Below are 115,343 nucleotides of genomic sequence, written 5' to 3'. Positions count from 1 at the left end.
CGTCACCGAGCCCGCCGCCGAGCTCGCCAGGGTGCTGGACCGGGTGGGCCTGAGCGCCGAGCCCGCCATGCTCGACGCGCCCCGCATCAGCTCCTCCAACGCCGGCGACCGCGGCGGCACGGGGGTCGACCCGACGGTCGTGGGCCGCTGGCGGGACGGGCTCGACCGCGCCGAGGTGTGGATCAACCAGCGCGTGACCGCGGCCGAGGCACGCGAGCTCGGCTACGCGCCGGTCGACGTCGGCCTGCCCCTGCCGGGTCTGCTGTGGTACGCCCTCACGTGGGCGCCCCGGACGCTGCTGGCGGTGGCCCTCAACCGGTCCCGGACCAGGAGCCTCGTCTCCTCCGTACGACGGAGGCTCGTGCCGTGACCGCAGCCGGCCAGGTCCGCCCACGCGCCGGGGCCGACGACGACGTCGTCGGCGCCGCCGTCCCCGCCGCCGCCGTCCTCGCGCCGTCGACCGAGCCCGCGCCCCTGCGGGCGCTGCACCACCCCGCCGGCGCCGCCGTCGCCGCCCTCGTCGCGGCGGCCGCGACGGGGGTGCTCGTCGGGGTCGGGGGGACCGCGGTGCTCGCCGCCGTCGTGCTCGCCCTCGGTCTGGTGGCCGCGGCGCTCGCCCCGCGTTTCCCCAGCGCCCTCCCGCTGCTCGCGCTCGCCTCCGCGGTCACGCCGCCGCTCGTCAGCCTCCCGTTCCTCGTCGTCGTGGGCGGCAAGTCCCTGTTCCTCAGCGACGTGCTCCTGCCCCTGGCCGTGCTCGTCGCGCTGCGTCGACGGGCCCGCGTGCCCCGCCTGGAGCTGCTCGCGTGGTTCTACGCCGCCGTCATGCTCGCCCAGGCGGCGGTCGGGGTCGTGCAGCGCCAGCCGTTCGAGGCCTTCACCCAGGACCTGCGCGGGCCGCTCTACGTCGTCATGGGCTTCCTGGTCGTGAGCCGCCTGGCGACCACGCGCGGGGCGCGGGCGGCCGTGCGGGTCGCGCTGCTCGTGCTCTGGTACACCGCGAGCCTCATGCTCGTCACGATCGCGACGGGCACCGAGCTGCTCGCCGGGCGCACCGAGAACGTGCGCGCCTTCGACACCGTGCAGACGCTCGAGATCGACGCGACGCGCTTCATCGTCAACAGCAAGGGCCTCGCCTTCCTCGCGGTGGTCGTGGGCGTCGCCGTCCTGGCGTCCCGCGTGTCCACGCGGCACCAGCGGCTGCTCGCCGCGGCCTGCCTCGTCCCCGGCGCGGTCGTCACCTTCCTCGGCTACGCGCGCGCGACCATGCTGGCCCTCGCCCTGTGCCTGCTCCTGCTCGGCCTCCTCGCCCGTCGCCTCGGGCTCGACTGGACCCGGCTCGGCGCCGCGCTGCTCGCCCTGGCCGCCCCGGCCGCGCTCCTCGTCCTGTCGGGCAACGGGTCGCTCGTCAACGACCCCGACGGCAACGCGCTGGCCCGCCAGGTGGCCGGCTTCGAGGCCCGGGTGCTCGACGGGCTCGACGAGGAGGGCGCCAACAGCCCCGGCAACCAGTACCGGCTGCTCGAGAACCGCTACGCCCTGCAGGCCGCGGCGGACAACGCGCTCTTCGGCCTCGGGATCGGGGCGGACTACCACCCCCGCTTCGTGCAGGACCCGACGCTGCAGGCCTTCAAGGCGAACCCGGACTTCGGCTCGCGCTTCATCCACAACGGCTGGCTGTGGTACCTCGTCAAGACCGGCGCCGTCGGCCTCGTCGCCGCCCTGCTGCTGTTCTTCGTCCCCGTGCTGCGGGCGGTCGGCGGCCGCGTGCCTCCCGCGGGCACCGGCGTGGTGGCGATCGCGCTCGCGGTGGGACTGGTCGGCCTCATGGTCATCCACCTCTTCGAGCCCGACATCCACCGGGTCGGGACCGCACCGCTGTTCGGCGCCGCCCTCGGCTACCTGTCCCTCGTCACGACCGCCTCACGACGACCGTCCGCGAACGCTGGAGCCACGACATGAAGATCGCCCTCATCGGAACCCGCGGCGTGCCGGCGCGGTACGGCGGCTTCGAGACCGCGGTGGAGGAGGTGGGACGCCGCCTCGTCGACCGCGGGCACCAGGTGACGGTGTACTGCCGGGGCGGCGGCGCCGACGCCCCCGCCCGCCACCTCGGGATGGACCTCGTGCACCTGCCGGCCGTCCGCCACCGGACGGCCGAGACCCTGAGCCACACGACGCTGTCCGTGCTGCACCAGGCGCTCCGCCCGGCCGACGTCGCCATCGTGTTCAACGCTGCCAACGCGCCGCTGCTGCCGGTGCTCCGCGCCCGGCGCATCCCGACCGCCGTGCACGTCGACGGCCTGGAGTGGCAGCGCGGCAAGTGGGGCCGCGCGGGCCGGGCCTGGTACCGGCGTTCCGAGCGCCTCGCCGTCCGGTTGGCGGACGCCCTCATCGCCGACGCCCGCGGCATCCAGGACTACTACCGGCAGCACCACGGCGCGCCGAGCTGGTTCATCCCCTACGGCGCCCCGGACACCGCGGCGGTCGGCAGCGACAAGCTGGCCGGCTACGACCTGCGACCGGACGGCTACCACCTCGTGGTGGCCCGCATGGAGCCGGAGAACCACGTGCACCTGAGCGTCCAGGGCTACGTGCGCAGCCGCGCGGAGCTCCCGCTGGTCGTGGTCGGCGGCGCGCCGTACGACAACGGCTACGGGGCGGACGTCCGTGCCGCGGCGGGCGGGGACCCCCGCGTCCGCTTCCTCGGTCCGGTCTGGGACCAGGACGCGCTCGACCAGCTGTACGCGCACTCCCGCACCTACCTGCACGGGCACTCCGTGGGTGGGACGAACCCCTCGCTGCTGCGGGCCGCCGGCGCGGCGGCCCCCGTGACGGCCTTCGACGTCGCCTTCAACCGCGAGGTCGTGGCGGAGGAGGGCCGCTACTTCTCCACCGCCGACCACGTGGCCGAGGCGCTCCACGAGGCCGAGGACGACCCGTCCGCGACGGCCGGGCGCGGTCGGCGCGCGCGCGAGCTCGTGCTGCGGCGCTACTGCTGGGACGCCGTCACCGAGGACTACGAGCAGCTCCTCGAGGCGACCCGGGCCGGTACGGGCCACCGGCCGACGGGCTCGTGCGCGGCACCCGCCGCGCCGCTGAGCTACGCGTCGGCGCACGACGATGGCTGAGCGCCTGCCGACGTTCCTCCTCGTGGGCGCGATGAAGGCGGGCACCACGAGCCTGCACGGCTACCTGTCCTCGCACCCGGACGTCTTCATGTCGCCCAACAAGGAGCCGGACTACTTCGTCCTGGAGAAGACCTGGTCGCGGGGGGAGCAGTGGTACCGGGAGCAGTTCCGCGACGCGCGCGACGAGCACGCCGTCGGCGAGGCGTCGACGAGCTACACGAAGTGCACGGAGTTCGCGGGCGTGCCGGAGCGCGCCGTCTCGCTGCTGCCGGACGTCCGGGTCGTCTACCTGCTGCGCGACCCGGTGGAGCGCATCCGCTCCATGTACCTGCACAACGTCATCGTCGGCCGGGAGCACCGGCCGCTGCCGCAGGCGGTCCTGTCGGACCCGATGTACCTCGACGCGAGCCGCTACGCCATGCAGCTGTCCCGGTGGGACGCGGTCCTGCCGCCGGAGCGGGTCCTCACGGTCCTGTCGGAGCACCTGCGGGCCGACGCCGCGGGCGTGCTCGCGCGCACCGGTCGCTTCCTCGGTGTCGACCCCTCGGGCTTCGACCTGTCGCCGCAGCGCCACAACGACACGGCCACGCGGCGCAAGGACACCCCGGCCACCCGCCTCGTGCGCTCGCTGCCCGGCTACCGGCACGCGCTGCGCCTGGCGCCGCAGCCACTGGTCCGCGCCCTGCGCACCGCCACCACCCGCACGCTGCCCGAGGCCGACGGCGTGCTCGACGACACGACGCGCGCGCGCCTGCTCGACGCGCTCGCGCCTGACCTCGAGCGGCTGCGCGACCGGATCGGCGACGACATCGACCGCTGGCGGCTCGCCCCCCGACCGTCCGCGCGGGCGGACGGCGAGCGCCTGTGAGGGTCACGGTCGTCGCGATCTCCGACCCCTGGGAGAGCGCGCACGGCGGGACGCTGCGCACCCGCGCCCTGGCCCGCGGGCTCCTCGAGGCCGGCGACGACGTCGTGTGCCTGTTCCCCGCGGGCGAGGCGTCCTCGCGGACGGAGGCGGGCGTCCGGCTCGTGGGTGTCGCGACCGCGACCACGGGCGGGCGGCGCTGGCCCGGGCCCGTGCGCGCGCTCAAGCGCGCGCTGCTCCCCATGCCCACGGAGGCGGGTGCCCGCTCGCGCACGCTCCTGGACGCGGTCACGGCGGAGCGCCCCGACGTCGTGGTCGTCTCCCAGCTGCCGTACGCCTGGTACGCCGAGCAGGCGGGGGTCCCGCTGTGGCTGGACCACTCCGACCTGTGGAGCGACTTCATCGGCCGCGAGGTGGCGGCCCGCCGCGGGGTGGCCCGGCTCACCGCGCGCCGCCAGCAGCGCGGGCTCGAGGTCACCGAGACCCGACGCAGCCGGGACGCGGTCGTGACGACCGCCGCCGGCTGGGTGGACGCGACGACGCTCGGCGCCCGCACGGGCCGGGACGTCGGCTGGCTGCCCACCCCCGTGGGCGAGGGGGTCACCGCCGCGCGACCTGTCGCCGGTGACCGGCCGACCGCCGGGTTCCTCGCCAACTTCGGCTTCTGGCCCAACGTCGACGCCCTGCGGCTCCTCGACGACGTCTGGGCGCCGCGGCTGCTCGCCGACGGCTGGCGCGTGGTCGTCGCCGGGCTGGAGAGCGACCGCATGCAGGTCCGCCCGGGGGTCGAGGTCCTCGGCCCGCTGGCCGACGTCGCGGACTTCTACGACCGGGTCGACGTCACCCTCGCCCCGATCCGGCTGGGCGGCGGGATGAAGGTGAAGGTCGTGGAGTCGATGCTGCGGGGCCGTCCGGTGGTGTCCACCGCGCTCGGCGTGGAGGGCTTCCCCCCGAAGGTCCGCCGGCTCGCGCACGTCGTCGACGCGCAGGCGCCGGCCTTCCCGGCCCCGGCCGGGCTGGCGGCGCCGCTCGCCGACGCGGCGCCGGAGACGCTCGCACCCTTCACCACGACCGGCTTCACCGCCACGGTGGCGGACCTGCGCGAAAGGATCCTGCGATGAGCACCGCGAGGCGCGCGGCGAACTGGCTGGTGCGCCGGGTCCGCCAGGACCCCGGCTACACCATCCACCCCGACCTCGACGGGCGCGACGTCGCCGCGGAGGTGACGCGGCGCGGCGTCAGCGCCGTCCGCGCGGTCTGGTCGCTGCGCGGCGTGCGCGGCGGCCGCCTCCGCTTCTGCGAGAACGGCGTGCAGGTCCGGCACCGTCGGCACCTCAGCATCGGGTCCGGCTCCGTGGTGGAGGCCTACACGCGGCTGCACTGCCTGAGCGAGCGCGGCTTCCGCATCGGCCGCCGGGTGACGATCGGCAAGTTCGCGATCCTCGAGGCCGGCGGCGTCCTGTGGAACCGGGGCGTCGGCCTCCGGATCGGTGACGGCTCCTCCGTGGGCGACTACTGCTTCGTCGGGGCGAGCGGCGGCGTGTGGATCGGGGACCGCGTGCTCATGGGCCAGCGCGTCTCGATCCACAGCCAGAACCACGCCTTCGACGACCTCGACCGGCCGATCCAGGCCCAGGGCGTGACCCAGGCGGGGGTGCGGATCGAGGACGACTGCTGGCTGGGGTCGGGCTCGGTGATCCTCGACGGCGTCACCCTCGGGCGCGGCTGCGTCGTGTCGGCCGGGTCGGTCGTCACGCGCTCGTTCCCCCCGGGCTCGGTCGTCGCGGGCGTCCCCGCGCGGCTGCTGCGCACCCGGGGCGGCGGGGCCGCGGATGCGTGAGCGAGCCACCTCGGGCGCGCTGCAGGCGCTCGGCCCCGGGCGGTCGTGGGACGGCCTCGTCGTCGTCGTCGCCGGGGTCACCTGGGAGGGCAACCGGCTGGGCGCCCAGCACATCGCCGAGCGGCTCACCCGCTGGGCCCCCGTGCTCTACGTGGACCCCCCGCGCACGCCCATGTCGGTGCGCCGCAAGCCGTGGATCGCGGAGTCCGGCCGCGAGCCCCGGCTGCGCCTGGTCGCGGACCGGCTCGCCCGGCTCACGGTCATGGTGCCGCCCCTGAAGTCACGGCCGGGCGGGCGCGAGGTCGCCGAGCGCGTGCTGCGGCACCGGGTCAGGGGTGCGGTGCGGGCCCTCGGGGGCTCGGTGCGGGCGACGGTCGTCATCCCGCCGCACTACCCGGCCTTCCACGTGGGCGAGGCCCTGCGCGTCCACCTCGCCTCCGACGACTTCGCCGCCGGGGCGGGCATCCAGGGCGTCTCCGAGGCGTGGGTGCGCCGGCAGGAGCGGAGGGTGGCACGGGACGCCGACCTCGTCGTGGCCGTCTCGCCGGTCCTGCAGGACAAGTGGCGCCGCCTCGGCACCGACCCCGTGCTGTGGACCAACGGCTGCGACGTCGACCTCATGGCGCGCGCGAGGACCGTCCGGCCCGCCGCGGACGTCGCCCTCCCCCAGCCCGTCGCGGGGTTCATGGGCACCCTCTCGGAGCGCACGGACGTCGCGTGGCTCGAGGCCGTCGCACGCACCGGACGGTCGCTGCTGCTCGTGGGGCCGCGCTCGCACACCGCGCCCCAGCAGGCGCTCGACCGCGTGCTCGCGATGCCGAACGTGCAGTGGGTGGGCCGGCGGCCCCACACGGAGGTCCCGTCGTACCTCGCGCACATGGACGTGGGCCTCGTGCCCTACGCCGACGACGCCTTCAACCGGGCGAGCTTCCCCCTCAAGGTGCTCGACTACCTCGCGGCCGGCCTGCCCGTCGTCGCGCGGGACCTGCCGTCGGTGCGCTGGCTCGGCACCGACCACACCGTGCTCGCCTCCGACGCCGGCTCGTTCGTGGCCGAGGCCGTCCGCGCGATGGACGCCCCGGTCGACCACGACGCCGTGGCCGGCAGGCGGGCGGTCGCCGCCCGGCACGGCTGGGACGCGAGGGTCGCGGAGCTCGCCGCGCTGCTGGGGCTCCCCGGTGCCTGAGCGGCGACCCCGGGTGCTCGTGTGCCACCCGTCGCCCGACGTGTACGGCGCCGACCTCATGCTCGTGCGCACGGTGGCCGCCCTGCGCCGACGGGGCTGGGACACGCTCGTGACCGTCCCGGAGGACGGCCCGCTGCTGCCGCGGCTGCGGCGGACCGGCAGCCCGGTCCGGCTCCTGCCGGCACCCGTGCTCCGCAAGTCGCTGCTGTCCCCGCTCGGGCTCGCGCGCACCGTGCTGACGGCGCCGGTCGACCTCGTCCGCCTCGTCAGGGCGGTGCGCGCGCTGCGCCCGGACGTCGTCTACGTCAACACCCTGACCCTGCCCCACTGGCTCGCGGCGGGCCGCCTGGCCGGCGTGCCCGTCGTCTGCCACGTGCGCGAGCTCGAGTCCGAGGTCGCGCCGCTGGTGGCCTGGTGCCTCGTGGCGCCCCTGCGGCTCGCGAGCAGGGTGGTGGCGAACTCACGGGCGACCGCGGCCTTCCTGCGTCGCCACCACCCGCGGCTCGCGCCGCGCACGGACGTGGTGCACAACGGCTTCGACTTCCCGCCCGGCCCCGGACCGGGCCCGAACGGTCCCCGCCCCCGCGTCGCGCTGGTCGGACGGCTGAGCCCGCGCAAGGGCCAGGACGTCGCCGTCCGCGCCGTCGCCGCCCTGGCCCGTCGTGGCCGTACTGCCGAGCTCGACCTCGCGGGCTCGGTGTTCCCGGGCTACGAGTGGTACGAGCAGGAGCTGAGGGACCTGGCCGCGGAGCTCGGCGTCGCCGAGCACGTGCGGTTCCTGGGCTACGTCGACGACGTCTGGCCGGTGCTGGCCGAGGCCGACGTGGTGGTCGTCCCGTCCCGCCTCGAGCCCTTCGGCAGCGTCGCGGTCGAGGCCCTCGCGGCGGCGCGGCCGGTCGTCGTCAGCGACGTGGGCGGCCTGCCGGAGATCGCCGCCGGGGAGGCCGCGGCCTCGGTCGTGCCGCCGGAGGACCCCGAGGCGCTCGCCGACGCCGTCGCGGCCGCGGCGGACCTCGCCCGGACCCGACCGGACGTGACCGCCGCCTCGGGCGCGAGCGTCCGCCGCCGCTTCGGCCGCGACCGCTACGACGACGAGGTCGTGGCGAGCCTGCGGCGCAGCATGCGCCGCGGCTGACCCTCAGCCCGCAGAGGACCCGCTGGGCACCGACGAGCTGTCGGAGGCCGCCCGGCGACGGCCCGGCACGGCCCCGTGCCCCGTGCCGCGGAGGTCGGGGTCGACCACGAGCACGCCGAGGGCGGGCGCGCCGGCGCGCTGGACGTGCGCGACCGCGAGGTCGAGGTCGTCGCGGACGGTGGCCCCGAGCGTCACGAGCAGGAGCGAGGCGTCGACGCCCACGGGGGCGATGTCGAGCTCGCGGCCCACGCGGCAGGGAGCACCCGACACGACGACCACGTCGGCGTCGCGACCGAGGACCTCCAGCAGGCGGCCCATCTCCGAGCTGCCGAGGGCGGCGAGGTCCGCCTCCTCCCGGCCGGCGGAGACGATGCGCAGCGAGCCCGAGCCCGGCACCTCGACGTCGACGAGGACGTCGACGAGCAGGACCTCGCCGAGGAGCACGTCGGACAGGCCGCGACGACGGGTGGGGTCGAGCACGGCCGGGCCGTGGTTGCGGAGGTCGGCGTCCACGAGCACGACCGAGCGGCCGCAGCGCGCCAGGGCCACCGCGAGCGCGGGCGCCGCGCTCTGCGGCTCCCGCGGCGAGGTGACGAGGACCCGGTTGCGCCCGGAGCCCTCGACGGCCTGCGCGAGCCACAGCGCCGGGGCGAGGAACGAGTCGACCGTCCGGCCGGTGAGCGGGGGCAGCGACATCCCGTCGACGGTGAGGGCCGCGGGGTCGGGACGGCCGACCGCGGGGCCGACGGTGTCGAGCGGGCCGGCGACGGCCGCGACGTCCCGGGCGCTGCGCAGCCGGCGGTCGAGCGCGGTGAGGAGCAGCGCGAGGCCGACCCCGAGCGCGAGGCCGAGGATGCCGGCGAGCGCGACGACCTGCGCCGCGCCGGGCGAGGAGGGAGCCGCCGGCGGCTCGGCGGCGGACACGATGGCGACCCCGCCGTTGGCGGCCTGCGCGACCTGGCGGTACTCCTCCAGGCGGGTGGTGGCCAGGCCGAGCTGCGAGGCGGTGTCCGAGTACTGCCCCTGCAGGGCGTTGAGGAACGACGTGTTCGGCTGGATGACGTCCGAGGGCTCCAGCACCGTGCCGACGCGAGCGGCGGCGTCGCGGGCGATCGTGATGCGGGCGATCTCCCCGTTGACCCGCTCCGTCTCCTCGTCGATCTGCGCCTGCAGCTCCTCCAGCCGGGCCTGCAGCCGCTCGACCTGTCCCTCGGTCTGCTGGGCGCGGGCCGTCGCCTCCTCCACGACGGCGGCGTCCCTGCGCTCGTCGTAGGCGACGGCGTAGGTGTTGGCCGCCCGTGCGGCGCCCTCGGCGCTGCTCGACACCACGGTGATGGTGGCCACCTGGCTCTCCGGCACCCCCTCGACGAGCACCTGGATGACGTCGAACTCCCCGGCCAGGCGCTGCGCGACGTCGTTGGCGAGCTGCGAGGACTGCAGGTACTGCACCTGCGTGGCGAGGAGCGTGTTGGCCTCGGCCGAGCTCATGCCGTCGGCGGAGGGCAGGTTGCCGGACGACACCCGCACCTCGGCGCTGGCCTCGTAGGTCCGGCTGGACTGCGCGGTGACGACGAGGGCGACGGCGACGGTCACGACGACCACGCCGAGCACCACGACGGCCCGGTGCCAGACCCCGCGGGCGAGGTGCCCGAGCGAGGGCTCGACGGCGCGAGGGTCGTCGTCCAGTCGAGGGTGCGCGACGGCCATGTACTGGTCCCCATCCGAGAGCGGTGCCGACCGCCGACGCGGTCCGTGAGACGGGCTCGAGCGGACTCGGCGTCGACGCCCGGCGGTCGATCCAAGTACAGCACAGGCTCCGGCGCCCGGTCCCCGCATTCCGGCGAAGTCGGTCCCGGCGCGACCGTAACCTTGTGCGGGGCGGGACGATCGTCGCGCGTGCAGGAGGACAGCCATGACCACCGCCGGCCGCGCGCGCCGTGACGACCGGGACGGGGACACCCCGTGACGCCCGGTGGGGAGGACCGCCTCCGGCTCCCCGACGTCGAGCCGACGGAGGAGCCCGAGGAGGGTGGTCGGCACCTCGACCGCCGGCACGTGCTCGCCGCCGGCGCAGCGGCCCTCGTCGTCGGTGGCGGTGCCGTCGCGCTCCTCGCGCGTCCCGGCGCCGAGGGCCCGGCCGCCGCGCCGACGCCCTCCGGGCCCGCGCAGGCGCTGCCGAGCAACGTCTCCGACCCGTCCGGGCCCGACGCGACCGCCGAGCTGCAGGCCCTCCTGGACTCCGGCGACGCCGAGGTCGTCGTCCCGGCCGGCACCCACGTCATCTCCGGCACGCTCGTGGTGCCGTGGACGGTGTCCCGGCTGACCCTGCCGGCCGGCGCGGTGCTGCACATGGTCGGCGACGAGATCGCGCTGCGTCGCTCCGGCGAGGTCGAGGAGCGCGTGCGGGCCGTCGGGCGCGCCGACCGCGGGGACGACACCGTCGAGCTCGACACCGAGGGTCTCGCGGTCGGCGACTGGGTCTACCTGTGCTCGGACGACTGGGTGAAGGTCGGCAAGAGCAAGATGGGCATGCTCCGCCGGGTCGAGGAGGTCGGCGACGGCACCGTCGTCGTCGACAAGCCGCTCGTGCGGACCCTCGTCGACGCGCCGCGGGCGCACCGCGTGGGCCTCGCGCCCGCGCTCACCCTCGACGGCGCCGGCGCGGTGGAGAACGCCGACCCCGTGGCGACCTACTCCAACCTCGTCCGGCTCGACTTCGTCCTCGACCCCGTCGTGCGGGGGATCGAGCTGCGGGACTGCGGCGCCGCCGCGCTGCGGACCTTCGGCACGGTCGGCGGCGAGGTCGACTGCTACATCCACGACTGCGTCGACGACCAGGAGAACGACCACTACGGCTACGGCGTGAGCTGCACGTCGGCCAGCCGGGACCTGCGGGTCACGGGCACCATCGAGCGCGTCCGCCACGCCTTCACCACCGACCACGGCTACGGCGCCCCCCTTCCCACCATGCAGCAGACGGGAGAGCCCGAGGACATCTACGTGGCACCGGTCGTGCGCGACACCACCTCCACGGGCATCGACACCCACGAGCCGGGGCACGGCATCACGATCGTCCCGGACGTGACGGGCTGCGGGACGATGAAGTGGGGCGGGGTCAACATCCGCGCCAACGACGTGGTCGTGCGCGGCGGGGCGGTGCTGGACTCCAACGAGTGGGGGATCCTCGTGCAGGAGAGCGCCAGCGGGACCGTCCTGGAGGACGTCGAGATCCGGGGCGTCGGGGGCCGCGGGATCCACTGCAAGTCCGACACGACGATCCGGGGCGTGCGCCTCACCGACTTCGGCGAGTCCTACGGCATCGAGATCATCGAGGGCGTGGCGGTCGACATGGCCGACACGACGGTCGACGGCGGCGGCGAGCTGGGCGCCCGGGCGATCGTGCTGGCCGGGACCGGGTCGACCCTGCGGGGCACGGTCGTCGGCTGCGGCATCGGCGTCCTGCGCCTCCCCACGGAGAGCGGGAACGACGTCGACCTGGAGTTCCAGGACGTCGCCCGCGAGGACGTCACGCCCACCTGAGCGGCGGCGGGCCGGCCGCCTCCGGCCGGCTACACCACCATCCCGGCGGCCACCGTCCGGTTCGTCGCCTCGTCGATGAGCACGAAGCCGCCGGTGCTCCGGTTGCGCCGGTACTCGTCGGCGAGCAGCGGCAGCGTGGTCCGCAGCCGCACGCGGCCGATCTCATTGAGCCCCAGCTGCGTGGCGCCCTCGTTGCGGTGCAGCGTGTTGACGTCGAGCTGGTACTGCAGCTCCTTGACCAGCGCACGGACCGTCCGCGTCGTGTGCTTGAGGGCGTACTTGCGGCCCGGCTGCAGGGTGGCCTGCTCGTCCATCCAGCAGACCATCGCCTCGACGTCCTGCCGCGGCGTCGGGGCGTTCCTCGGCCGGCACAGCATGTCGCCGCGCGACACGTCGAGCTCGTCGGACAGGCGGATCGTCACCGACATCGGGGGGAAGGCCTCCTCGACCGGCCCGTCCGCGGTGTCGATGGCCGCGATCGTCGTCGTGAACCCCGACGGCAGGACCATCACCTCGTCACCCGGCTTGAAGACGCCGCCGCTCACCTGCCCCGCGTACCCGCGGTAGTCCAGGTGCGTCCCGGACTGCGGGCGGATGACCGTCTGCACGGCGAAGCGCGCGTCGATGAGGTTGCGGTCGCTGGCCACGTGGACGTTCTCCAGGTGGTGCAGCAGCGACGAGCCCTGGTACCACGGCATGTTGTCCGAGCGGTGCACGACGTTGTCGCCCTGCAGCGCCGACATGGGGATGACCGCGAGGTCCGGCACCTGCAGCTTCGCCGCGAAGTCGGTGAACTCCTGCTGGATGGCGTCGAAGACCCCCTGGTCGTACCCGACGAGGTCCATCTTGTTGACGCACAGCACGAGGTGCGGCACCTGCAGCAGCGTGGCGAGGAAGGCGTGCCGGCGGCTCTGCTCGACGAGGCCCTTGCGGGCGTCGACGAGGATGAGCGCGAGGTCGGCCGTCGAGGCGCCCGTCACCATGTTGCGGGTGTACTGGATGTGGCCGGGCGTGTCGGCGATGATGAACTTGCGCCTGGGCGAGGCGAAGTAGCGGTAGGCCACGTCGATGGTGATGCCCTGCTCGCGCTCGGCGCGCAGGCCGTCGGTCAGCAGCGCGAGGTTGACGTACTCGTCGCCCCGGTCGCGGCTGGCGCGCTCCACCGACTCGATCTGGTCCTCGAAGACCGTCTTGGTGTCGTAGAGCAGGCGCCCGATGAGCGTGCTCTTGCCGTCGTCGACGGAGCCCGCGGTGGCGAAGCGCAGCAGGTCCATGTCCATGCCGGCGACGTGCGCCGCCGCAGCCGTCGTGCTCGTCGTGCTCGTCGTGCTCGTCGTGCTCATGTCAGAAGTACCCCTCGCGCTTGCGGTCCTCCATGGCGGCCTCGCTGAACTTGTCGTCGCCCCGGGTGGCGCCGCGCTCCGTGATCCGCGTGACCGCCACCTCCTCGACGACCTTCTCGACCGTGTCCGCGTCGCTGCGGACGGCGGCGGTGAGGCTGGCGTCGCCGACGGTGCGGTAGCGGACGCGCTCGGTCCGCACCTCCTCCCCCGGTCGGGGCCGGCACACCTCGTGGACGCCGAACAGCATCCCGTTGCGCTCGAACACCTCGCGCTCGTGCGCGTAGTAGATGGACGGCAGCTCGATGCCCTCGCGGGCGATGAACTGCCAGATGTCCAGCTCGGTCCAGTTGGACAGCGGGAACACGCGGATGCTCTCGCCGGTGTGGATCCGCCCGTTGTAGAGGTTCCACAGCTCGGGCCGCTGGTTCTTGGGGTCCCACTGCCCGAACTCGTCGCGGAAGGAGAAGATCCGCTCCTTGGCCCGCGCCTTGTCCTCGTCGCGCCGGGCGCCGCCGAAGATCGCGGTGAAGCGGTACTTCTCCAGGGCGTCGAGCAGGACCGGCGTCTGGATGCGGTTGCGGGTGCCGTCCGGCGGCTCGGTGACCGTGCCGTTGTCGATGGCCTCCTGCACGCTCGCGACGAGCAGGTTGACCCCGAGCTCCGCGGCGCGGCGGTCCCGGAAGTCGAGCACCTCGGCGAAGTTGTGGCCCGTGTCGACGTGCATGACCGGGAAGGGGATCCTGCCCGGGTGGAACGCCTTCTCGGCGAGCCTCAGCATGACGATGGAGTCCTTGCCGCCGGAGAAGAGCAGGACGGGCCGCTCCAGCTCCGCGCAGACCTCGCGCATGATGAAGATCGCCTCGGCCTCGAGGGCCTGCAGCTGGGACAGCCGGTACTGGCGCGGGGCGGTCATGGCGCGGTGCTCACCTCGTCGAGCTGGAGTCGGATGGCGTCGAGGACCCGGTCGGCGACCTGCGGGTGGCAGACGACGAGGTCCGGCAGGTACGGGTCGGGCTGGTTGTAGCGCAGCGGGGAGCCGTCGACCCGGCTCGTGTGCAGGCCGGCCGCCCGGGCGACCGCCACGGGCGCCGCCGAGTCCCACTCGTACTGCCCGCCGGCGTGCACGTAGGCGTCGGTCTCCCCGCGCAGCACGGACATCGCCTTGACCCCGGCGGAGCCCATGGCCACGAGCTCCGCGTCGAGGGCGTCGGCGAGCCGCTGGACGAAGGCGGGCGGGCGGGACCGGCTCACGGCCAGCCGCAGCCGGTCCCCCGGCGGCACCAGGTCCGTCTCGTCCCGCGTGCTGTGGACGACGTCGGCCGCGGGCTGCGTGACGGCGCCGGCGACGAGCTCGCCGTCGGCCCACAGCGCGACGTGCACCGCCCAGTCCTCGCGCGGGCGCTCGGAGAACTCCCTCGTGCCGTCGAGCGGGTCGATGATCCACACCCGGTCGGCGCCGAGCCGGGAGGGGTCGTCGGCGGCCTCCTCGCTCAGGACGGCGTCGCCCGGCCGGTGCTCGGCGAGCAGCCGGGCGAGCACCTCCTGGGCCGCCCGGTCGCCCTCCGCCTTGAGCGCCGTCCCCTCGAGGTCGCTGGAGCGCACCTCGAGCAGGCGTCCGCCCGCCGCGGCGGCGAGGGACACCGCCAGCTCGTCGTCTCGCACCGTTCGATCTCCTCCGTCGCACCCGACGGGCGCAGGCAGGTCCGGCGCCGTCACGTGCAGTCCGTCCTGCAAGAGCACGCCGGGTGGGCCGCACCCACCCGGACCCCGTGAGGCTAGCGGCTGGGCGCCGCTCGGGACGCCCTTCTGCGACACCTCGTCACACGCGTGGCCCCGCGCGGGACGGGTCGCCCCAGGGGGCGAGGAACAGCCAGCGGACGGCCGGCCGGCCGCGCTGCGCGGCGAGGACGGTGCCGACGCCGAAGGCGACGACCGCGCACGCGAGCGCCACCGCGGTCCCGTCGTCCAGGCCGGTCCGGGTGACGACCGCCGAGGCGACGAGCATCACCGGGAAGTGCGACACGTAGTACACGAGGGAGCTCTCCCCCACGTAGCGCAGCGGCGCCGCCGGCCGCGACCCGGCCGTCAGCTGCGCGAGGCGCGACAGCAGGAGGAAGCCCCCGAGGGTGGCGGGCAGCGTCCCCGGCCCGTACCCGGCGAGCGGCGCGGGCAGCACGACCTGCAGCCCGAGGAGGGCGACGCCGGCCACGAGGGTCCACGGCGAGGTCCGGAACCGCCCGCCCGCGCGCAGGACACCGGCGACGACGTGCCCCAGAAGGAAGAGGGCGAAGAGGTAGAGCAGGCGCTCGAGGTACTTCGTGTCCTCGGGAGCCAGCACCGCGCCGGTGTACGCCGCCGCCGCCACGAGCCAGGCGGGCACCGGACGCAGCGCCCAGGCGGCCACGTAGTAGGCGAGGAGGAAGAGCAGGTACCACAGGTACGTCGACCCGGCGAGGAAGGCCGCGGTGTCCTCGACGCGCGTCGTCACCACGACGAACACCCCGGTCCACACGAGGTACGGCCAGCCGATCGCCCGCAGCTTCCCGACGAGGAAGCGCCGCGAGCCCTTCGCCAGCGACGGCCCCAGGAGCATCCCCGACAGCATGACGAGGAGGGGGATGCGGAACGGGGCGACGACGTCGTTCGCGGTGTCGACCCACGCCGGCACGGGGAGCTCGCCGCGGCCCTCGACGATGACCGCGGCGTGCAGGAGGACGACGAGCGAGACCGCCACCCCGCGGACCACGTCCATCCAGTGCTCGCGCGGCGCGGGGGCCGGGGCGACGGCGGCGCCGTGGGCACCGCCTGTCCCGGACCGCTCGCGCGCTCCCGAGGAGGACCTGCCGGTGCCCACCCGGTGAACCTACCCTCACCCGAGAGTAGGTTCAGCCGCTCGCAGGAGCCCGCGCGTGGTCCTCGAGCAGGGACACGAACTCGTCCGCCATCTCCAGCGTCCGGGCCAGCCGCGCCCGCCGCTCCCGGGCGCCCGCGAGCACGTCGTCCAGCTCGCCGCGCAGCGCCGCCGCGTCCGGGCCGCTGCTGGCGGCCAGGCGGTCCACGACCTCGAGCAGGGCGCGCATCTCCTCCAGGCCGTACCCGAGCGGCTTCATGCGGCGGATGAGGAGCAGCCGCGTCAGGTCCTCCTCGGAGTACAGCCGGAACCCGCCCGGGCTGCGACGCGACGGGCTGACGAGGCCCACCTCGTCGTAGTGCCGCAGCGTGTTGAGCGACATGCCGGACCGGGCGGCGAGCTCGCCGATCTGCATCTCGCCCACGAGCCGGACCCTACCGGGACGACCGCAGGCCGATGCCCGTGTAGCGCGCGACCGAGTCCTTGGGCAGGAGCCGGCGACCGTCGACGACGACCGGCTGCTGCCCCAGGTCGCGCAGCACCGCGGGCACGCGCTCGAACTCCGCCCACCGGGTCATGAGGAGCACCGCGTCCGCCCCGTCGAGGGCCTCGGCGAGCGTCGTCGCGAACACGACGTCGTCACCGACGACCCGGGCCGCCGTGTCCTGCGCCACCGGGTCGTAGGCCGTCACGACGGCGCCGGCCCGCAGCAGCGCCGCCGTCACCGGCAGCGACGGCGACTCCCGCACGTCGTCGGTCCCGGGCTTGAAGGCCATCCCGAGCACGGTCACCCGGGTCCCGGCCAGGCTCGGCACGTGCTCGCGCAGCAGGTCGAGCACCCGCCCGGGCTGGGCGGCGTTCGTCGTGATGACGGCGTCCAGCAGCGGCATCGGGTGGCCGTGGTCCTGCCCGTAGGCGACCAGCGCCTTGACGTCCTTGGGGAAGCAGCTGCCGCCGAAGCCGCAGCCGGCGGCCAGGAAGGACAGGAACCCGGGTCGGACCCGGCTGCCGTCCGGCTGCACCGGGGAGAGCCGCTTGTCCAGGTGGACGCCCGCCATGGCGTCCACGACGTCGACCCCGACCTCGGCGCAGAGGTTCCCGATCTCGTTGGAGAACGAGATCATCGTGGCGAGCAGCGAGTTGGCCGTGTACTTGATCATCTCGGCCGTGGTCGGGTCCGTCCGCACGGTGGTGGCGTCCGCGAACGGCGCGAACAGCTCGGCCAGCGCGTCCTGGGACCGCTCGTCGATCCCGCCGAGCACGATCCGGTCCGGGCGGGTGAAGTCGACGACCGCGGCCCCCTCGGCGAGGAACTCCGGGTTCATGCCGACCCCGAAGTCCTCCCCCGCGCGCTTGCCCGACGCCTCCTCCAGCACCGGCAGGACCACGTCGACGGTGGTGCCGGGCACGACGGTGCTCTTGACGACGACCACGTGGTAGCCGTCCTTGTCGCGCAGCGCCTCGCCGATCTGCCGCGACGCCTCGCGGACGTAGCCGAGGTCGATGTGCTGGCCGTCGAACGGGGTGCCGACCGCGATCAGCGTGAGGTCGCTGCCGAGCACGGCCGCCCGCAGGTCGGTCGTGGCGCTGAGGCGGTCCCCCACGACCCGCTGGAGCTGGTCCTCGAGGCCGTCCTCGAAGATGGGCGGCACGCCGGAGTTGATCAGCTCCACCTTCTCGGCGTCCACGTCGACGCAGACCACGTGGTGGCCGGCGTCGGCGAGGCCGGCCCCGGAGACGAGGCCGACGTAACCGGTGCCGACGACGGAGACGCGCACGTCAGGACTCCTCTGCGGTCCGGTTGTCCCGGTACCAGACGAGGGCCCGTCGCAGGCCCTCGTCGATCGTCACGGTGGGCTCGTACCCGAGCTCCTCGCGGGCCTTGGCGATGACGGGGCAGCGACGGTTGGGGTTGTCGACGAGGTAGTCGGCGTCCGCGCTGGTGCGCCGGACCACCGAGCCGGTGTAGCCGATCTCGTCCCGGGCCACGGCGACCACCCGCTCGGCCAGCTCGGCCATGCTGATCTCCGGGGTCTCGGTGCCGATGTTGTACGCCTCGCCGGGGCGACCCCTCACGAGGATCTTGTAGTACCCGATCACGGCGTCGGCGACGTAGCAGAACGTCCGTGTGGGGCTGCCGTCGCTCAGCATGACGATGTCCCGGCCGGCGAGGACGTCGCCGCAGAAGTCGCTGAGGACCCGGCCGTCGGTGATCTTGAGACCGGGGCCGTAGTTGTTGAACGGGCGGGCAACGGTGACCGGGACCCCGTGCTGCTGGGCGAAGTTCACGCACAGCGTCTCGCCGTAGCGCTTGGACTCGTCGTAGCAGGCGCGCGGTCCGGTGCAGCTGACGTTGCCCCGGTAGGTCTCCGGCGTCGGGATCATGTCGGGCGTCGGGTCGCCGTAGATCTCGCTCGTGGAGTAGAAGAGGAACCCCTTCAGCGGCGACCCGGCCCGCTCCTGCGCCACGGCGTAGTCGAGCAGGCTGCGCAGCCCGTTGACGTTGGCGTCCATCGTCTCGATGGGGTGCAGCCGGTAGTACGTCGGCGACGCGATCGACGCCGCGTGGACCACGTAGTCGTAGTGGCCCAGGTCGTCCGGCAGCGGTGCCGTGATGTCGAACCTGCTGAGCGTCAGGTTCGGCCGGCCCTCCAGCGCCCGCAGCCAGTCCGGCACGCCGCGGGAGTAGTTGTCGAGGACCGTGACGTCGATCGGCGCGGTCGTGCCGCGCGCGTTGTGGTGCACGGCCGCCTGCACGAGGTAGTGCCCGAGGAAGCCCGCGCCGCCGACGATGAGCAGGCGGTGCCCGGCCAGCTCGGCGAGCTCCTCCGCCAGGCCGTCGCAGATGTGGTCGAGGTCGGCCGCGACGACCTCCGCAGCCGTCGTGCCGGTCGTGGTGGGGCTCATCGGTCGGTGCCTCCGGGGGCGAAGCGGGCGTCCTGCTCGGCGCGCAGGCGGTGGACGAGGGTGTCGGTCGGCAGGACGACGTCGTCGTAGGTGAGGACCTGGTCCTTGACCACGTCGCGGCGCAGGGTGCAGCCCTCGGCCAGCCCCATCGGGAGCAGGTTGTCGCGGCGGACGACGTCGTAGGTCTCGCACAGCCCGTACGTCATGTACCAGCCGAGGCCGTCGAGCACCTGCCCGGCCCGGCTGTCGACCTTGGCCGCGGCGACGACGTCGACGACGGGACCGGCGGCGGGGGCGATGACGGTGTCGCCGAACAGCGCCACCCGGGCCACCGACAGCGGGACCTCGAACACCGTGAGGTGGTAGGGGACGTAGAAGCTGTACAGCGGGCCCTTGCCGAGCTTGCCGTAGTCGAGGTAGTGCGCCTGGGTGCGGTCCGTCGCCTCCGCGAAGACGTACACGCCCGGGCTGGGCAGGCCGCCGACGACGTACTCGACGACGCCACCGAGCTCGCGCAGCCGGTCGAGGTCGTACATCCCCACCATGTCGTCGACCGGCCCCCGGTGCTCGAGCCCGATCATGCCGCGCTGCGCGACGGTCATCCCCGTGGCGTTGGCGACGATGGCCTGCTCGAAGGAGATCTTCGTGCCGTCGGCGAAGGACGTCACCATGTGCGGGGTCTGGCCCCACTGCTTGGCGAAGCCGGCCTGCGTCGTGGGGTTGCGGTAGCGGTCCTGCAGGCCCTTGATGTTGCCCGCGACCCGCGGGGTCAGGCCGAGCTGCTCGACGAAGCGGAGGAGGTTGAGCTGCACGCCGGGCTGGTCGCCGTCGCAGCCGGTCACCACGACGCCCGCCACGTCGGCGCGCTCCTTGAGCAGGGGACCGACGGTGGCGTCGAGCTCGGCGTTCATGAGCACGACGTGCTTGCCGGCCTCGATCGCCGCGGTCGTCACGCGCGCCCCGTACTCCACGTGTCCCGTCGCCTCGACGACGACCTCGACCGACTCGCTGCCGCACACCACGGCCGGGTCGTCGGTCACGGCGTGGCCGCCACGGCGCACGACGTCCTCCAGCTCGGCGGCCGTCGTGACGAGCGTGACGTCGTCGACGCCCGCGAGCGAGAAGGCCTGCACGGCCGCGTCCACGGTCCGGTTGCAGATGACGACGAGCTCCATGCCGGGGGTGTACCGGCACACCTGGTTGGCGATCCCCCGGCCCATGAAGCCGGCGCCGAACAGCGCGAACCGGACGGGGCGCCCCTCGGCGGCCCGCTGGCGCAGGGCGGTGTCGACGAGGATCACCGGCTCACCAGACCTTCCACGGCGCGGTGCCGCTGCTCCACAGGTCCTCCAGGACCGTGCGGTCCCGCAGGGTGTCCATCGGCTGCCAGAAGCCGTCGTGACGGTACGCGGACAGCTGACCGGCGTGCGCCAGCTCCCGCAGCGGCTCCTGCTCCCAGACCGTGTCGTCGCCGTGCACGCGGTCGATCGCCTCGGGCTCCAGCACGAAGTAGCCGCCGTTGATCCACGCGCCGACGCCGTCCGTCTTCTCGCTGAACGCGTTGACGGACGTCTCCTCCTCCGCGAGCTGCACGGCGCCGAAGCGGCCGGGCGGCTGCACGACCGTCATGGTCGCGGTGCGCCCCTGCTCGCGGTGGAAGGCGACGAGCGCGCTCACGTCGACGTCGGCGACGCCGTCGCCGTAGGTGAAGCAGAAGGTCTCGTCGCCCAGGTGGTGGCGCACGCGGGCGAGACGGCCGCCCGTCATGGTCGAGTCGCCCGTGTCGACCAGCGTCACCCGCCAGTCCTCGGCGTTGGCCTGGTGGACCTCGACCGCACCCGTCCGGAGGTCGAAGGTGACGTCGGACATGCGCAGGGAGTAGCTCGCGAACCACTCCTTGACCACGGCGCCCTTGTACCCGAGGCAGACGACGAAGTCGCTGATGCCGTGGTGGGCGTAGGTCTTGAGGATGTGCCACAGGACGGGGTACCCGCCCACCTCCACCATCGGCTTCGGCCGGACGGTGGTCTCCTCGCTCAGCCGGGTGCCGAGGCCCCCGGCGAGGATGACGGCCTTCAACGGACCTCCCAGGACTCGGCCGACGACGCGCGGGAGGACCCGGTCGCCACGACCGCCCCACCGCCGCAGGGGACACTACCGACGGCACGCCCACCGCGGCGCCACAACGACAGGAGACGCATGCAGATCACGCCCCTGGCCCTCGACGGCGCGGCACTGGTCGCCCTGGAGCCGCGGCACGACGACCGGGGCTTCTTCGCCCGGTCGTTCTGCCGCGCGGAGTTCACCGCCGCCGGGCTCGAGCCCGCGGTCGAGCAGGTGAACGTGTCCTGCAACACCGCGGCGGGCACGCTGCGCGGGCTGCACTGGCAGACCGAGCCGGCCCCGGAGGCCAAGCTCGTCCGGTGCACGCGCGGCGCGGTCGCCGACGTCGTCGTCGACGTGCGCCCGGGCTCGCCGACGTACCTGCAGCACGTGGTCGTGGAGCTGACGGCCGCCAACCGGCTCGCCGTCTACGTCCCGCCGCTGTGCGCGCACGGCTACCTCACCCTTGAGCCGGACACCGAGGTGACGTACCAGGTCAGCGCGCCCTACACCCCCGGCGCGGAGCGGGGGCTGCGCTACGACGACCCCGCGCTGGGCATCGTGTGGCCCGGACCCGTCCGGCACGTGTCGGACAAGGACCTGTCGTGGGAGGCGCTGGACGCGCCCGGGGCCGCCACGACGTGACCGGCCCGCGGTGGTGCTCCCCGCCCCGGGAGCACCACCGCGCCGGCGCGTGCGGTGTCAGTCCGCCGGGTCGGCGTCGGGACGCGAGGTGGCGGCGTACAGGGCCGCGCCGCCCACGACGAGACCGGCGCCCGCGACCGCCCACGGGGCGACCTCGGAGCCGGTGCGGGCGAGCTCCGGCGCCGCGACCGCGCTCGGGGCGGTCGTGGCCGGGGCCGACGTGGGGGTCGTGCCGCCGGGGGCCACGGACCCGCCGCTCGTGGGCGTCTCCGACGGCGCCACGGGCGGCGTCGTCCCGCTGTCGGTCGGCGTCGTCCCGCTGTCGGTCGGCGGCGTGGTCGGCGTCGTCCCCGGCGGCGGGGTCTCGACCACGCCCCCACCGGGTCCGCTCGCGGTGTCCGCGTGGGCGGCGCTCGCGCCGAGGACCGTCATGACGGGGACGGTCCAGGCGACGGCGGCGCCCGCGCGCAGCGCCGAGCGCCGGGTGTGCTCGCCGAGGGGCCGGGCGGCGTCGTCGGACATGGAGCCTCCTGCTGTCGGGTCCCCGATCATGGGGACGGCACCGAGAGTATCCACGCCAGGGGCCCCGCGGTCACGTCCACGCGGACGGTCCTCCGAACGGGTGACGTCCGGGCCGCGCACCGACGGCCGGTGACGCGCCGTGAGCGTGCGGCCGGGGCGCTCCCCTAGCCTCCTGGGGTGAGCGAGCCGTCCCCGACCGCACCGAAGCGGGTGGCCGTCGAGGTCGAGCTCGACGGTGTCGTGGCCGTGTACGCCTCCCGCACCGAGGAGGTGCTCGTGCTGAGCGAGACGGCCAGCGCGGTCTGGCGGCTGCTCGACGGTCGGCGGGACGAGCCCGCGGTGGTCGCCCGGCTCGCCGAGGACTACGGCGTCGCGGCCGAGGTCGTGGCGCCCGACGTGGCCGCCGTGCTCGCCGCGTGGCGCGACAAGGGCGTCGTGAGGTGACGTCGCCCGTCCCCGGACCGACGGGGCCGGACGGCGGGACGGGTGGGACCGACGGCGGGCTCACGGTCGTCGGTCTCGACGTGGCCACCCGGCTCCGGGTGCACGACCCGTCGGTCGGCCGCGACCTGCGGGGCCTGCTCGCGGGCCTGCTCGTGCCGGACGGCTCCCGCCCGGTCGACGACGACGTCGAGGTCGTCGGGCGGGGGCCCTACGAGGTGCGCGGGGACGGGGTCGCCACGGCGGCGGCCGCCGACGCGCCCGCGGCCGTCGGGCACTGCCTCGCCGCGCTCAACCTGCGGGCGACGTCCCTGACCCCGCACCTCGCCTGCCACAGCGCCCTGCTCGCCCGCGACGGCGCCGGGCTCGTCGTGCCCGCGGCCTCCGGCAGCGGCAAGTCGACCCTGACCGCCGCGCTCGTCGCGCGGGGCTGGCGGTACGGCAGCGACGAGGCCGTCGGGCTCACGTGGGACGACGGTGCGGTCGTCGCCTACCCGCGCCCCTTCGCCCTGTCGGCGTGGTCGGCCGCCGCGACGGGCACGACGGGCGGGGTGCCGGGCGACGGCGAGACCTACCACCTGCCGCGGGCCGGGCTGAGCACCGACGTGACCGTCCGGGACGTCGTGCTGCTGCGTCGCCGCGCGGGGGCGCCCGACCTACGCCCGCTGCACCGCGCGGTCGCCCTGCAGGAGCTCCTCCGCCGCGCCTTCACCCACCACCGGGACCCCGCGCGCGCTCTCGTGCTCTACGCCGACCTGTTGCGCGCCGCGTCGTGCTGGGAGCTGTCGCTCGGCGACCCGCTGGCCGCCGCGGACCTCCTGACCGACCGGCTGCCCTCCGGCTGAGCCGGGGCCGCGCCGGCGGGTCCGCGCTAGGGTTCGGCGACCGGGACGTCGGGCAGGCGCGTGAGGAGCAGGTCATCCACCCACGACGCAGCCGCCGCGCCGGCGCCGGCCTCGCCCTCGCCGCCGTGCAGCCCGACCCACCGGCAGACGAGCTCCGGCGTCTGCTCGCCGAGGTCGACGTCCCGGCCGAGGCGGCGGAGCGGCTCACCTTCCACGGCGTGTGGGGGCACGTGCACCGCCGTACGACGGCGGCCGGGCTCGAGCCGCCCGCCTGGCTGGAGGCCGAGGGTCGGGGCCGGCGGGCCTGGGCCCTCGAGCAGCACCTGCGCACCCTGCACGACCTGCAGGGCCTGGGCGCGCTGCTCGACGGCGCGGGGGTGTCGTGGCTGGTGCTCAAGGGGCCGGTGCTGTCCGCCCTCTACCCGCAGCCGGACCTGCGCGGCTACACCGACCTCGACCTGCTCGTCGCCCCGCACGCGCTGGGCGCCGCCGTCGCCGCGCTGCTGGAGGCGGGGTGGCGGGTCGTGGAGTCCCCCGCGGACCTCGCCCGCCGCCCGCCGGTCGGCGAGCTGCACGTGCAGGGCCCGACGGGCACGTCGGTGGACCTGCACTGGCACCCCTTCTACCGCCCCGACCACGTGAGCCGCGGCCGGGTGGACGTCGCCGACCTCCTCGCCCGCCGCCGCGACGTGACCGTCGGGGCCCGACCCGTCCCGGCGCTGCCGGCCGACGCGCAGCTGGTCCACGTGGCCGCCCACGCCGCGGCGGGCGGCGGCAACCGGCTGCGGTGGCTGTGCGACGTCGGCCACGTCGTCGCCGCCACCGCAGCGGAGGACTGGCCGGCCGTCGTGGCGACCGCGAGGCGCTGGCACCTCGCTCCGACGGTCGGGCTCATGCTCGCCCGGACCGCTGCGCACCTGCCGGTCGCGGTGCCCGCACCCGTCGTGGCCGAGCTGGCGAGCGACCGGCTGCGCACCCTCGACGCGCTCGCCGGCAGGGTCGACCCCGTCCCGGGCTCACGGGCGCACGGCTCGCCCACGGCGGCCGTCGCCCGCGCGTCGGAGCGGCGCTGGACCGGTCCCGTGACGGCGGCGGCGGCCCGCGCCGGTCGCGCCGGGCGCCGGCGCAGGCGCGCGTCGGCGGAGGCCCGTCGGGCCGACGTGACGCTCCTGCCGGACGGACCGGCCGCGCTGCGACGCTTCGTCGACGCCGTGGCGGCGTCGACGGACCTCAGTACGCGCCGGAGCCGTGCACCACGGCGTTGAACGTCTTCCAGAGGATCTGGGCGTCCATGGCCGGCGACCAGTTGTCGACGTAGCGCAGGTCGAGGCGGACCGACTCCTCCCACGGCAGGTCGGCCCGGCCGCTCACCTGCCACAGCCCGGTGAGGCCGGGCTTGACACGCAGCCGCCGGTGCACGGCGTCGTGGTACTCCGCGTACTCCCTGGGCAGCGGCGGGCGCGGGCCGACGAGCGACATGTCGCCGCGCACGACGTTCCACAGCTGCGGCAGCTCGTCGATGGAGAACCGCCGGATGAAGCGGCCGACCGTCGTGATCCGCGGGTCCTCGCGCATCTTGAACATGAGGCCGTCGCGGTCGCTCTGCGCGGTGATGGCCGCGAGCCGCGCCTCCGCGTCGACGACCATCGAGCGCAGCTTCCACATCGTGAACGGCTCGCCGTCCTTGCCGACGCGGGGCTGGCCGAAGAACGCGGGGCCGCGGCTGTCGAGCACGACGGCGAGCGCCGCGATGCCGATGACGGGAGCGGCGACCGCGAGCATGAGCGCGCCGAGGATCCGGTCCTGGACGCTCTTGGCCAGCAGCCGCCCGGTCCGCTGCGCGGGACGCTCCACGCGCAGCAGCGACAGCCCGGCGACCGGGTGCAGCGAGACGTAGGCGCCGGTCACCTCGACGAGCCCGGGCGCGACCATGAGGTCCGCGCCCGTGTGCTCCAGCGCCCACGACAGGCGGCGCAGCGGCTCACCGCTCACCTCGCGGCCGACGACGACCACGTCGTCCACCTCGTTGTCGGCGACGACCTGCGGCACCTCCGACAGCACCCCGAGGACGGGGACGCCCGCGACGTCGGGCGGGCCGAACCCGGTCGGGGTGCAGATGCCGACGACGTCGAAGCCGTGGTGCGCGTGGCGTCGCAGCTGGGCGACGACGTCGACGACGGCACCGGGCTCGCCGACGATGAGCGTGCGGGCCGTCGCCGTGCCCGTCGCCCGGCTGCGGTGCAGCGTGCGCCGCCACGCGTAGCGGCCGAGCAGGGTGGCCAGCGCGATGAGCGGGACGGCCACGAGGACGTCGCGGCGCGGCAGCATGAGCTGCCACGTGTAGCTGACGACGCCCAGCAGGGCGACGACGACCACGGCGGCCTTGCCCACCTGGCCGAACTCCTCCGGGCCGTCCCCGAGACGGCGCCGGTCGTAGGCGCCCATGAAGGCGAGCAGGACCGTCCAGCCGAGCCCGGCGAGCAGGGCGACGAGGAGCGTGTACGGACGCGTGTTGGGCAGCGTCCACATGCAGACGGCCATGACCAGCACCGCCGACAGCGCGTCGGTCGAGACGATGCGGCGGATGTAGGGCAGGTACCAGGCGGCCCGGCGCGCCTGGCGACCTCGTCGGCCGTGACGCCGTCCCGCAGCTCGAAGGGCACCCCCGGGTGCGCCCACGACAGCCTGGTCCTCGGGGCGGAGCGCCGCCGCTCCTGCCTCGGCGCCGTGACGTCCCGCAGCGTGGCCGAGCCGGAACCGCCGCTCCCGCTATCGGACGTCTTCATGCGCATCCTCCTACCGCCGTGCACGGGCGGTTCCCCTGCCGCCGGCGTGCAGCCCCACACGCTAGCGAGCCTGAAGACGCGCTGAAGGTGAATAGGCAGATCTGCCCCACGTACCGTTCCCGTCTGTCCCGATCCGCCCCGAGTGTCGTCTGTCTTCCTAGTGGCTCCGGTCACCGCGTGCGACCTCTCGCAGCGCTCGGTGGCCCACCGGCGGCGCGCGGACGGCGCGCGGGCGTCGACGTGGCCGGCGTCGTCAGCCGCGGGGGTGGAAGCGGGCCTGCGCCGCCTCCAGCCCCTCGGTGACGACGAGCCCGACGGCGTCCTCCGCGTCGCCGACGAGCAGCTCGACCTCGGTGCGCTCGCGCTTCGCGAACGGCTCGAGGACGTAGTCCGCGGGGTCCTGCCGGCCCGGTGGGCGCCCGATGCCGCACCGCACCCGCACGTAGTCCTTGGTGCCGAGGGATGCGCTGATCGAGCGCAGCCCGTTGTGGCCGCCCTCTCCCCCGCCGAGCTTGAGCTTGAGCCGCCCGAGGTCGAGGTCGAGGTCGTCGTGCACGACGACGACGTGGTCCGGCTCGACCGAGAAGTACCTCGCGAGCCCGGCGACGGGGCCGCCCGAGGTGTTCATGTACGTGAGCGGCACCGCGAGCACGGCCCGCGGGCCGGGTGCTCCCCCGGGCAGCGTGCCGAGGCGGGTCTCGACGACGCGGGCCTGCGCGCGCCCGTGCGCCTTGAGCTTCTCGCCGCGGGCGAGCGCCTCGACGACGACCTCGCCGATGTTGTGCCGCGTGCCGGCGTAGCGGGGCCCGGGGTTGCCCAGGCCGACCACGAGCCACGTGCCGTCGCTCATGGCGGCCTGGACCTCCCCGGGCTGCTGGTGGTGCTGGTGGTGCTGGGTCGGACGGGCAGGTCAGGCCTGCTCGGCCTCCTGGCCGTCGGCGTCGGCCGCGTCGGCCGCCTCGCCACCGGCGGGCGTCTCGGCCTCGGCGGCCTCGTCCTCGGTGCCGGCCGCACCGGCGCCCACCTCGGCCTCGGCCTCGGCGAGCTCCTCCTCGAGGTGGGTCTCGTTCACGCTGACGACGTTCTCCTCGCCGTCGGTGACGAGCTCGACGCCCGCGGGGAGGTCGAGGTCCTTGGCGAGGACGTGGTAGCCGGCCGCCTTGCCCTCGACGTCGACATGGACGTTCTCCGGCAGGTTGAGCGCGTCGGCCAGCACGGTGATGGTCTGGTGGTCGACCACGACGACGGTCCCGCCGAGCGGGTCGCCGGTCGTCACGACGGAGATGTCGACCTGCACCTTCTCGCCGCGGCGGACCGTGACGAAGTCGACGTGCTCGATGAAGCCCTTGATGGGGTCGCGCTGCACGAACTTCGCGAGCGCGAGGTGCGCGTCGCCGGACACGTCGAGCGTGACGACGGCGTTGCGGTGCTTGAGCGCGAGCATGGTCTGGTGCCCCGGCAGCGACAGGTGCAGCGGCGCCTCGCCGTGGCCGTAGACGACGGCGGGGACCTTGTCGGCCCGGCGGAGACGGCGTGCCGCGCCCTTGCCGAACTCGGTGCGGGTCTCGGCGGGGAGGTGGATCTCGGACGACACGGCGGAACTCCTCGGCTGGTCGCGGGTGGCGGTCTGTTCACGGTCCAGGCGGGGCGACGCAGCCGTGCCGCGCCTCGTCGATGACGGGCCGGGCGTCAGCCTGCGGTCCCTCGCCGTGACAACCGCGTCAGCCTACCCGCAGCGGTCCACGCGACCCAACTCGCGGCCGGCGCGACGGACTGCGGGAGACTGCGCGGGTGCGGATCTCGGCGAAGGCGGACTACGCCGTGCGCGCGGTCGTGGAGGTCGCGGCGGCCGGCGAGGGCGCCGTCGTCCCCGCGGAGGCGCTCGCGCGGCGCCAGGCCGTGCCCGGCAAGTTCCTCGAGGCGATCCTCGCGGACCTGCGGCGCGCCGGCGTGCTGACCGGGGTCCGCGGCGCGGCCGGCGGCTACCGGCTGACCCGTCCGGCGGGCGAGGTGTCGGTCGCCGACATCGTCCGGGCCGTCGACGGGCCGCTGGTCTCGGTGCGCGGCGAGCGCCCGCCCGACCTGGAGTACGCGGGCCCCACGACGTCCCTGCTGCCGCTGTGGGTCGCCCTGCGGGCGTGCGTGCGCCGCGTGCTCGAGACCGTCACGGTCGCTCACCTGCTCGACGGCGAGCTGCCGGACGACGTCACGGCCCTCACGCACGACCCGCAGGCGTGGGAGAACCCGTAGCGCGGTCGCGACGGGCGCACACGGATGCACACGGAGCGTGAGACGACGGGTCGATCGCGTGAAAGCCTTGTATCCCTACCTGTTTAGGGTCCTATGGTGTCGCCACCTGTTGCCGCACACACCTGGGGACACTCGTGAAGGCACTCCTCCTGCTCGCCCTGGTCGGCTTCGCCGCCCAGCTCGTCGACGGCAGCCTCGGCATGGCGTACGGCGTCACGTCGACGACGCTGCTCCTCGCCATCGGCACCAACCCGGCCATGGCCTCCGCGACGGTGCACCTCGCCGAGATCGGGACCAGCCTCGCCTCCGGGGTCTCGCACTGGCGCTTCGGCAACGTCGACTGGCGCGTCGTCCGCCGGGTCGCGCTCCCGGGCGCCGTCGGCGCGTTCCTCGGCGCCACGGTGCTGTCCGCGGTGTCCACCGAGGTGGCCGCACCGCTCATGGCGCTCCTCCTGCTCGCCCTCGGCGGCTACGTGCTCGTCCGCTTCACGCTCGTCGACCTGCCGCGCACGCGCGACCCCCGCCCGCTGCGGCGGCGCTTCCTCGGCCCGCTCGGCCTCGTCGCCGGCTTCGTCGACGCGACGGGCGGCGGCGGCTGGGGTCCGGTCGGCACCCCGGCGCTGCTCGCGACCGGGCGCATGGAGCCGCGGAAGGTCGTCGGCTCGATCGACACGAGCGAGTTCCTCGTGGCCCTCGGCGCCTCGGCCGGCTTCCTCGTCGGGCTCGGGACGGCCGGGATCGACCTCGGCATGGCGCTGGCCCTGCTCGCCGGCGGCCTCGTCGCCGCCCCGATCGCGGCGTGGGTCGTGCGTGTCCTGCCGCCCCGCATCCTGGGCTCGACCGTGGGCGGTCTCATCGTGCTGACCAACGTCCGCACCCTGCTGCGCTCGGACCTCGTCGAGGTCGGCCCGGCGGCGACCTGGGTCGTCTACGCCGTCGTCGTCGCCGTGTGGGTGCTCGCGGTCGCGCACTCCACGCGCCGGCACCTCGCGCTGTCGCGCGAGGCCCTCGCCGGCACGGGCGGCACCGGCGGCACCGACGGCACCGGCGCCGCGCCCGACGTCAGTGCGGCTCGAACAGGCTCGTGACCGACCCGTCGTCGAAGATCTCGCGGATCGCGCGGGCGAGCAGCGGCGCGATCGACAGCACCGTGAGCCCCGGGAAGCGCTTGTCCGGGGTGATCGGCAGGGTGTCGGTGACGACGACCTCGTCGATGGGCGAGTTCGACAGCCGCTGGATGGCAGGACCGGACAGGATCGCGTGGGTCGCGGCGACGATGATCGACGCCGCGCCCTGCGCGTGCAGCGCCTCGGCGGCCTGCACGATGGTCCCCGCGGTGTCGATCATGTCGTCGATGAGCAGGCAGTGCCGGCCCTCCACGTGCTCCGAGCCGACGATCTCGTGCACCTGCACCTTGTTCGGCACGGTGGGGTCGCGCCGCTTGTGGATGATCGCCAGCGGCGCGCCCAGCCGGTCCGACCAGACGTCGGCGGTCCGCACCCGCCCCATGTCGGGGCTCACGATGGTGAGCGAGGACCGGTCGACCCGGGTCGTCACGTAGTCGGCGAGCACCGGCAGGGCCCACAGGTGGTCGACCGGGCCGTTGAAGAAGCCCTGGATCTGCGCGGCGTGCAGGTCGACGCTGATGAGCCGGTCCGCCCCCGCGGTGGAGAACATGTCCGCGACCAGGCGCGCGCTGATCGGCTCGCGGCCGCGGTGCTTCTTGTCCTGCCGGGAGTAGCCGTAGAACGGCGCGACGACCGTCACGCGCTTGGCCGAGGCCCGCTTGAGCGCGTCGACCATGAGCAGGTGCTCCATGAGCCACTGGTTGATCGGCGCGGTGTGGCTCTGCAGCACGAAGACGTCGCAGCCGCGGACGCTCTCGGCGAAGCGCACGTAGATCTCGCCGTTGGCGAAGTCGTACGCCGTCGTCTGCACGACGTCGACGCCGAGGTGCTCGGCGACCTCCCGCGTGAGCGAGGGGTGCGCCCGCCCGCTCACGAGGACCAGGCGCTTCTCCGGCGTGCTGATGATGGGCTTCAACGCGGGTCTCCCTGCTCGCCGGTCTCGCCGGGCTCGGTGGTGCTCTGCTCCCGGGCCGCTGCGGCCCGGGCCCGCGCCGACGCCTCGGCGGCCGCGCTGCCGGGCCGGCGCTCCTCGACCCAGCCGTCGACGTTGCGCTGCGGCGCGACCGTCATCGCGAGCGCCCCGGGGGGCACGTCCTTCCGCACGACCGTGCTCGCGGCGGTGTAGGCGCCGTCGCCGACCGTCACGGGCGCGACGAGCATGGTGTCGGAGCCGATGCGCACGTGGTCGCCGACCGTCGTGCGGTGCTTGTGCACGCCGTCGTAGTTGACGAAGACGGTCGCGCAGCCGATGTTCGAGCCCGTCCCGATGGTCGCGTCGCCGACGTAGGACAGGTGCGGCACCTTCGAGCCCGCGCCGATGCGCGCGTTCTTCGTCTCGACGAAGGCGCCGAGCTTGCCGCCCTCGCCGAGGTCGGTGCCGGGGCGGAGGTAGGCGAACGGCCCGACGGTCGCCCCGGCCGCGAGCACGGCGCCGCTGCCGTGGCTGCGGACGACGCTCGCGCCCTCGCCCACCTCGCACGCGCTCAGGGTGGTGTCGGGGCCGACGCTCGCGCCCGCGCGGACGACCGTCCCGTCGTGCAGCTGGGTGCCGGGCAGCAGGGTGACGTCGGGCTCGAGGACGACGTCGACGTCGACCCACGTCGTGACCGGGTCGACGACGGTGACCCCCGCGCGCATGTGCGCGTGCAGGGTGCGCCGGTTGAGCAGCGCCCCGACCTCCGCGAGCTGCACCCGGTCGTTGACGCCGTCGACCTCGTGCGCGTCGGCGACGGGCACCCCCGCCACCTGCAGCCCGCGGGCGCGTGCCTCGGCGACGACGTCGGTGAGGTACTGCTCGCCCTGCGCGTTGGCCGCGCCGAGCCCCGGGAGCACGTCCCGGCACAGGTCGAGGTCGAGCGCCCACAGGCCGCCGTTGACCTCGCGCACCGCGCGCACGGCCTCGTCGGCGTCCTTGTGCTCCACGACCGCCCGCACCTGCCCGGCCTCGTCGCGGACGACCCGGCCGTAGCCGGTGGCGTCGTCGAGCACGGCCGTCATGAGGGCGACGGGGGCGTCGGCGGCGGCGCCCAGCAGCGCCTGCAGCGAGTCCGTGGTCACCAGCGGCACGTCGCCGGAGGTGACGAGCACGGGACCCGTCAGCCGCGGCAGCCCGTCGGCCTCGCGCGCCGCGTCGAGCGCCTGCAGCCCGCACCACAGCGCCCGGCCCGTCCCGGGCACCTCGTCCTGGTCGGCGACGACGACCCGCCGCCCGAGGCGCTCCCCCACCTCCGCCGCGTGCGCCGCGACGGCCTCGCGCTCGTGCCGCACGACCACGACGACCTCGTCGGCCAGCGGCGCGGCGGCGGCGACGGCGTGCCCGAGCAGGCTCCGGCCGCCGACGCGGTGCATGACCTTGGGGGTCCGCGAGCGCATGCGGGTCCCCTGGCCCGCCGCGAGCACGACGACCGCTGCGGCCCTCGTCCTCCTGGTGGCGTCGGTGCCGTCGGCGGACGGGGTGGCGGTCTGGTCGGGCACGGCGTGGGCCTCCCGGGTGGGGTGCGGGCGGACTGTCCGGACTCTACCCACCCGCGGCACGGCGCCCGTGCGCCCGACCGGCCCGCTCCGCCCCCCGGATTCGAACCGGGACCGCGAGGCTCCAAAGGCCTGCGTGCTGCCGTTACACCAGGGCGGACCGGACCCGCGGTGTCGTCGCGGGACCGGGAGGCGCCAGTCTGCCGTGCCCGGCGGCGCGCGCCCGCCGGACCCCGCCCGTCCCGCCGCCCGTCCGAGCCCGTCCATCCCACCCGTCACACTGGACGCGTGAGCGACGCCCGCGAGGAACCGGAGCGCCCGGACGACACCGTCGACCCGGCCCGCCTCGTGCTGTCCGGGGAGACCGGTCGTGCCCGCGTCTCGCGACGCTCGCGCATGACGGGCTCCCAGCGCCGCGAGCAGCTCGTCGACATCGGGCGCCGCCTGTTCGCCGAGCGCGGCGTCGAGGGCACGACGGTCGAGGAGATCGCCGCCGCGGCCAAGGTGTCCAAGCCGGTCGTGTACGAGCACTTCGGCGGCAAGGAGGGCCTGTACGCGGTGGTCGTGGACCGCGAGGTCCAGCACCTGCTCGGCCTCATCTCCAGCGAGCTCGTGGCCGAGACGCACCCCCGCGCCATGCTCGAAGGGGCCGCGCTCGCGCTGCTCACGTACATCGAGGACCACCCCGACGGCTTCCGCATCCTCGTGCGCGACTCCCCCGTCGCCCAGTCCACCGGGACGTTCTCCTCCCTGCTCGGGGACACCGCGACGCAGGTGGAGCACGTGCTCGTCGACGCCTTCGCGGCCCGCGGCCTCGACCGGAGGACCGCCCCGATGTACGCGCAGATGCTCGTCGGCATGGTCGCGATGACCGGGCAGTGGTGGCTGGACTCGCGGCGCCCGAAGAAGGCGGAGGTCGCCGCGCACCTCGTCAACCTCGCGTGGAACGGGCTCGCCGGACTCGAGCGCAAGCCGCGCCTCACCCGCCGACGCTGAGCGCGTCGCCTAGGGTCGCGCCATGACGGGGGACCGGCCGGGACCGGGCGCGGCCCGCGACCGCGGCGGGCCGGGTGAGGTGGACGCGCCCGACGAGGTCGACCGGGTCGTCGCGGCCTGGGCGCGCGTGCGGCCCGACCTCGACGTCGCCCCGCTGGAGGTGCTCTCCCGCGTGTCCCGGCTCGCGCACCACCTCGACCGGGCCCGGGCCTCGACCTTCGACGCGCACGGCCTGGAGCGCTGGGAGTTCGACGTGCTCGCCGCCCTGCGCCGCAGCGGGCCGCCGCACCGGCTCACGCCGTCGCAGCTGCTGCCGCAGACCCTCGTCACGAGCGGCACCATGACGACGCGCATCGACCGGCTCGCCGCGCGCGGCCTGGTGTCGCGCGGGTCGTCCCCGCGCGACCGCCGCCTCGTGGTCGTCGAGCTCACCGAGGACGGCCGCGAGCTCGTCGACGCCGCGATGGCGTCGCTGCTGGAGCGCGAGGCGTCGTTCCTCGCGGGCATGCCGCGGCGCGACCGCGAGCGCCTCGCCGACCTCCTGCGCGTGCTCGTGCGGCCGTTCGAGCGCTGAGCGCCCGCCCGGTCGGACCTCCTCCGCTCGGACGAGGTTCGCCGTAAAGCGTTCACCTGGCGTTCACCGTGCGTTTGACTCGGGCGGTGAGCTCCGTGAGGTCCGGACCCGACGACACCGCCCACCGCCCCGGCGCGCGGTCGCCCCTGCTGTCGGAGCCGCGCACGAGCGGCGCCCTGCTCCTCGTGGTCGCCGCGCTGCTCGTCGCCCACAGCGTGCTCGTCGTCGTGCGCTTCGGCCTCGGTGTGGACTTCCCGGGCCGCGACTCGCTGTTCCGCCTCGTCCGGCTCAGCGGCGAGTACGGGCTCGCGGGCTGGTTCAGCGGCGTGCTGCTCCTCGTCGTCGCGCAGCGGCTGTGGCGGCTCAGCCGACGCCCGGACGGGCGCCGGGACCGCCGGGAGGCGGTGCTGGCGGGGGTGTTCCTCTACCTCAGCTTCGACGAGTCGATGGGTGTCCACGAGCAGCTCGTCGACCCGGTGGCGGCCCTGGTGCCCGTCGGCGGGCTGCTCACCTTCGCGTGGGTGCTCGTCGCGCTGCCGCTGCTCGTCGTCCTCGCGGCCGTCTACCTGCCGTGGCTGCGGTCCCTGCCGAGCCCGGCCGGCGCGTGCGTCCTGCTCGCCGCGGTCGCCTACGTCGGCGGGGCCGTGGGGATGGAGATGGTGGGCGGGGCCGTGTTCGACGCGGGCGGCGCGCAGAGCCTCACGTACTTCGCCGCCTCGACGCTGGAGGAGGTCCTCGAGCTGCTCGCGGTCGTCGCCTTCCTCGCGACCCTCCACTGGCTCGAGGAGGTCCGCGCCGCCGGACCTCAGGCGCGGGCGACGGACCGCCCGGCCGCGCCACCCACGTCCGCGGCGCCGGTGACGTCGGCGAGGTCGAGCACGACCGGGAGCCCGTCGCCGGCGTGGCGGGAGGAGAACACCTCGCTGCCGTGGCCCGGCTCCTCGAAGAGGTGGACCACGTCGAGGGCACCGAGGTCGGTCCCGCCCACCTCACCGGCGTAGCGGACGGCCTCGCGCTCCCCCATCCGGAGTGCCTCGTCGCGGTCGACCGCGGCCCACAGCGTGACGCGCTCCTCGACGACGCCGTCGTGCAGTCGGCACACCGTGCGCACGGCGTACCAGGCGGTGTCCCCCATGCGACCACCTCCTCGTGTGGGGTCGACGGTACGCCTCCGGCCCGGCCGCGGACCAGGGGCGCGGCCCGGTCACGCGCGGCGGCGCGCGCGGGAGCGGGCGCGCGGGTGTGGACGCGGACGCCCGACGGGAGCACGATGACGACGTGCGTGCGGGGGGCGCGCCGCTCGTGGCGGCGCTGACGGTGGCGGCGTCGCTGGCCGTCGGCGTCCTGGGCGCGGGCGCGGTCGACGACTTCCTCGCGGTGTCCTTCGGGGACAAGGAGCCGCTCGTCGCCGCCCCCCGCGAGCCGCAGCCGCCCGTGGCCGCCGCGCCGCTCGGGACCGTCGCGGTGACGGACCTGCCGGCGGGCCACGAGGCCGACCCGCTGCTCCGCCTCGCGCGCGCCGAGCTCGTCGCGGCGGTCGGGCGCCGCGGCGGGACGGTCGTCGACGCCGCGGACGGCACCGGGCCGGACGGCGTGGACCGCGTGGTGCTCGGGCTCGCCGGCACCGTGCCGGCCGGGGCGGACCCGGCCCGCCACACCGTCGAGGTGAGCGCGGGCCCCGGCGGGACGGTCGTCTCGCTCGCGGCGCCGGACCGCCGCGGCCTCGCCCAGGCGGCCTTCCGCCTCGGGCACGCCCTGGACGCCGGGACCGACCTCGCCGAGGTGCCGGCCGGCCCCGTGGAGCCGGAGCTCGACCGTCGCTGGGTCGACACGGGGGCCGTCGGCGTCGTGCCGGACCCCGCCGCCTACGCGGCGCAGGACGACTACGGCCACGCCTCCGGCGCGCTGTCGTCGGTCGTGCTCGACGAGGCGCCGTGGCTGGACCCCGTCGCCCTGCGCGACGTCGAGCGGGACTGGGAGGCCTACGTCGACCGGATGGTGTCGTACGGCTACGACGGGGTCGTCGTGCCGGGCTTCCTCGAGTACGTCACCTTCGCCGGCGTCGGCACGGGCGAGGACGTGTACCCGGCGGGCAGCCCGTACGCCGAGCGCGCCGTCGCCATGCGCGAGCAGGTCGGCGCGATGTGGGCGTACGCGGACCGGATGGGCATGGACGTCGTCCTGGTCACCGACATGCTCGCGCTCACCGGGCCGCTCGAGGCCTACCTGGAGGCGCAGCCGGGCGGGCTCGACGCGGACTCCGCCGCGCTGTGGGACGTGTACGCCGCCGGCGTCGACGAGCTGCTCACCGAGCTGCCGTTCGTCGACGGGCTCATGGTCCGCGTCGGGGAGGCGGGCGCCGTCTACAACCTCGACGGCTGGGACTACTACTCCGCGCTCGAGGTGACGACCGACACCCAGGTCCGCACCATGCTCCGCACCCTGACCGGCGCGGCCGCCCCGCACGGCGCCGAGGTCGTGCTGCGCACGTGGACGGTCGGGGTCGGCGAGGTCGGTGACCTCCACACCTCGCCGCGGACCTACGAGCGGGTGCTCGGGACGGGCGCCGGCGCCGTCGAGGGCCTCGACGACCTCGTCGTGTCGACGAAGTTCGTCGCGGGCGACTTCGACAGCTGGCTGCCGCTCAACCCCACCCTGCTCGTCGGGGACCAGCCCCGGGTGGTGGAGGTGCAGGCGCGCCGCGAGTTCGAGGCCTTCTCGGCCTTCCCCAACGACGTCACCGGCGACCACGCCGCGGCGCTGCAGCAGGTCGCGGCGGCCAACCCCGCCCTCGACGGGGTGTGGGTGTGGACGCAGGGCGGGGGCCCGCCACGCGCGGGGCCGATGTCGCTGTACCTCACCACGGGCTTCTGGCAGACCTACGACCTGCACGTGTGGACCGCCGCGCAGCTCGCCTGGGACACCGGCACCGACGTGGCGGCCGCCGAGCGGGCGTGGCTGCGGCGCACGTGGAGCACCGAGCCCGGGACCGTCGCCGCCCTGTCGCGCGTGCTGCGGCTGTCGCGCGCCGCCGTGCTCGACGGGCTCTACGTGCGCCCGTACGCCGAGCAGGAGGTGCGCGCCTTCGGCCTCGAGCCGCCGCCCATGCTGTGGGTGTTCAAGTGGGACCTCGTCTCCGGCGACACCGCGACGTGGTCGGCGATCTACGAGGCCTCGCGCGGCCGTGTCGACGGGGCCGTCGCCGGCTCCGACCGCGCCGTCGCGACGGTCGACGCCATGCGCGCCGAGCTCGCGGCCACCGACCCGGCGACGTTCCGCGACCCGGCCCAGCACGCCCTGCTCACGCGGTCCCTGGACTACGAGCGGGACCTGTTCACCACCCTGGGCGCGTACCGGGAGGCGATGCTGCGGCACCAGGAGTGGCTCGCGACCGGCTCCGGGCAGGCGCGGCGGCAGGCGGCGGACGCCTCGGCGCGCTACCGCGACCTCGCCGCCGAGCACGAGGCCCGCTGGCGCGGCGACCTCGACCTCCCCCCCTACGAGCTGGCCGCGGCCGACCGCGGCCTGCAGCGGCAGCAGGCGCACGTCGCGACGGTGTGGTCCGCCCGGGTCCTCCTGCTGCTCGCCGCCGCTGGCCTCGCCCTGGTCCGGCCGCTGCGCCGGGCGGCGCTGGCGCCGTGGCGCCTCGACGCCGCGACGTGGCAGGCGGCCGGCCCGCGCGGGCGGCTGCCGGCCGTGGTGGTCCCCGGGGTCGTCGTCGTGGGCGCGCACGCGGCCTTCGGCTCGTGGGTGTCCCCGGTGTGGACCGCTCTCGCCGTCGGCACCGCGGCCGCCGGCACCCTCGCGGCGGCCGGTGTGGCGGCGTCGCTGCGGCGGCGGCGCTGCCCGTACGGGCCCGGCGGCGGGCCCGTCGTCGTGTCGGTGCTCGGGCCCCAGCTCCTCGCGGTCGTGCCGCTGCTCGTCGCGCTCGCGTGGCGCGGCCCGGTCGGCGCGTGGAGCGGGTTCTGGCTCGACCCGACGGCGCGCGCGGCCTACGTGACGGCGGCGGTCGTCGCCGTCGTGTGGCTGCTCGTGGCCCCCGCGCTCGCGGCGACGGCGTGCCGCGCCGGGGCGGGCGCGGTGGCCGCGGCGACCGGCGGGGCGCTGCTGGTGTGGCCCGGCCTCGTCGGCGCGGTCGTCGGGACGGAGCGGCTGCTGACGGTACTCAACGACGAGCTGCAGGTGGTGCCGGCGGGCCTGTCGCGCATCCTCGGCCTGACGGTGCACCTCGGCGTGCCCACCGACCTGCCCGTGCTCGCGCTCGTCGCCGGGTCGACGCTGTGGCTGCTCGCGCTCGTCCTGCTCCGCGCGGTGGGTGCCCGGCCCCGGCCCCGACCGCAGCGGCCCCGCGGCGCCGGACCGCGCCCGCCGTCGCGCCCTCAGGAGCCCTCGACGACCTCCGCGAGCGCGAGCCACTCCGCCTCGACCTGATCGCGCTCGGCCGTCACGTCCCGCAGTCGCGCGTCGAGCTCCAGGACCGCCGCCGCGTCGGTCGCGCGGGCCGCGAGGTCCTCGTGCAGCCGGGTCTCCTCCGCGCCGAGCCGCTCGAGGCGCCGCTCGAGGCGGGCGAGGTCCTTGCGGGCCGCCCGCAGGTCCGCCGCGGCCAGGCCGGGGCCGGGGCGATCGCCCGCGGCCGTCGGCGCGGGGCCCGCCGACGAGGGAGCCGAGCCGCCGGCCGTCCCTCCCGCCGAGCGCCGCTCGAGGTACTCCTCCACCCCGCGCGGCAGGTCCCGCAGCGCGCCGTCGCCGAGCATGCCGACGTAGCGGTCGCACAGCCGCTCGAGCAGGTAGCGGTCGTGGCTCACCACCACGAGCGTCCCCGCGAAGGAGTCGAGGACGTCCTCCATCGCGGCGAGGGAGTCGGTGTCGAGGTCGTTGGTCGGCTCGTCGAGCAGCAGCACGTTCGGCCGCTGCAGGAGCAGGCGCAGCAGCTGCAGGCGGCGCCGCTCGCCGCCGGACAGCTCCGAGACCCGCGTCCACTGCCGCTCCCGCGGGAACCCGAGCTGCTCGACGAGCTGGCTCGCCGTCATCTCCCTGCCGCCGACCACCGCGGTCTGGGCGACGTCGGCGACGGCCTCGACCGCCCGGCGGTGCGCGACCGGCGCGAGCTCGGCGAGGTCCTGGGTGAGGCACGCCACCTCGACCGTCTTCCCGCGGCGGACCCGGCCGCCGTCGGGCTCCCGCTGCCCGGTGAGCAGGCGCAGCATCGTCGTCTTGCCGGCGCCGTTCGCGCCGACCACGCCGTAGCGCTCGCCGGGGGCGAGCCGCCACGTCGTGCCGGCCAGCAGCGGCTCCCCGCCTCGCGGGTGGTCGACGCGCACGTCCTCGAGGTCGAGCACGTCCTTGCCGAGCCGGGCGGCCGCGAGGCGCTGCAGCGCGACGCCGTCGCGCGGGGGCGGCTCGTCGGCGATGAGGTCCGCGGCGGCGTCCAGGCGGAACCTGGGCTTGCTCGTGCGGGCGGGCGCGCCGCGGCGCAGCCACGCGAGCTCCTTTCGCACGAGGTTCTGCCGCCGCTCCTCGGTGACGGCTGCGACCCGCTGCCGCTCCGCGCGGGCGAGCACCCACGCGGCGTACCCGCCCTCGTAGGCGTCGACCTCGCCGTCGTGCACCTCCCACGTCGTCGTCACGACGGCGTCGAGGAACCAGCGGTCGTGCGTGACGACGACGAGGGCGCCGCGCCCGCTCGCCGCGCGGGCCCGCAGGTGCTCGGCGAGCCACGCGACGCCGTCGACGTCGAGGTGGTTGGTCGGCTCGTCGAGCAGGAGCACGTCGGGGTCGTCGACGAGCACGCGCGCGAGCGCGACCCGGCGCAGCTGCCCGCCGGACAGCGCGTCCGTCGCGGCGTCCATGCCGCCGACGCCGGCGGCGTCCAGGTCACCGAGCAGGCCGCCGACGACGTCGCGGACCCGGGCGTCGCCCGCCCACTCGTGCGCCGCCCGGTCCCCGAGGACGGTCTCGGCGACGGTCCGTCCCGTGGGCTGGTCGCGCTGGTCGAGCATGCCGACGCGCGAGCCGGACCGGACCGACACCCGCCCGTCGTCGGGGTCGAGGCGCCCGGCCAGCACGCGCAGCAGCGTCGACTTGCCGCCGCCGTTGCGCCCGACGACGCCGACCCGGTCGCCGTCGTCGACGCCGAGGGAGACCTCGCGCAGCAGCACGCGGTCGGGCACGGCGACGTGGACGCCCGTGCAGTTGACGAGGTTGGCCACTCAGACCGCCCCGCGCACCCCGCCGTCCACGAGACGACAGCCTGGCACGGGACCGGTGGCGCGCAGCACGCGGGCCACCCCCGGGGCCTCGCCCAGGGCGACGGCGAGCTCGGCGGCGTGCTGGTCGTCCTCGGCGAGGACGGCGACGGTCGGCCCGGAGCCGCTCACCAGCGCCCCCATGGGCGCGGCGTCCAGGACGGTCTCGAGCAGCTGGTCGAGCTCGGGCAGCAGCGACACGGCTGCGACCTGCAGGTCGTTGTGCAGCGACGCGCCGAGCGCGGCGGGGTCGCCGGAGCGCAGCGCCTGCATGAGCGGGTCCGACACGCGCGGCTCGATGACGGCGCGCCCGGCGCGGAGCCGGTCGAGCTCGGCGTACACCGCGGGGGTCGACAGCTCCGACGTCGACACGAGCAGCACCCAGCTCCAGCCGCCGCGGGTGAGGGCGGGGGTGAGGCGGTCGCCGCGGCCGAGGCCGACGGCCGTCCCGCCGAGCAGCATGAACGGCACGTCGGAGCCGAGGCCCGCGCCGAGGTCGGCGAGCTGGGCCCGCGGCAGGTCGAGGCCCCACAGCGCGTCGCACGCGAGCAGGGCCGCGGCGGCGTCGGCGGACCCGCCCGCCATGCCGCCCGCGACGGGGATCTGCTTGCGGACGTGCAGGTGGACGCCGAGGTCGGGCTCGTCGTCGGCGCCGGCCGTGCGCGCGACCGCGCGGGCGGCGCGGACGGCGAGGTTCGTGCCGTCGCACGGCACGCGCGCGGCGTCCACCCCGCTCACCTCGACCGTGAAGGTGCCGCCCGGCGCGCGGGTCGCCGTCACCTCGTCGTAGAGCCCGACGGCCTGGAAGACGGTCGCGAGCGGGTGGTACCCCTCGTCGTCGGGCACCCCGACGGACAGGTGGAGGTTGACCTTCGCGGGGGCTCGAACGGTCACAGCAGCGCGTCCGGCCATCGGACCGAGGCTAGGGGCTGTCCTCCTGCAGCGCGCCCCGGAACGCGGCCCGCCCACGGCGCAGCGCGTCGGCGACGGCCGCGAAGGCCGTGACGTCGAGCCGTTCGGCCCGCTCGCGCGGGTCGACGCCCGCCGCGAGGAGCGCGGCCTCCGCGGCGGCCGCCGACCCCGCGAGCGGGGCGAGCGACTGCCGCAGCGTCTTGCGCCGCTGCGCGAAGGCGGTGTCGACGACGGCGAAGACGTCCTCGCGGGGCGCCTCGGCCGCGGGCGGCTCGCGGCGCTCGAAGCCGACCAGGCCGGAGTCGACGCGCGGCACCGGCCAGAAGACCGTCGGTGCCACCGAGCCGACCCGGCGCGCCGCGGCGTACCACGCGAGCTTCACCGAGGGCACGCCGTAGACCCGGCCGCCGGGGGTGGCGCACAGCCGGTCGGCGACCTCCGACTGCACCATGACGACCCCGGAGCGCACGCTCGGCACCGCCCGGAGCACCCCGAGCAGGATGGGGACGGCGACGTTGTACGGCAGGTTCGCCACCAGGGCGTCCGGTGGGAGCGGCAGGTCGGCCGCGGCGACGGCGGTCGCGTCGCCCCGCACGACGTGGAGCCGGTCGACCGCACCCGGCAGGTGCTCGGCGACCGTGCCGGGCAGGGCCGCGGCCAGCCGCTCGTCGAGCTCGACGGCGACCACGCGCGCCCCGCTGGACAGCAGCGGCACCGTGAGCGACCCGAGGCCCGGGCCGACCTCGAGGACCGTGTCCCCGGGGCCGACGCCCGCCAGCCGGACGATGCGCGTGACCGTGCCCGGGTCGACGACGAAGTTCTGCCCCTTGCTCTTCGTCGGCGCGACGCCGTGCCGCGTCGCGAGGGCGCGCACGTCGACGGCCCCGAGCCCCACGAGGGGGCCGGGGCCGTCGTCGCCGGACGCGGTCAGGACGTGCCGCTCAGCTGTACAGACGCGGGCCGCAGTGCGGCCACTGGCCGACCCCGGCACGCTCGTACAGGGCCTTGGCGCGCGCGGTCTGCTCGGAGGCCGACGCCTGGCTCGGCAGGCCCGATCCGCCGACGGACTGCCACGTGGCCACGCTGAACTGGTACAGGCCGTGGTACAGGCCGTTGCCCGACACGATGGTCGGGCTGCCACCGGACTCGCACTGCGCGAGCGCCGCCCAGTTGAGGGAGTCGACGTCGCTGCCCACCGGCGCGGGGGCCGAGCCGCCGGAGGAGCCAGAGGAGCCGGAGGACCCGGAGGAACCGCCGGAGGAGGAGCCCGACGAGGAGCCGGAGGAGCGGCTCGAGGAGCTGCTGGCCGCCGCGCGGACGGGCTCCGGCGCCGGGCGCTGCTTCGTGCCCTCGGCGACGACGCGGTCCACGGGCTCGGTGACGACCTCGCGCGCGACCTCCTCGCGGGTCTCCTCGTCGCCGTCCACCAGGACGACGCGGTACGTCACGCGCTCCTCGCCGGGGCTGCCCTCCTCGACGACCTCGGTCTCGCCCTCGTAGACGTCGTCGGACTCCACGGTGCGCGAGCCGTGCTCGAGCTCGACGCTCTCGACGACGTCCTCCACCACGACGCGCTCGATTGTGACCTTCCGGCCCTCCACGAGGACGTCCTCCGGCGCCGGGTTGAGGCGGTCCAGCTCGCCGACGGTGAGGCCGAGCTCCTCGAGCAGGTCGCCGACGGTGGGGGCGGCGGACGTGACGGCCCGGGTCTCGCCGTCGGCGATCACGGTGAGGTTCTTGGGCACGCTCATCGTCAACGACAGACCCGAGCGCCCGATCGAGGCGGAGCGGGACGTCGACAGCCACGCGTCGGCGTGGCGCAGGCCGATGGCCGCGAGCGCGTCGTCGACGGTCAGCTCGGTCGTCCAGTACGTGCGCTCGTCCCCGGCGGGGTCGGCGACGGTCAGCTGGCGGGCGTACCGCACGACGACCTGGTCGCCGTCGGCGACGGTCTCGCCGATCGCGGGCGAGACGAGGTCGCGCTCGTCGACCTCGACACCGGCGGCGGCGAGCACGTCGCTCACCTCGCTGCCGAGGATGCGGACGTCCTGCGCCTGGCCGTCGACCTCGAGGGTGACGGTCCGGTCGAGGACGGCGTAGCCGGCTGCGCCGGCGCCGCCGGCGAGCACGAGCCCGGCGGCGAGGACGACCGGCAGGACGCGGCGCCGCGGCGAGGAGGGACGGAGGGCGGAGGAGACGCGGCTCGCGAGGCGCGAGGCAGCAGTGCTGAGGGTCAAGGCAGTCCACCTGTGAGTGCTGTCCGGATGCCGACGACGCTCGCGGGCGGGGCGATGCCCCGGCCCGCTCTGCTGCGGGCGGACGGAGAGGTCCGCAGGGGTCGGTTCCGGCTACCGCGCCGACCGTAACCGGATCGTGACCTAAACCCGAAACCCGCCGGCGTCTCTGTGACATGTCCCACAGGTCGCCGCGCAGCCCTCCGGTGCCCTCCGCTCCGACGTCCCCGCAGGTCAGAGGGGGTTCGTCGCCGGGTCCCCCCACGAGCCGTACACGCGCTCGCTGTTCGCGACGAGGGTCGCGCACAGGTCGACGAGGTCGGCGCCCCGGGCCTCCGCCATCGCGCGCACCGTGTGCGGCATGAGGTAGGAGGCGTTCGGCCGGCCGCGGTACGGGTGCGGGGTGAGGAACGGCGCGTCGGTCTCCACGAGCAGCAGCTCGCTCGGCAGCACCGCGCACGCCTCGCGCAGGGCCGCCGCGTTGCGGAAGGTGAGGACGCCGGCGAAGGAGCAGTACCAGCCGTGCTCGGCGGCGGTGCGGGCCAGCGCGACGTCGCCGGAGAAGCAGTGGAACACCGTGCGCTCCGGGGCCCCCTCGTCGAGCAGGACCCGGACGACGTCGTCGTGCGCGTCGCGGTCGTGCACCTGCAGCGCGAGGCCCGTGCGCCTCGCGAGGTCGATGTGGCGCCGGAACGACTCCTCCTGCTGGGCGCGGCCCTCCGGCGGGGTCCGGAAGTGGTCGAGCCCGGTCTCCCCCACCACCCGCATGCGGGGGTGGTCGAGCAGCGCCTCGACTTCCGCCAGCGCGGCGTCGAGGCCGGCGTCGTCGAGCGCCGCCGCCTCGTTCGGGTGGATCGCGACTCCGCCCAGCAGCGGCAGCACCCCGTCGGGTCCCGGGTGCTGGGCGTCGAGCAGCTCCCGCGTCCAGCGCGCCGCCTCGAGGTCGCAGCCGATCTGCACCGCTCGGCCCACCCCGGCGGCACGGGCGAGACCGAGGAGGTCCTCGACGCTGCGCTCCTGCCCGTCGGCGACGTCGAGGTGCGTGTGGTTGTCCGGCACGTCGAGCGGCAGCGGCTCCGGCGGCGGCGGGGCGGTCCGGTCGCGCTCGCGTCCGTCGGCCTCGCTCGTCGCGTCGCGGGAGCGGATGGGTCGCAGCGGCACGCGACCGAGGCTAGCCAGCACCCGGTCCGGGCCGCGCCGGGGCGGAGCGGTCGGCGCCGTTCCGACCCCCGTTCCGACCCCCGCCTGACGCAGCAAGGGGGTCCCGGGCGCTCACGACGAGGGCTGGGCCCAGCGCTCCGACACGCCGCGACAGGGCCGCAGGACCCAGCACTCGTCGCCTCGGCACGAGTGCTGGGTCCCGGACGCGGCCACCGGCGTGTCGCGCCCCGTGGGCCAGCCCTCGTCGTGAGTGTGCGGACCCCCTGTACCGCCCGCGGCGCGCGGCGCCCCGGCGCCCGGCGGGCCGGTCAGGCCTCGCCGCGCAGGCGCGCGAGCTCCGTCTCCACGACCGAGTCGTCGAGCTTGGTGAACACCGGCGTCGGCTTGGCGACGGGCGTACCCGGAACGACCGGCACGCGGTGCCAGGTGCCGCGCATCGACGTGTAGTCGCCCGTGAGCACGGGGTACGGCGCCCCGCCGTCGAGGTCGTCGACCTCGCGCACCTCCGGCACGGGCGCGAAGACGCCGGTGCGCCCGAACGTCTCGTGGACCTTCTGCGCCGAGTGGGGCAGGAACGGCGCGAGCAGCGTGTTGCAGTCGCTCACGCACTGCGCCGCGACGTGGAGGATCGTCCGCATCCGCTCCGGGTCGCTCGTGGTCAGCTTGAAGGGCGCGGTCTCGGAGATGTACGCGTTCACCTCGCCGACCGCGCGCATCGCCTCGGCGAGCGCCGCCTTCTGCCGGTGGGTGCGCAGCAGCCCGCCGACGGTGCCGAAGGCGGCCTCGACGGTGTCGAGGAGCGCGGTGTCGACGGGCTCGAGCGCGCCCGCCTCGGGGACCGAGCCGACGTTCTTCGCGATGAGGCTCGCCGTCCGGTTGACGAGGTTGCCCCAGCCGGCCACGAGCTCGGTGTTGGTGCGCCGGACGAACTCCGCCCACGTGAAGTCCGCGTCGGCGGTCTCCGGGCCGGCCGCGCAGATGAAGTAGCGCAGCGCGTCGGGCTGGTAGCGCTCGAGCACGTCGCGCACGTAGATGACGACACCGCGGGAGGAGCTGAACTGCCGGCCCTCCATGGTGAGGAACTCGCTCGAGACGACCTCCGTCGGCAGCTGCAGGTCGCCGAACGGGCCCTGCTGCCCACCGCGGGCGCCCCGCCCGTCGTGCGCGAGGAGCTCGGCGGGCCAGATCTGGGAGTGGAAGGTGATGTTGTCCTTGCCCATGAAGTAGTACGACAGGGCCTCGGGGTCGTTCCACCACTCGCGCCAGCGCTCGGGGTCGCCGAGCCGGCGCGCCCACTCCACCGACGCGGACAGGTAGCCGACGACCGCGTCGAACCACACGTAGATCCGCTTGTTCGGGTTGTCCTCCCAGCCCTCCAGCGGCACCCGGATGCCCCAGTCGAGGTCGCGGGTGATGGCGCGGGGCCGCACGTCCTCCAGCAGGTTGAGGCTGAAGCGGATGACGTTGGGCCGCCACGTGCCGTCCCGCTCGACCTCGTGCAGCCACTGCCCGAGGGCGTCGGCGAGCGCCGGCAGGTCGAGGAACAGGTGCTCGGTCTCGACGAACTCCGGCACCTCGCCGTCGATGCGGCTGCGCGGCTCGAGCAGGTCCTGCGGGTCGAGCTGGTTGCCGCAGTTGTCGCACTGGTCGCCGCGGGCGGAGGGGTAGCCGCAGATGGGGCACGTGCCCTCGATGTAGCGGTCCGGCAGCGTGCGACCGGTCCGCGGGCTCACCGCGCCGAGCTGCGTCCGGGCGACGATGTAGCCGTTGTCAGCGACGGCGCGGAACAGCGTCTGCACGACCTGGTGGTGGTTGCGGGTGCTCGTGCGGGTGAAGAGGTCGTACGACAGCCCGAGCGCGGCCAGGTCCTCGACGATGACGCGGTTGTAGCGGTCGGCGAGCTCCTGGGGGCTGACGCCCTCCTTCTCGGCCTGCACGAGGATCGGCGTCCCGTGCTCGTCGGTGCCGGACACCATGAGCACGTCGTGGCCCGCCATGCGCATGTACCGGCTGAACACGTCGGAGGGGACGCCGAAACCGGCGACGTGGCCGATGTGGCGGGGGCCGTTGGCGTACGGCCACGCCACCGCCGAGAGCACGTGGGTCATGCTCGCCAGCCTAGGTGGCGGCGCCGCCGGTCCTGTCAGCCGACGAGGGAGCGGTCCCCGCCGGAGCGCTTGGCCTCGTACATGAGCCGGTCGGCCTCGTCCATGCGCCGCAGCAGCCACGCGCGGCGGTCCTCCACCGCCGCGGGGGGCAGCGCCTCCACCGCCCCCACGCTGACGGTCGGGCGCGAGCCGTCGGGCAGCCGCACCGCGACCGTGGCCGACCGCACGCACTCCGCGAGCAGGGCGGTCGGGACGCCGGTCGAGGGTGCGACGACGAGGAACTCCTCGCCCCCCAGCCGGGCGACGAGCAGCGGCCGCCCGCTCACCGGCTGCCGTCCCAGCGCGTGCAGCTCCCGCACGAGGCCGACGAGCACGTCGTCGCCGACCGCGTGGCCGAAGGTGTCGTTGAGGTGCTTGAAGCCGTCGAGGTCGAGGGCCACGACGACGACCGCGTCGGCGGCCGCGTCGCACACCTCGTCGAGTCCCTCGAACAGCCCGCGCCGGTTGAGCGCGCCGGTGAGGGAGTCGGTGAGCGCGAGGCGCCGCTCGCGCGCGTGCGCCGCGTCCAGCTGCGTCCTCACCCGCAGGATCGCGACGGCGGGTGCGGCGACGCCGGCGACCACCGCGACCGACGCCCCGAGGGTCTTCACGGGGTCGTCCGCGACGTACGCGACGCAGACGAGCGAGCCGACCGCCGACACCGCGATCTGCCACCACGTACCTCGCCGGCCGAGCCTCGCCGCGGCGACGGTGCTGAGCACACCGAGGAAGAGCGGGACGAGGAGGGCCATCTCGGGCTCGGTCCCCGCGAGGGCCCCGACCACCGCCGCGGCGGAGAACAGCGTGAGGCACGCCGGGACGACCCGGTGCACGTGGGAGCCGGAGAGCAGGAGCAGGAGGGCGGCGAGGCTGAAGACCGCGAGGGTGACGGCGGCCAGGACGAGACCGGGCCCGTCACGGTGCTGTCCGGGCAGCAGCCAGACGGCGACCGTCGGCCACAGCACGAGGACCAGGACGCGGACGGTCCGGAGGACGGGGTCGCCTCGCACGTGATCACCATGTCACCCACGGGTACGCGCTGTCAGTAGTTCCTCACGTTCCGCACCCGGACGCCGTGCACGACGCCACTCAACCCGACAGGGCGGGAAGGCCCCGCCGCAGCTGCCGGACCGCCTGGGCGATGCGCTGCTCGTTCTCGATGAGGGCGAAGCGCACGTGCCCGTCGCCGTCCGGGCCGAAGCCGACCCCCGGCGCCACCGCCACGTCGCAGTCGGTGACGAGGCGGGTGGCGAAGGCGACGCTGCCCTCCTCGCGGTAGGCGGGCGGGACGGGCGCCCACACGAACATCGACCCGCGCGGGCGGGGCACGCGCCAGCCGATCCGGGCGAGCCCGTCGCACAGCGCGTCGCGGCGCGAGCGGTACACCTCGCTCACGTGCTGCGGGTACTCGGCGGCGTCGGTGAGCGTGACGGTCGCCGCGATCTGGATGGGCTGGAACGTGCCGTAGTCGAGGTAGCTCTTGAGCTTGGCGAGCGCGGCGACGACGTCGGCGCGCCCGACGAGGAACGCGACGCGCCACCCGGCCATCGAGAAGGACTTCGTCATCGAGTACAGCTCGACGGCCACGTCGGTCCCGCCCTCGCACGCCAGCACCGACGGGGGCCGCCAGCCGTCGAAGGCGACGTCGGCGTACGCGAAGTCGTGGACGAGCACGACGTCCCTGTCCCTCGCCCAGTCCACCAGGCGCTGCAGGTCGGCCTGCTCGACGACGGCGCCGGTGGGGTTGTGGGGGAACGACAGCACGACGACCCGAGGGCGCGGCCAGCCGTGCTCCCACTGCGTCATGACGTTGTCGACGTAGGCGCGGCCGTGCCGGAAGGGGTTGGCCTGGTCCTCGTAGCGGTCGGGGGTGCCCATCGGCACCTGCCGCACGTCCGCGCCGGCGAGGTACGGGCCCCAGATGTGGATGGGGTAGCTGGGCTGCGGCACCAGGGCGGAGTCGCCGGGCTGCAGCAGCACCCACATGAGGTGGCTGAAGCCCTCCTTCGCGCCGATGACGCTCATCACCTGCGTCTCGGGGTCGAGGTCGACCCCGAAGACGTCGTGGTAGCGGCGGGCGACGGCCTGACGCAGCCGCGGGATCCCGCGCGAGGAGGAGTACCGGTGGTTGCGCGGGTTGCGGGCGGCCTCGGCGAGCTTGTCGACGGCGAGGTCCGGGCTCGGCACGTCGGGGTTGCCGAAGCCGAGGTCGACGACGTCGCGTCCCTCCCGGCGGGCCTGCTGCTTGAGCCCGTCGATGATCGTGAAGACGTACGGGGGCAGGCCGCCGATGCGCCGGAACTCCATCGCCCGAGCCTAGGAGCCCCGGACGGGTCCGCGAGGGAACCGTCCGGGGCCGAGCCGGCCACCTGTCGGCAGGTGGCCGCTCACACGCGACCGGGGGCCTGCACCTCGGTGATGCCGCCGCGCACCCGCGCGACGTCGGAGGGGACGGCGTCGGTGAAGCCCTCGGCGATGCTCACCTTGCGCGCGATGACGGCGAGGAGGACTCCGTAGATGACCTTGGACGTGATGTCGGCGACCGTGTACGTGATCTGCCGCGCGACCACGCCGTCGGTCCCGTCGATGAGGACCGGCATGAGGTACGCGCCCGGGTAGAGCATCCACGAGACGAACAGCAGCCACCAGACCGACTTCGCGAGACCGCGGGCGTTCTCCGGCAGGCGCGGCAGGTTGCCGTGGACCACGCGGTACACGAGCACGAGGATGACGAGGAAGAAGACGGTGCTGACGGCGCCCCACACCCAGAACGGGGCGGTGCGCTCGACCTCGTAGTACTGCCCGACGTAGCCGGTGTAGACCATGAGCAGGCCCGCGCCCGCGAACAGCGCCCACGCGCGCCGGAACGCCGCACCCGTCACCCCCATGACGATGAGGAGCTGCGTGAGCAGCACGGGCACGTCGATCGACCAGTTCATGTAGCGGTAGCCGTTGGAGAAGGCGGTCTCGGCCTGCACGAACGCCTCCCCGTCCCAGCGGAAGGCCTGCGTCCAGCGCTGGGAGATGACGTACAGCTCGAGCAGGGCCGACACCATCACCACCGCGGACAGCGCGGACGACAGCCGGTAGCGCGGGTGGCTGTTGGAGGAGGTGACGAGGAAGAAGACGAGGCCGGCCGCCATGGCGGCGTAGCCGAGGGTGAAGACGTGGGACACGATCGTGTACGAGACGAAGTCGTACACGTACTCGTTCTCGATGTTCATGGTGGGAGCCCCCGAGGGTCGCGGTCGGGTAGTCCCTCGACCGTCCCCGCCGTCGCGCGTGCGCACAACCTGGGGCGAGCGGGGCTCAGCCCCGGCGGGCGGCGAGGACGGCGTCGTAGAGCGCGTTCTTGCGCACGCCGCGCAGCGACGCCACCTCCGCGACGGCGTCCTTGAGGCGCAGGCCGGCGGCCTCGCGGGCCGTCACCTCCGCGACGAGGTCCGCCGGCTCCGCGGCCTCCACGACGGCGCCCGCGAGCACCACGGTGACCTCGCCGAGCACGGTGGCCGCGCCGGCCCAGGCCGCGAGCTCGGCGAGCGTGCCGCGGCGGACCTCCTCGTAGGTCTTCGTCAGCTCCCGGCACACCGCGGCCCGCCGCGTGGCGCCGAGCACCTCCGCGGCGTGGTCGAGCATCTCCGCGAGCCGGTGGGGCGCCTCGAAGAGGACGACGGTGCGCTGCTCGGCGACGAGACCGGCGAGGGCGCGCTCACGCTCGCCGCGCCTGCGGGGCAGGAACCCGTCGAAGGCGAAGCGGTCGGTCGGCAGACCGGACACCGCGAGCGCCGCGAGCACCGCGCTCGGGCCCGGCAGCACCGTGACGGGCAGGCCCGCCTCGACCGCGGCGACGACGGCTCGGTAGCCGGGGTCGGACACGGTCGGCATGCCGGCGTCCGTGACGACGAGCACGGTGCGGCCGGCCTGCACCTCCGCCAGCAGCGCCGAGGACGAGCCGCCGGAGCCGCCGGTCTCGTTGTGCTCGTGGTGCGCGACGACGCGGCCGCGGACGTCGACCCCTAGCGCCCCGGTGAGCCGGCGCAGGCGGCGGGTGTCCTCGGCGGCGACGACGTCGGCCTCCGCGAGCCAGCGACGCAGCCGCGCGCTCGCGTCGTCGGGGTCCCCGATGGGGGTGGCGGCCAGCAGCAGGCGCCCGGTCGACGGGCCGTCCGGGACGGGCACGCGACGACGGTATCCGGCGCAGCCGCCGGTGCCACCGGGAGCCGCCCGTAGCCTGGGCCCGTGAGCAGCAGCACGGGGACGGTGCTCGACCGCCGTCCGGGGGCCGGGCGGGACGACGCGGGCGCGGTCGCGGCGACGCGGCAGCGGCTGCGCGAGCGCCTCGGCCTCGTGCACCCCGAGCCGGCGTGGTGGGCGTGGGCCGTCGCCGCGGTCATGGGCGGCATCGCCGCGCTGCTCCGCCTGCCCGGCCTCGGCCGCCCCGCCGAGCTCGTGTTCGACGAGACGTACTACGTCAAGCAGGCGTACTCGATGCTGCTGTTCGGGCACGAGGTCCGGGCGCTGGAGGACCCGGACCCGCCGGACCCGAAGCCCGAGGACTGGTCGGACACCTACGCCAACGACCTCTTCAACTCCGGCACGCTCGACGTGTTCGACCGCGGCAACCCGGACTTCGTCGTCCACCCGCCGCTCGGCAAGTGGATGATCGCGGCGGGCATGCGCCTGGACCCCGACGACACGTTCTTCTGGCGGCTGTCCGCCGCGGTCGTCGGTGTGCTCATGGTCGTGCTGGTCGTGCTCGTCGCCCGGGCGCTGTTCGGCTCGGCGCTGCTCGGCGGGGTCGCGGGGCTGCTGCTCGCGGTCGACGGGCACCACATCGTGCACTCGCGCACGAGCCTGCTCGACATCTTCCTCGCCTTCTGGGTGCTCGTGGCCTTCGCGCTGCTGCTCGCCGACCGCTTCGCGGCGCGGGAACGGCTGGCGCGACGCGTCGCGGAGACCGTCGCGGCCGGCCGACGGCTCGACCCGTACGGGCCGTGGCTGGGCTGGCGGCCCTACCGCCTGCTGGCGGGGGTCGCGCTGGGCGCGGCGTGCGCGACCAAGTGGTCGGGCCTGTACGTGCTCGCGGCGTTCGGCGTGCTCACCGTGCTGTGGGACATGGGTGCGCGCCGCGCGGTCGGGGTCGACCGCTGGTTCACGGGGATGCTCGTGCGCGACTCGTGGTTCGCGTTCCTCGCCCTGGTCCCGGTCGCGTTCGTCACCTACCTGGCGTCGTGGACGGGCTGGTTCCGCTCGCCGGACGCGTACAGCCGGCAGTGGGCGGCGGAGAACCCGGACGAGGCGACCCCGTGGCTGCCCGACGCGCTCGCGAGCCTGTGGCACTACCACGTCTCCGCGTACGACTTCCACCGCTCGATCAACACGGTCGACAACGAGCACCCGTACATGGCGAACCCCTGGTCGTGGCTCGTCATGGGCCGGCCGACGTCGTTCTACTACCGCGGCCAGAACGAGGGGCTGGAGGGCTGCGGCGCCGACGCCTGCAGCTCGGCGGTGACGTCGCTCGGCAACCCGGTCGTGTGGTGGGGCGGCACCATCGCCGTCGTCGTCTGCCTGCTCGCGTGGCTGCTGCGTCGCGACTGGCGGGCCGGGGCGGTGCTCGTGCCGCTCGCGGCCTGCTACCTGCCGTGGTTCGCCTTCCAGGACCGCACGATCTTCTACTTCTACGCCGTCGCCTTCGTGCCGTACCTCGTGCTCGCCCTCACGTACGCCCTCGGGCTGCTGCTCGGGCCGGTGACCGCCTCGCCGGACCGGCGCCTGTGGGGGGCGGTCGGCGTCGGGGCGGTCGTCGTCGGCGCGGTCGCGTGCCTGCTGTTCTTCTACCCCGTGTGGACGGCGCAGGTCATCACGACCTCGGAGTGGCGCCTGCGCATGTGGTGGCCGAGCTGGGTCTGACCTGGTCGTGACGGCGGCCGGGCCGGTCGGGCCGGGCTCGTGCGGGCCGGTCGCAGGCACCGGTCGTACGGACCGGTCGTAGGGATCGGTCGTAGGGATCGGTCGTGCACGACCACCTGGGGCGAGGTGCTGCACCACTCGCGTCACGCACGACCGTGTCGCGCCCGACAGGGTCGCGCACGAGACGGTCGGGCACGACACGGTCGTGCGTGAGGCAGCGGCGACACCCGCCCCCTCCAGGTGGTCGTGCACGACACGTCCGAGCGTTAAGGCGACCGCGGCACCGACCACCTGCTGCTGCTCGTGCCCGACGTACGTCCGTGCGCTCGCGACGCCGGAGGGGCCGCGCGACAGCACCACGGCCACGCCTGCCCGTACGAGGGCGACGCGACGTACCGCTCGCTCGTCGGCGGCCCCGCCGACGTCGCGTGGGGCTACGAGGAGCCGCTGCCCGAGGCGCTGCCGCTGCCCGGGCACGTGTGCTTCATGGGTGGGGGCGTACGGACCGAGGTCGACGGGCGCGTCACGGGCTGAGCGCGTCGTGCGCCGGCCGGACCTCGTAGACGAGCCGAGCGAACTGCCCGTGGGCGGCGGCGGAGCGCAGCCGGAGCCGCTCGGAGGTGACGCGCCGCGGCAGCAGCGGCGCGCCGCCGCCGAGGGCGACCGGCGCCACGGACAGGGCGACCTCGTCGAGGGCGCCCGCGTCGAGGAACTGACCGGCGAGGTCGCCCCCTCCCACGACCCAGATGTCGCCGTCGCCGGCGGCCTCGCGCAGCCGCGGCAGGACGTCGGCGACCGGCCCGCGCACGAACCGCACGTCGGCACCGGTGGGCACCGGCAGGTCCCGGTGGGTGAAGACGAACGTCGGGCGGTCGCCGTGGAAGCCCTGCCACTTCTCGGGGTGGGCGAGCACGTCCTCCTCGCGGAGGATCCACTCGTACGTCGTCGAGCCCTCGACGAGCACGCTCGCGCCGCTGGGGAAGAGCGCCTCGTCGGGGTCCTCGCCCCCCTCGACGGCGAAGAGCCAGGCGAGGGAGCCGTCCGGGTCGGCGATGAAGCCGTCGATGCTCGTGGCGGTGTCGAAGAGGATGCGTCCCACGGCCGGTGACCGTAGGGGCGCGGTCCGACAGCGACGGTCGGGCGGTCGCCCGCCCCGGACGAGCGTCGGGGCCGGTCGGTGACCGGCCCCGGTGGGTGGAGCTGAGGGGACTCGAACCCCTGACCCCCTCGTTGCGAACGAGGTGCGCTACCAGCTGCGCCACAGCCCCTTGCGAGCCACGAGGTTAGCACCGCGCCGGACCCCGCCACGACGCCCGAGGCCGCCGCCGACGCCCGTGGGCGGCGGTCAGAGGCCCACCTCGTGCAGGTACTGCCCGAGGCTGCGTGCGGGACGGCCGGTCACCTCCGCCACCGTGCCGGTCACCTCGGCGAAGCGTCCGGCCGCGACGCGCTCGAAGGTGTACGCGCTGAGCGCGCGCTCGAAGCCGTCGCTGCCTGCGACCGCCTCCTCGACGCTCGTGGACCGGTGGCTCACCGGCCGCCCGGCCGCGGCGGCGAGCCGTGCGGCGGTCTCCCGGAGCGTGAGCGACTCCGGCCCGGACAGCTCGAGCACCCGCCCAAGGAGACCGTCGGACACGAGGGCCCGCTCCGCCACCGCCGCGATGTCGCGGGCGTCGATCCACGCCACGGGCGCTCCGCCGTCGGCGAAGGGCAGCTCACCGTCCTGCCGCACCGCGTCACCGAAGAAGCGCGGGTCCGTGAGGACCTGCATGAACCAGCTGGGGCGCAGCACCGTCCACGGCAGGCCGCTGTCGCGGACGGCCCGCTCGGCCCGCACCGTCCAGCCGTCGGGCCCGCCGTCGTCGGCGTTGCGCTCCGACAGGAGCACGACGCGCGTCCCCGGGTCGACGTCCGCGAGCACGTCCCGCAGGATCTCCGGCGCGTCGGACCGGATGGGCAGCACGACGTACACCGCGTCGACGCCGTCGAGGGCCGCCGGCCAGCCGGCCGGGTCGTCCCACGACAGGCGCGTCGGGGTCACCCCCTCGAGGTCGACCGCCTCCGGCCTGCTGCTGCCGCCCAGCACCTCGACGTCGCCCTGCCGGGCGAGGAGGGCCGCGAGGGGGACGCTGGTCGTACCGCGCGCCCCGGTCAGCAGGACCCGGCGGGGTGGCGGCGGCGCGGGGGCGGGGTCGTCGGCTGCGGGCACGGCACGACCCTAGGCACCCGGTGAGGCGTCGGCCCGCTCGCGGCGGACCGCTGGTCCGGGTCCGTCAGCCGGCGGCGCTGCGCCGCTCGGGCGGCTGCTCCGCCATGGGGGCGGCGTCGTCGGCGGCGGGGGCGGTCCCGGACTGCTCACGCGGCGGCGTCGAGGGACCGGTCGCCGCGCGGCCGGGCTCCGCGTCGCCGAGGGCGACGGGCGGAAGCGACCACGGCAGGGCCGGCGGGCGCGGGCTGACGGGCTTGTTGACGTACACGGGTGCGGGGACGGCGGCCGGGGTCCACGTGCCGTCGCCCTGCTCCCCGACCGCGGCGCGGCGTGGCGCCTCCACCCCGGTCGCACGACCCGCCGGGATCGTCGACGGCGCGGCCACGGGGGACGACGCGGGCGGCGGGGCGGGGCGGGAGGCGCGGGCGTCGAAGACCTCGGTCGCGACGCGGCGGGCCCGGGGCGGCAGGTCGACGGCGGTGCGGCGGACCGGCGCGTGACGGCGGCGGGCCCCGGCGGCGGACACGGCTCCGGACACGACGACGGCACCGAGCCAGCCGACGGCCGCGACGGGCGCCCACCACGGCACCGCCCCGAACGGCGCGGCGAGGCCGGTGGCGACGAGCACGACGACCCCGACCAGCGCGGCCCACGCGCGCACGCGGGTCGCGAGGCGGTCGGTGGCCGAGCGGCGCCGCAGGGTCTCGGCGAGGTCCGGGGTGGGCCGCGCCGGCATGCGGTCGGAGACCAGCGGCCGGTCGGCGGTCAGCACGACCCGGTGCGAGGGCCGCTGGGCGGCGGGGCGCTCGAGCACCCGGACCGCCGCCGACGACCGGTCGCCGTCCCGGTTCTCCAGCCGCGCCGCCCGCTCGCGGGCGAGCACCGGCACGAGGTAGACGACCCAGAAGCCTGCGATGACGAGGAAGATGATCCCGCCCGTGCCCACGTGACGACCGTAGGTGCGCGGGTCGCCGCGGGCGTGGACCTCACAGGTGTGTCGCGACCTCGTGGCTGCCGCTCGAGCGCTGGTGCGCCCGGGCGTGCAGGCCGTCCGGCACCTCCTCGGCGAGGACCGCGAAGGACAGGTGGTCGCGCCAGTCGCCGTCGATGTGCAGCAGCCCGCGGCGCAGCCCCTCCTCGCGCAGGCCGAGCCTGCGTGCGACGGCGAGGCTCGGGCCGTTCTCCGGCCGGATGTTCACCTCCATGCGGTGCAGCCCGGCCGCGAAGCAGTGGTCGACCGCGAGCCCCACGGCGCACGGCACGTGCCCTCGTCCCGCCACCGCGCGGTCGATCCAGTACCCGACCGTCCCGCTGCGGAACGCGCCCCACGCGAGCAGCGACACCGTCAGCTGCCCCCGCAGCCGGCCGTCGACGTCGATCGCGAACGGCAGCGCCCGGCCCTCTCGAGCCTGCCGGCGCATACCCGCCACCATCTGGGCGAAGGTCGGGGGCGTGGCGGAGTCCGGCGACGTCGCCTCCCACGGCTGCAGCCAGTCGCGGTTGCGGACCTGCACCTCCTCCCACGCGTGCTGGTCGCGTCGGCGAAGCGGGCGCAGCCGGAGCGGCCCGTGCCCGAGCTCGACCGGCCAGAGCCTCACGCGTCCCCCCTGCCGCCGGGGTGCAGCCGCTCCCCCGGCGTCCCGCCGAGCAGCGCCACGGCGTGCGGCAGCAACGGGCCGAGGACCTCCAGCGCGTCGCGGCACGCGCCGGTCGAGCCGGGCAGGGCCACGACGAGGCTCCGTCCCGCGACACCCGCGACCGAGCGCGACAGCGCCGCGGTGGCGACGCCGCGGGCACGGCCGTCGGCGCGCAGCGCCTCCGCGATGCCCGGGACCTCGCGCTCGAGCAGCGGGCGGACCTGCTCCGGTGTGGTGTCGTCGGGGCTCAGGCCGGTGCCGCCGGTGAGCAGGACGACGTCGGCCCCGTCGGCCAGGGCCGAGCGGAGGGCGTCGGCGACCGCGTCGCCGTCGGGCACGACCCGGGCGTCGGGGGTGTCGAGGCCGAGCCCGCGCAGCCCGTCGACGAGCAGCGGGCCGGAGCGGTCCGCCGCGGTGCCCGCCGCCGCACTCGTCGACACCGTGACGACCACGGCCCTGCCCGTCGCGACGGGAGCGCCGCTGGCCGCGCCCGACCCGGCGCCGCCGGGAGCGTGCTCAGCCACCGCGGACCCAGTCCCCGGAACGGCCACCGCGCTTGGCCACGACCCGCACGTCGGTGATCTCGCTCTCGCGGTCGAGCGCCTTCACCATGTCGACGACCGCGAGACCGGCGACCGCGACCGCGGTGAGCGCCTCCATCTCCACGCCGGTGCGCTCCGCCGTCCGGACGCTCGCGCGCAGCGACACGCCCGCGTCGACGACCTCGACGTCCATGACGACGCCGTGCACCGCGACGGGGTGGGCGAGCGGGACGAGGTCGGGGGTCCGCTTCGTCGCCTGGATGCCGGCGAGGCGGGCGACGGCGAGCACGTCGCCCTTCGGGACGCTCGCGTCGCGCAGCGCCGCGACGACGTGCGGCGCGCACCGCACCAGGCCGGTCGCGACGGCCTCGCGGACCGTGACGGGCTTGGCGCTCACGTCGACCATGCGCGCCTGGCCGGCGGCGTCGACGTGCGTGAGCCCGCGCGGCTCCTCGCTCACCGCGGCACCGCCCCGACCAGGAGGCACTCGAGGGTGTCGCCCTCGGCGACGGCGGTGACGGCCTCGGGGACGACGGCGAGCGCGTCCGCGGTCGCGAGGTCGGCGACAAGGTGGCTGCCCTGGCCGCCGACCGCCTCGCAGACGAGGCCGCCGCCGGCGCTGCGCTCCAGCCGGACCCGCGCGTACTGCCGCTTGCCCTCGGGCGAGGCCCAGCCCCCGCGGACCGTCGCCGGGACGGTGGGCCGCAGCACGTCGCGCTCCCCGAGCACGGTCCGCAGCGCCGGTCGCACGAACACCTCGAAGGACACCATCGCGCTCACCGGGTTGCCCGGCAGGCAGAACACGGGCACGTCCCGCCCGTCGGCTCCCCGCAGCACACCGAGACCCTGCGGCATGCCGGGCTGCACCGCGACCCGACGGAAGCGCACCGTCCCGCTGTCGCGCAGCACCGCCTTGACGACGTCGAACGCACCCGCGGACACGCCCCCCGTCGTCACGAGCACGTCGGCGGCGCCCAGCGCGTCGGCGAGGGCGGCGCGGAAGCCGTCGGGGTCGTCCGGCACGGCGCCGGCCCGGGTGACGCGGCAGCCCAGCTCGAGGGCCGCCGCCGCCACGCCGACGCCGTTGGAGTCGTGCACCTGGCCCGGGCGCAGCGGCGCCCCCGGCGCGACGACCTCGTCGCCGGTGCTCATGACGACGACGCGGGGCGCGGGACGTACCCGCACCGAGGCCCGGCCGACCGCGGTGAGCAGGGACAGCCGGCGCGGGTCGAGCGGGTCGCCGACCCGCGCCACGACCTCGCCCGCGGCGACGTCGCTGCCCGCCCGCCGCACGAAGCGACCCGGAACGGCCTCGGCCCGCAGCCGGACGACGTCGGTCCCGCCGTCGGTCTGCTCGACGGGCACGACGCCGTCGGCTCCGGCGGGCACGACCCCGCCCGTCATGATCCGGACGGCGGTGCCGGGGGCGAGGGGCGCCGCGTGCTCGCCGGCCGCGACGTCACCGACGACGGGCAGCTCGACGGGGGTCGCCTCGCTCGCGCCCGCGACGTCGGCGCACCGCACGGCGTAGCCGTCCATGCCGGAGTTGTCGGCGCCCGGCAGCGGGGCGGGTGCGACGACGTCCTCGGCGAGCACCCGGCCGAGCGCGTCCAAGAGGGGCAGGTCGGCGGGCGGCAGCGGCACGGCGAGCGCGAGGCACTCGCGCAGGTGCTCGTCCACCCCCAGCAGCCCGGCCCCCGGCAGCCCGCCGCCCGCCGCGCTCACCGCCGCCTCACGACAGGTCCGGGCCCTCGCCCGCGACGTACTCCTGCAGCCACGCACGGAAGTCCGGCCCGAGGTCGTCGCGCTCGGACGCGAGGCGCACGACCGTCTTGAGGTAGTCGAGGCGGTCGCCGGTGTCGTAGCGGCGGCCGCGGAACACGACGCCGCGCACGCCGTAGCCGTCGTCCTCGCCGTGGGCGAGGGTCTGCAGCGCGTCGGTCAGCTGGATCTCCCCGCCGCGCCCGTAGGGCGTGTGGCGGAGCACCTCGAACACGGCCGGGTCGAGGGCGTACCGGCCGATGAGGGCGAGGTTGCTCGGCGCCTCCTCGGGGTCCGGCTTCTCGACGAGCCCGGTGACGCGGACGACGTCCTCCTCGTCGGTCGCCTCGACCGCCGCGCAGCCGTAGAGGTTGACCTGGTCCTCCGGCACCTCCATGAGCAGCACGACGCTGCCGCCGTGGCGGGCCTGCACGTCGAGCATGCGCGGCAGGATGCTGTCGCGCGGGTCGATGAGGTCGTCGCCCAGCAGCACCGCGAACGGCTCGTGGCCCACGTGCTGCGCGGCGCACAGCACCGCGTGGCCGAGGCCGCGGGGGTCGCCCTGGCGCACGTAGTGGATCGTGCCGAGGTCGTTGGACTCCTGCACGGAGCGGAGGGTGTCGTTCTTGCCCTTGGCCTGCAGCGACTGCTCGAGCTCGAGGTTGCGGTCGAAGTGGTCCTCGAGCGCCCGCTTGCTGCGCCCGGTGATCATGAGGACGTCCTCGAGGCCGGCGTCGACCGCCTCCTCGACGACGTACTGGATGGCCGGCCGGTCGACGACCGGCAGCATCTCCTTCGGCGTCGCCTTGGTGGCGGGCAGGAACCGGGTCCCGAGGCCCGCGGCCGGGATGACGGCCTTCGTGGCCCGAGCGTCAGCAGTCATGCGCCGACCCTAGGGGTCCCCGCGCCGAGCCTCACCTGCACGCCCACGGCCCCGGGCGTCCGGGCACCCTGAGTCCCGCACGCTCAGTCCCGCGCGGCGGCGCGCACCGCCCCGCCGCTGTCGCCGGCCCCGGGCAGGGCGGCGACCTGGGTGCGGTCCCGGCCGCGCTCCTTCGCCTCGTACAGCGCCACGTCGGCCGCGCGCATGAGGTCGGTGCCGGTGGTGCCGTGCTCGGGGTAGCACGCGATGCCGACGCTCGCGGTCACCAGCAGCTCGGGCCCGCCGTCGGGCAGGCGGAACGGCTCGGCCCGCAGCGAGGCCAGGATCCGCTCGGCGAGCGCCGCCGAGCCCTCCAGGTCGGTCTCGGGCAGCAGGAGGGCGAACTCCTCCCCGCCGTACCGGGCGACGGTGTCGACCTCCCGCACGCACTCCGCCACGCGCCGGGCGAGCTCGCGGAGGACCGCGTCGCCCGCGGCGTGGCCGTACGTGTCGTTGACGGGCTTGAAGCGGTCGATGTCGAGCATGAGGACGCCGAGCGGGTGCCCGAAGCGGACGGCGCGCTCGAGCTCGCGGGCCAGCATCGTGCTGAGGTGGCGGAAGTTGTGGACGCCGGTGAGCGGGTCGGTGACCGACAGCCGCTCGACCTCGAGGTGGTCCTTGATGTTGGCCAGCGCCGTGCCGGCGTTGCCCGCGAGGGCGCCGAGGGCCTCGAAGGCGACGGCGTCGTAGGCGGGCGAGCCGGGGTCACGGGCGACGACGACGGCGCCCAGCGGCCGGGTGCCGTTGCCGAGCGGCACCGCGAGCACGGGGCCGAGCAGGTCGTCGCCGGGGTCCTCGATCGTCGCCCGCTCCGCCATCGCGCGGTCGGCGTGGCGCACGAGACGGGTGCGCAGCGCCTCGTCGAGCTCGGTGGGGCCCGCGCCCGCCTCGCCCCGGGCCCGCTCGCGCAGCGACACGAGCCGGCGCCCCAGCCGGGACCCGCGGTCGTGGTGCAGCGCGACGCCCATCGGCGCCTCCGCCGCGAGCAGCGCCGCCTGCAGGACCGTCTGCAGCAGGCCGTCGCGGTCGTGCGTCTGCTGCAGCGCGTCACCGAAGCGGGAGAAGGCGTCGAGGAACACCCCCTGCTGGCGCTGGGCGTCGGCCTCGCGGCGGCGGAGGTCCTGCGCGAGCGCACCGAGGACGCTCGACACCCGCTGCAGGTCGGAGTCGGTCGTGACCCGGGGCACGTCGGTGGGCCCGGCGACCTCGCCGGCCGCGACCCGCCGCGCGAGGTCCGCGAGCTCGGTGAGGGGCCGCAGCACCGTGGTGCTGAGGAGCCAGACGAGCAGGGCGACGAGGAACGCGCTGACGACGAAGCTGATGACGAGCGGCCGGCTGATGGAGGACTGCGGCAGGCCGACCGCCACGACCTGCAGCCGCCCGTCGAATACCTCGGGCCCGACCTCGAACCGGCGGTCCGCGACAAGCCCGCGCTCGCCGCCCTGGGCCTCGACCTCGGTGGCCACGGCGCCGGCGGTGTCCTGCAGCGTCGAGGAGGCCGCGACGACGCCGCCGGTCCTCTCGAGTAGCACGAGAGCCGTCCGGCTCAGCCCCACGGTGCCGGCCAGGCGGTCGACGGCCTCCCTGTCGAGGGGCTGGACGACGAGGACGGTGGCCACGGGCTCGGCGCTCGTGCCGAGGTCGACGTCGAGCGTGCTGGCCAGGACCGGGCCCGCCTCGTCGGAGCTGAGCACCCCCTGCGAGCAGGCCAACGAGAGGTAGGGCCCGGGGTCCGCGGCCGCAGCAGGCACTCCGGGGTCGCCGGAGGATGCCGCGACCCGGCTCGGGCCGTTCTCGCCGCGCTCGACGACGACCACCGACCACGGGTCGCTGCTGGACACCAGACCGTCCACGACCTGCTGGGCCTCGCGACGAAGGACGACCCGGGGGTCGGTCGCGACGTCGGAGGCCGCGATCTCACCGAGCAGCTGCGCGACCACCACCTCGGCCTGCTGCCCGAGCGCCGCGCAGTCGCGACGCAGCAGGGTGGAGCCGGCCTCCGCCACCTGGTCGAGCCGCCGGGACTCGGAGGCGTTGACGGAGTACGGCAGGAGGATGCCCGTGAGGACGAAGACCCCGACCAGGGGCACGACGGCGGCGACGACCAGAGCGACGAACAACCGTCCCCTGATGCCCACTGCCTGCCTCCCCGGGGGAGCTTCCACGTCCGAACAGCGAGGATCATCCCATGACGGCGCGACACAGCCCCCTGAAGCGCCCCGAGCGACGCGCCGTCCGCGCGCGCCGCGCGCTGGCCGACGACGCGCGTCCGCTGCCGCGAGAGGTCGTCGCGGACCGGCTCGCCGCCTCCGTCCCGGCGCTGCTGGCGCTCACCACGGCGGCCCCGCCCGTCACGGTCGCGCTGTACGTGTCGCTGCCGGACGAGCCCGGCACGTGGCCGCTGCGGCGGGCGCTCGCCGACGGCGGGCACCGGGTGCTCCTGCCCGTCGTGCGCGACGACCTCGACCTCGACTGGGTCCTCGACGACGGCGCCACCCGGTCCGCGCGCACCCCGCCGGGCCGGCGGCTCGGGCGCGACGCCCTCGCCGGGTGCGCCCTCGTCGTGGTCCCGGCGCTCGCCGTCGACCGCTCCGGCACCCGGCTGGGGCAGGGCGGCGGCTCCTACGACCGGGCGCTGGCCCGGCTCCCCGACGGCGTGCCCGTCGTCGCGCTGGTGCACGACGACGAGGTGCTGCCGCCGGGCGCCCTGCCGCGCGAGCCGCACGACCGGCCCGTCGGCCACGCGCTCACGCCGTCGGGGCTCGTCGGGCTCAGCGACCGGGGGCGGGCGGCACCAGCTCCTGACGGGTCTGCGCCGCCGCCCGGACCGCCTCGGCGCTGACCGGCATCCGGCGCCCGGGACACACCGGTGAGGTCGACCCAGCGGGACCCGTCCGGCTCACCGAGGTCGACGACCATGCGCATGGCCGGGACGGACGTGCGCGCGTGGTCCGGCCCTGACGGGGGCCACGGCGTCGCGACGACCGACCGCGACGTCCTGGGCCGCCGGCGGTGCGGCCGGCGCGCCGTCGGCGCGCCCGGCCACCGGTCGGTCCCCTCGCCCCCGTCGCGCACCCCGGCACACTAGGGCGCGGGAGCGGGGTCGGGAGGTGGAGGCGGACGGTGCTGTGGACGGTGCCCGCGCTCGGGGTGCTCGACGGCCGGGCCGTCGTCGCCCCGCCCGAGGCCGTCCTCGTCGCCGTCGCGCTCGTCCTGCTCCTCGCAGTCGCCGCCGTGCGGCTGTCGACGAGGACGGGCCTGCCCTCGCTGCTGCTCTACCTCGCGCTGGGCGTGCTGCTCGGCGAGGACGTGCTCGGCCTGCAGTTCGACGACGAGCAGCTCGTGCAGGGCCTCGGCTACACGGCCCTCGCGCTCATCCTCGCCGAGGGCGGTCTCACGACCCGGTGGGACTCCATCCGCGGCTCGCTCGGGCCCGCGTCCGCGCTCGCGACGCTCGGCACGTGCGTCTCGCTGCTCGTGACGGGCGTGGGCGCGTGGCTGGTCCTCGACGTCGACCTCGTGACGGCGCTGCTGCTGGGCGCGGTGGTCGCGAGCACCGACGCCGCGGCGGTGTTCTCCGTCCTGCGCTCGGTACGGCTGCCGCGCCGCCTGGTCGGTGCGCTCGAGGCCGAGTCGGGGCTCAACGACGCGCCAGCGGTCCTCGCCGTCCTCGCGCTGACGGCGGCGGCCGCGGGCACGAGCGAGGACCCGTGGTGGCTGTCGGTGCTGCTGGCCGTCCTCGCCCTGCTCGTCGGCGTGGTCGTCGGCCTGCTGGTCGGGCGGGCGGGCACCACCGCGCTGCGACGGCTCGCGGCGCCGGTGTCCGGGCCCTTCCCCCTCGCGGTGCTCGCCGTCGTCGGCATCGCCTACGGCGCGGCGGTCCTGCTGGGCGGCAGCGGCTTCATCGCCGTCTACGTCGCCGCGCTCGTCGTGGGCAACGCACGGCTGCCGCACGGGGGTGCCACCCGCGGCTTCGCGACGTCGCTCGGCTGGTTCGCGCAGATCGGCCTGTTCGTGCTGCTGGGCCTCCTCGCGACCCCCTCGCGGCTGCCCGACGCCCTGCTGCCCGCCCTCGCCATCACCGCGATCCTCGTGCTGGTCGCGCGGCCCGCCTCGGTGGTGGCGTCGGTGTCGTGGCTGGGCGTGCCGTGGCGCGACCAGGTGTTCCTCTCGTGGGCGGGGCTGCGCGGCGCCGTGCCCATCGTGCTCGCGACCATCCCCGTCATCGCGGGCGTCGACGGCTCCCGCCGCATCTTCGACGTCGTCTTCGTCGTGGTGGTCGTGAGCGTCCTGCTCCAGGCGCCGACGCTGCCGTGGCTCGCGCGCCGGCTCGGGCTGCAGGAGGACGACCACAACGCCGAGGTCGACGTCGAGAGCTCCCCGCTCGGGCGGATGGGCGCGGACCTGCTGGAGGTGCAGGTGCACGAGCGCTCCCGGCTGCACGGGGTCAGCGTGCAGGAGCTGCGCCTGCCGCGCCCGGCCCACGTCTCGCTCGTCGTACGGCCGGACGGCGCCGTCGTGCCGTCGCCGGCCACGACGCTGCGCCACGGCGACGCCGTCCTCGTCGTGACGACGCCGGCGGTCCGGGAGGCCGTCGAGCGGCGCCTGCGTGCGGTCAGCGAGCACGGTCGCCTCGCGGGCTGGGGCGACCCGGCAGGGGAGCGACCGCCGTGAGGCGCGTCTACCGTGGTCGCGGCGCCTCGCTCCCCTGCTGCGGGCGCCGGAGGAGGTCCCCGTGTCCGCGTCCGTCCCCGACCTGTCCGTCGCCCGTTCCCGCCGCGTCGACGACACCGCCCCGCGCACCGCTGAGCTCGTGACGGGACCCATGCCCGAGCCGGACCTGCCCGCCGCCGAGGACGCCGCGCGGGCCTTCCTCGTGGCGCTCGGCGTCGACCTCGACCGGCCCGGGCTCGACCGCACGCCGCTGCGGATGGCCAAGGCGTACGCGGAGCTGTTCCGCCCGCGCCCGTTCGAGATGACGACGTTCCCCAACGACGAGGGCTACGACGAGATGGTCGTCGCCCGCGACATCGAGTTCACGTCGGTGTGCGAGCACCACCTGCTGCCCTTCACGGGGCACGCGACCGTCGGGTACCTGCCCGCGGACCGCATCCTCGGGCTCAGCAAGCTCGCGCGGGTCGTCGAGCTGTTCGCCCGCCGCCCGCAGGTGCAGGAGCGCATGACGCAGCAGGTCGCCCGCTGGCTGCAGGAGCACCTCGAGCCGAAGGGCGTCGGGGTCGTGCTCACCGCCGAGCACACGTGCATGACGATCCGCGGCGTGCAGGCGCAGGGCTCGAGCACCACGACGTCTGCGCTGCTCGGGCGGGTGCGGGAGGACGCACGGACCCGCGCGGAGTTCCTCGCCATCGCCAGCCGCTGACGCACCCGGCGCCCGGCCGTACTATTGGCACTCGACACCAACGAGTGCTACCCCGGTCCGCGGGGTCCCACGACGCCAGGAGGCCCCGTGCCGACGTACGCCTACGCGTGCACCGCGTGCGGTCACGAGTTCGACGCCCAGCAGTCCTTCACCGACGACGCCCTCACCGACTGCCCGGAGTGCTCCGGGCGGCTGCGCAAGAAGTTCGGCGCCGTCGGGGTCGTGTTCAAGGGCTCGGGCTTCTACCGCACCGACTCCCGCTCGAGCTCCGGCTCCGGCTCTGGCTCGAACGGGTCCGGCTCCGGCGGGTCCGGCTCCGGCTCCTCGGGCGGGTCGGGGTCCTCGGGCGAGTCGTCCTCTGCCTCCGGCTCGTCGGGCTCAGGTTCCTCGGGCTCCGGCTCGACCGGCTCCGGCTCCGGCGGGTCGGGGTCGTCGTCCGGGTCGTCGGGCACGTCCGGGTCGTCGGGCAAGGGCACGAGCGGGTCCTCGGCCGCCTGAGGCGGACCTGCGGACGCACCGCCTCGCCCGCCGCCCGCACCGCCGTGTGACGTCCCCACACCCCGCGACCGGCCCGCCCGTCCACAGCCGGCGCCCGCGTCCGGCCCGGGGCCTCGCCGGGCGGCGTCACGCTGGGCGGGTGCTGCCGGGACCGTTCCGACCGCTGGTGCGCTTCGACCCGCACCGGCGCCGTCGCGTGCGCCGGACGTGGTCCCGGCTCGCGCCGGTCGCGGTGCCGGTCGCGGTGCTCTGCCTGCTGCTCGGCCCGCTGCTGGCCCGCGGCACGGCGCCCGACGCGTCCCCCGGCGCCCCGGACGCGCCGGGCGACGGGGTCGCCGGGTCCGGCCTGAGCCCACTGCCGGCCGCAGGCGGGCCGGGGAGCGGCGGGCTGTGGGACGCGCGGGTGACCGACGGGGTGCTCGCCGCGGAGGCCGCGGCGAGCGGCGCCGCGACGACCGGCGCGGCGCCGGAGGCGGCCGGCCTCGTGGGCCACCGCTCCGTCCTCGTCGCGGTGGCCCCGGTGGAGCCGGGGCTGCTGCCGCTGCTGCGCCCCGGCGACCGGGTCGACGTGTACGGCCCCGCGCCGCCCGACGACCGGCCCCGGGACGCGCCCGGTGACCGTGCCGCGCTCGACGCGCCGGCGGGCTGGGTGCAGGCCGGGACCGCGCCGGTGGTGCGGCTGGTCGAGGCGGCGCTGGTCGTCGCGGTACCCGTTCCGGTGGACGGCACGGCGGGCGCGTCGGGCACGTCGGGCGCCGCCACCGTGCCCACGGGGACCGTCGCGGTCGCGGTGTCGGACGCCGACGCGCGGGTCCTCGCGAGCGCCCGGCCGGGGGGCCTCGACCTCGCGCTGCGCCCGCGGGGACCCGGACCGTGAGCGGCCCGCCGCCGACCCTGGCTGGTCCGGCCCCGACCCGATCGGTGTCCCCGTTCTAGGGTGACGTGCCGGCGGCCTGCCGGTGGGCCGGCGGTCGCCGTCGCGCCCTGCCAGGGCTGCCGGTCGGCAGCGGGAGGGAGAGCTCGTGCTCCAGGGCTTCAAGGACTTCGTGCTCCGCGGCAACATCGTGGAGCTTGCTGTCGCGGTCGTCATCGGCACGGCGTTCGCCGCGCTCGTCGCGTCGGTCACCGAGCAGGTCATCAACCCCGTCCTGGCCGCCGTGGGCGGCGGCGGGGAGATCCCGGGGCTGTCGGTGCAGCTCGTCGACGGCAACCCCGCGACGATCGTCAACTTCGGCGCGCTGCTGGGGGCGGTCATCCAGTTCCTCATCACCGCAGCCGTCGTCTACTTCGTCTTCGTGCTGCCGATGAACAGGCTCGCCGAGCTCCGCCGGGCCGGCGAGCTGCCGGCCGAGGCGGCTCCCACCCCGGACATCGAGCTCCTGACGGAGATCCGCGACCTGCTCCGCGCGCAGCAGGGGCGCCCCACCCTCTGACCCCTCGTCGGTGCCGCCCCTGGGCCCTGACGGGTTCCGGGGCGTGCGCCGAGGGCCGGCACCGACTCCCTCCGGCGTCGCGCCCCGTCGGGCGTCGGCGTGGGGCGCCTCACCAGTGGGGCGGGCGCTCCCGGAGCAGCCGGTCCTCGCCGTCGTCGGGCTCGCCCCAGCCGACCGCCGACTCGTCCGGCGACGGCGGCAGGACCGGCTCCGACGCGGCGCCGCGTGCGGGGCGCGCCTGCTGCGCGGCGCCGTCGCGCTCGGCGGGCGCGTCTGCGTCCGGTCCCTCGGACCGGACGCCCGCGGAAGGCGGCTCCGCGGGCGGGGCGTCGGTCGCCTGGTGCGCGGTGGCGGGGGCTGCGGGCTCGTCGGCGGCGTCGGGCTCGTCGACGTCGCTGGCCTCCTCGGGCTCACCGGCCGCGTCGGGCTCGGAGGCCTCGCCGGGCTCACCGGCGTCGCCCCGCTCACCGGGCTCGCCCCGCTCACCGGGCTCGCCGGGCTCACCGGGCTCACCGGGCGCGTCGGGCGCGGTCGGCGCGGGTCCTGGCACGGCAGCGCCCGAGCCGGCGGCCTCCGGGTCACGTTCGGCGCCCGGATCACCGGCGGGCACGACGAGCGGCGCGGCGTCGACACCGACCTGCGCCGGCTCGGCGCCGAGGCCGACGGCCAGGTCGCGCGCCGCGCCGGCGACGTCGGCGGCCACGACCTCCGCGGCCACGAGCCGGTGCGGCCAGCCCGCCTCCGCGAGCCGGGCGCGACGCGCGGCGAGCGCAGCCGGGTCGGGCACGTCGAGGTCCACGTCGACGACGACGACCCCACCGGGCCCGCAGACGAGCAGACCGCCGCCGGTCGCCGGCTCGACCGTCACGGTGTGGACGTCGGTCAGCTCGGCGGCCAGCACCCCCAGCACGGGGTCGCCGAGGCGGCGGGCCCGCTCGGCCGGAACGTCTGCCGTGGTCGCCGCGGCGGCGGAGGGACCCGAGGGTGGCGCCGAGGTGGACGCGCCACCCGTCGGCGCACGGTGCCCTGTGCCGCGGCCTCGGCCGGCGCGCTCCGGCCGGCCCGCTGCCTCCTCGACCGCGGTGAGGACGTCGCGCAGCGCCCGGGCGCCCGGCGTCCGCAGCCGGCCCGGGTCGAGATCGCGGGCGCGCAGCGCCGTCACCACGTGCAGCCGGTGCCTCGCGCGGGTCACGGCGGTCGCGAGCAGCCCGGGGCCGCCGTCGCCGTCGAGCGGCCCGAAGCGGTGCACGACGCGGCCGTGGGGCGTGCGGGCGAAGCCGGTGGTGAGGACGACCTCGTCGCGCTCCGCCCCGCGTGCCTGGTCGACGGTCGCCACGATGACCGGCTCCTCGTGGTCGGCGCCGAAGGCGTCCGCGAGCGCGGGGTAGGTCCGCACCGCGCGCCGGACGCCCGCCGCGACGGCCGCGGCGTGCGCGCGGGTGAGGGCGAGCACGGCGACGGAGCGCGGCGGGTCCTGCGTCGCGAGCTCCGCGACGAGCCGCAGGACCTCCGCGACGACGTGCTCGACCTCGGCCTCTGTCGTCTCCAGCCGGTCCACGTCCCCACCGGGCAGGCCGACGGCGCCCTCGAGGAACGTCCGCACGACGGCCGCCTGCGTGCTCGGGCTGCCGGCGGTGCGGACCGGGCGGCTCCCGGCTGCCGTCGCGAGCCCCGCCAGCACCGGGTCCTGCGCACGGTGGGAGGCGGTGAGGGCGTCGGCGGGCACACAGCCCAGCAGCACCGCACCCGCGGAGCCCGGCCTCGCCGTGCCGAGGTCACCGACCGCGACCACCTGCGCGGCGCGGGCGAGCGCCCCCACGACGTCGACCACGGGCAGGCGCCCGGCGTCGTCGAGGACGACGACGTCCACGTGGTCGTCCGGGGCTAGGTCGGCCACCTGCGCGGGCAGCACGACGCGCACCGGGTCCGGCAGCCGCAGCCGCGGGTCGAGGCCGGCGCGGGACGCCGCGGCCCGGGCCGCCGCCCCGGCGAGCCACGCCGCCTCCGAGCGCGCGTGCTCCGCGGCGGCGTCCGTGGTGGCCGCCCGGTCGGCCGTGGCGGGGGCCGTGGCGTCGGCGACACCGTGCCACCACGCCAGGCGCAGCTCGCGGGCCGCGGCGGCCGGGTCGACGACGCCGGGCGGCAGATCCCGCAGCGCGCGGACCAGCCGCTCGCCGCCGCGCTCGCGCACCCGCTGCTCCAGCAGCGTGCGCCTCGGCAGGTCGTCCAGCGCGAGGGCGTCGTCGGCCAGGCGCGCGGCCGTCGCCTGCACGGCGTCGAGGTCGGAGCCCATGAGGCCGAGCCCGGGGTGCACGGCGTCGAGGCGCTGGCAGGCGCGCACGAGCGCCGCGAGCGCCGCCACCATCGCGCCGGTCGCGGCGGGCAGGTGCGCCCAGCCGGTCCCCTCGGAGATCTCCTGCCACTGCCGGCGCTGGTCGGCGGCCGCGACCAACAGACGGTGCAGCTGGGCGTCGTCCACCTGCACACCGGGGCGGACGAGGCGCCGGGCGCGCCGCTGCAGCCGCCAGCGGCTCGGCAGCGGCACCGCGTAGCCCGTCGTGCGGCGGAACTCCTCGTCGCCGGTCGCGGCGACGAGGTCGAGCACGTGCATGTCGAAGACCTCGGGCACCAGCCGGTCCAGCGTCGCCTGCAGGCCGCTGAAGAGCCGGTGGCGCTGCGCGACCTCCGAGACCGTCGTCGCGGGCGCGGTGCCCGTGCCGTGCGCGAGGTCGTCGGCGGCCGTGGCGGCCTCCCGCACCAGCTCGTCGCGCAGGCGACGGGCGAGGCCGAGCGCCTCCTGCGCGCCCTGCCGGTCGGTGATGCGCGCGCCGGTCCAGGCGCTGGTCCGCTCCTCGAGCAGGCCGAGGCGCACCGCCTCGCCGAGGTCCTCGGCGAGGGCGTCGACCTGGTCGCGCGACAGGGCGGTGCCGGGGTCCTGGGGCAGGACGACGTCGGTGAGCCGCGGGCCGTCCAGGACGCCGGCGGCGAGGGCCGACAGCACGTCGGCGCGGCTGACCTGCCACGGCCGGCGCACCTCCCGCAGCCGCGTGGCCGCGTCGCGGTAGCGCTGGGCCGCGGCCTCGTGCCGGGCGCTGTGCCGGGCGTCGCCGGGGGCGCCGTCCGCCGCGCGGGCGGGGGCGGCGACGTCACCCGTGGCACCGACGGCACCCGAGGCACCAGCGGCCTCGGGACCACCGCCACCGACCGGGCCGGCCAGCGGCTCGTCACCGACGGCGCCGGCGAGGCCGCTCGCCTCGAGTCGGTCCCGGAGCACGTCGGCCTGTCCGGGGTCGGGCACCACCACGAGACAGCGGCGCCCGGTGGCCGTCGCGACCGCCGCGACCGTCACCGCGAGCGTGGTGGCCCCGGTGCCGGGCGGGGCGTCGACGGCGAGGCTGTGGCCGGCGAGGACCGCCTCGAGCACACGGCGCTGGTCGGCGTCGGGGCGGGTCGGGGCGAAGCGGTCGAGCAGCTCCGCGACGGCCGCGACGCCGGGCCCGGGGTCCACGGGACCGGCCTCGATAGCCGCGGCCAGACGGGCGGCGAGCGCGGGACCGTCCTCGTCCCAGTCGTCGCCGAGCCAGGCGAGCGGCGAGGCGTCGTCGAGGAGCGGACGCAGCCGGTCGAGGTCGGCGACGACCCGGTCCGGGTCGACCGTGACGGGCGCGAGCAGCAGCCGGCGGCGCAGCGTGGCACCCGGCACGGCGGGCAGGTGGGACTGCACGAGGTCGAGGAGCGGGTAGGGGTCGACGCCGCCCCGCGCGTCGGGGCGGGGCACGCGCCCCGCCACGACGTGGTCGAGGTCGAGGGCGCCGGAGCTGCGCCGCGCGAGCTCGCGGACGAGCGCGGGGTTGAGCACGGCGTCGCCGGACACGGAGACCGACACGTCGCCGTCGCCCGTCCCGCCCACGCGGCAGCGGCGCAGCAGCACGGGGACCTCCACGGCCCCGGGCAGCACGACGACGCCGGCGACCAGGTGGCCCGCCTGCAGCCCGTCGGCCTCCAGCTCGCCGATCACCTCGCGGAAGCGCCGGAGCCGTCGCAGGGCCTCGACGCGCGCCTCGGCGTCGCGCACGAGACCGGACAGGGCCTGGCGCCCGGTCGACAGCAGGACCGCCTGCCCGGACGGGTGGGCGACCGTGAGGTCGAGCGTCGCGTCCGCGACGAGCCTGAGGTCACGCGCCGCGGAGGGCCGGTCCAGCAGAGCCGCCCGCGCACGGTCGAGCACGGCGGCCGCGCGAGCCGGCTCGCGGCCGGGCTCCCGAGGCGCCCCGGACGACTCGGGCTGCGACATGCCTCTCACGGTACGGGGTGCGGGGGCGTGCCCCGACGACACTCGTGGGCGTGGGACGAGCGGGAACCGGCGGCGCCGCCGACCGCGCGTGGCGGCGCCCCCTCCTGGTCGGGGCGTCGCTCGTCTTCCTCGCCGCCACCGCGGCCCAGGCCGTCCTCGACGACCCGCTCGTGGACCTCGTCGCGGTCGTGGCCCGCACGCTCGTGTGGCTGCTGTTCGCGGCGGGGTACGCGGTCCGCCTCGTCCGCAGCCGCGCGGCCCTGGCCTTCGCGCTCGCTCATCCCGTGCAGCTGCTCGTGCTGCTCGTGCCCGGCGTGCTGGCGGCGCTCGTGGCCGGAAGGGCGCTGCTGCGCGCGGCGGGGGTGGACGGGCGCCCGGGCGACGTCGTGCGACGGACGGTCGTCGACCTCGTCCTGGTCGCGGGGACGCTCGTGCTGCTGCTGGCGGCCGCGGTCCTCGTCGCCGAGCGCGACGCGGAGGGCGCGCTCATCACCGGGTACGGCGACGCGCTGTGGTGGGCGGTGGTCACGGTGGCCACGGTCGGCTACGGCGACCTCGTGCCCGTCACCCCGCTGGGGCGCGCCTTCGCGGTGACGGGGATGCTGCTGGGCATCGGCGTTCTCGGCACGCTCACCGCGAGCGTCGCCGCGCACCTCACCCGGACGAGGCCGTCCGGCACGGGGGTGTGGGCCCGCGCGGCGGTCCCGGGCGACAGGCCCGCACCCGGCACCGAGCACGACACCGAGCACGGCGCCGAGCACGGCGCCGAGCACGGCGCCGAGCACGGCGCCGAGCCCGACCTCGCGGCGACCGGTCGGGGCCCGGGCGCGCCGGCGACCTCCGCTGCAGCGCTCGACGAGAGTGCGCTCAGGCCCGTGCTCGAGGAGCTCCGTGCCCTGCGGGAGGAGGTGGCGCGGCTGCGTCCGGCTGCCCTGCAGGCGGCTGCGCACCCCGGGACGGAGGCACCGCCGCCCCCGTCGCCACCGCCGTCGCCGGGACGGCCGGCGCCCGGGCGTCGCGCGGACCGCCGTCCGGACGACGACCCGGGAGACGCAGCAGGCCCTGGCCGACGGCCACCCCCAGGATGACGACGGCGCCGCCCGCGACCCCGGCGACCGTGAGCTCCTCCCCGAGCACGACGACACCGAGCACGACCCCGATGACCGGCGACAGGTACGTGACGGTCGACGCGAACGTCGCCCCGAGCCCCGCCGTCACGGCGGTGTTGAGGACGAAGGCGAGACCGGTCCCGAGCACACCGAGCGCGACCATCGCGAGGACGACCGTCCACGACAGGTCGACCGGGTCGCGCGACAGCACCGGGGCCGCGAGCAGGCACCAGCCGAGTCCGCACGTGACCTGCCCGAACGCGATGACGAGCGGCTGGACCCCGCGCGGGATGACGAAGCGGCGCACCCACACGAGCGCCACGCCGTAGCAGGCGGTCGCCCCCAGGCACGCCAGCTGCCCCAGCAGGCTGCCGCCGGCTCCGGCGGCGAGGTCGGGGAGGGTCACGACGACCACGCCGGCGAAGCCGACGAGCAGGCCGACGACCTTGCGGGTCGTGACCTTCTCCGCCGGCAGGAACGCGAGGACGAGGACGAGCGTCCACAGCGGCGTGGTGGCGTTGAGGACGGCGGCCAGGCCGCTGTCGATGCGGGTCTCCGCCCAGGCGAAGAGCGTGAAGGGCAGGAAGCAGAAGAACAGCCCGAGGACCGCCAGGTGCGCCCAGGTCGTGCGGTCGCGCGGCAGGCGGGTGCGGGTGACGAGCAGCCAGCCGCCGAGGAACAGCGACCCGAGCAGGACCCGGGCGAGTGCGACCTGCGCCGGCGACAGCCCCTCCAGCCCCCACTTGATGAACAGGAAGCTCGCGCCCCAGCAGGAGGCGGCGACGAACCACGCCAGCACGAGGGCGGGACGGGACGCGGTCGGGCTCACGGCGCGACGGTACGGCCGGGCACCGACGGCGCCCCTCCCGTTTCGTGCCGAGCCGGACCACTAGGACCGGGGTGGCCCGCGGGAGCCCGAACCCTGTCGTCGGACGGGTCGTCGGGCGGGTGGTCGGGCGGGTGGTCAGAGGGTCGTCGCGCAGGCGGCGCTACAGGCGGACCCCGAAGCCGCGGCGCGCCAGGTGCAGCAGCGGGTGCCGGGGTCCGACGAGGTCCGCCACGCGGTCCGTCGTGAGCCGCTCGAGGCGGTCGGTGGCAGCCCGGAGCGCGCCGGGCCCCTCGCGCCGGGCCCCGAGCAGCACCCCCGTGTTGCGCCACACCGCGTGCCGGCCGTGCCGGAGCACCTGCCGGGACGCCGCGCGGGACGCCGGCATGAGCGCGCGGTCGAGCGGGCCGGGCGCCGCGCCGGGCCCGGCAACACGGACCAGCCGCCGCGACTGCTCCGGCACGAGCGCGGCGATGACGGAGTCGAGCGCCTCGTGGTCGCGGTGCCGTGAGGCCATGAGCCGCTCGTCGCGGACGTCGGCGTCGCTCAGCACCGCGAGCAGCGACAACGGCATGTCGAGGTTGATGTGGGCGTTCATGCCGAGCAGGACGTGCAGGTACGGGTGCAGGTCGGCCGGTGCGGCGAACGCCTCGCGCCACGGCCCCGCCACGTGGTCGCCGCGTTCGCGCGCGGCGAGGGCCTCGAGGTAGGGCTCGGCGAAGGCGACGTCCCAGCGGGCGAGCCACGCCGGGTCCTCCACGCGGCCGGAGCCGGCGGCGGCGCCGACGGCGTGCGTGACGTCGCGGTAGGTCGTGAGGAAGTGCCGGGCCGGGTCGCCGAGCTGCTCGAGCCGCGACAGGGCGGTGTCCATCCGGGCGACGACACCGGCGATGGCCGGGTCCGTCGCGGCGAGGCCGTCGCCCCTGAGGGGTCCGGGTCGGGGTGTCGGGTCCTGCCCGGGCAGCGGTCGGAGGCGCACGGACACCGGCTTACCCTTGAGGCGATGGTCGTGCACCCGCTGCCTGTGGAGGCGGCCGCCGGCACGCTCGAGGAGGCCTACCGGCTCCTCGCGGGCGGTGGGGTCGTCGCGCTCACGGGAGCCGGGCTCAGCACGGACTCCGGCATCCCGGACTACCGCGGCCCCGGCTCGCCGCGCCGCACGCCCATGACGTACCAGCAGTTCACGCGCAGCGCCGACGCGAGACGCCGCTACTGGGCGCGCAGCCACGTCGGCTGGCTGCGCATGTCGACCGCGGCCCCGAACGACGGCCACCGGGCGCTCGCCGCGCTCGGCACGCGGGGGCTCGTCGACGCGGTCGTCACGCAGAACGTCGACGGGCTGCACGTCGCGGCGGGCTCCGACCCGGTCGTCGAGCTGCACGGGGCGCTGTCGCGGGTGGTCTGCCTGGACTGCGGCGTGCGCTCGGAGCGCCGCCGGCTTCACGAGCGGCTGAGCGCGCTCAACCCGGGCTGGGCCGAGCGGGACGACCTGCCCGAGGCCGACGTCGCGCCGGACGGCGACGTCGTCATCGACGACACGGACGGCTTCGTCGTCGCCGCGTGCGAGACCTGCGGCGGGGCGCTCAAGCCGGACGTCGTGTTCTTCGGCGAGAACGTGCCGGTCGGGCGGGTCGAGCGCTGCTACGGCCTCGTCGACGGCGCCCGGGCCCTGCTCGTGGCGGGGACGTCGTGCACCGTCTTCTCGGGGCGTCGGTTCGTCAAGCGGGCGGCGTCCCGCGGGATCCCCGTGGTCGTCGTCAACCGGGGTCCGACCAGGGCGGCAGAGCTCGCGACGGTGCACCTGGACGAGGGGTGCTCACCGGTGCTGACCGCCCTGTCGGCCCGTCTCGCGGCCTGAGGGAGCCCGGGGCCGGCCCCGGTCACAGGCCCACGGCGCGCGCCCGCTCCCGGCGACCGCGGCGCGTCCCGGCACCGGCGGTGACCTCGTCGAGCAGCCGCTCGGTCTCCGGCGCGAGGTCGACGCCGAGGTCGTCGGCGTAGGAGCGGAGGCGCTCGACGAGCTGCGCGACGACGGCGGGCCGGCCCGCGGCCTGCTCCGCGAGCAGCAGGTCCCGCCACAGCACCTCGGCCGCGGGGTCCACCCGCATGCCCGCGCGGGCGGCCCGGCGCGCGAGGTCCGCGTCACCGGCCTGCAACGAGCGTCTCGCCGCCTCGTGCGCCACGTCCACGACACCGGCGAGGACCTCCTCCCGCTGCTGCTCCGCCCACGCGTAGTGCCGCTCGACGACACCCGCGAACGGCTCGTCGACCAGCTCGAGCGCCGCAACGAGGACCGCGACCGGGGTGCGGGTGATGTCGTCGCCGAGCAGCCGCTGCCAGCGCTGCCAGTCGGTCGTGACCGCGGGGTGCACGCGGTACGTGCCGGAGTCGACCGCCCGCGGCAGGTACGGCCGGCCGCCGTCGTCCTCGCCGAGCCAGCGGCGGGTCCGTGAGGCGAGGGCGTGCACCGTCTGCTCCGTGAGCCGTCGCGCCGGGGAGAGGGCCTCGGCCACCTGGGAGCGCGTGCGCGGCGAGCCGGCGGTCGCGAGGTACGCGACGAGCGCGGTGGCGCGCGCCGTGTGGCTGGCGGGGGACGGCCCGCGAGCGTGGTGCACGCGCACCTGCCCCAGCAGCTGCACGACCGGGTCCTCGCCGCCGTACAGGTCCTCGGCCACCGGCAGTCGAGGCTCCGGCTCCGGGGGCGGGGTGGCGGCCTGCGCGGGACCCCCTCCCCCACCGACCAGCGCCACGGAGGACAGCGAGCGCCCCCACGCCGGCCCGGCCACCGCGGCGGGCCGCGTCTGCAGGCGGGTGAGCCGCTGCACGTCCGGCAGGGTCAGGCGCTGCGGACGAAGGACGACCCCTGCGGGCTCGAGCGTCGCCCACTCCTCCGCGCCGCCCTCGAGCCGCAGCTGCCAGCCGATGAGGGCCGCGAGGTCGTCGTCGCCGTGGTGCGACGCGGCGACCACGGTCGTCACCCCGCCGCGCGGCAGGTCGTCGAGCACCCTCGACAGCCGTTCGGCCTGGCGGGCCACGTCGGCGGGGTCGCCGAGCAGCACGACCTGCCCGTCCCACGCCTCGCGGGCTCGACCGCTCCGCCTCGCGTCCGCGACGCTGCCGACACCCGCGTCGGTGAGGACCCGGTCGACGTCGGCGCGGCGCGCCTCGAGCTCCACGAGCAGCCGGTCGACGTCCGGCACGTGGCGGAGGGCGCCGCCGGGTACGGCCGCGGCCAGCTCGGCCCCGAAGCCGACGAGGAGGACCTCGACGGTCTCCCGCGCCCGACCGACGGCGAGCTCGGCGGCGACCGCGGCCAGGACCGTCCGCGCCTCCCGCGCCTCGCCGACGACGGCGAGCCCGCCCAGCTGCTCGAGGTCGAGGAGCACGAGGCCGTCGTCGTCGTCCGTGCCGAGGCACACGAGCCCGGGCAGCGGCAGCGGCTCGTCGACCGGCCGGCGGACCGGTGCGGTGGCGCCCCCGAGCAGGTCGAGCCCGAGCTCCTCGACGAGTCGGCGCTGCGGCTCGTCGCCGGTCAGGGCGGCGAGCTCGACGTGCCACACGGTCCGGTCGTCGAGCGCCGTCCAAGGGGCGGGCAGGTCCGCGGGCTCCACCAGGTAGAGCTCGAGGTCGTCGGGTGTCAGGCGGGCGGCGCGGACCGGCGGGAGACCGCGGCCGGAGGCGGCGAGCCTGCGCCGGAGGTCGGCGAGTGCACCGTCGAGGTGCGCACCCCCGCTGGACGCGGCGACGGCCCGCAGCTGCTCCTCGAGGCGGCTGTCCTCCGGCTCCGGCGGCGTGAGCCGCTGACCCGGACGCCGTTCCTCGCGGGCGTCGCGCCGGCGCGCGGCCAGCAGGCCCACGGCCGCCGCCGCGAGCAGACCCCCGATGCCGGCCGGTGTCCGCACGTCGACCGCGTCGGCTGCGGCGTCTCCGGCGTCGTCGGCGCCCGCCGCGTCGGTGTCCTCGGTGGCCGTGTCCTCGGCGGTGCCCGCGCCGTCCGTCCCGCCCGCGGCGTCCGCGCGGCCCGCGTCCGCGAGCGCGCCCCACGACCCGGCGCCGGGGTAGCCGGGGTCCGTGGACGGACCGCCCACCTGGTCGCCACCCCCGTCCGCACCCACGGCCGGGTCGGGACCCGCCCCCGGGTCGGCGCCATCCGTGCCGGTGCCCGCGCCGGACGCGTCGGACGCTTCGGCGGGTGCGTCGGCGGATGGACCGGGGGCGACCGGTTCTCCGGCCCCCGGGACCGTGACCGTCCAGCCCGGGTAGATGAGGTCCGGGTCCTCCAGGCGCTCGCCGCCCGGCTGCACCGTCGCCTCGGTGGCCTCGGCGACCTCGGGCCAGCGGTCCGCGTCGCCCAGGTGCTCCGCGGCGATCGCGGAGAGGGTGTCGCCGCGCTCCACGACGTGCTCGAGGTCGCCGCGCGCGGTCCCCGCCCCCTGGTCGGCGTCCTGGGTGACGGCGCCCGCCCCGGGCACGGTCAGCTGCCAGCCGGGGCTGATCTGCCCGTCCGCGCCGAGGGCTCCACCGTCGGGCTGGGGCGCTCCCAGGTTCGCCGCGGCGATCTGCCGCCACTGGGTGCCGTCGCCGAGGTGCGTCTCGGCGAGCGACCACAGGCTGTCCCCCTGCTGCACGACGACGAGCGCCGACGCGGGCGCCGGCGCGTCCGGCTCCGCCGCGGCCCGCTCCCCGTCGTCGGGCACCGCCGACACCGCCCCGACCGGTCGCTGCTCCGTCGTCGAGGTGACCGACGAGCCCGTCCCGTCGACGTCGACGGTCGCCGCGGCGGTCGCGGCGGGCCGCGCGTCGTCCAGGGTGAGCGCGGTCGCCGGGGCCGCGGCGCCCGCACCGACCAGCAGGGCGACCACGGCACCCACGAGCAGGGACGCCGCCCGCTGCTGCAGACCCAGGCCGGGGACCCTCGGCGACGGCAGCCCCCGCGCGTGCGCGGGGACCTCGACGACCACGGCCAGCGCGAAGGACGCCCACGCCAGCCAGCCCAGGACCGTGAGCGCCGCGAGGAGCAGGCTCCCGTCGTCCGGGCGCAGCAGCAGGTCGAGGGCGTCCTGCGGGGAGGCGTTGCCGGTCAGCGGACCGAGCTGGCCCAGCTGCCACAGCGCGTAGGGGATGCCTGCGAGGAGCACGACCAGCACGAGCAGGGCACCGAGACCCCGGACCACCCTCATGCCTGCTGTCCCTCCTCCTCGTGGACGGACCGGCCCGCCGGTCCGCGGCTCCTGCTCAGGTGACGCCCTGCGCGAGGCGCGCGGTCGCGGTGCCCGTGACCGTGCGCGTGCCACCGAGGAAGACAGGGTCGTGGACGACCCTGGCCGTGACAGTGACGGCGGCGACGATGCCGGCCGGGGTCGGGACCGACGTCGTCCGGACCGAGCCCTCGACCCCGGCCGCGGCCAGGTGGGCGCGAGCCGCAGCGGCGGCGCGTGCGGTGTCGAGCACCCCGGGGTCACCCTGGACGGCCCGGGCGGCGTCGAGCTCCTGCCCCGCGGCGCGGGCGGCCTCCGCGGCGACGGTGTCCGCCCGCTGCAGCGCCTGGACGCGACCGGCGCCGTCGGTGACCAGCCCCGCCGCGAGCAGCAGCGCGACCATGAGGACGACGACGAACAGCGTGGTCGACCCGCGGTCGCCGCCGACCCGTCGGCACCGTCGCTGCACGGGCGTCACCCGCGGACCCGGTACGTGTCGAGCGGGGACACGGCGGTGGCGTCGAGCCGGGTCGTGCCCGGCACCCCCGGCAGGCTCAGGTCCGACAGCCGCACCGCGCAGGTGACCGTCGCGCGGACCTGGGCCGGTGTGCCCACAGGTCGGGCGAAGCCGCTGGTGTCCACGTCGACCTGGACCGACGCGCAGTCCAGGCCCTGGCCGTCCAGGTTGCCGCGCGCGGCCTGCTGCCCGGAGGCGGACGCCTGCCCCGCCGAGCGCTCGAGCGAGGCCTGCCGGGCCGCGGCCGCCGCGGCGGCCTCGACGGCCGTACCGGCCAGGGCCACCCGGCCCGCCACGGCGAGCAGACCGACGAGCAGGAGCAGACCGGGCACCACGACGACGAACTCCAGCGTGGTGGTCCCCCGGTCACCGCGCCGCCGCAGGGAGAACAGCCGCCACCGGACGCTCACGAGGTCGTCACCCGCTCCACGGGGCCGGTCGCGGTCTGGCGCACCGGCGGACCGGGCAGCCCCGGCAGCAGGGACGGCGCCCGCCCGCTCACGGTCACGCTGGCCTCGGTGGCGCTCCGGGCGGCCTGCACCTGCACCCCCGCGAGGACCTCCCCCCCGCCGGCGCGCTCGACGAAGTCGCTCGCGGCCGCCCTGCCCGCCGCGCTCGTGCCCTGCTCGGTGCGCGTCACCGCCACCCCGCTGCCGGCCGCGGCGAGCGCCACGGTGCGCGCGTGGTACCAGAAGACGCCCTGCAGGATGCCGAAGACGAGCAGCAGCATGACGGGGAACAGCACGACGAGCTCGAGCGTCGTCGCGCCGCGGTCCGCCTCGCCGCCCCCGCTGAGGCGGCGGTCCCGCCGGATGCTCACCCCGCAGGCGTGATCCGGTCCAAACGCGACTGCACCGCCGTCGTGATCGCCGCCACCGCGATGCCCGCGATGAGGAAGAGCCCCAGGGCGATCACGACCCACTCGATCGTGGTGAAGCCCGCGTCGCGCGCCCGTCGCTGCGTGGCCCGGCGCTCGAGCAGCGACCCGGTCAGCACGCCGACCGTGAGCAGCACGACGGCGACCCGCACGCGGGTCCCGAGGCTGGTGGCCAGTGCGGTCATGGTGGTCCTCCATCTCCGGCCGCGCGGCCGGTGCCGTTCCCGCGTCCCCGGGGTCGGGGTCGCGGACGTGCTGCCCCCGACCGCGGCCGCGGTCGGGGTGGTCGTGGGGGCGGCGGCTCACAGGATCTCCAGTGCCGCGGGGGTGAAGAGCAGGAGCGAGAAGACGAGGCCGAGCGCCGCGACGGGCACCCCCAGGCTCTGCGTGGTGGCGTTCGCACGGCTCTGCTCGGCGGCGAGCAGCTCCGTACGCAGGCCACGCCCACGCGCCCGGAGCGCCTCGTACACCGAGCCGCCGTCCTCGCCGGCCAGGCGCACGATGTCGGCCGTCTCCTCCAGGGCGGGCACGCCGAGCTCCTCGGAGAGCTCCGCGAGGCTCGTCCACGGGGCGGTGCCGGCCAGCTGCGCCCGCATGAGCTCCTGCCGGATGCGCACGAACGGCCAGGACTCCGCCACGGAGGAGGCGCGGGCGAGGGCCTGGGTGGGCCCGCTGCCGGCACGCCGTTCGAGCGCGACGAGCTCGAGGTAGGCGCCGACGGCGCGGGCGAACTCCTCGCGGGCCCGCGCCGCCTTGGTCCGGACCCCGGCGTCGGGCAGGAGGAAGAACACGAGACCGAGCACCAGCGAGGCGCCCGCGGGGACGAGGAGCGGCACGCCGAGGCCGAGCCAGCGGAAGATGATGGTCGCCACGGGAGGGAAGGCGAGGCCGATGAGCGCGAGCAGCGCCTTCTCGCCGAGGAACTCGCTCGGCTGCACGCGGAGGATGGCGAGCTCGCGGGTGGGGACGGTGACGAACGGGAGGCGGCCGCTGCGCCGCGCGAGGCCCTCGCCGACGCGCGACTGCAGCGAGCGGCGGCCCTCGGTCGGCACCACGCGCACCCGCTGCGTGCGCAGCCGGTCGAGCGCGTCGTCGAGGCGGGGACTCGCCGGGACGAGCTCGCGGACGACGAGGAACAGGCCGAGGCCGACGACGGCCCCGACGAGGAGGGCGAGCTGCAGGCTCAGCGGCGGCACGTTACACCCCCCGCCCGAGTCCGGACGGGCCGCCCCCGGCGCCGGTGACCGCGCCACGCGCGCTCGGCACCGGAGCGCGGCCGTCGGCCCACTGGGGGGACCACGCACGCTCGGCCGCGGCGGTCCGGGGGCCACCGGGCCCGACCGGGAGCCGCTCGGGCGCCGTGGGCCCGGTCGCGGTGAGGAAGCGCGGGGTGGGTGTGCCGGCCGTGACGGCGCGCATCCACACGAGGCAGCCGACGAAGAGCCCGAGCAGCACGACGAGGATGAGCTGGCCGATGCCGGCCATGAACGGGCCGAAGTAGCCGGAGACGAAGCCGATGGCGACGCCGGTGAGGCTGACCGCCGTCACGATGCGGGCGGTCGTCCTCGGCTTGGCCCGGTCCGCCTCGATCGCGCGGCGGATGCGCACCTCCTCCGCGACGCTCGCGGCGAGGTCGTCGAGCACCGCGGCCAGCCCGTCGCCCCGGCGCTGGGCGCCGAGGACGAGCGTCGCCGCGACGAGGTCGGCGGTCGCGTCGTCGAAGTCGTCGGCGAACTGCCGCACCGCCCGGTCGGTCGGCCAGCGGGCGTTGATGCGGGCGGCGAGCAGGTTGACGTCGTCGCGGATCGCGGCCGGGGCCGAGGCCGCGCTGGCGATGAGGGCGCTCTCGATACCGGCCCCGACGACCAGCACACCCGACAGGCTGCGGGTCCACTGCTCGAGCGCGTTGAGCCGGTTCACGTCGACCGCGGACCGAGGCGCGCTGAGCAGCGTCGGCAGCCCGAAGATCGCCAGCGGCGCGAGGACGACCGCGAGGACGAAGCCCGTCACCAGCCACACCACGACACCCACCGCCACACCGCCGCCCAGCAGGAGGCGGCGGCGCCGCCGCTGCCGCGGCGGGAGGTGCCGCCCGAGCAGGCGGTCGACCGGCGAGGGCCGCCGGCGCGTCTCGTCCACGCGCACGCGTGGCGGCGGCGCGGGCAGGGCACCGAGCACGGCGAGCAGGACGCCCAGCGCCGCCAGGCCGGCGAGCAGACCGAGGAGGAGTGCGGTCATCGGTAGGCCACTCCCCCGAGCCCTGCCTCGTCGTCCCACGCGGTGTCGAGCAGCGAGCCGTCGAAGCCGACGGCCTCGAGGTCCGCGAGACCCGACGGGGGTACCCGGGGCACGGCCCGGCGGTCGCTGCCCGGACCGAAGACGAGGGTCGTGGCGGGCCGCCCGCCCTCGCCGCGGGTGACCTCCATGACCTCGTCGACGACGCGGGCGCGCGTGCCGTCGTGGTCGCGGACCGAGGCCATGTGGACGACGTAGTCGATCTGCTGGGCGACGAGCCGGTCGGCGTAGGACTCGGTGCCGCCCGCGCTGTGCACCGCCAGGGTGAGCCGCTCGATGGTGTCGGCGGCGTTCTTCGCGTGGACCGTCGACAGGGACCCCGCGCCCGCCTGCATCGCCTTGAACATGGCGGCTGCCTCGGGCCCGCGGACCTCCCCGACGATGATCCGGGAGACGTTGAGGCGCAGGACGTCGACGAAGAGGTCCTCGACCGTGATCTCCCCGAGCGGTCGCCCGTCGGGACCGCGCTCACCGGACCCGGGCCGGCCCTCGAGGGCGACGACACGCTCGTAGCCGGGCATCTCGTGGAGGAAGAGCTCGTACTCCGTCTCGAGGGTCGCGATCGCCTCGGCGGGGTCGATGGTCCGGGCCAGGGCGCGCAGCATCGTGGTCTTCCCGGCGCCCATGTCCCCGCTCACCACGACGGACTTGCGCGCGCGCACCGCGGCGGACAGGAACGAGGCCAGTCGCTCGTCGACGGTGCGCAGGGCGACGAGGTCGTCGAGCGTCACGTCGGTGAGGCGGTGCATGCGGATGCGGACGACGGGGCGCGGCGTCACCCAGCCGATGGCGGCCAGCCGGGCACGGGAGCCGGGCAGGTTGAGGTGCAGGCGCGGGTGCGCGGAGGAGAACGGCCGGTCGTTGCTCTCGCTCGCGCGGCTCGCGAGGAACTGCAGGTAGTCGACGAGCTCGGCGTCGCTGTCGGCGACCGCGGGCACCTTCTCCAGCACACCGCCCACGCGCTCCACGACGACGCGGTCGTGGCCGGTGATCTCGATGTTCTCGATGCCGGGGTCGTCGACCAGCGGCTGCAGACGACCGAGTCCGAACAACGCGTCGTCGAGGGCCTTGGCCAGGGCGCGCCGCTGCTCGGGCGTGCTCGCACGACGACCGTCGAAGGTGGCCGCCCGGTCCCGCTCGGTGAGCAGCTCCTCCACCACGGCGCGGCCGAGGGCGCGGCGGTCCTCCGCGCCCAGTCCGCTCTCGGCGCGAAGCCGCGCGGCGAGGCGCGTCGAGGCCTGCTCGCGGAGCTCACGGACCACGTCCCAGCCGGGGGCGTCGTCGGCACCGGTCGGGGCCGACGGCACGTCCGGCGCCGGCGATGCCACGTCCGTCGCGGAGGGGGACGTCGCCCGGCGCCCCTCGCTCGCGAGGTCGGCCTCGACCGTGACGGGGACACGCTCCGCCCCTGTCGCGGCGAGCCCGCCGGCCTGGCCGACGAGCCGTGTGTCCTGCTCGACGACCTCGTCGTCGACCGCGGCAGGTACCCAGCCGTGCGGCTGGGCCCGTCGGGCGCCGCGTGCACCCTCGGCCGTGGCACCCGGGCGGGACGGGCCGGCGAGCCCGCGGAGGAACCCGCCCTGCCGCTGCCGTCGGCGCGGCCCGAACGGGTCCGCGTCGGCGCGCGTCGTCGGGGGCACGGACCGGGTCGCCTGCTCCTCGCGCCGCGACCGCTCGCGCTGCTCGTAGGGGTCGACCGCCTCGCGCTCGGGCTGCCCGCGTCCGTGGTCGTGCAGGTCATCGAAGAGCGGCAGGTCCGGGATGGACGTCACCGCGTCACGCTCGGCCACGTCGCCTCCCGGCGGTCTCGACGGGGACGGGGCCGCCCGGGTCGGCGGAGGCGTCGAGGAGCGCCATGTCCGCCGACGACGGTGCCGCCTCGGCGTCCCCGCCGTGGGCGGTGGGGTTGAGGAAGGTGCGCCGCGCCCGGACGAAGCGCTCGACCCCGCCTGCCGTGGCGACCAGCGAGCGGCCGAGCGGGGTCTGGGCGAGGCGGTCGAGCGGCCCGCCGTCGCTGAGGTTGCGGGCGTGCTTGGACCGCGGCAGGTGCCCGACGAGGGGCAAGCCGAGGGCGGAGGCGATCTCGCGCGGCGGGTACGGGCCGCCGGTGTCGACGACCAGCAGACCGACGTTCTGCGCCTGGTCGGGCACCCGGTCGCTGAGCAGCCGGCGGGTCGCCGGTCGTGCGGCGGCGATGTCCGGCAGCCGGGTCCCGCAGACCAGCAGCACCAGGTCGCTGGCGTCCCACACTGGTCGCGGTGCGCCTTCCGCGCCGAGCCGACCCGTGTCGACGAGGAGGTCCGTGCCGGCCTGCTCCAGCTGGCTGGCGAGCGAGGCCAGCGCGGGCCACATGGGCACCAGCGTGCCGACCTGCTCGGGGCTGGGGATGCCGGGCACGACCACCACGTCCGGGTCCCGGGCGACGACCGACTCCTCCCACAGGTCGCTGGCCGTGATGGCCCGCTGCGTGAAGGTGAACGCGAGGTTGATCAGACCTCGGTCGTGCCGCACGCTGCCCTGCAGCCAGCCCGCCAGCAGGCTGCTGGACCCGGCGACGTCCGCCTCGACGAGGACCGCCGGGCGCGGCCACAGCAGCGCGAGCCCGAGGGACGCCGTGGTGACACCGGGCGAGCCCTTCGCCGACACGAGGCTGACGAGCATCAGCCCTCCTGGTCCAGCGACACCGACGCCTCCAGGACGACCGCGATACGTCCCGTCGCCCCCCTCGCGCCGAGGCTCCGCGCGTCGTCGACGGGGGCGACGACGTCGACGACGGCGATGGTCGGGTCGTCGGGGTCCGTCACGACCCGCAGCACGGTCGCGGGGATGGCGTCGGGCACGCCGGTCGGCGGCTCACCGCCCGCCTGCGGGGTGTCCACGACGAGGATGCGGTCGCCGGCCTGCAGCCCGCCGGCGGGCATCTGCGTCCGCGTCAGGGGCAGGCCGACGACGGCGGCGCCGTCGCCCGGCACGGGCGGACCGTCGAGGACGGCCTCGGGGCTCAGCAGCTGGCCGGCGAGGAGGGGGACACGGGCGACGGCGCCGACCACGGCGTCGAGCTCGCCCGCGGGCACGACGGCGAGGTCCGGGCCGACCGTGGCGTCGGTGACGGCCAGGTCCTCCGCGCCGATGGTCTGGCCGGCGTCGACCGGGGCCACGACGAGGACCACCCGCTGGGTGTCGCTGAACACGGTGAACAGCGACACGGCCCCGAGGGCCGAGACGACGACCAGGGCGATGCCGAGGGCGAGCAGACCCGGGCGGCGACGGGTGCGCGGCGCGCTCACCGGGCGGGTCCGGGGTGCCTGCGGCGTGGCCGGGCGGGCACCGGCACGTGGTGCTGTCTGCGTGGTCATCGGTCCCCTGAGGTCGACGGTCGGCACGGGCCGCTCACAGGACGGCCCGGGCGACGCTGTCGGCTGACGCTCCCCGCGGCGCCCAGCCGGAGCCGGTGCACCTGGCGCCTCCCCAGGACGTACCGGCGGATGCTACCCCGGTTCCGACAGGCCGCTGACCTGCGACGCAACCCTGTCCGGCAGGTGGGCGACACCTGCTCAGCGCGGTGCGACGGACCGCTCACGCAGCGCTCACCGCATGCGGTTCGGCGAGTGCGTCGACCAGCCGCCGCCTCGCCCTGCTCACCCGCTGACGCAGTGCCGGCGCGGCGACGCCCGTGTCCCGCGCCAGCCGCTCGATGCCGCCGGAGGCCGCCGGGCTGTGGACCTCCCACAGCAGCCGCGCCTCCTCGGTGCCGATGGCCCCGCGCCTGGTCCCCTGCACGAGGACGTCGAGGAGCGCGAGGTCGGCGCGGGTCTCGCCCGGCGAGTCCGCGGCGGCCGACACGAGGGCGTCGCGCGTGCGGACCGGCCACTGCGCCGCCAGGGCCTGCTCCACCTCGGCGACGCCGCCGACGGCGTGCTCCTCGCCGCGCCGGCCCGCGGCCCTCGTCAGGCGCGACAGCAGGTCGAGGGCGAGGCGGTCCGCGACGCGGGCGCCGGTGGTGAGCGGGACCGTGCCGAGCAGGTCGAGCAGCTCCGTGACCGCCCGGGCCTCCGACTCCTCGCGGTCACCCCCGGCGTGGTGACACGTGCGCCGGGCGAGACCGAGCGCCACCCCGAGCAGCAGCTGCAGCAGGGCGCGCCCGGCGAGCGGGTCACCGCCGCGGTGCAGCCGCAGGAGCGCCCGCAGCACCTCGTCGTTGTCGCGGGCGGAGGCGGCCGCCTCCAGGGCCGCGACCCCGGGCAGGGCGAGCGCCACCTCGGTGCGGGACCACCGTGGCAGTGCCGCCTCGACCTGGTCGGCCACGCCGGAGCCCCACTCGCTGTTGAGCCGACCCGCGAGGCCGGCGGTGCGGCGGGGCGCTCGGGCGTGGGTCGCGGCTGCGGGCATGGGGTCCTCCTCGTGACGGTCGGCGGTCGGCCGCCGGAGGTCAGGACGGTGCCCGGGCACCCTTGCCCGATTGCTTGCCCGGCCGCGGCCCCTGCAGGTCTCCAACTACTCTCGACGTGATCTGCATCACAATCGAACGCCGTCGGTCACGACCGGGGCGGGGGCCGCACCTGTCGCGCTCGACCCGGGACGCACCCGCCCGGGCGTCGTCGACACCCTTCCGGCGGCTGCATAGGGTGCGCGCGGGGGTGCTCGCCCCTGTCAACGGAGCGCCACCGCGGTGGCCGAGCACGAGGGGAACCACCCATGGCGAACATGAACGTCACCTACGCCGACATGCGCGACGCGGCGACGCGGCTGCGCAACGGCCAGGCCGACCTGGAGGCCAAGCTGCAGGAGCTGCGCGGGCTCGTCGAGGGCCTCGTGGCCGGCGGCTACGTGACCGACCGCTCGTCGAAGGCCTTCGACGCCAGCCACCACGAGTTCAACACCGGCGCCCTGCAGGTCGTCGGCGGCATCGAGGGCATGTCGGCCTTCCTCGAGGCCGCGTCGCAGACGCTGGAGGACGCCGACGCCCAGCTCGCCCAGCAGATCGGCGGCTGAACCGGGACACCCCGCAGGCACCGGTCGGTCATCGCCCGCGGCAGGCTCAGCCGCCGCGGGTGATGACGACCTGGGACTCGCCGATGCGGACCTGGTCGCTGCTGCTCAGGTCGAAGGTCACCTGACCGGACTGGCCACCGCCGACCCAGTCGACGACCCAGTACGAGGTCGCGGTCACCGTGAAGGCGTCGGACGGCCGGCCGGCGCTCGTGGTCGTGTACCGGTGGCCGCAGTCCGGGCTCGGCGCGGCACCCCGGGCCGGGTCGTAGGGGGTGCCCGGTCCGGTGCACGTCACGCTCGTGCCGTCGCCCATCGACCACACGACGCGGTCCAGCCGCGCCGTGGCGGTGACGGTCACGGCGCCCGCGCTGGCGGTGGCGCTCGTCGGCCCGACGGTGCTGGCGCCGGGCGCCTCCGCCCACATGTGCACCGGCAGGCCGACGAGACCGAGGCTGTCCGGGTCCTCGGACAGCGTGTGCGGCGCCATGCCGATCTCGACCGCCTCGACCTGCAGCCGGGCGATCGCCTGCTCCGCCACCACCCGTGGGTCGACCGGCGGTGGACCGTCGGCCCAGATGTACGTGATGCGCATCGGGATCACCCAGTCCGGGGCGAGGCACTCGTAGGGCCGCTGGCCGCCCGCGGTCCGCTCGTCGAACTCCGCCTGGGTCAGCTCGGGCGTGAAGGCCCCGCCCACGACGGTGTCGAGAGCGGCACCCACGTAGCACTGCCCGCCGGCCGACCACGTGCGGCCCTCGGCGTCGACGCACGGCACCTGCTGCAGGCCGTACCGGCACACCTGCGGCTGGGGGACCCCGCCGCCGGACCCGCCACCGGGTGCGCCGGGCTGCTCGACCTCGTCCTCGACCTCGATGACGCACAGCCCCAGCTGCGCCTGCTCCACCGTGCACGTCGGCGCGGTGCCGGACGCCGCGGCGGGCAGCGCCGTGGCTGCGCCCGCGAGAGCCAGCACGCCGGCGACGACGATAGCCGCGGTGCGACGGGCCGCCGACCCTGCCCACATCAGTCCTCGGGACACGACCGCTCCACCTCCGGCGCCTCGGCGAGTCCCGACGAGGCGTACCAGCCCTCACCGGCGGGCCCGTCGTCCAGGTGGACGAAGCGGAAGCCCGCCACCGTGTGGTCGGCGATGTCGGAGACGCCCTCGAGGACCTCGCCGGCCTCGTCCACCGCCTCGATCGCGCTGTTGTCCTGGCAGATGGCGACCACGGCTGTCCCCGTCACGCCCTCCACGCCGTCGACGGGTGACGTGACCGGGTCCGTGCTCAGCTCGGTGACCTCGACCCACTCCACGCCCGTGCCCCCGACGAAGCCGTAGGCCCGCTCGTCCACGAGGGGCAGCGTCTCGCCCGAGCGTCCGAGGTTGCGCCGCAGGTCCCCGACGCTCACCTCGTCGAGCACGGCGGGGTCCTGCCGGGCGGGACGCTCGAGGAACCCGTCACGGACGACCACGAGGCGCTCGGCACGCTCGCGCAGCTCCTGCTCGTCGTCGTCGGCGGTGTCCGTCCCCGACGTCGACCCGGCCGACGGATCGGCCGCATCGACCGGCACCGGCGCCGAGTCGACCGCCCGGTCCGCGGTCGGGGCCGCGGCGACCTCGCCGTCGCCGCCGCACGCCGTCAGCAGCAGCAACGGCGCGAGGGCGAGCAGCGCCGGGTGGCGTGGCAGCACAGGCGTCCCCTCGTCCGCTGGGTGTCCGGCGCCGGGTGTCCGGTCGGAGCGGATCGTACCGGCCGGGTGGGAGGTCGCCCGTCGCGTGAGGGCGTTGTGGCAGCGGCTACGGCACGGGGACCTGGACCGTCACGAGCTCGCCGTCGCCGAGGTGGAGGAGCGCCCGGCCGGGCTGCACCGGCTGCCCGACGAGGCTGCGTGGCAGCCGGACGCCGACCGTGTCACCGTCGAGCGGGCTCTGGGGGCACAGCAGCGCCCCCCGGCGGGCGCGCTTGACGTCGACCTGCCAGCCGGAGAAGCCGGCCGCCACCTCGCCGAGCGTTCCGCCGAGGACGAGAGCGCCGGCCCCGTCGGCCGCGGTCCGCAGCCACGCGCGCAGCCAGTCCGCGGCCGGCATGTCCTTGACGAGCTCGCCGTCGTCGACGACGAGCGCGACCGGGCCGCCGCCCGTGAGGAGCCCCTCGAGCTCGTCCGCGGTGGGCTCGGCGTCGATGAGCACGCCCCGCACTCCCGCCGTGCCGGCGAGGTCGCGCAGGGGCGAGGCCCGGGGCGCGAGCACCACCACCTCACCGCCCTGGGCGAGCACGGAGCGCGCCATCGACAGCAGCACCCCGGACCGCCCGGACTTGGGCGGTCCCGCGACGACGAACGTCGGGACGTCGCCGAGGTCGGGTCCCAGGGCGACGAGCTCGTCGCCGCCGACACCGACCATCGCCCACAGCGGGGACGTCTCGTCCTCGTCGCGCAGGGCGCGCGCGGCGGCGAAGTCGAGGGTCGCCGGGAGGGTGTCGACGCGGAACGGCCGCTGCGTGCGCGGTGTCCCGCGGTCGCGTTCCCGCGCCGCCGCGCCGATGCGCGCGAGGGCGTCGGCCTGGGCGGCACCGGACAGGTCGTCGGTGAGGACCGCGACCTGCGCCTCGGTGCCGGACTCGGACAGGAACGCGCGGCCCGGCGCGATGTCCTCGGGCAGGGTCCGCGGGACGATGCCCGCCATCGAGTAGTCGTTGCGCTCGGCGAGGCGCAGCAGCAGCTTGTCCTCCACGAGGGTCGCCATGCGGGTGGACAGCAGCTGCCGGTCGCCGGCGACGACGAGGTGCACGCCGACGCCTGCGCCCTCGCGCAGCAGCTGCTGGACAACCTCGGTGAGGCGGCCGCCGTCAGCGTCCCCGAGCCCGCCGACGAAGCCCTCCCACCGGTCGACCAGCAGGACGACGTGCGGCAGCCGCTCCTCGGGAGCGGCGGCGCGCCGCTGCTCCCCCACGTCGGCGAACCCGCCCGCGGCGAGCAGCTCGCCGCGGCGCTGCACCTCTGCGGCCAGCTTGAGCAGCAGCCGCCGAGCCCGCTCCTCCTGCGTGCGGGTGACGACGGCCCCGCAGTGCGGAAGCCGGGTGAGCGGCAGCAGCGCCCCGTTGCCGCAGTCGAGGCCGTACAGGTGCACGTCGGCGACGGGGTGCGCGGCCGCGAGGGCGCCCGCGAGCGTGCGCAGGGTCTGCGAGCGCCCGCTGCGGGGCGAGCCCACGACGTACAGGTGCTGGAAGGTCGCGAGGTCGACACCGAGCAGCCGCCTCGCCTGCTGCGACGGCAGATCGGCGACGGCGTACGCGGCGGCCGGCGCGCCCGGCAGCACCTCGGCCGAGCCGGCCAGGCGCGCCACCTGCTCGAGGGTGACGACGCCGTGGAGCGCCTCCAGCCACGGCCGGTGGGGCGCGGGCACGGCCACCCGCGCCGCGGCGGCGCGGACGGCGGCGACGAGCACGGACAGGTCGGTGGTCTCCACGTCGCCGCCGCCGCCCGGCGCCGCGGGCCGACGCGGCTCGGGGTGGCCGAGCCGCTCGGTGGGCACGCTCGTGACCCACGGCGCGCGCACCGCACCGCCGCGGGGGTCACGGCCGGGCCAGCGCCCGCCGACGCGACCGGCCTGGAAGGGCACGATGCTGCCCGCCCCGAGCCGGACGAAGGCCCGGCCCGGCGTCGACTTGGTGATGCGGGCGGCGTCGGGCGCGTCGAGGACGTCCGTCGACTCGCCCGCGTCGGTGACGCGCAGCGCGATCCGCAGGTTGGTGTTGGCCCGTATCTCCGGCGAGACGACACCGGAGGGACGCTGCGTCGCGAGCACGAGGTGGATACCGAGGCTGCGGCCGCGCTGGGCGATGTTCACGAGCCCGCTGACGAAGTCGGGCAGCTCACGGGCGAGGGAGGCGAACTCGTCGATGACGATGGCGAGGCGCGGCAGGGGCGCGAGCCCGTCACGGCGGGCGAGGTCGGCGTGGTCCTCGATGTCCTTGGCACCCGCGGCCGCGAGCACGTGCTCCCGGCGGCGCAGCTCCGCACCCAGCGAGGCGAGGGCCCGGGCGACGAGGTGCGTGTCGAGGTCGGTGACCATGCCGACGGTGTGCGGCAGGTCGACGCAGTCCTTGAAGGCGGCCCCGCCCTTGTAGTCGACGAGGACGAACGTCATCGCGTCCGGGCGGTTGGCGACGGCGAGGGAGGCGACGAGGGTCTGCAGCAGCTCGGACTTGCCGGAGCCGGTGGTGCCGGCGACCAGGGCGTGGGGTCCGTCGCGGCGCAGGTCGAGCGCGAACGGCCCGTCCAGCGACACCCCGAGGACGGCCTCCGTGGTGGCGCCGCCGAGCAACCAGCGGGCGGCGACCGCCTCGCCGGCGGGCTGCGGCAGCCCGAGGACGTCCAGCAGCCGGGCCGCCGGCGGCAGCGCCGCGTCGTCGTCGTCGCCCACGTCGCGCAGCGGCGCGAGCGCGCGGGCCACGCGCGCCGGCCACGTGGTCGGCACGAGGTCCGGGCGGGCGTCCGTGACGTCGTCGCTGCGCTGCTGGGCGAGGTGCACGACGGTCGCGCCGTCGGGGCCGGGGTGCAGGGCGACGACGGCGGTGCACTCCTCGGGCAGGAACCGCCGGTCCGCGTCGAGGCAGAGGAAGCGGACGCCGACCTCGGGTCCGTCGCGCAGGAGCTGGACGACCCCGGGCAGGGACCGCAGCCGCCGGGCGCCGTCCAGCACGACGACGACGTCGGGCGGCTCGCTCATCCCCTGGCGGCCGCGGCTGGCCGCCCGCCGGGCGGCGACGAGGGCCGTCAGCTCGGCGACCCTGCGGGCGCACGTCTCCGTGTCGGTGCCGAGGAGGCTGAGCGCGTCCTGCCCGAGCGACGGGCGGGCGTGCGGCAGCCACCGCACCCAGTCCCACGACGGCGCGCCGGCGGGGTCGGTGAGCACGACGAGGCAGACGTCGGAGGGCGACTGCAGCACCGCGAGCTGGCCGACGCACCAGCCGGCGAGGAGACGCACCTGGGCGCCGTCCCCGGCGACGCCGACGACACCGCGCTCGCCGAGCGGGACGGTGACCGGCACGTCCGGTGCCGTCTCCGCCACCTTGCGCCGGTGCTCGTGCTGCTCGGGGTCCTCCACGACGACGTCGCTCGGCAGGTCGGCGGTGCCGATGCGCAGCAGCAGGTGGTCGGGATCGCCCCGGCGCCGCTCCCACAGCCGCGAGCGCGGCCCGACGGCGGTGAGCAGCAGCGTGGCGGGGTCGGGTGCCTCGTGCCGCCGGGCGTCGCGCTCGAGCACGAGCGCCTCGCGCGCGTCGGCCTCGACCTCGCCGCGGCGGCGCTCGTAGGCCTTGAGCTCGGTGCGGTAGCGGGCGCGGCCGGTGCGGCGCTCGTAGAAGAAGTTGGCGACGAGCATGACGGGGGTCATGACACCGAAGACGAGGAAGAAGAGCCGGTCGAAGGCGAAGGCCATGACGCACGCCAGGACCAGCGGCACGAGCGCCGCCACGACCGGCAGCGGCCGCCGGTGCGGCGCGGTGGGGCGCCGGGGCAGGCGGTACACGGTCTGCCGCTCCGGCGGCAGCAGGCGGGGCGGGCGGTTGTAGTCCAGACCGGCGCCGTCGTCGCTCGGGTGCAGGGCGGCGTCGGGCTCGTCGACCGCGCACAGCTGCACGAGCGAGTCCCCGACCCGCAGGACGCCACCGCGCGACCAGGTGCGCGGTGTCGTGACGGGCTCGCCCTCGAGGACGACGGCCCCGGTCCCGTCCCCGGGCGCGACGGTCACCTCGCCGGTGACGGCGACGTCGAGGGTCGCGAGGACTGCGTCCGGGGCGCCGGGCAGCCGCAGGAGGACCGCCGGACCGCCGCCCACGTCGGCGGTTCCGGCCGTGAGCCGGCGGACGACCCCCGCGCCCGGCCCGCCCACCACCCGGAGCTCGACGAGCCCGAGCGGCTCGCCGGCGTCGCTGTCGACGGGGCTGCCGAGCCCGACCAGGGCGCCGTCGACGACGGCAGAGCTCCCGACCGGCTCCTGGCCGTCGAGCGGACGGCCCCGAACCCACAGGGTCGGCGCCGCGCCCGGCTCCGTCCCGGCGAGCGCGGCCGCCACCGCCGCGACCGTCACGTCCGGGTCGGTGTCGAGCACGACGTCCCGGACGGTCCCACCGCCCGGGTCGACGACGCTCACCTGCGCACGCACGCCCGGCATCCTCCCCTGTCGTGGGGACGGGGCAGGTCCGGCGTCCTGGTGTGACCGGTCCGGGCGCGTCAGCCAGGACGCGTCAGCTCGCCGGGTACGGGTTCTCCTTGAGCAGCCGGGCGGCGTGCGCGAGACCCGCGGCGAGGGTCTTCGTGGTGCCCTGGGTCGTCTCGGGCTTCTCGTCGAGGTCGTTGTAGTCGGTGCCCTGCATGGCCTCGCCGACCCAGTACGTGACCGCCTGCGGCGGCAGCGAGAAGCCGACGTCGTTGAGCGACTGGAACACCTCGGCGCTCACGTGGTGCGCCCCGTCCTCGTTGCCGACGACCGCGACGCCCGCGACCTTGTCGAAGAGGATGGGCCGGCCGTCGTCCTTCGTCTCCGCCACCTCCGCGTCGAGGCGCTCCAGGACGACCTTGGCGACGGACGCCGGCTGCCCCATCCAGATCGGGGTCGCGAGCACGAGGATGTCGGAGGCGAGGACCTTCTCGCGGATCGCGGGCCAGGCGTCGCCGTCGCCCATGTCCTTCTCGACGCCGAACCTGACGTCGTGGTCGACGACGCGGACGACCTCGCCGGTCACGCCGTGTCCCTCGAGGGCCGTGAGCACCTCACGGCCGAGGGTCTCCGAGCTGGACGACGCGGGCGAGGGCTTGAGCGAGCAGACGAGCACGAGGGCCTTGAGATCGGTCATACGGTTGCCGTACCCGGTCCCGGCCCGAGATCACTCGCGCGAGTGAGGACGGTCACGCCGCAGACCGCAACGCGCGGCCGTCACGACAGCTCCCGCGGAGCGGAGTGCCGGCCGAGAAGGCGTATGCCCCCATTGGGGGCACACGCCCGCAGCCACCAGGTGCCGCGCGGCCTCCGGCCGGCTCCGCCACTCGCGCGGGTGCCCTCGACGTCGGGCGCGGCTCTGCCCGCGCGCGACGGTCGTCGGCCAGCGGATTGGGGAGCGCTGCGGTGTACCGTCGTGCTGGCGGCTGTGTCCGCGCAGGCCTCGTAGCTCAGGGGATAGAGCAACGGTTTCCTAAACCGTGTGTCGGAGGTTCGAATCCTCTCGGGGCCACCTCGTCGTGGTCACCCTCGTGGTCGGGCCACCTCACGGATGTCGGCGGCCGGCGCTGTCGGTCCCCGGTCCTAGCGTCCGGGTCATGACGACACAGCGCACCGGTGACCTGCCCCGCGAGCGCGCCGACCTGCTGGAGAGCCTCGCGACGCAGCGCTACCTGTTCCGCCTCACCCTCGACGGGCTGGACGACGCTCAGGTCCGGAGCCGGCCGACCCGCAGCGAGCTGAGCCTCGGCGGCCTCGTCACGCACGTCACGCTCATGGAGCGGCAGTGGGCGGGCTTCGTCGTGGACGGCCCGTCCGCGATGGCCGAGGACGAGGCCGGCCAGGCGGCCTTCGACGCCAGCTTCACCCTGCCCGGAGGCACGAGCCTCGCCGAGGCGCTCGAGGCCTGGGACGCCGCCGCGGCGGCCACCGACGAGCTCGTGCGCACGGTCGACCTCGACGCCACGCAGCCGCTGCCGGACGCGCCGTGGTTCCCGCCGGGCGCCGTGCGCAGCGCCCGCCGGGCCTTCGTGCACCTCACCGCGGAGATCGCCCAGCACGCGGGGCACGCCGACATGCTCCGCGAGCACATCGACGGGGCCAAGACGATGGGCTGAGCCTCAGAGCAGCTCCACCCGGTCCGCCTGCGGACCACGGTCGCTCTGCCGGACGTCGTAGCGCACCCGGTCGCCCTCGTACAGGCCGTCGGTGCCGCGCACCGTCGACACGTGCACGAAGAGGTCGTCGCCGCCGGAGTCGGGCTGGATGAAGCCGAAGCCGCGCTCGGCGTCGAAGCGCACGACCACGCCCTCGCCGCCCCGGGTCCCAGCGCCGCCCCGCGAGGGGGCGCCGCCGCGCGGCGCCCCGGCACCGCGACCACCCGGCCCACCGCGGCCGGGGCCGGCGCCCCGACCGCCCCGGTCGCGACCGCCCGGCGCACGGCGGCCGGAGCCCCCGACCACACGCACGTCGCGGGCCTGCGGGCCGCGGTCGCCCTGCACGACCTCGTAGGCGACGCGGTCACCCTCGGCGAGGCCGTCGAGCCCGGGCGCGAGCGCCCGCACGTGCACGAACACGTCCTCGCCGCCGGCGTCGGGGGTGAGGAAGCCGAAGCCCTTCTCGTCGTCGAACCAGGAGACCGTGCCGTCGGCGCCGTCGGCGCCCCCGGTCGCGACCCCGCCGCCCGACGCGGACGCCGCCAGCGGCAGCACGTGCTCCGCCTGCGGGCCCTTCTCACCCTCGCCGAGGAGGAACGCGACGCGCTGGCCCTCGACGAGCACGCCGCCGGTCAGGACCGCGGAGCCGTGCACGAACACCTCGGCGCCACCGTCGTCGGGCGTCAGGAAGCCGTAGCCCTTCGTCGGCTCGAACCACGCCACCGTGCCGAGAACGCCGAGCTCGGCGCCGGCCGCGACGTCCCCGGTGACGCGGACCCGGCGCGCCTGCGGCCCGCGCGGGCCGTCCCCGACCTCGAAGTCGACGGCCTGGCCCTCCCGCAGCACGCGCGGACCGTCTCCGCCGAGCACCTCGGAGGCGTGGACGAAGATGTCCTCGGAGCCGTCCTCGGGCGCGAGGAAGCCGAATCCCCGCTCGGGGTCGAACCAGCGGACGGTGGCAGAGGGCACGTGGAGCTCCTTGGTGCGGTGACGGGACGACCTCCTAGTGTCACCGACGATGCGGCGTGCCACGACCACCCGCGCGCCCCGCCCGACCCGGTGGCGCCGGGCACGCCGCCACCCGGGTCCGCACCCAGGTTCCCCGAAGGTGATGCGGGGAGGGTGTGCGGCATGGACGACGACGTCTGCCTCGAGTGCGGCACCTCCACTGACGAGCTGATCGCGACCCTGGACCTGCCGGGGTCGCGCATCCTCGAGCGGCGGTGGCAGGAGTGCCGCCGCTGCGGCTGGGAGTCGCTGGTCTGCGACTGCGTGCGCGCCTGAGTCGTCGGCGCGCCGCGCACCGTCAGGAGGCGTCCGCCCGGCCGGCCTCGGCGAGGACCTGGTCCTGCGCCTCCCGCCAGGGCTGCGTGACCTGCCAGGCCCCGCACCGGCAGGCGCGGTAGACGAGCCACCCGCTGCTCGTGACGTGCGTCGACCGGTCGGACCACTCGTGCTCGTGCATCATGTCGTCAGCCTGGTGTAATGGTCGTGTGCAACTCAACCCTTACACGAGGGCGGTCCTCGCACTCGCCGCCGACCTTGCGAGCGCCCCCGCGCGCAGCCCGGCCGACCTCGCCGCCCGCTGCGCCGCGGCCGGGGTGCGCCTGGAGCAGCCGGCCACCGCCGAGGACGTCACCGGGGTCCAGGCGTTCCTCGCCGACTGGCTCGCCGTCGTGGACGCCGACGAGCCGGCCCGGCGCGCGACCCTGCTCAACGGGCTGCTCGCCCGCAGCACGGACCACCCGCGGCTCACCGACCACTCCGGCGACGGCTGGCACCTGCACTTCCGGCCCGACCGGCTCGGCGTCGCCGCGCAGGTCGCCGCGCTCGTGAGCGCCGCCACGGCCGTGCACCTGACGGGCCGCGGCATGCACCGGCTCGGCCGCTGCGACGCGCCGGGCTGCGACCACGTGGTCGTCGACACCACCCGCAACGGACGGCAGCGCTACTGCGGCACGACCTGCGCCAACCGCGACGCCGTCCGGCGTCACCGGCTAAGGCAGCGCGCCGCCGCCACGTGACCGCACCGCGCCGGGCGGACCGCTACCGGACCGGCCCGTGCGCTGCCTCCGGGGTCCTGGCGCCCCGTCGTCAGCGACGGGCCAGCACCGCCCCGATCGCCGCGTCGAGCACGTCCATGCCCTCGTGGAGCTCGGCCTCCGTGGTGGTGAGCGGCGGCGCGATGCGGAACACCCCGCCCATGCCCGGCAGCTGCACGATGTTGACGTGCAGGCCCCGTTCGAGGCACTCGGCGGTGACGGCACGTCCGAGCCCGTCGGCGGGCGCCTTCGTCTCCTTGTCGAGCACGAGCTCCAGGCCCTGCAGCAGGCCGCGGCCGCGCACGTCCCCGACGACGTCGTAGCGCTCCTGCAGGTCCCGCAACCGGTCGCCGAGCTGCACGCCCAGCGCGGCGGCCCGTGCGACGAGCCCGTCCCGCTCGACGACGTCGAGGACCGTGAGCGCGACGCTCGCCGCGAGCGGGTCGTTGACGTGCGTGGTGAAGAAGAGGAACCCGCGCTCGTGGCTCGCCTGCTCGACCTCGGCGCTCGTCACGACCGCGGCCACGGGCAGCCCGGCCCCGAGCGTCTTCGACAGCGTCAGCAGGTCGGGGACGACCCCGTCGCGCTCGAAGGCGTACATGTGACCCGTGCGCCCGACGCCGGTCTGCGCCTCGTCGAGCACGAGCAGCATGCCGCGCTCGACGCACATCTCCTTCAGTCGCGCGAGGTAGCCCGGCGGCAGCTCGACGATGCCGCCCGAGGACAGGATCGGCTCCACGACGGCGCACGCGAGCGCACCGGTCGACTGCTGGTCGACCGCCGCGAAGCCGTACTCGAGCTCGGTCTCCCAGTCGTGCGAGCCGTCGGGGTGCCGGAACGGCGAGCGGTACGCGTTCGGCGTCGGCAGCGTGAGGCTGCCCGGCATGGTCGGGCCGTGCCCGCGCCGGCCGGCGGCGTAGGTGGCGGCGGACGCGCCCGAGGTCATGCCGTGCCACGACCGGTCGAACGAGACCACCTCCCAGCCGCCGGTCGCGAGCTTGGCCATGCGGATGGCGGCCTCGTTCGACTCCGCACCCGTCGTCAGCAGCAGCACCTTCTCCAGCGGGGCCGGCAGCGTGCCGGCGAGGCGGCGGGCGAGGTCGACGACGGGCCGGCTCAGCATGCCGCTGTACAGGTGGTCGAGCGTCGCTACGGACTGCTGCACCGTCCGCACGACGTCCGGGTGCGCGTGCCCGAGCACCGCGCTCATCTGCCCGGACGTGAAGTCGAGGATCGCGCGGCCGTCGCTGTCGTACACGTGGCTGCCGGCGCCCCGCTCGATGACCCGTGGCGTGAAGGCCGTGCCGTAGCGCACGAGGTGCGCCTGCGCGTCGGCCCAGAACCGCGACTCGTGCCCGTCCGTCATGGCCGCGAGGATGGCAGGGCCCGCACCCGCCGCACCACGACCCGAGGAGCACCGCCCTGAGCACCGACCCCGCCCGGCCCGCCACCCCGTCGTGGGTGGACCACGTCATGTGGTGGCAGGTGTACCCGCTCGGCTTCACCGGCGCACCGGCCGAGGCCGACCCGGACGGCACGGCGGACGCCGACGTCGTGCACCGCCTGCCGCGCGTCGCCGCCTGGCTGGACCACGCCGTGTCGCTCGGGCTCAACGGGCTCGCGCTCGGACCGGTGTTCGCCTCGCAGAGCCACGGCTACGACACCGTCGACCACCTCCGCGTCGACCCGCGCCTCGGCGACGACGCCGACCTCGACGCCCTCGTCGCCGCCGCGCACGACCGGGGCCTGCGCGTGCTCCTCGACGGCGTCTTCAACCACGTGGGTCGCGGGCACCCGGCCTTCAGGGCGCTGGAGACAGACGGTCCGGACGCCGCGACCGCCGGCATGTTCCGCGTCGACTGGACGGGGTGGCAGCCCGGCGACCCGGTGCGCGCGGAGGTGTTCGAGGGCCACGAGCGCCTCGTCGCGCTCGACCACGGCTCCCCCGCCGTCGTCGACCTCGTCGTGAGCGTCATGCGGCACTGGCTCGACCGCGGCGTCGACGGCTGGCGCCTCGACGCCGCCTACGCCGTGCCGCCGCACTTCTGGGCCGAGGTGCTGCCGCAGGTGCGAGCGACGCACCCCGACGCGTGGTTCGTCGGCGAGGTCATCCACGGCGACGGTGCCGACGTCGTCCGCCGCTCCACCATGGACTCCCTCACCGCGTACGAGCTGTGGCAGGGCTCGTGGCACGGCATCGTCGACCGCAACTTCTTCGAGCTCGCGCACGCGCTCGGCCGGCACCGCGACCTGCTCGACACCTACCTGCCCGCGACGTTCGTCGGCAACCACGACGTCACGCGGATCGCCTCGGCGGTCGGGGTCGACCTCGTGCCGCATGCCCTCGCCGTCCTGTTCACCGTCGCCGGCGTTCCGACGGTCTACGCCGGCGACGAGTACGGCTGGACCGGCGTCAAGGAGGAGCGCCTCGGCGGCGACGACGCGGTGCGACCGGAGTTCCCGCCGCAGCCCCCGGACCCGGACACCCTGCCGCAGGAGCAGCGGGCGGTCCTGCAGACGCACCACGACCTCATCGGTCTGCGTCGGCGCCATCCGTGGCTGGTCCGGGGGCGCACGGACGTCGTCGAGCTCACCAACACCGCGCTCGTGCTCCGCACCGCGACCGCCGACGCCGCCGTCGTGGTCGCGCTCAACCTGGCCGACGACCCGGTCGTCCTGCCCGCCGCGGACGCCCGCCACCTCGACTGCGGGTCGGGCTCGCTCGACGGCTCCGAGGTCCGGCTCCCGCCACGCGGCTGGGCGGTGCTGACCTCGTGACCGCGACCCCGGACCCGTGCGAGCCCGTCGAGGTGACCGCCGCCGACGGGGCCTCCTTCCGCGTGTACCCGCATGGGGGGCACGTCGCCGGATGGGTACCGGCCGGGGGGACGGACCGGCTGTGGTGCAGCCGCGACACGGGGTGCGGGCCGGGCACCGCCATCCGCGGCGGCGTCCCGATCATCTGGCCGCAGTTCTCCGACCGGGGGGACGGGCCGCGTCACGGCGTCGCGCGCGACCGGGCATGGGACCTCCTCGAGGTCGGCCGGACCGCCGACGGCGCCGCGCACGCCCGGCTGCGCCTGGTGTGCGGGGCCGGCGACACCCCGCTCGGCCACGCGTTCACGCTCGAGCTCGACGGCGAGGCGGAGGGCTCGTCCCTCGTGCTGACGCTGGTCGCGCGCAACGACGGGGACACCCCCCTCACCACGACGGCCGCCTTCCACACCTACCTGCGGGTGTCATCGACAGCCACGACCGCCGTCGTCGGCCTGGACGGGATGCTCGCCCGACCCAACGGCGGCGGGGCGCCGTGGCACGTGACGGGCCCGCTCGACGTCGTCGGCCCGATCGACGTCGCGGTCGAGGGGGTGCCCGCGGGCGACGACGGGGTCGTGGTCGTCGACGACGGCTCGGGCGACGCCGTCTCGCTCACCGCCGACGGCGTGGACTCCCGGGTCGTGTGGAACCCCGGTCCGGGCAAGGCGCCAGCCGACGTGCACCCCGGCGGTGAGGGCGAGTTCGTGTGCGTCGAGCCCGCCCTGCTCGAGCCGCGCACGCTCGCGCCGGGTGGCGTGTGGCGGGCCCGGCAGGTCCTGGTGGCCGGCCGATCCGCCTCCTACCGCTGAGGCGGCCTCAGCCGTCCACGATCCCGCCGTGGCTGCGCCGCCGTCGCAGCCGGACCACGACGAACCACACGACGAGGGCCACGAGGGCGGCGACGACCACCCACTGCAGCACCTCGGCGTACGGCGAGACCGCCGACCAGTTCTCCCCGAGCAGGTACCCGGCGACGACGAAGACGCCGTTCCAGATGCCGCTGCCCGCGAGCGTCAGCAGCGTGAACGGCACGACCGGCATGGCCTCCGCGCCGGCCGGGACGCTGATCGCGCTCCGGACCACCGGCAGCATGCGGCCGAAGAAGACCGCGGAGCGCCCGTGCCGCTGGAACCACTCCTCCGCCCTGTCGATGTCGCGGGCGTCGACCAGCGGGATGCGCGCGGCCACCGCCCGGACCCGGCGCGCGCCGAACCAGCGGCCGAGCCCGTACAGCAGCAGGGCGCCGGCGACCGACCCCGCTGTCGTCCACAGGATCGCGCCGAGGACCGTGAACGTGCCCTGGCTCGCGGTGAAGCCGGCCAGCGGCAGGACCACCTCGCTCGGGATGGGCGGGAAGACGTTCTCCAGCGCGACGACGAGGGCGGCGCCGGGGCCCCCGAGGGCCTCCATGACGCGGACCGCCCAGGCGGCGACACCCGTCAGGTCCTGGCTCACGCGCGGGCCGCCTGCGTGCGCGGGGTCAGGACAGCCTCAGCACGCCGTAGCCGAAGCCGTCGACGGCGAGCCGCGCGCCGTCGACGGAGACGCCCTGGCCCCACAGCAGCCCGGCCCCGGCCGCCTCGGCCACCTCCGCCGAGCCGGCCTCGCGCCGCGGGTTGACGACGACGAGGTGGCTGTCGCCGCGCACCCACGCGAAGGGGTAGCCGTCGGCGACCACGCGCGTGCTGGCGTGGCCCTGCAGTGCGGGCGTGGCCCGGCGCAGCGCGAGCAGCTCCCGGACCAGCGTGAGCGTCGAGCCCGGCACGCCGTCCTGCGCGGCGACCGTCGGGCGGTCGGGGTCCGGGTCGACCGGCAGGTACAGCGCGGAGGCGTCGGCGGTGGAGAAGCCCGCGTTGGGCCCGTCGTCCCACTGCATCGGCGTGCGGCAGCCCGCGCGGTTGTACGCCGGGTTGCAGATCGCGCCCTCCACGTCCGGCATGTCCGGCAGGTACCGCATGCCGATCTCGTCGCCGTAGTACAGGCACGGCACGGTGCCCCACGTGAAGAGGAACGTGAAGGCCGCACCCAGCTGCTCGGGCCCGCGAGGGCCGCAGCGCAGCCGGTCGTAGTCGTGGTCGGCGCTCGCGAGCAGGACCATGCGGTCCGGGTCGGCCTCCCGGGCCTCTCGCCAGGCCTGCAGCCACGTGGCGGTGCTCCCCCGCCCCTCGGCGTCGAAGTACGGCTCGCGCGGCTCGTGCCACGGCAGACGGCCCGCGTAGTGGTTGTCGAAGAGGCTCGCGTGCGCCTCGAATATGACGAGGGAGAAGTCGCCGTCGAAGGCGAGCGGCTCCCCCGTCCGCGGCTCGCTGCCCTCGGGGATGAGGACGGCGTCCGGGTGGGCCTCGTCGAGCCACGCGCGGATCTCGCGCCAGATCTCCGTCGATGCGGCCTGGGAGCGCTCCGTGTCGTAGTCCTTGACGAGCGAGAAGGCCATGTCCACGCGGAAGCCGGCGACGCCGCGCGACAGCCAGAAGTCCATGATGTCGCGCAGGGCCCGGCGGTTGCGCAGCGGGCCGGGGGCGTCGACCGGGTCGCGCCACGGCTCGTCCGCGGAGTGCAGCCACCCGAAGTTGAGCGCGGGCTGGGCGTCGTAGAAGTTCTTGAGGTACCAGCCCTTCCGGGGCCCGGGTGAGGGCACCCACGCGGGGATGCCGGGCGTGTCCTGCTCCCAGCCGCGCGGCGGCGCCTCGTCGCGCCAGACGTAGCGGTCGCCCTCGGGCGAGGGACCGTCGGCGTGCAGCTCGGCCTGGAACCACTCGTGCTCGGTCGACGTGTGGCCGACCACGAGGTCGAGGATCACGCGGATGCCGCGCTCGCGGGCCTTCTCGACCAGCTCGACCATGTCGTCGTTCGTGCCGTACCGGGGCGCGATGCGAAGGTAGTCGGCGACGTCGTAGCCGGCGTCGACGAACGGCGAGGCGAAGCACGGGTTGAACCAGATCGCGTCGACGCCGAGCGAGGCGATGTGGTCGAGCCGGTCGATGACGCCACGGAGGTCGCCCACGCCGTCGCCGTCGGAGTCGGCGAAGGACTGCGGGTAGACCTCGTACAGGACGGCGTCCCTCAGCCACTCGGCTGCCATTCGATCTCCTCCGGACTCGTCCCCCGGCCGGGCGGGTCCGGCCCCGGCGAGGCTACTGGCGCCCGGCCGGCCGGGCTCTCCGGCGGGGACGGCCGAGGCCCATCCGCCCGCCGACGCGGTGACCACGCGGGCTCGGGACGACGAAACCGGACGAGCCGGGCACGCGCGCTCGGCATCCCGGTGAGGCCGGTCCTTCAGCGCTCAAGAACCCTTCCCGTGAGCCGATTCGGAGCCTCGACCGGTGCCCCCGCACCGGTCGACGTGGCCGCAGCGGCGGGTGCGGTGAGGAGGCGGCAGATGGCGGACACGACGCCCGTGCGTCGTCGCCTCGTGCTGCTCGCCGACCGATGGCCGGGTGAACGCCTGTGAGCGAACTCAGTCCCCCACGCCTTGGCCGCCGTCTCGGGCTAGCGACGGTGCTACTCATGTGGGCGACAGTCGCGGTCGGCGCCTCCCTCGGTGCCGTCGCCACGGGCTTCTCCATCGAGGAGAGCCCTCCGGCGCTGGTCACGGCCGTCCTCGCCGCCTTCTTCGGGGCCGCGGCGCTCCGCCTCGCGGTGTCGTCCCTGCGTCGTCCCGCGCGCCGCGCCGGTCTTGTCGCGCTCCTCAGCGGCCTCTGCCTCTGGGCGGCGGGCAGCTCCCTCATCCACCAGGACGGTTCGCTAGGTGCACAGAGCTTCCCGGGCCCGGCCGAGCTTCTGTACTTCCCGAGCTATCTGGGCATGGCAGCGTTCGTACTGCTCGATCGCCGACAGCAGACACGACCCGACGCCGTCCTGTGGCTCGAGACGGTGCTCGTGTGCTCAGCTGTGGCGTCGATCGCCGGCGCCCTCATCGCCAGCCCGCTCGGTGACGTCTTCGGGCACGAGGGTCTCGCGCTGGTCCTGGCGCTCGTGTACCCGCTGCTGGACGTGTCGCTGATCCTCCTCGTTCTCGGACAGGCCGTACAGGGCTCCCGGACGTGGACGCCCGACACGTGGTTGCTCCTCGGCGGCTTCCTCCTCCTCACAGCGTCGGACGTCGCCTTCCTCGTCGGGAGCGCGCAGCAGGCGTACTTCTCGAACCTGTTGGTCGACGTCTCCTACGGCACGGCGTTCGCCCTCGTGGTCACGGGAGCCACGTGTCGCCGTGCCGTCGCTCCACTCGCGACGACGACGCGGCGCCGCGTGAGGACGGGTCTCGTCGTGGTCGCGGCCGCGGTCGCCACCACCACGCTCGTCCTGCGACCCGCTGACTCGGGTTCATGGTGGGCCACCGTCCCGGCTGTCATCACCCTCGTCGCCGCCGGCGTCCGGCTCACCGCAGCGCTACGGCAGGCACAAGGCGCCGCGGAGGCGTTCCGGCTCTCGCGTACCGACGAGCTGACCGGCCTGGCCAATCGCCGCGCAGTGCTGCGACGGCTCGACGCCACGCTCTCTGCGGACGAGCCCGTCGCCCTGCTCCTCATCGACCTCGACGGCTTCAAGGAGGTCAACGACAGCCTGGGGCACGCCGCCGGCGACGACCTCTTGCGGCTTGTGGCGGAACGCCTCACGGCCGCGGTACCGCGAGCCCTGGTTGCGCGTCTGGGCGGGGACGAATTCGCCGTGGTGGTGCGCGACGACGACCCGGTCGACCTGCTCCGACAGGCACGTCGCATTCGAGCATCGCTGGCCGAGCCGATCACCGTCGAGGACATCGAGATGTCCGTGTCTGCGTCCGTGGGAGTAGCGGTCCGGGGCTCTGCCATGGAGTCGGCCGTGGCCCTCCTGCGCAAGGCCGATGTGGCGATGTACCGGGCCAAGAACAGCCGCCTCGGCGAGACGCTCTACGACAGCACCTTTGACCACTACTCCCGTGCCCGGTTGGCACTCATGGAGGAGCTGCGGACCGGTATCGCACGCGGTGAGCTACGGCTCTGGTATCAGCCGCAGGTCGACGCCCGCACCGGTGAGGTCGTCGCCGTTGAGGGCCTCGTGAGGTGGGAGCACCCGCAGCACGGTCTACTGGCTCCGATCGCCTTCCTGCCTCAGGCCCGGCAAGCCGGTCTCATGCCTGCCCTCAGCGAAGCCGTGGTCAGAGCCGCGGTCCAGGACGCTGTGACGTGGCAGGAGGCCGGACACCGCTTCTCCGTCGGCTTCAACTGCGCCCCGCCCGAGCTGCTGGGAGGGCGCGTGCTGCCGTTCCTCTTCGCGCAGCTGGATCGAGCCGGTCTGCCGCGTGAGCGCATGACCCTCGAGGTGACGGAGGAGTCCTTCGTCTCCGAGCCCGAACGCGCGCGCCTGCAGCTCGTCGCGCTGAAGGAGAAGGGCGTGCGCGCGGCCATCGACGACTACGGCAGTGGATTCTCGTCCCTCGCCTACCTTCGTGACCTACCGGTCCACGAGCTGAAGATCGACCGCTCCTTCGTGGCTGCGGCGACGTCGGACTACGCGAGCCGTGTGATCATCGAGTCGACGACGGCACTCGCGCACGCGATGGGTCTGCAGGTCGTGGCCGAGGGCGTCGAGGACGCGGCAACCGCTGCCCTCCTGCGCACCGCCGGCGTCGACGTGCTGCAAGGGTTCCACGTCGCGGCGCCCATGCCCCCGGAACAGCTCGACAGATGGCTGGCGGGTCGGCGCGCCCTCGACCTGCGTCCCTCTGTCGGCTGAGGACGCAGCGCTCAGGCCATGCCGACTGCCTCGAGACCCGCGGCCGCGACGTCCCAGCGGGACTCGCGCACGTCGAGCGTGACGGGGAGAGCCGGCACACGGAAGTGCTCGAGCGAGGGCACGTGGACCCCGCTCAGGCCGAGTCCCTTGCCGATGAGCGCGTACGCCTCCGGGAAGTCTCGACGCTGACGTTCGACCATCTCCGTCATGGATGCGTAGACCGGGGTCGTCGCGGGGGAACCGTCGAAGGGCTGCGGTGAGGCGCCGGGGAAGGCTGTGTAGATGATGCCGACGGCCGCCAGACGGGCGCGCGCCCCCTCGTCCAGCAGCGCGACCGTGTGACTGACGCCGTTCGCCTTTGCGATCTGGAACATGCCGTGGCAGAGCGCGGCGGTCCAGAGCGCGCCCTCCCCCTCTGAACGGGGTCGGACGCAGAGGGTCGCGACGTCGTAGGTCGACTCCAGGCGGACGCCCGCCAGGTCGGCGCACTCGTCCGCGTCCAGCCCCCAGGGAGCCTCGGCGAGGTAGTCGAGAGTCTTGTGACGACGGGAGCCAGGCGTGACCAGCCGCGATGCGGCGACCGCGGTGCCGTCAGAGGCGAGGACGGCGAGGAAGACCGACGTGTCTTCGTGCGCGGCGAGCGAGCCCCGGAGGTGTTCCCTCGACTCCCCGAAGCGCTGCTCGAAGACGTCACCCTCGCACTCGAGGGCCGCCTCCAACTCCGCTCCGGAGGGCGCGAAGACGAGTCGCATCGGCTGGTCGGTCGAGGCCAGGTCCAGCTCTGGGCGCGGGCGCTGCAGCATGTGCTCTCCGTTCACGGTTGCACGAAGAGGGAACCCTCTCGGTGACGCCAAGAACATATGCTTCGGCCACGCAGAGTCGACTGCAGGCAGCGGTGAGTTACTCCGACCGTGGAGCGCGCGCAGCCCGGGCGTAGCCGAAAAGGCACGCAGAGTCACTGCGCCGGTACGCCATACGGGTGGGGTGTCGCCTCACCCGCGCGGCCGCAGCCGCACGTTCGGCAGCTCCGGCGCCCGCAGCCACGACTCCGGCTCCCAGCCGGGCACGGTCCCGAACCGCTCCTCGCGCTCCTGCCACGCCGCACGGGCGGCCGCGACCTCCTCGTGCGTGCGCCCGACGAAGTTCCACCACATGACGAGCTGCTCGCCGAACGGCGCCCCGCCGAGCAGGAGCAAGGTCGAGGCCTCGCCGACCTCGACCACGACGTCGTCGCGGTCGTCCCCGAGGTCGACGAGGTCGCCGGCGTCGGGCCGCTCCCCCTCGACCTCGCACGCCCCCGCCACCAGCAGCAGCCCGTGCTCGAAGGCCGGCTCCAGCGGCAGGCGCAGCCGCACGGGACCTGACGTACGCACCTCTGCACCGACGAGCGGGGTGTACGCGGCGGCAGGCGACGTGAGGCCGTCGTGCGTGCCGACGAGGACGGTCGTGCGCACGTCGACGCCGTCGACCTGCCGCTCGGCCACCGGCAGGTCGGCGTGGTGCTCGAAGTGCGGTGCCTGGTGGCGGTGCTCCTCCGGCAGCGCGACCCACAGCTGGACGCCGTGCAGGGGCGTGCCGTCACCGGCCAGCGACTGCTCGCCGTGGGAGACGCCGTGCCCGCTCGTCATGAGGTTGAGCTGACCGGGACTGATGGTCTGCTCCGAGCCGACGGAGTCGTGGTGCAGCGCCTCCCCGCCGACCAGCCACGTCACGGTCTGCAGGCCCGTGTGCGGGTGGGGCGGGACCACCATGACCCGCTCCCCGCGCGCCGGGCCGTACTGGTCGACGAAGCACCACGCGCCGATGGTCGTCCGCCCCCGCGACGGCAGGGTGCGGCGCACCCGCATGGCGCGCGGCCCGCCGAGCGGCACCTCGCGTGCGGCGAGGGTCCGGGCGATCGGCCCGCGTCCGGCGGTGTCCGGCGATCCGGCCCCGGGCGCACCGGCCTGCTGCGGCACGTCGCCGAGCCGCGTCTCCGTCGGGGAGGAGTCGAGGTTGCTCACGCCTCATTGTGCGCGGCGGGCGGAGCCGGCGCCGGACGGGTCGGAGCCGCTCGACGCACGGCCCGCACGACCAGCAGCGCGACGCCGCCGAGGACGAGCGCGACGACGGCGAAGGGCAGCAGGCTCCCCACCACGACGAGCACGACGCCGGTGGAGGCGGCCAGCGCGTCCCAGCCGCCCTGCAGGCCCCGCAGGAACGGGGGTGCGACGGCCTCGACGGGCTCGACGTCCTCCGGCAGCGTGAGCCGCACGGTCACCGTGGCGAGCGCGGCACGGTCGGTGAGGGCGGCGCGCTGCGCGTCGAGGGCCTCCAGGTCCGCCTGCCGGCGCGTCAGCTCGCGCTCGAGCGCGAGCACGTCCTCGAGGTCCTCGGCCCCGGCGAGCAGCGAGCGCACCCGCTCGACACCCGCGCGCTGGGTGGCGACACGGCTCTCGAGGTCGACGATGCGGGTCTCGACCTCCTCGACGTCGCTCGTCCGGTTCACCTCCTGCCCGAGCGCCGCGGCCCGGGTCATGACGTCGCCGGTCCCCTCGACGGGCACCCGCAGGGTGAGCACCGCGCTCGGCTGCTCGCCGCCGACCGTCTCCTCCGCCTGCACGTAGCCGCCCGCCACGACGGCGGCGTCCCGCACCTGCCGCGCCGCCCGGGCGACGTCCTCGACGGCGACGTCGAGCGTCGTCGTCACGATGCGGCGGCCGCGCTCGACCGCACCCGCCGCCGCCACCGCGGTCCCCGACCCGGCCGCGGCCGCCTGCGCCGCCTCCGCGTCGGCGTCGGCCCCGGCCGCCCCGCCCTCGGCCGGGACACCGGCCCCCTCGCCCGCCGCCTCGCCCGCGTCCTCCACCGCCCCGCCGGCCGCTTCACCCTCCGCGTCCGCCTCCTGCGGCGCCTCCCGGGCGTCGGCCCAGCCGTCCTCCCCCGACGCACCGACGGCGTCGTCGGCGACGGACTCGGTCGCCCCGGAGTCGGCGCCGCACGCGGCGAGCGTGAGACCGAGCAGCAGGGCGACGAGCAGGGCGAGGACGGTGCGCGACGTGGTCATGGTGGGCTCCTCCCGCACGCCCCGGTGGCGTGCTCAGGAGTCTGACGAGCGGAGGTCACGAACCGATCCGCACCGAGGACACGATCCGGTCGCGGGACGGTCCCGATCCGGTCACGGACCGCCGGGACCGCGGCCGAGCGCGCCCGTCTCGCCCGTCCCGCCCCTCTCGTCCGTCTGGTCCACCTCGACGCGCCGGCGGCCCTCGCTCGGCCCGCCTGCCCGCGCCGCCGCGTCAGCCCGCGTACGCGGCGCGGGCGCTCGCGAGCAGGGCGAGCAGGTCGCGCTCGCGCTGCGCGGCGTCCCACGGGGCGGTGCCGTCCTCCATGCGCTGGCGCAGGTGCGCGAGCCGGACGGCCGCGACCTGGAACCGGTGCATGGCCGCACGCGCCGGTGACCCGCCGCGGGCGCGGGCCCACTCCAGCGCCTGCCGCCGCTCCGCGAGCGAGCCGACCATGCGCTCCTCCGCCGGGGCGAGGTAGCCGTAGCGGGAGTACAGGGCGAGGTTCGTGCGGATCATGCGGGCCTCGCGTCGCCTCGCGAGCAGGGCGACGACCACGAAGGTCGTGAACAGCGGCACCCACAGCACGACGAAGGTGACGAGGAAGCCGCCGGGCGCCACCACTGCGAGGCCGTTCCACAGCGCGTGGAGGCCGATGGCGGCTGCGAGGCCGACGAGCGGGTACAGCGCGCGACCCGAGCCGCGTCGGCGGCTGTACAGCACGAGGCCGATGCCGAAGGCAGCCGTGAAGAGGGGGTGGGCGAACGGCGACACGACACCGCGGACCACGAACGTCGACAGCAGGCCGCCGACGCCGCCCTCGGCGAGGGCGACGCCGAGGTAGAGGATGTTCTCGGTGAAGGCGAAGCCGACGCCCACCATGCCGGCGTAGACGACACCGTCGACGAGGCCGTCCAGTGCTCGCCGGCCGAGCCACACGACGACGAGGATGCCGAGGCCCTTCAGCGCCTCCTCGACGACCGGGGCGACGAGGACCGCACCGACCACCTCGGCGTCCCCTCCCGCGGCACCGACCGCGAGGGTCGGGGGCAGGCTGAGGAGGAGCGCCCCGGCCGTCGCGACGCTCGCGCCCCAGCCGAAGCCGAACAGCAGCAGCCCGCGCGGCTCGGGCTCGTGGCGGTCCAGCCACAGGTACACCAGCACGAGCGGGACCGCGGGCACGCACGCGAGCGCGAGCCCGGCGAGGTAACCCACCGGGCCGGTCGACAGCAGCAGGACCACCGTCACCGCGAGCCCGCACCCGAGCACGAGCAGCGCCCCCACGACCGTCAGGACGACCTGACCGACCCGCGTCCCGGTGACCGGCGGGAGGGCCGGAGGGGGCGCCTGCGGCACGGGCTGGGTCATGCTCGGAGGGTAGGCGGGCTCCGGCACGTAGGGTGACGGGCGTGAGCAGCGACGGCGCGAAGGCCCCCTCGACCGGTCCGGTGCCCTCCCGGGACCGCATCGTGTGGGTCGACTGCGAGATGACGGGCCTGGACCTCGAGCGCGACGCGCTCGTCGAGATCGCCGCGCTCGTCACCGACGGCGAGCTCACCGTGCTCGGGGAGGGTGTCGACGTCGTCATCCGCCCGCCGGAGGAGTCCCTCGCCCAGATGCGCGACGTCGTGCGCGAGATGCACACGACCTCGGGCCTGCTCGACGTCCTCGCGGAGGGCACGACCGTCGCCGACGCCGAGGAGCAGGTGCTCGCCTACGTCCGGCGGTACGTGCCCGACGCCCGCAAGGCGCCGCTGGCGGGCAGCAGCGTCGGCACCGACCGCGGCTTCATCGCCCGTGACATGCCCCTGCTCGAGGAGCACCTGCACTACCGGGTCGTCGACGTGTCGAGCATCAAGGAGCTCGTGCGCCGCTGGTACCCGCGGGTGCACTTCAACGCCCCGGCCAAGCACGGTGGGCACCGGGCGATGGCCGACATCCTCGAGTCGATCGCCGAGCTGCGGTTCTACCGCGAGGCGGTGTTCGTGCCGCTGCCCGGACCCGACAGCGACCAGGTGAAGGCGATGGCGCCCGCGCACGAGGTGCCCGCCGGTTCGGTGCCCGCGTGGGCGCCGGGTCTCGCCGCCGCACACGCCGCACCGACGGGTGAGGGGTCCGACCCCTCCTCGCGCACCCCTGCCTAGCCCGCGGGCCGTCCCGCGGCGGGCGGCGCGGGCACCCGTGCGGGGCGGCTACACTTCTCGGTGCAGCCGCGCGTGCGTGCACGCGCGGCCGTGGTGGGTGTAGCTCAGCTGGTAGAGCGCCGCGTTGTGGTCGCGGATGTCGCGGGTTCAAGTCCCGTCACTCACCCCGCAGGGTCTTCGTCGCTCGACCGGCGGACCGCTCGGCGAGGCGGCGCAGCTCCTCGTCGAGACGTGACTGCGTCGCGGTCGACAGGCCGGTGAACTCGACCGCCAGCTCCCGGCCGTCGGGGTGCGGGTCAGCGCGGAGCACCTGTCCGGGCAGCACCTCGGAAGAGCCCGCGAGGGCGACGCGGACCCGGACCGGTGTCCCCGGCCGCGCGACCACGTCCCGGGCCACGACGACGCGCGTCCCTCCGGCACCGAGGTCGACGTGCCGCGTCGGGAACGCCGCCCCGTCGACCTCGAGCGTGCCCTCGCTGCGGAAGAGGAACCGCTCGGTGCGGCGGCGTTCGAGCTGGTCGGCGAGGTCGCTCATCTCCTCGATGCGGCGGATGGCGTTGCCCACCGCCTCGTCGAGCTCCGCGACGACCGCGAGCTGCTCGGCCGCGACCCGGCGCAGGGCCTCCGAGGCCACGTCGATGCCGCCGATGCCACGGCCCATGCTCGAGATCGTCGCCGACACCGCGCGGGCGTTGCTCTCCACCTCCGCCAGCGTCGCCGCGATTCGCTCGGTGGACCCGGCCGTGGCCGTGGCGAGGGACTTGACCTCCTCGGCCACCACCGTGAAGCCGCGCCCGGCCTCACCGGCTCGGGCCGCCTCGATCGTCGCGTTGAGGGCGAGGAGCTTCGTCTGCCCCGCGACCCCGGCGATCGTCGAGGCGAGCGAGTCGATGGCGCGCAGGCTCGTGGTGAGCACACCGACGACCTCGTCGGCCTCCGCCGCCTGCGCCACGACGCCGCGCGTCACGGCGTCCGCCTCGTGCACGCGCTCACCGATGGTCGCCGCCGCGGCGCGCACGGCGGCCACCTGGTCCACCACGTCCCTCAGCTCGCGGACGATGTCGCCGGACGTCGTGCTCACGATGTCCTGCGCCCGCTCGCGTGACTGCTTCTCCGCCGTCCGCGCGTGCAGGAACGTCGCGTGCGTCTGCTCCTCGCGCGCCTGGCTCGCGGCCGCGAGCGCGCTGCGCTGCCGGTCCAGCTGCCCCCGCGCCCCGGCGACCGCGGCACCGATCTGGGCGAACTCGTCACGCCCGCCGGGGAGCGTCCGCTCGTCGAGGTCGCCGGAGGCGAGCGCGGTGACCCCGTCGAGCAGCAGGGACACGTCGTGGCGGGTGCGCCACCACACGGCTGCGGCCAGCCAGACGGCCACGAGCAGCCCGCTCATGACGAGCAGGAGCGTCTCCAGCCGCTGCTGCTCCAGCTGCGCCACCCGAGCCTGCAGCAGCGCGTCGAGGACGCCGCCGGCCTCCAGCGCCGCCGGCGCCGCCAGCTCGGCGAGCCGGGTCGTGTCGGGCGGGCCGGGGCGGTCGAGGGTCGTCGCCATGACCTGGCCGAGCCGGGCGGCCTCGTCGGCCACCGCGACCACGCCGTCGAGCGGGACGAGGGCCGCGGGGTCCGCGGTCGTGTCGCGTGCGGTCGCGACGTCGCGCCCGGCGGACTCCCCCGCACCCGACAGCGCCCCGGCGAGCACCGCCTGCCGGGCGATGACGTCGGCGGCGTCGGCGTCCTCGCTCGTCGCGGAGGCCTCCACGGCGGCAACGAGCGCCTTGGGCAGCTGCACGACGAGGGTGTCCATGACGTAGAAGGAGTCGAGGTCCGGGTCGAGGATGAGGTTCGATGTGTCGCCGACGTGCGCGACGAGGTCGGCGAGCGCACCGGCGGAACGGACCCGGCCCGCCGGCGTCCCCGCGTCGGCGGCACCGGCTGAGTCCTCGACGGCGGCGAGCTCGGCCTCCAGCCCGAGGACGGGGTTCCGGGCCGCGGCCGCGCGGAGCTCCTCGAGCGCGGGACCGCGCCCGTCCGCGACGTCGGCGAGGGCGGTCAGCGCGGGGACGAGCACCGCCACCCCGCTCCGCTCCTTCTCCGCGAATGCCGCCTGGGCACCCACAGCCTGACCGAAGGCGGTGGCGGAGACGACCGCAGGGACCAGCATGACGAGGACGAGCGCCACGAGCCGCGCGCTCGTGCGGAAGCGGTCCGCCACTGCGAGCACCGGACGCAGCACCAGGGGCGGGTGGACGGGGATGACGGACACCTGGGCCTCCTTCGGACGTGGGCGGTCGTGGCGGCGGGCGACCCCGCCACGCACCCCCTGTCGACACGGTGAGCGTCCGGCTCGACGCCAGGGGCGCGACGATCACCCGCTCGGCGGGAAGACGCCGACCGGCGCGGCGCGGCCCGTGGCGCGCCGGTCGGGGTGCGACCGGGTCAGGGGCTCGGGCCGCGTCCCGCCCGGTCACCGGTCGCTAGCCTTGTCGGTCGTGACCCAAAGCGCTCTCGTCCTCGGCGGCACGTCGTTCGTCGGCCGCCACCTCGTCCAGGCCCTGCTCGACGACGGGTGGGACGTGACGCTCTTCCACCGCGGGCGCACCGGCGTCGACCTCTTCCCGGACGTGCCCCGACTGACCGGTGACCGCGACGGGGACGTGTCCGCGCTGACCGGCACGCAGCGCTGGGACGTCGTCCACGACGTCTCCGCCTACCACCCCGACCACGTCGACCGGGTCGCGGACGCGCTGCTCGGTCCTGACGGAGCGACCGCCGACCGGGTCGGTCACTACGTGCTCGTGTCGACGGTCTCGGTGTACGCGCCGCTCGCCGAGGCCGGCGCGACGGAGGACGCCGCGCTGCTCGAGCTGCTCGAGCCCGTGCCCGACCGGGCGGACATGCGCCTGTACGGCGAGCTGAAGGTGCTGTGCGAGCGTCGCGCGGTCGCACGCTTCGGCACCCCGACGCTCGCGCGACCGACGATCGTGGCCGGCCCCTACGACCCGACGGACAGGTTCACGTACTGGGTGCAGCGGCTCGCCGAGCCCGGCGACCACGTCGTACCACCGGACCTCGACGTGCCGACGCAGTGGGTGGACGCCCGCGACCTCGCCGCGTTCCTCGTCCGGGCCGGCGCCGAGCGGCTCGGCGGGCCGTTCACGGTGGCCGACGAGCCGCACGCCTTCCGTGAGCTCGTCGAGACGTGCGTGTCGGTGTCCGGGTCGGGCGCGCAGCTGGTGCCGCTGCCCGCCGGGGCCGTGGGTGACGGCGACGGGCAGGTGCGGCCCTGGGTCGACCTGCCGCTGTGGCTGGACCCGGCTACGAACGACAGCCCCGGGATGCTGCAGGTCAGCGCCGCGCGGGCCCGGGCGGCCGGATTCGTCACGCGGTCGCCGCAGGAGACGGTGGCCGACGTGCTCGCGTGGCTGCAGGCCGAGCCGAGGGAGCTGTCGCGCGGACTGTCGCGCGACCGCGAGGCGGAGCTGGTCCAGCAGGCTCGTCGGTAGCGCGGCGCCCGGCCGTCGTCGTCTACGCGGCGTCGTCCGGCGGCGGTGGGCATGGCGGTGGTGGCGTCGGCGTGGGTGTCGGCGTCGGCGTCAAGGTCGGCGTCAGGGTCCACGGAGGTCGTCGTGCCCAGGGTGGGTCGTCGTCGGGGGTTGTGTCCGGTGTGGGCGGTGGTGCGGTGGGGTCGCCGGGGGTGCCGTCGAGGGACAGCGGGCAGTACGGCACGGGCTCGTGGTCGTCGGCGTCGGGGTCGGCGTCGGCGTCGTGGTCGTCGGCGTGGGGTTCGAGGTGGTGCTCGGGTGGTCGGGTGGTGGCGACCAGGCCGTGGGGGCTGGTCCATCGGAGGGTGCCGGCGCCGAGCTGGTGCAGGTGCCAGTGGCCGCGGTGTTTGACGCGGTGGTGGAAGCGGCACAGGCAGGCGAGGTTGCACTCGGCGGTGGGGCCGGTGGGGTGGGGGATGGTGTGGTCGGTGTCGCAGCGTCGGGCGGCGGCGCGGCAGCCGGGGAAGCGGCAGGTGGTGTCGCGGGCGCGGACGGTGCGGGCGAGGGGCTCGGGGACGCGGTACGGGCCGGGATCGTGCTGGGTACCGGGTGCCGAGCAGGGGCCTGGGCGGTTGTCGTGGGCGGCGTGCTCGCAGCTGCCGAGTGCGCGGTCGCGGACGCGGGTGCCGGGGGTGCGGGTGAGGGCGCGGACCTCTTCGGCAGGGATGGGGCCCATTCCGGCGACCTCGCCCGGCTCGTCACCGGACTCGTCTGTTGTGACGCCGCGGAGGGTGGTGGCGGGGACGACGACGTCGATGTGGACCTGTGCGTACGGGCTGGGGGCCTGGGTGAGGTCGTGGGTGCCGGCGAGCAGGCGCAGGACGGTGTCGGCGCGCAGCTGGTCCAGCGTCGGCACCAGCGCAGCAGGGTCGAGCGTGGCGGGGTCCGGAGCGGGTTCGGCCAGCTGACCTGCGGCGCCGTTCGTGTCTGCCGCTGCCGCTGCCGCTGCCGCTGCTTCTTGCTGTTGGAGGTCTTTGAGGGTGCGGCGGGCGTCGTCCTGGGCGGTGCGGGCGAGGGTGTCCACGCGCGCCCACGCGGCGGCGACGGTCGCGGCGGGCCCGCTGACCTGCAGCACCCCCATCCCGTCCGCCACCCCCCACGCCCGCGCGCGGCGGGCGTCGCGCGCCGCCTGGCAGCGGCGGGAGGCGGCGCGGGCGTCCAGGCGCATCGCCAGCCGCCGCCCGCGGGCGGCGACCTGCGCGGGCGTGCCGGTCCGGGCGGTCGGCAGCAGCAGGCCCTCCAGCTCGGCCGCGGTGTCGTCGGTCAGGGGTGAGGCGGCCTCGGCGAGCGCGCGGGCGTGCGGCAGCGGCACGTCACCGGTGAGCATCCCGGCCAGGGTCGCGCGGTGCCGACGGTGCAGGGTGTCCGCGAGCGCCACCCGGTCCGCCGCTGCGCCGTGGGAGACGCGCAGGGCGACGGCGACCTCCGCCGCGCAGTACCGGTCGACCTCCGCCGCGTCCGCGGGCCGGCAGCACGACTGCGCCGACTCCGACTCCGACTCCGACTCCG

Annotated in this window: 102 protein-coding genes, 4 tRNA genes and 1 pseudogene (1 of these 107 running past the window's edge); 41 read left to right on the top strand and 66 right to left on the bottom strand. The window is 75.9% G+C overall.

Annotated features, from left to right (window positions below; all coding sequences use genetic code 11):
• The 8 genes in view from WAA21_RS06130 to WAA21_RS06095 are tightly spaced (each overlapping or abutting the next) and all read left to right on the top strand, a layout consistent with a single transcriptional unit that may run on beyond the window.
• Positions 1-370, top strand: the 3' end of a protein-coding gene (locus WAA21_RS06130; RefSeq protein WP_336921883.1) for a sulfotransferase family protein. The gene continues 704 nt to the left of window position 1, outside the view; only the last 370 of its 1,074 coding nucleotides appear in the window; its start codon lies off the left edge, out of view; it ends in the stop codon at positions 368-370.
• Positions 367-1,959, top strand: a complete 1,593-nt coding sequence (locus WAA21_RS06125; protein ID WP_336921882.1) for an O-antigen ligase family protein — start codon at positions 367-369, stop codon at positions 1,957-1,959. Before WAA21_RS06130 ends, WAA21_RS06125 begins: the two co-directional genes overlap by 4 nt.
• A complete protein-coding gene (locus WAA21_RS06120; protein WP_336921881.1) occupies positions 1,956-3,128 on the top strand; it encodes a DUF1972 domain-containing protein in 1,173 nt (390 codons plus the stop codon). The genes WAA21_RS06125 and WAA21_RS06120 overlap by 4 nt, the downstream gene beginning before the upstream one ends.
• The gene (locus WAA21_RS06115; protein ID WP_336921880.1) at positions 3,121-3,996 is read left to right on the top strand and encodes a sulfotransferase family protein; all 876 of its coding nucleotides are present in this window, start codon (positions 3,121-3,123) and stop codon (positions 3,994-3,996) included. Before WAA21_RS06120 ends, WAA21_RS06115 begins: the two co-directional genes overlap by 8 nt.
• Positions 3,993-5,114, top strand: a complete 1,122-nt coding sequence (locus WAA21_RS06110; protein WP_336921879.1) for a glycosyltransferase — start codon at positions 3,993-3,995, stop codon at positions 5,112-5,114. The genes WAA21_RS06115 and WAA21_RS06110 overlap by 4 nt, the downstream gene beginning before the upstream one ends.
• Positions 5,111-5,833: an acyltransferase gene (locus WAA21_RS06105; protein ID WP_336921878.1), complete on the top strand. Its 723-nt coding sequence runs from the start codon at positions 5,111-5,113 to the stop codon at positions 5,831-5,833. The genes WAA21_RS06110 and WAA21_RS06105 overlap by 4 nt, the downstream gene beginning before the upstream one ends.
• Positions 5,826-7,019 (top strand): glycosyltransferase, encoded by a 1,194-nt coding sequence (locus tag WAA21_RS06100; RefSeq protein ID WP_336921877.1) that lies wholly within the window; start codon positions 5,826-5,828, stop codon positions 7,017-7,019. The genes WAA21_RS06105 and WAA21_RS06100 overlap by 8 nt, the downstream gene beginning before the upstream one ends.
• Positions 7,012-8,154 carry a glycosyltransferase gene (locus tag WAA21_RS06095; protein ID WP_336921876.1) on the top strand — a complete coding sequence of 381 codons (1,143 nt, stop codon included), beginning with the start codon at positions 7,012-7,014 and terminating at the stop codon, positions 8,152-8,154. The genes WAA21_RS06100 and WAA21_RS06095 overlap by 8 nt, the downstream gene beginning before the upstream one ends.
• A 3-nt stretch (positions 8,155-8,157) precedes the next feature.
• On the opposite strand, the gene WAA21_RS06090 is transcribed toward WAA21_RS06095, so the two are convergent.
• Complete coding sequence (locus WAA21_RS06090) at positions 8,158-9,861, bottom strand: Wzz/FepE/Etk N-terminal domain-containing protein (RefSeq protein ID WP_336921875.1); 1,704 nt, start codon at positions 9,859-9,861, stop codon at positions 8,158-8,160.
• A 255-nt stretch (positions 9,862-10,116) separates the two neighbouring features.
• Here WAA21_RS06090 and WAA21_RS06085 point away from each other — a divergent pair, with 255 nt between their 5' ends.
• Entirely contained in the window at positions 10,117-11,694 is a 1,578-nt protein-coding gene (locus WAA21_RS06085) for a hypothetical protein (RefSeq protein ID WP_336921874.1), read from the top strand.
• A gap of 29 nt (positions 11,695-11,723) precedes the next feature.
• Here the strand turns inward: WAA21_RS06085 and WAA21_RS06080 are convergent, their stop codons facing one another.
• The 9 genes from WAA21_RS06080 to rfbF form a co-directional block, all read right to left on the bottom strand.
• Entirely contained in the window at positions 11,724-12,968 is a 1,245-nt protein-coding gene (locus tag WAA21_RS06080; RefSeq protein WP_336921915.1) for a sulfate adenylyltransferase subunit 1, read from the bottom strand.
• Positions 12,969-13,038: 70 nt separating this feature from the next.
• A complete protein-coding gene (gene cysD / locus WAA21_RS06075; RefSeq protein ID WP_336921873.1) occupies positions 13,039-13,950 on the bottom strand; it encodes a sulfate adenylyltransferase subunit CysD in 912 nt (303 codons plus the stop codon).
• The gene (locus tag WAA21_RS06070; protein ID WP_336921872.1) at positions 13,947-14,699 is read right to left on the bottom strand and encodes a 3'(2'),5'-bisphosphate nucleotidase CysQ; all 753 of its coding nucleotides are present in this window, start codon (positions 14,697-14,699) and stop codon (positions 13,947-13,949) included. The genes cysD and WAA21_RS06070 overlap by 4 nt, the downstream gene beginning before the upstream one ends.
• A gap of 157 nt (positions 14,700-14,856) precedes the next feature.
• Complete coding sequence (locus WAA21_RS06065; protein WP_336921871.1) at positions 14,857-15,891, bottom strand: acyltransferase; 1,035 nt, start codon at positions 15,889-15,891, stop codon at positions 14,857-14,859.
• Positions 15,892-15,922: 31 nt separating this feature from the next.
• The gene (locus WAA21_RS06060; protein WP_336921914.1) at positions 15,923-16,303 is read right to left on the bottom strand and encodes a MerR family transcriptional regulator; all 381 of its coding nucleotides are present in this window, start codon (positions 16,301-16,303) and stop codon (positions 15,923-15,925) included.
• A 19-nt stretch (positions 16,304-16,322) separates the two neighbouring features.
• Positions 16,323-17,666, bottom strand: a complete 1,344-nt coding sequence (locus WAA21_RS06055) for a UDP-glucose dehydrogenase family protein (RefSeq protein ID WP_336921870.1) — start codon at positions 17,664-17,666, stop codon at positions 16,323-16,325.
• A gap of 1 nt (position 17,667) precedes the next feature.
• Positions 17,668-18,795, bottom strand: coding sequence for an NAD-dependent epimerase/dehydratase family protein (locus tag WAA21_RS06050; protein WP_336921869.1), 1,128 nt, complete (start codon positions 18,793-18,795; stop codon positions 17,668-17,670).
• Positions 18,792-20,096: an NAD(P)H-dependent oxidoreductase gene (locus WAA21_RS06045; RefSeq protein WP_336921868.1), complete on the bottom strand. Its 1,305-nt coding sequence runs from the start codon at positions 20,094-20,096 to the stop codon at positions 18,792-18,794. Before WAA21_RS06045 ends, WAA21_RS06050 begins: the two co-directional genes overlap by 4 nt.
• A gap of 4 nt (positions 20,097-20,100) precedes the next feature.
• Entirely contained in the window at positions 20,101-20,874 is a 774-nt protein-coding gene (gene rfbF / locus WAA21_RS06040; protein WP_336921867.1) for a glucose-1-phosphate cytidylyltransferase, read from the bottom strand.
• A 120-nt stretch (positions 20,875-20,994) separates the two neighbouring features.
• On the opposite strand from rfbF, the gene WAA21_RS06035 reads away from it, so the two are divergent.
• Complete coding sequence (locus WAA21_RS06035) at positions 20,995-21,543, top strand: dTDP-4-dehydrorhamnose 3,5-epimerase family protein (RefSeq protein WP_336921866.1); 549 nt, start codon at positions 20,995-20,997, stop codon at positions 21,541-21,543.
• 57 nt (positions 21,544-21,600) lie between these two features.
• On the opposite strand, the gene WAA21_RS06030 is transcribed toward WAA21_RS06035, so the two are convergent.
• Positions 21,601-22,065: a hypothetical protein gene (locus WAA21_RS06030; protein WP_336921865.1), complete on the bottom strand. Its 465-nt coding sequence runs from the start codon at positions 22,063-22,065 to the stop codon at positions 21,601-21,603.
• Positions 22,066-22,242: 177 nt separating this feature from the next.
• On the opposite strand from WAA21_RS06030, the gene WAA21_RS06025 reads away from it, so the two are divergent.
• From WAA21_RS06025 to WAA21_RS06015, 3 genes are all read left to right on the top strand, one after another.
• Entirely contained in the window at positions 22,243-22,509 is a 267-nt protein-coding gene (locus WAA21_RS06025) for a PqqD family protein (protein ID WP_336921864.1), read from the top strand.
• Positions 22,506-23,351: a hypothetical protein gene (locus WAA21_RS06020; RefSeq protein WP_336921863.1), complete on the top strand. Its 846-nt coding sequence runs from the start codon at positions 22,506-22,508 to the stop codon at positions 23,349-23,351. Before WAA21_RS06025 ends, WAA21_RS06020 begins: the two co-directional genes overlap by 4 nt.
• Before the next feature lie 125 nt (positions 23,352-23,476).
• Positions 23,477-24,616, top strand: coding sequence for a nucleotidyltransferase family protein (locus WAA21_RS06015; protein ID WP_336921862.1), 1,140 nt, complete (start codon positions 23,477-23,479; stop codon positions 24,614-24,616).
• On the opposite strand, the gene WAA21_RS06010 is transcribed toward WAA21_RS06015, so the two are convergent.
• The 3 genes from WAA21_RS06010 to WAA21_RS06000 form a co-directional block, all read right to left on the bottom strand.
• Complete coding sequence (locus WAA21_RS06010; protein WP_336921861.1) at positions 24,582-26,030, bottom strand: sugar transferase; 1,449 nt, start codon at positions 26,028-26,030, stop codon at positions 24,582-24,584. The two genes, WAA21_RS06015 and WAA21_RS06010, sit on opposite strands and share 35 nt — an antisense overlap.
• 360 nt (positions 26,031-26,390) lie before the next feature.
• Positions 26,391-26,987, bottom strand: a complete 597-nt coding sequence (gene pth, locus WAA21_RS06005) for an aminoacyl-tRNA hydrolase (protein WP_336921860.1) — start codon at positions 26,985-26,987, stop codon at positions 26,391-26,393.
• Between the two features lie 60 nt (positions 26,988-27,047).
• A complete protein-coding gene (locus tag WAA21_RS06000; protein WP_336921859.1) occupies positions 27,048-27,731 on the bottom strand; it encodes a 50S ribosomal protein L25/general stress protein Ctc in 684 nt (227 codons plus the stop codon).
• A 197-nt stretch (positions 27,732-27,928) separates the two neighbouring features.
• Between WAA21_RS06000 and WAA21_RS05995 the strand changes: the two genes are divergently transcribed.
• Entirely contained in the window at positions 27,929-28,387 is a 459-nt protein-coding gene (locus tag WAA21_RS05995; protein ID WP_336921858.1) for an RrF2 family transcriptional regulator, read from the top strand.
• A gap of 134 nt (positions 28,388-28,521) precedes the next feature.
• A complete protein-coding gene (locus WAA21_RS05990) occupies positions 28,522-29,475 on the top strand; it encodes a sulfite exporter TauE/SafE family protein (RefSeq protein WP_336921857.1) in 954 nt (317 codons plus the stop codon).
• On the opposite strand, the gene WAA21_RS05985 is transcribed toward WAA21_RS05990, so the two are convergent.
• The 3 genes from WAA21_RS05985 to WAA21_RS05975 all read right to left on the bottom strand — a co-directional run bounded on the left by WAA21_RS05985 (position 29,450) and on the right by WAA21_RS05975 (position 32,146).
• Complete coding sequence (locus WAA21_RS05985) at positions 29,450-30,430, bottom strand: ribose-phosphate diphosphokinase (RefSeq protein ID WP_336921856.1); 981 nt, start codon at positions 30,428-30,430, stop codon at positions 29,450-29,452. The two genes, WAA21_RS05990 and WAA21_RS05985, sit on opposite strands and share 26 nt — an antisense overlap.
• Positions 30,427-31,989 carry a bifunctional UDP-N-acetylglucosamine diphosphorylase/glucosamine-1-phosphate N-acetyltransferase GlmU gene (glmU, locus tag WAA21_RS05980; protein WP_336921855.1) on the bottom strand — a complete coding sequence of 521 codons (1,563 nt, stop codon included), beginning with the start codon at positions 31,987-31,989 and terminating at the stop codon, positions 30,427-30,429. Before glmU ends, WAA21_RS05985 begins: the two co-directional genes overlap by 4 nt.
• 85 nt (positions 31,990-32,074) lie before the next feature.
• A tRNA-Gln gene (locus WAA21_RS05975) sits at positions 32,075-32,146 on the bottom strand.
• Positions 32,147-32,382: 236 nt separating this feature from the next.
• Between WAA21_RS05975 and WAA21_RS05970 the strand changes: the two genes are divergently transcribed.
• The 4 genes from WAA21_RS05970 to WAA21_RS05955 all read left to right on the top strand — a co-directional run bounded on the left by WAA21_RS05970 (position 32,383) and on the right by WAA21_RS05955 (position 37,987).
• On the top strand, positions 32,383-32,982 hold the full coding sequence (locus tag WAA21_RS05970) for a TetR/AcrR family transcriptional regulator (protein ID WP_336921913.1): 600 nt from the start codon (positions 32,383-32,385) through the stop codon (positions 32,980-32,982).
• 22 nt (positions 32,983-33,004) lie between these two features.
• Positions 33,005-33,556, top strand: coding sequence for a MarR family winged helix-turn-helix transcriptional regulator (locus WAA21_RS05965; protein WP_336921854.1), 552 nt, complete (start codon positions 33,005-33,007; stop codon positions 33,554-33,556).
• An 86-nt stretch (positions 33,557-33,642) separates the two neighbouring features.
• Positions 33,643-34,557 carry a hypothetical protein gene (locus WAA21_RS05960; RefSeq protein ID WP_336921853.1) on the top strand — a complete coding sequence of 305 codons (915 nt, stop codon included), beginning with the start codon at positions 33,643-33,645 and terminating at the stop codon, positions 34,555-34,557.
• A 277-nt stretch (positions 34,558-34,834) separates the two neighbouring features.
• Positions 34,835-37,987: a hypothetical protein gene (locus WAA21_RS05955; protein ID WP_336921852.1), complete on the top strand. Its 3,153-nt coding sequence runs from the start codon at positions 34,835-34,837 to the stop codon at positions 37,985-37,987.
• Here WAA21_RS05955 and WAA21_RS05950 read toward each other — a convergent pair.
• The 10 genes from WAA21_RS05950 to rsmI all read right to left on the bottom strand — a co-directional run bounded on the left by WAA21_RS05950 (position 37,936) and on the right by rsmI (position 50,434).
• Positions 37,936-39,765: an ABC-F family ATP-binding cassette domain-containing protein gene (locus WAA21_RS05950; RefSeq protein WP_336921851.1), complete on the bottom strand. Its 1,830-nt coding sequence runs from the start codon at positions 39,763-39,765 to the stop codon at positions 37,936-37,938. The genes WAA21_RS05955 and WAA21_RS05950 overlap by 52 nt on opposite strands.
• Complete coding sequence (locus WAA21_RS05945) at positions 39,766-40,713, bottom strand: 4-(cytidine 5'-diphospho)-2-C-methyl-D-erythritol kinase (protein ID WP_336921850.1); 948 nt, start codon at positions 40,711-40,713, stop codon at positions 39,766-39,768.
• A gap of 10 nt (positions 40,714-40,723) precedes the next feature.
• Positions 40,724-41,608, bottom strand: coding sequence for a 16S rRNA (adenine(1518)-N(6)/adenine(1519)-N(6))-dimethyltransferase RsmA (gene rsmA, locus WAA21_RS05940; RefSeq protein ID WP_336921849.1), 885 nt, complete (start codon positions 41,606-41,608; stop codon positions 40,724-40,726).
• Positions 41,609-41,654: 46 nt separating this feature from the next.
• Positions 41,655-42,950, bottom strand: a complete 1,296-nt coding sequence (locus WAA21_RS05935; RefSeq protein WP_336921848.1) for a ubiquitin-like domain-containing protein — start codon at positions 42,948-42,950, stop codon at positions 41,655-41,657.
• Between the two features lie 231 nt (positions 42,951-43,181).
• Positions 43,182-44,108, bottom strand: coding sequence for a TatD family hydrolase (locus WAA21_RS05930; RefSeq protein WP_442893235.1), 927 nt, complete (start codon positions 44,106-44,108; stop codon positions 43,182-43,184).
• A gap of 308 nt (positions 44,109-44,416) precedes the next feature.
• Positions 44,417-46,216: a methionine--tRNA ligase gene (gene metG, locus WAA21_RS05925; protein WP_336921847.1), complete on the bottom strand. Its 1,800-nt coding sequence runs from the start codon at positions 46,214-46,216 to the stop codon at positions 44,417-44,419.
• Between the two features lie 35 nt (positions 46,217-46,251).
• Positions 46,252-47,265, bottom strand: a complete 1,014-nt coding sequence (locus tag WAA21_RS05920; protein WP_336921846.1) for a GGDEF domain-containing protein — start codon at positions 47,263-47,265, stop codon at positions 46,252-46,254.
• Positions 47,266-47,344: 79 nt separating this feature from the next.
• Complete coding sequence (locus WAA21_RS05915; protein WP_336921845.1) at positions 47,345-48,562, bottom strand: aminotransferase class I/II-fold pyridoxal phosphate-dependent enzyme; 1,218 nt, start codon at positions 48,560-48,562, stop codon at positions 47,345-47,347.
• 80 nt (positions 48,563-48,642) lie between these two features.
• On the bottom strand, positions 48,643-49,479 hold the full coding sequence (locus tag WAA21_RS05910) for a bacteriorhodopsin (protein WP_336921844.1): 837 nt from the start codon (positions 49,477-49,479) through the stop codon (positions 48,643-48,645).
• A gap of 85 nt (positions 49,480-49,564) precedes the next feature.
• Positions 49,565-50,434: a 16S rRNA (cytidine(1402)-2'-O)-methyltransferase gene (gene rsmI, locus WAA21_RS05905; protein WP_336921843.1), complete on the bottom strand. Its 870-nt coding sequence runs from the start codon at positions 50,432-50,434 to the stop codon at positions 49,565-49,567.
• A gap of 60 nt (positions 50,435-50,494) precedes the next feature.
• On the opposite strand from rsmI, the gene WAA21_RS05900 reads away from it, so the two are divergent.
• Both WAA21_RS05900 and WAA21_RS05895 read left to right on the top strand, forming a co-directional pair.
• Entirely contained in the window at positions 50,495-52,168 is a 1,674-nt protein-coding gene (locus WAA21_RS05900) for a dolichyl-phosphate-mannose--protein mannosyltransferase (protein WP_336921842.1), read from the top strand.
• A gap of 303 nt (positions 52,169-52,471) precedes the next feature.
• Positions 52,472-52,702 (top strand): DUF427 domain-containing protein, encoded by a 231-nt coding sequence (locus WAA21_RS05895; RefSeq protein WP_336921841.1) that lies wholly within the window; start codon positions 52,472-52,474, stop codon positions 52,700-52,702.
• Here the strand turns inward: WAA21_RS05895 and WAA21_RS05890 are convergent.
• The 10 genes from WAA21_RS05890 to WAA21_RS05845 all read right to left on the bottom strand — a co-directional run bounded on the left by WAA21_RS05890 (position 52,692) and on the right by WAA21_RS05845 (position 61,377).
• Positions 52,692-53,267 (bottom strand): dihydrofolate reductase family protein, encoded by a 576-nt coding sequence (locus WAA21_RS05890; protein WP_336921840.1) that lies wholly within the window; start codon positions 53,265-53,267, stop codon positions 52,692-52,694. The two genes, WAA21_RS05895 and WAA21_RS05890, sit on opposite strands and share 11 nt — an antisense overlap.
• Before the next feature lie 96 nt (positions 53,268-53,363).
• Positions 53,364-53,436, bottom strand: a tRNA-Ala gene (locus WAA21_RS05885).
• Between the two features lie 77 nt (positions 53,437-53,513).
• Positions 53,514-54,377, bottom strand: coding sequence for an NAD(P)H-binding protein (locus WAA21_RS05880; RefSeq protein WP_336921839.1), 864 nt, complete (start codon positions 54,375-54,377; stop codon positions 53,514-53,516).
• A gap of 64 nt (positions 54,378-54,441) precedes the next feature.
• Complete coding sequence (locus WAA21_RS05875; RefSeq protein WP_336921838.1) at positions 54,442-55,323, bottom strand: hypothetical protein; 882 nt, start codon at positions 55,321-55,323, stop codon at positions 54,442-54,444.
• Positions 55,324-55,363: 40 nt separating this feature from the next.
• Positions 55,364-55,975: a GNAT family N-acetyltransferase gene (locus WAA21_RS05870; protein WP_336921837.1), complete on the bottom strand. Its 612-nt coding sequence runs from the start codon at positions 55,973-55,975 to the stop codon at positions 55,364-55,366.
• Positions 55,972-56,538, bottom strand: a complete 567-nt coding sequence (locus tag WAA21_RS05865; RefSeq protein ID WP_336921836.1) for a MogA/MoaB family molybdenum cofactor biosynthesis protein — start codon at positions 56,536-56,538, stop codon at positions 55,972-55,974. The genes WAA21_RS05870 and WAA21_RS05865 overlap by 4 nt, the downstream gene beginning before the upstream one ends.
• Entirely contained in the window at positions 56,531-56,962 is a 432-nt protein-coding gene (moaC, locus tag WAA21_RS05860; RefSeq protein ID WP_442893240.1) for a cyclic pyranopterin monophosphate synthase MoaC, read from the bottom strand. Before moaC ends, WAA21_RS05865 begins: the two co-directional genes overlap by 8 nt.
• Positions 56,963-57,012: 50 nt before the next feature.
• Positions 57,013-58,281: a molybdotransferase-like divisome protein Glp gene (glp, locus tag WAA21_RS05855; protein ID WP_336921834.1), complete on the bottom strand. Its 1,269-nt coding sequence runs from the start codon at positions 58,279-58,281 to the stop codon at positions 57,013-57,015.
• 7 nt (positions 58,282-58,288) lie between these two features.
• Entirely contained in the window at positions 58,289-59,200 is a 912-nt protein-coding gene (galU, locus tag WAA21_RS05850) for a UTP--glucose-1-phosphate uridylyltransferase GalU (protein ID WP_336921833.1), read from the bottom strand.
• An 83-nt stretch (positions 59,201-59,283) separates the two neighbouring features.
• Positions 59,284-61,377: a GGDEF domain-containing protein gene (locus tag WAA21_RS05845; RefSeq protein WP_336921832.1), complete on the bottom strand. Its 2,094-nt coding sequence runs from the start codon at positions 61,375-61,377 to the stop codon at positions 59,284-59,286.
• A 50-nt stretch (positions 61,378-61,427) separates the two neighbouring features.
• Between WAA21_RS05845 and WAA21_RS05840 the strand changes: the two genes are divergently transcribed.
• From WAA21_RS05840 to mscL, 6 genes are all read left to right on the top strand, one after another.
• Complete coding sequence (locus tag WAA21_RS05840; RefSeq protein ID WP_336921831.1) at positions 61,428-62,081, top strand: 5-formyltetrahydrofolate cyclo-ligase; 654 nt, start codon at positions 61,428-61,430, stop codon at positions 62,079-62,081.
• Between the two features lie 281 nt (positions 62,082-62,362).
• The gene (locus WAA21_RS05835) at positions 62,363-63,913 is read left to right on the top strand and encodes a potassium/proton antiporter (protein WP_336921830.1); all 1,551 of its coding nucleotides are present in this window, start codon (positions 62,363-62,365) and stop codon (positions 63,911-63,913) included.
• A gap of 61 nt (positions 63,914-63,974) precedes the next feature.
• Positions 63,975-64,619 carry a GTP cyclohydrolase I FolE gene (gene folE, locus WAA21_RS05830; RefSeq protein WP_442893234.1) on the top strand — a complete coding sequence of 215 codons (645 nt, stop codon included), beginning with the start codon at positions 63,975-63,977 and terminating at the stop codon, positions 64,617-64,619.
• An 87-nt stretch (positions 64,620-64,706) separates the two neighbouring features.
• Positions 64,707-65,117 (top strand): FmdB family zinc ribbon protein, encoded by a 411-nt coding sequence (locus WAA21_RS05825; protein WP_336921829.1) that lies wholly within the window; start codon positions 64,707-64,709, stop codon positions 65,115-65,117.
• Positions 65,118-65,256: 139 nt separating this feature from the next.
• Positions 65,257-65,994 (top strand): hypothetical protein, encoded by a 738-nt coding sequence (locus WAA21_RS05820; RefSeq protein WP_336921828.1) that lies wholly within the window; start codon positions 65,257-65,259, stop codon positions 65,992-65,994.
• Between the two features lie 145 nt (positions 65,995-66,139).
• Positions 66,140-66,550, top strand: coding sequence for a large conductance mechanosensitive channel protein MscL (gene mscL, locus WAA21_RS05815; RefSeq protein WP_336921827.1), 411 nt, complete (start codon positions 66,140-66,142; stop codon positions 66,548-66,550).
• A gap of 109 nt (positions 66,551-66,659) precedes the next feature.
• Here the strand turns inward: mscL and WAA21_RS05810 are convergent, their stop codons facing one another.
• Positions 66,660-70,844: a hypothetical protein gene (locus WAA21_RS05810; protein WP_336921826.1), complete on the bottom strand. Its 4,185-nt coding sequence runs from the start codon at positions 70,842-70,844 to the stop codon at positions 66,660-66,662.
• A gap of 17 nt (positions 70,845-70,861) precedes the next feature.
• Between WAA21_RS05810 and WAA21_RS05805 the strand changes: the two are divergent.
• A pseudogene (locus WAA21_RS05805) lies at positions 70,862-71,488 on the top strand (potassium channel family protein); the annotation flags it as partial.
• 223 nt (positions 71,489-71,711) lie between these two features.
• Here the strand turns inward: WAA21_RS05805 and WAA21_RS05800 are convergent.
• Positions 71,712-72,782 (bottom strand): DMT family transporter, encoded by a 1,071-nt coding sequence (locus tag WAA21_RS05800; RefSeq protein ID WP_336921825.1) that lies wholly within the window; start codon positions 72,780-72,782, stop codon positions 71,712-71,714.
• 160 nt (positions 72,783-72,942) lie between these two features.
• Entirely contained in the window at positions 72,943-73,764 is an 822-nt protein-coding gene (locus WAA21_RS05795) for a DUF5995 family protein (RefSeq protein ID WP_336921824.1), read from the bottom strand.
• Positions 73,765-73,782: 18 nt separating this feature from the next.
• Between WAA21_RS05795 and WAA21_RS05790 the strand changes: the two genes are divergently transcribed.
• Positions 73,783-74,637 carry an NAD-dependent protein deacetylase gene (locus tag WAA21_RS05790; protein WP_336921823.1) on the top strand — a complete coding sequence of 285 codons (855 nt, stop codon included), beginning with the start codon at positions 73,783-73,785 and terminating at the stop codon, positions 74,635-74,637.
• 22 nt (positions 74,638-74,659) lie between these two features.
• Here WAA21_RS05790 and WAA21_RS05785 read toward each other — a convergent pair whose 3' ends face one another.
• The 11 genes from WAA21_RS05785 to WAA21_RS05735 form a co-directional block, all read right to left on the bottom strand.
• Positions 74,660-77,959 carry a LysM peptidoglycan-binding domain-containing protein gene (locus tag WAA21_RS05785; protein WP_336921822.1) on the bottom strand — a complete coding sequence of 1,100 codons (3,300 nt, stop codon included), beginning with the start codon at positions 77,957-77,959 and terminating at the stop codon, positions 74,660-74,662.
• A 55-nt stretch (positions 77,960-78,014) separates the two neighbouring features.
• The gene (locus tag WAA21_RS05780) at positions 78,015-78,446 is read right to left on the bottom strand and encodes a pilus assembly protein TadG-related protein (protein ID WP_336921821.1); all 432 of its coding nucleotides are present in this window, start codon (positions 78,444-78,446) and stop codon (positions 78,015-78,017) included.
• A gap of 5 nt (positions 78,447-78,451) precedes the next feature.
• A complete protein-coding gene (locus WAA21_RS05775) occupies positions 78,452-78,904 on the bottom strand; it encodes a pilus assembly protein (RefSeq protein ID WP_336921820.1) in 453 nt (150 codons plus the stop codon).
• Entirely contained in the window at positions 78,901-79,314 is a 414-nt protein-coding gene (locus WAA21_RS05770) for a TadE family protein (protein ID WP_336921819.1), read from the bottom strand. Before WAA21_RS05770 ends, WAA21_RS05775 begins: the two co-directional genes overlap by 4 nt.
• Positions 79,311-79,556, bottom strand: coding sequence for a hypothetical protein (locus tag WAA21_RS05765; protein WP_336921817.1), 246 nt, complete (start codon positions 79,554-79,556; stop codon positions 79,311-79,313). The genes WAA21_RS05770 and WAA21_RS05765 overlap by 4 nt, the downstream gene beginning before the upstream one ends.
• A gap of 117 nt (positions 79,557-79,673) precedes the next feature.
• Positions 79,674-80,567 (bottom strand): type II secretion system F family protein, encoded by an 894-nt coding sequence (locus tag WAA21_RS05760; protein WP_336921816.1) that lies wholly within the window; start codon positions 80,565-80,567, stop codon positions 79,674-79,676.
• Position 80,568: 1 nt separating this feature from the next.
• Positions 80,569-81,609, bottom strand: a complete 1,041-nt coding sequence (locus tag WAA21_RS05755; RefSeq protein WP_336921815.1) for a type II secretion system F family protein — start codon at positions 81,607-81,609, stop codon at positions 80,569-80,571.
• Positions 81,606-83,438 (bottom strand): CpaF family protein, encoded by a 1,833-nt coding sequence (locus WAA21_RS05750; RefSeq protein WP_336921814.1) that lies wholly within the window; start codon positions 83,436-83,438, stop codon positions 81,606-81,608. The genes WAA21_RS05755 and WAA21_RS05750 overlap by 4 nt, the downstream gene beginning before the upstream one ends.
• 4 nt (positions 83,439-83,442) lie before the next feature.
• Positions 83,443-84,327 (bottom strand): hypothetical protein, encoded by an 885-nt coding sequence (locus tag WAA21_RS05745; RefSeq protein WP_336921813.1) that lies wholly within the window; start codon positions 84,325-84,327, stop codon positions 83,443-83,445.
• Positions 84,327-84,953, bottom strand: a complete 627-nt coding sequence (locus tag WAA21_RS05740) for an SAF domain-containing protein (protein ID WP_336921812.1) — start codon at positions 84,951-84,953, stop codon at positions 84,327-84,329. The genes WAA21_RS05745 and WAA21_RS05740 overlap by 1 nt, the downstream gene beginning before the upstream one ends.
• 289 nt (positions 84,954-85,242) lie before the next feature.
• A complete protein-coding gene (locus WAA21_RS05735) occupies positions 85,243-86,055 on the bottom strand; it encodes a hypothetical protein (RefSeq protein ID WP_336921811.1) in 813 nt (270 codons plus the stop codon).
• Positions 86,056-86,361: 306 nt separating this feature from the next.
• On the opposite strand from WAA21_RS05735, the gene WAA21_RS05730 reads away from it, so the two are divergent.
• Complete coding sequence (locus WAA21_RS05730) at positions 86,362-86,658, top strand: WXG100 family type VII secretion target (RefSeq protein WP_336921810.1); 297 nt, start codon at positions 86,362-86,364, stop codon at positions 86,656-86,658.
• 46 nt (positions 86,659-86,704) lie between these two features.
• Here WAA21_RS05730 and WAA21_RS05725 read toward each other — a convergent pair whose 3' ends face one another.
• The 4 genes from WAA21_RS05725 to WAA21_RS05710 all read right to left on the bottom strand — a co-directional run bounded on the left by WAA21_RS05725 (position 86,705) and on the right by WAA21_RS05710 (position 93,518).
• Complete coding sequence (locus WAA21_RS05725; protein WP_336921809.1) at positions 86,705-87,631, bottom strand: hypothetical protein; 927 nt, start codon at positions 87,629-87,631, stop codon at positions 86,705-86,707.
• Between the two features lie 50 nt (positions 87,632-87,681).
• Complete coding sequence (locus tag WAA21_RS05720; protein WP_336921808.1) at positions 87,682-88,350, bottom strand: hypothetical protein; 669 nt, start codon at positions 88,348-88,350, stop codon at positions 87,682-87,684.
• Between the two features lie 106 nt (positions 88,351-88,456).
• Positions 88,457-92,827, bottom strand: coding sequence for an FtsK/SpoIIIE domain-containing protein (locus WAA21_RS05715; protein ID WP_336921807.1), 4,371 nt, complete (start codon positions 92,825-92,827; stop codon positions 88,457-88,459).
• Between the two features lie 82 nt (positions 92,828-92,909).
• Entirely contained in the window at positions 92,910-93,518 is a 609-nt protein-coding gene (locus WAA21_RS05710) for a flavodoxin family protein (RefSeq protein WP_336921806.1), read from the bottom strand.
• Positions 93,519-93,820: 302 nt separating this feature from the next.
• Between WAA21_RS05710 and WAA21_RS05705 the strand changes: the two genes are divergently transcribed.
• Positions 93,821-93,893, top strand: a tRNA-Arg gene (locus WAA21_RS05705).
• Between the two features lie 85 nt (positions 93,894-93,978).
• Positions 93,979-94,497 carry a mycothiol transferase gene (locus tag WAA21_RS05700; protein WP_336921805.1) on the top strand — a complete coding sequence of 173 codons (519 nt, stop codon included), beginning with the start codon at positions 93,979-93,981 and terminating at the stop codon, positions 94,495-94,497.
• A gap of 3 nt (positions 94,498-94,500) precedes the next feature.
• On the opposite strand, the gene WAA21_RS17930 is transcribed toward WAA21_RS05700, so the two are convergent.
• Positions 94,501-95,505, bottom strand: a complete 1,005-nt coding sequence (locus tag WAA21_RS17930) for a cold-shock protein (protein ID WP_442893233.1) — start codon at positions 95,503-95,505, stop codon at positions 94,501-94,503.
• 162 nt (positions 95,506-95,667) lie between these two features.
• Here WAA21_RS17930 and WAA21_RS05680 point away from each other — a divergent pair, with 162 nt between their 5' ends.
• The gene (locus WAA21_RS05680) at positions 95,668-95,820 is read left to right on the top strand and encodes a hypothetical protein (protein ID WP_336921804.1); all 153 of its coding nucleotides are present in this window, start codon (positions 95,668-95,670) and stop codon (positions 95,818-95,820) included.
• 22 nt (positions 95,821-95,842) lie between these two features.
• Here WAA21_RS05680 and WAA21_RS05675 read toward each other — a convergent pair whose 3' ends face one another.
• A complete protein-coding gene (locus WAA21_RS05675; RefSeq protein WP_336921803.1) occupies positions 95,843-96,004 on the bottom strand; it encodes a hypothetical protein in 162 nt (53 codons plus the stop codon).
• 25 nt (positions 96,005-96,029) lie between these two features.
• Between WAA21_RS05675 and WAA21_RS05670 the strand changes: the two genes are divergently transcribed.
• Positions 96,030-96,560: a CGNR zinc finger domain-containing protein gene (locus WAA21_RS05670; RefSeq protein ID WP_336921802.1), complete on the top strand. Its 531-nt coding sequence runs from the start codon at positions 96,030-96,032 to the stop codon at positions 96,558-96,560.
• A gap of 70 nt (positions 96,561-96,630) precedes the next feature.
• Here the strand turns inward: WAA21_RS05670 and WAA21_RS05665 are convergent, their stop codons facing one another.
• The gene (locus WAA21_RS05665; RefSeq protein WP_336921801.1) at positions 96,631-97,944 is read right to left on the bottom strand and encodes an aspartate aminotransferase family protein; all 1,314 of its coding nucleotides are present in this window, start codon (positions 97,942-97,944) and stop codon (positions 96,631-96,633) included.
• Between the two features lie 107 nt (positions 97,945-98,051).
• Between WAA21_RS05665 and WAA21_RS05660 the strand changes: the two genes are divergently transcribed.
• Together WAA21_RS05660 and WAA21_RS05655 are read left to right on the top strand one after the other, a co-directional pair.
• The gene (locus WAA21_RS05660) at positions 98,052-99,356 is read left to right on the top strand and encodes an alpha-amylase family glycosyl hydrolase (RefSeq protein WP_336921910.1); all 1,305 of its coding nucleotides are present in this window, start codon (positions 98,052-98,054) and stop codon (positions 99,354-99,356) included.
• Positions 99,353-100,204, top strand: coding sequence for an aldose epimerase family protein (locus tag WAA21_RS05655; protein WP_336921800.1), 852 nt, complete (start codon positions 99,353-99,355; stop codon positions 100,202-100,204). Before WAA21_RS05660 ends, WAA21_RS05655 begins: the two co-directional genes overlap by 4 nt.
• 7 nt (positions 100,205-100,211) lie before the next feature.
• On the opposite strand, the gene WAA21_RS05650 is transcribed toward WAA21_RS05655, so the two are convergent.
• Entirely contained in the window at positions 100,212-100,850 is a 639-nt protein-coding gene (locus tag WAA21_RS05650) for a DedA family protein (protein WP_336921799.1), read from the bottom strand.
• Positions 100,851-100,875: 25 nt separating this feature from the next.
• Entirely contained in the window at positions 100,876-102,477 is a 1,602-nt protein-coding gene (locus tag WAA21_RS05645) for an alpha-amylase family glycosyl hydrolase (protein ID WP_336921798.1), read from the bottom strand.
• Positions 102,478-102,693: 216 nt separating this feature from the next.
• Here WAA21_RS05645 and WAA21_RS05640 point away from each other — a divergent pair, with 216 nt between their 5' ends.
• Positions 102,694-102,846 (top strand): hypothetical protein, encoded by a 153-nt coding sequence (locus tag WAA21_RS05640; protein WP_336921797.1) that lies wholly within the window; start codon positions 102,694-102,696, stop codon positions 102,844-102,846.
• Between the two features lie 56 nt (positions 102,847-102,902).
• Positions 102,903-105,110, top strand: a complete 2,208-nt coding sequence (locus WAA21_RS05635) for a putative bifunctional diguanylate cyclase/phosphodiesterase (RefSeq protein WP_336921796.1) — start codon at positions 102,903-102,905, stop codon at positions 105,108-105,110.
• Positions 105,111-105,121: 11 nt separating this feature from the next.
• Here the strand turns inward: WAA21_RS05635 and WAA21_RS05630 are convergent, their stop codons facing one another.
• From WAA21_RS05630 to WAA21_RS05615, 4 genes are all read right to left on the bottom strand, one after another.
• A complete protein-coding gene (locus tag WAA21_RS05630; protein WP_336921795.1) occupies positions 105,122-105,913 on the bottom strand; it encodes a hypothetical protein in 792 nt (263 codons plus the stop codon).
• 189 nt (positions 105,914-106,102) lie between these two features.
• The gene (locus tag WAA21_RS05625; RefSeq protein WP_336921793.1) at positions 106,103-107,113 is read right to left on the bottom strand and encodes a pirin family protein; all 1,011 of its coding nucleotides are present in this window, start codon (positions 107,111-107,113) and stop codon (positions 106,103-106,105) included.
• The gene (locus WAA21_RS05620; RefSeq protein WP_336921792.1) at positions 107,110-108,156 is read right to left on the bottom strand and encodes a DUF4349 domain-containing protein; all 1,047 of its coding nucleotides are present in this window, start codon (positions 108,154-108,156) and stop codon (positions 107,110-107,112) included. The genes WAA21_RS05625 and WAA21_RS05620 overlap by 4 nt, the downstream gene beginning before the upstream one ends.
• A gap of 232 nt (positions 108,157-108,388) precedes the next feature.
• Complete coding sequence (locus tag WAA21_RS05615) at positions 108,389-109,522, bottom strand: PrsW family intramembrane metalloprotease (protein ID WP_336921791.1); 1,134 nt, start codon at positions 109,520-109,522, stop codon at positions 108,389-108,391.
• Positions 109,523-109,563: 41 nt separating this feature from the next.
• Here WAA21_RS05615 and orn point away from each other — a divergent pair, with 41 nt between their 5' ends.
• Both orn and WAA21_RS05605 read left to right on the top strand, forming a co-directional pair.
• Positions 109,564-110,298 (top strand): oligoribonuclease, encoded by a 735-nt coding sequence (gene orn, locus WAA21_RS05610; protein WP_336921790.1) that lies wholly within the window; start codon positions 109,564-109,566, stop codon positions 110,296-110,298.
• A gap of 93 nt (positions 110,299-110,391) precedes the next feature.
• Positions 110,392-110,464: transfer RNA gene (locus tag WAA21_RS05605), tRNA-His, on the top strand.
• Here WAA21_RS05605 and WAA21_RS05600 read toward each other — a convergent pair.
• Positions 110,456-112,555 carry a methyl-accepting chemotaxis protein gene (locus WAA21_RS05600; RefSeq protein WP_336921789.1) on the bottom strand — a complete coding sequence of 700 codons (2,100 nt, stop codon included), beginning with the start codon at positions 112,553-112,555 and terminating at the stop codon, positions 110,456-110,458. The genes WAA21_RS05605 and WAA21_RS05600 overlap by 9 nt on opposite strands.
• Positions 112,556-112,781: 226 nt before the next feature.
• Between WAA21_RS05600 and WAA21_RS05595 the strand changes: the two genes are divergently transcribed.
• Entirely contained in the window at positions 112,782-113,795 is a 1,014-nt protein-coding gene (locus WAA21_RS05595) for an NAD-dependent epimerase/dehydratase family protein (protein ID WP_336921788.1), read from the top strand.
• Positions 113,796-113,817: 22 nt separating this feature from the next.
• On the opposite strand, the gene WAA21_RS05590 is transcribed toward WAA21_RS05595, so the two are convergent.
• Positions 113,818-115,343: HNH endonuclease signature motif containing protein (locus WAA21_RS05590; RefSeq protein ID WP_336921787.1), on the bottom strand; the 1,526-nt coding region annotated here is incomplete at its 5' end.

The organism is Aquipuribacter sp. SD81, from assembly GCF_037153975.1.
Lineage (GTDB): Bacteria > Actinomycetota > Actinomycetes > Actinomycetales > JBBAYJ01 > Aquipuribacter.
Note: the sequence above shows the minus strand (reverse complement) of the source record. Positions and strands in the feature narration are given on the sequence as shown.

What these genes read in the sequence shown, in the direction of transcription:
- WAA21_RS05660 (WP_336921910.1), top strand. Translation starts at nt 98,052, where the DNA reads ATGTGGTGGCAGGTGTACCCGCTCGGCTTCACCGGCGCACCGGCCGAG.
- WAA21_RS05615 (WP_336921791.1), bottom strand. Translation starts at nt 109,522, where the DNA reads ATGACCCAGCCCGTGCCGCAGGCGCCCCCTCCGGCCCTCCCGCCGGTC.
- WAA21_RS05965 (WP_336921854.1), top strand. Translation starts at nt 33,005, where the DNA reads ATGACGGGGGACCGGCCGGGACCGGGCGCGGCCCGCGACCGCGGCGGG.
- WAA21_RS05765 (WP_336921817.1), bottom strand. Translation starts at nt 79,556, where the DNA reads ATGACCGCACTGGCCACCAGCCTCGGGACCCGCGTGCGGGTCGCCGTC.
- WAA21_RS06080 (WP_336921915.1), bottom strand. Translation starts at nt 12,968, where the DNA reads ATGGACCTGCTGCGCTTCGCCACCGCGGGCTCCGTCGACGACGGCAAG.
- WAA21_RS06030 (WP_336921865.1), bottom strand. Translation starts at nt 22,065, where the DNA reads ATGTCCGACGACGCCGCCCGGCCCCTCGGCGAGCACACCCGGCGCTCG.
- WAA21_RS05840 (WP_336921831.1), top strand. Translation starts at nt 61,428, where the DNA reads ATGACGGCGCGACACAGCCCCCTGAAGCGCCCCGAGCGACGCGCCGTC.
- WAA21_RS05620 (WP_336921792.1), bottom strand. Translation starts at nt 108,156, where the DNA reads ATGACCACGTCGCGCACCGTCCTCGCCCTGCTCGTCGCCCTGCTGCTC.
- galU (WP_336921833.1), bottom strand. Translation starts at nt 59,200, where the DNA reads ATGACTGCTGACGCTCGGGCCACGAAGGCCGTCATCCCGGCCGCGGGC.
- WAA21_RS05635 (WP_336921796.1), top strand. Translation starts at nt 102,903, where the DNA reads ATGTGGGCGACAGTCGCGGTCGGCGCCTCCCTCGGTGCCGTCGCCACG.
- moaC (WP_442893240.1), bottom strand. Translation starts at nt 56,962, where the DNA reads ATGGTCGACGTGAGCGCCAAGCCCGTCACGGTCCGCGAGGCCGTCGCG.
- WAA21_RS05910 (WP_336921844.1), bottom strand. Translation starts at nt 49,479, where the DNA reads ATGAACATCGAGAACGAGTACGTGTACGACTTCGTCTCGTACACGATC.
- WAA21_RS05970 (WP_336921913.1), top strand. Translation starts at nt 32,383, where the DNA reads ATGACGGGCTCCCAGCGCCGCGAGCAGCTCGTCGACATCGGGCGCCGC.
- WAA21_RS06105 (WP_336921878.1), top strand. Translation starts at nt 5,111, where the DNA reads ATGAGCACCGCGAGGCGCGCGGCGAACTGGCTGGTGCGCCGGGTCCGC.
- metG (WP_336921847.1), bottom strand. Translation starts at nt 46,216, where the DNA reads ATGACCCACGTGCTCTCGGCGGTGGCGTGGCCGTACGCCAACGGCCCC.
- WAA21_RS05790 (WP_336921823.1), top strand. Translation starts at nt 73,783, where the DNA reads ATGGTCGTGCACCCGCTGCCTGTGGAGGCGGCCGCCGGCACGCTCGAG.
- WAA21_RS06090 (WP_336921875.1), bottom strand. Translation starts at nt 9,861, where the DNA reads ATGGCCGTCGCGCACCCTCGACTGGACGACGACCCTCGCGCCGTCGAG.
- WAA21_RS05945 (WP_336921850.1), bottom strand. Translation starts at nt 40,713, where the DNA reads ATGGCCGGACGCGCTGCTGTGACCGTTCGAGCCCCCGCGAAGGTCAAC.
- WAA21_RS05675 (WP_336921803.1), bottom strand. Translation starts at nt 96,004, where the DNA reads ATGATGCACGAGCACGAGTGGTCCGACCGGTCGACGCACGTCACGAGC.
- WAA21_RS05680 (WP_336921804.1), top strand. Translation starts at nt 95,668, where the DNA reads ATGGACGACGACGTCTGCCTCGAGTGCGGCACCTCCACTGACGAGCTG.
- cysD (WP_336921873.1), bottom strand. Translation starts at nt 13,950, where the DNA reads ATGACCGCCCCGCGCCAGTACCGGCTGTCCCAGCTGCAGGCCCTCGAG.
- WAA21_RS06060 (WP_336921914.1), bottom strand. Translation starts at nt 16,303, where the DNA reads ATGCAGATCGGCGAGCTCGCCGCCCGGTCCGGCATGTCGCTCAACACG.
- WAA21_RS05730 (WP_336921810.1), top strand. Translation starts at nt 86,362, where the DNA reads ATGGCGAACATGAACGTCACCTACGCCGACATGCGCGACGCGGCGACG.
- WAA21_RS05785 (WP_336921822.1), bottom strand. Translation starts at nt 77,959, where the DNA reads ATGAGGGTGGTCCGGGGTCTCGGTGCCCTGCTCGTGCTGGTCGTGCTC.
- WAA21_RS05700 (WP_336921805.1), top strand. Translation starts at nt 93,979, where the DNA reads ATGACGACACAGCGCACCGGTGACCTGCCCCGCGAGCGCGCCGACCTG.
- WAA21_RS05645 (WP_336921798.1), bottom strand. Translation starts at nt 102,477, where the DNA reads ATGGCAGCCGAGTGGCTGAGGGACGCCGTCCTGTACGAGGTCTACCCG.
- WAA21_RS06100 (WP_336921877.1), top strand. Translation starts at nt 5,826, where the DNA reads ATGCGTGAGCGAGCCACCTCGGGCGCGCTGCAGGCGCTCGGCCCCGGG.
- WAA21_RS05735 (WP_336921811.1), bottom strand. Translation starts at nt 86,055, where the DNA reads ATGCCCGCAGCCGCGACCCACGCCCGAGCGCCCCGCCGCACCGCCGGC.
- WAA21_RS06050 (WP_336921869.1), bottom strand. Translation starts at nt 18,795, where the DNA reads ATGAGCCCCACCACGACCGGCACGACGGCTGCGGAGGTCGTCGCGGCC.
- WAA21_RS05755 (WP_336921815.1), bottom strand. Translation starts at nt 81,609, where the DNA reads ATGACCGCACTCCTCCTCGGTCTGCTCGCCGGCCTGGCGGCGCTGGGC.
- WAA21_RS06115 (WP_336921880.1), top strand. Translation starts at nt 3,121, where the DNA reads ATGGCTGAGCGCCTGCCGACGTTCCTCCTCGTGGGCGCGATGAAGGCG.
- WAA21_RS05810 (WP_336921826.1), bottom strand. Translation starts at nt 70,844, where the DNA reads ATGTCGCAGCCCGAGTCGTCCGGGGCGCCTCGGGAGCCCGGCCGCGAG.
- WAA21_RS05710 (WP_336921806.1), bottom strand. Translation starts at nt 93,518, where the DNA reads ATGACCGATCTCAAGGCCCTCGTGCTCGTCTGCTCGCTCAAGCCCTCG.
- WAA21_RS05665 (WP_336921801.1), bottom strand. Translation starts at nt 97,944, where the DNA reads ATGACGGACGGGCACGAGTCGCGGTTCTGGGCCGACGCGCAGGCGCAC.
- WAA21_RS06035 (WP_336921866.1), top strand. Translation starts at nt 20,995, where the DNA reads ATGCAGATCACGCCCCTGGCCCTCGACGGCGCGGCACTGGTCGCCCTG.
- WAA21_RS05915 (WP_336921845.1), bottom strand. Translation starts at nt 48,562, where the DNA reads ATGGAGTTCCGGCGCATCGGCGGCCTGCCCCCGTACGTCTTCACGATC.
- pth (WP_336921860.1), bottom strand. Translation starts at nt 26,987, where the DNA reads ATGAGCGACGGCACGTGGCTCGTGGTCGGCCTGGGCAACCCCGGGCCC.
- WAA21_RS05630 (WP_336921795.1), bottom strand. Translation starts at nt 105,913, where the DNA reads ATGCTGCAGCGCCCGCGCCCAGAGCTGGACCTGGCCTCGACCGACCAG.
- WAA21_RS06120 (WP_336921881.1), top strand. Translation starts at nt 1,956, where the DNA reads ATGAAGATCGCCCTCATCGGAACCCGCGGCGTGCCGGCGCGGTACGGC.
- WAA21_RS05745 (WP_336921813.1), bottom strand. Translation starts at nt 84,327, where the DNA reads ATGCTCGTCAGCCTCGTGTCGGCGAAGGGCTCGCCCGGTGTCACCACG.